Source organism: Streptomyces sp. NPDC013317 (genome assembly GCF_055563155.1).
On the sequence record NZ_JBVHDX010000002.1, the window covers coordinates 16,278 to 130,055 of the forward strand.

Annotated in this window: 100 protein-coding genes; 30 read left to right on the forward strand and 70 right to left on the reverse strand. The window is 71.7% G+C overall.

Annotation, left to right across the window (positions count from 1 at the left end; genetic code table 11):
* The 6 genes from ACZ3IJ_RS04835 to ACZ3IJ_RS04860 form a co-directional block, all read left to right on the forward strand.
* The coding region (locus ACZ3IJ_RS04835; protein ID WP_467466289.1) for a MinD/ParA family ATP-binding protein at positions 1-1,850 on the forward strand (1,850 nt) is incomplete at its 5' end.
* A 177-nt stretch (positions 1,851-2,027) separates the two neighbouring features.
* Complete coding sequence (locus ACZ3IJ_RS04840; protein ID WP_467466290.1) at positions 2,028-3,884, forward strand: ABC transporter substrate-binding protein; 1,857 nt, start codon at positions 2,028-2,030, stop codon at positions 3,882-3,884.
* Positions 3,885-3,896: 12 nt separating this feature from the next.
* The gene (locus ACZ3IJ_RS04845) at positions 3,897-4,958 is read left to right on the forward strand and encodes an ABC transporter permease (protein WP_467466291.1); all 1,062 of its coding nucleotides are present in this window, start codon (positions 3,897-3,899) and stop codon (positions 4,956-4,958) included.
* Entirely contained in the window at positions 4,955-5,854 is a 900-nt protein-coding gene (locus tag ACZ3IJ_RS04850) for an ABC transporter permease (RefSeq protein ID WP_467466292.1), read from the forward strand. The genes ACZ3IJ_RS04845 and ACZ3IJ_RS04850 overlap by 4 nt, the downstream gene beginning before the upstream one ends.
* Positions 5,851-6,816 carry an ABC transporter ATP-binding protein gene (locus tag ACZ3IJ_RS04855; RefSeq protein ID WP_467466293.1) on the forward strand — a complete coding sequence of 322 codons (966 nt, stop codon included), beginning with the start codon at positions 5,851-5,853 and terminating at the stop codon, positions 6,814-6,816. Before ACZ3IJ_RS04850 ends, ACZ3IJ_RS04855 begins: the two co-directional genes overlap by 4 nt.
* Complete coding sequence (locus ACZ3IJ_RS04860; RefSeq protein ID WP_467466294.1) at positions 6,813-7,892, forward strand: ABC transporter ATP-binding protein; 1,080 nt, start codon at positions 6,813-6,815, stop codon at positions 7,890-7,892. The genes ACZ3IJ_RS04855 and ACZ3IJ_RS04860 overlap by 4 nt, the downstream gene beginning before the upstream one ends.
* A gap of 42 nt (positions 7,893-7,934) precedes the next feature.
* Here the strand turns inward: ACZ3IJ_RS04860 and ACZ3IJ_RS04865 are convergent, their stop codons facing one another.
* The 9 genes from ACZ3IJ_RS04865 to rimP form a co-directional block, all read right to left on the reverse strand.
* Positions 7,935-8,891 (reverse strand): bifunctional riboflavin kinase/FAD synthetase, encoded by a 957-nt coding sequence (locus tag ACZ3IJ_RS04865; RefSeq protein ID WP_391798177.1) that lies wholly within the window; start codon positions 8,889-8,891, stop codon positions 7,935-7,937.
* A 31-nt stretch (positions 8,892-8,922) separates the two neighbouring features.
* Positions 8,923-12,747, reverse strand: coding sequence for a trypsin-like peptidase domain-containing protein (locus ACZ3IJ_RS04870; protein ID WP_467466295.1), 3,825 nt, complete (start codon positions 12,745-12,747; stop codon positions 8,923-8,925).
* A 216-nt stretch (positions 12,748-12,963) separates the two neighbouring features.
* Positions 12,964-13,863: a tRNA pseudouridine(55) synthase TruB gene (truB, locus tag ACZ3IJ_RS04875; RefSeq protein ID WP_391798179.1), complete on the reverse strand. Its 900-nt coding sequence runs from the start codon at positions 13,861-13,863 to the stop codon at positions 12,964-12,966.
* Positions 13,863-14,312: a 30S ribosome-binding factor RbfA gene (gene rbfA / locus ACZ3IJ_RS04880; RefSeq protein ID WP_361434416.1), complete on the reverse strand. Its 450-nt coding sequence runs from the start codon at positions 14,310-14,312 to the stop codon at positions 13,863-13,865. The genes truB and rbfA overlap by 1 nt, the downstream gene beginning before the upstream one ends.
* 29 nt (positions 14,313-14,341) lie before the next feature.
* Positions 14,342-14,635, reverse strand: a complete 294-nt coding sequence (locus tag ACZ3IJ_RS04885; RefSeq protein ID WP_391798180.1) for a DUF503 domain-containing protein — start codon at positions 14,633-14,635, stop codon at positions 14,342-14,344.
* A gap of 141 nt (positions 14,636-14,776) precedes the next feature.
* A complete protein-coding gene (infB, locus tag ACZ3IJ_RS04890) occupies positions 14,777-17,872 on the reverse strand; it encodes a translation initiation factor IF-2 (protein WP_467466296.1) in 3,096 nt (1,031 codons plus the stop codon).
* 147 nt (positions 17,873-18,019) lie between these two features.
* Positions 18,020-18,298 carry a YlxR family protein gene (locus ACZ3IJ_RS04895; RefSeq protein WP_352191528.1) on the reverse strand — a complete coding sequence of 93 codons (279 nt, stop codon included), beginning with the start codon at positions 18,296-18,298 and terminating at the stop codon, positions 18,020-18,022.
* Positions 18,299-18,418: 120 nt separating this feature from the next.
* A complete protein-coding gene (gene nusA, locus ACZ3IJ_RS04900; RefSeq protein WP_467466297.1) occupies positions 18,419-19,426 on the reverse strand; it encodes a transcription termination factor NusA in 1,008 nt (335 codons plus the stop codon).
* 2 nt (positions 19,427-19,428) lie between these two features.
* Entirely contained in the window at positions 19,429-19,926 is a 498-nt protein-coding gene (gene rimP / locus ACZ3IJ_RS04905) for a ribosome maturation factor RimP (protein ID WP_467466298.1), read from the reverse strand.
* Between the two features lie 152 nt (positions 19,927-20,078).
* Between rimP and ACZ3IJ_RS04910 the strand changes: the two genes are divergently transcribed.
* The 4 genes from ACZ3IJ_RS04910 to ACZ3IJ_RS04925 all read left to right on the forward strand — a co-directional run bounded on the left by ACZ3IJ_RS04910 (position 20,079) and on the right by ACZ3IJ_RS04925 (position 23,117).
* Entirely contained in the window at positions 20,079-20,669 is a 591-nt protein-coding gene (locus ACZ3IJ_RS04910) for a hypothetical protein (RefSeq protein WP_467466299.1), read from the forward strand.
* A complete protein-coding gene (locus ACZ3IJ_RS04915; protein ID WP_467466300.1) occupies positions 20,666-21,082 on the forward strand; it encodes a ferritin-like domain-containing protein in 417 nt (138 codons plus the stop codon). The genes ACZ3IJ_RS04910 and ACZ3IJ_RS04915 overlap by 4 nt, the downstream gene beginning before the upstream one ends.
* Before the next feature lie 74 nt (positions 21,083-21,156).
* On the forward strand, positions 21,157-22,056 hold the full coding sequence (locus tag ACZ3IJ_RS04920; RefSeq protein WP_467466301.1) for an aminoglycoside phosphotransferase family protein: 900 nt from the start codon (positions 21,157-21,159) through the stop codon (positions 22,054-22,056).
* A 47-nt stretch (positions 22,057-22,103) separates the two neighbouring features.
* A complete protein-coding gene (locus ACZ3IJ_RS04925; RefSeq protein WP_467466302.1) occupies positions 22,104-23,117 on the forward strand; it encodes a slipin family protein in 1,014 nt (337 codons plus the stop codon).
* Positions 23,118-23,175: 58 nt separating this feature from the next.
* On the opposite strand, the gene ACZ3IJ_RS04930 is transcribed toward ACZ3IJ_RS04925, so the two are convergent.
* The 12 genes from ACZ3IJ_RS04930 to ACZ3IJ_RS04985 form a co-directional block, all read right to left on the reverse strand.
* Positions 23,176-24,876 (reverse strand): proline--tRNA ligase, encoded by a 1,701-nt coding sequence (locus tag ACZ3IJ_RS04930; protein WP_467466304.1) that lies wholly within the window; start codon positions 24,874-24,876, stop codon positions 23,176-23,178.
* Positions 24,877-25,110: 234 nt separating this feature from the next.
* Complete coding sequence (locus ACZ3IJ_RS04935) at positions 25,111-25,656, reverse strand: GNAT family N-acetyltransferase (protein ID WP_467466305.1); 546 nt, start codon at positions 25,654-25,656, stop codon at positions 25,111-25,113.
* A gap of 21 nt (positions 25,657-25,677) precedes the next feature.
* Positions 25,678-26,523 carry a GNAT family N-acetyltransferase gene (locus ACZ3IJ_RS04940; RefSeq protein WP_467466306.1) on the reverse strand — a complete coding sequence of 282 codons (846 nt, stop codon included), beginning with the start codon at positions 26,521-26,523 and terminating at the stop codon, positions 25,678-25,680.
* 192 nt (positions 26,524-26,715) lie between these two features.
* Entirely contained in the window at positions 26,716-27,873 is a 1,158-nt protein-coding gene (gene ispG / locus ACZ3IJ_RS04945) for a flavodoxin-dependent (E)-4-hydroxy-3-methylbut-2-enyl-diphosphate synthase (RefSeq protein ID WP_391798191.1), read from the reverse strand.
* Positions 27,874-27,975: 102 nt separating this feature from the next.
* On the reverse strand, positions 27,976-29,280 hold the full coding sequence (locus ACZ3IJ_RS04950) for a M50 family metallopeptidase (protein ID WP_467466307.1): 1,305 nt from the start codon (positions 29,278-29,280) through the stop codon (positions 27,976-27,978).
* Positions 29,277-30,539, reverse strand: coding sequence for a 1-deoxy-D-xylulose-5-phosphate reductoisomerase (gene dxr, locus ACZ3IJ_RS04955; protein ID WP_467466308.1), 1,263 nt, complete (start codon positions 30,537-30,539; stop codon positions 29,277-29,279). The genes ACZ3IJ_RS04950 and dxr overlap by 4 nt, the downstream gene beginning before the upstream one ends.
* A 33-nt stretch (positions 30,540-30,572) precedes the next feature.
* Positions 30,573-31,808: a 3-phosphoshikimate 1-carboxyvinyltransferase gene (gene aroA, locus ACZ3IJ_RS04960; protein WP_467466309.1), complete on the reverse strand. Its 1,236-nt coding sequence runs from the start codon at positions 31,806-31,808 to the stop codon at positions 30,573-30,575.
* 313 nt (positions 31,809-32,121) lie between these two features.
* Positions 32,122-34,047, reverse strand: coding sequence for an acyl-CoA dehydrogenase family protein (locus ACZ3IJ_RS04965; protein WP_467466310.1), 1,926 nt, complete (start codon positions 34,045-34,047; stop codon positions 32,122-32,124).
* A gap of 167 nt (positions 34,048-34,214) precedes the next feature.
* The gene (locus ACZ3IJ_RS04970; RefSeq protein WP_383294670.1) at positions 34,215-35,660 is read right to left on the reverse strand and encodes an aldehyde dehydrogenase family protein; all 1,446 of its coding nucleotides are present in this window, start codon (positions 35,658-35,660) and stop codon (positions 34,215-34,217) included.
* Positions 35,661-35,820: 160 nt separating this feature from the next.
* Entirely contained in the window at positions 35,821-36,780 is a 960-nt protein-coding gene (locus ACZ3IJ_RS04975; RefSeq protein WP_467466311.1) for an EamA family transporter, read from the reverse strand.
* A 94-nt stretch (positions 36,781-36,874) separates the two neighbouring features.
* Positions 36,875-38,434, reverse strand: a complete 1,560-nt coding sequence (locus ACZ3IJ_RS04980; protein WP_467466312.1) for a PucR family transcriptional regulator — start codon at positions 38,432-38,434, stop codon at positions 36,875-36,877.
* Positions 38,435-38,593: 159 nt separating this feature from the next.
* Positions 38,594-40,960 carry a type IV secretory system conjugative DNA transfer family protein gene (locus ACZ3IJ_RS04985; protein WP_467466313.1) on the reverse strand — a complete coding sequence of 789 codons (2,367 nt, stop codon included), beginning with the start codon at positions 40,958-40,960 and terminating at the stop codon, positions 38,594-38,596.
* A 216-nt stretch (positions 40,961-41,176) separates the two neighbouring features.
* Here ACZ3IJ_RS04985 and gabT point away from each other — a divergent pair, with 216 nt between their 5' ends.
* The 3 genes from gabT (at position 41,177) to ACZ3IJ_RS05000 (ending at position 44,056) form a co-directional block, all read left to right on the forward strand.
* The gene (gene gabT, locus ACZ3IJ_RS04990; RefSeq protein ID WP_467466314.1) at positions 41,177-42,511 is read left to right on the forward strand and encodes a 4-aminobutyrate--2-oxoglutarate transaminase; all 1,335 of its coding nucleotides are present in this window, start codon (positions 41,177-41,179) and stop codon (positions 42,509-42,511) included.
* Positions 42,512-42,842: 331 nt separating this feature from the next.
* Positions 42,843-43,379 carry a phosphatase PAP2 family protein gene (locus tag ACZ3IJ_RS04995; protein WP_467466315.1) on the forward strand — a complete coding sequence of 179 codons (537 nt, stop codon included), beginning with the start codon at positions 42,843-42,845 and terminating at the stop codon, positions 43,377-43,379.
* Between the two features lie 20 nt (positions 43,380-43,399).
* Positions 43,400-44,056 carry a hypothetical protein gene (locus ACZ3IJ_RS05000; RefSeq protein ID WP_467466316.1) on the forward strand — a complete coding sequence of 219 codons (657 nt, stop codon included), beginning with the start codon at positions 43,400-43,402 and terminating at the stop codon, positions 44,054-44,056.
* 103 nt (positions 44,057-44,159) lie between these two features.
* Here the strand turns inward: ACZ3IJ_RS05000 and ACZ3IJ_RS05005 are convergent, their stop codons facing one another.
* Both ACZ3IJ_RS05005 and ACZ3IJ_RS05010 read right to left on the reverse strand, forming a co-directional pair.
* Positions 44,160-45,962, reverse strand: coding sequence for a chitinase (locus ACZ3IJ_RS05005; RefSeq protein WP_467466317.1), 1,803 nt, complete (start codon positions 45,960-45,962; stop codon positions 44,160-44,162).
* A gap of 69 nt (positions 45,963-46,031) precedes the next feature.
* Positions 46,032-46,502 (reverse strand): hypothetical protein, encoded by a 471-nt coding sequence (locus ACZ3IJ_RS05010; protein WP_467466318.1) that lies wholly within the window; start codon positions 46,500-46,502, stop codon positions 46,032-46,034.
* Positions 46,503-46,779: 277 nt separating this feature from the next.
* Here ACZ3IJ_RS05010 and ACZ3IJ_RS05015 point away from each other — a divergent pair, with 277 nt between their 5' ends.
* On the forward strand, positions 46,780-49,104 hold the full coding sequence (locus ACZ3IJ_RS05015) for an MMPL family transporter (protein ID WP_467466319.1): 2,325 nt from the start codon (positions 46,780-46,782) through the stop codon (positions 49,102-49,104).
* A 21-nt stretch (positions 49,105-49,125) separates the two neighbouring features.
* Here ACZ3IJ_RS05015 and ACZ3IJ_RS05020 read toward each other — a convergent pair whose 3' ends face one another.
* Genes ACZ3IJ_RS05020 through ACZ3IJ_RS05045 form a run of 6 tightly spaced genes read right to left on the reverse strand, consistent with a single transcriptional unit; the run spans position 49,126 to position 56,312 of the window.
* Entirely contained in the window at positions 49,126-50,544 is a 1,419-nt protein-coding gene (locus ACZ3IJ_RS05020) for an NAD(P)/FAD-dependent oxidoreductase (RefSeq protein ID WP_467466320.1), read from the reverse strand.
* 36 nt (positions 50,545-50,580) lie between these two features.
* On the reverse strand, positions 50,581-51,375 hold the full coding sequence (locus ACZ3IJ_RS05025) for an ABC transporter permease (RefSeq protein ID WP_391798204.1): 795 nt from the start codon (positions 51,373-51,375) through the stop codon (positions 50,581-50,583).
* Positions 51,375-52,310: an ABC transporter permease gene (locus ACZ3IJ_RS05030; protein ID WP_467466321.1), complete on the reverse strand. Its 936-nt coding sequence runs from the start codon at positions 52,308-52,310 to the stop codon at positions 51,375-51,377. The genes ACZ3IJ_RS05025 and ACZ3IJ_RS05030 overlap by 1 nt, the downstream gene beginning before the upstream one ends.
* Positions 52,307-53,479: an ABC transporter ATP-binding protein gene (locus ACZ3IJ_RS05035; RefSeq protein ID WP_467466322.1), complete on the reverse strand. Its 1,173-nt coding sequence runs from the start codon at positions 53,477-53,479 to the stop codon at positions 52,307-52,309. The genes ACZ3IJ_RS05030 and ACZ3IJ_RS05035 overlap by 4 nt, the downstream gene beginning before the upstream one ends.
* A gap of 40 nt (positions 53,480-53,519) precedes the next feature.
* Positions 53,520-54,767 carry a polyamine ABC transporter substrate-binding protein gene (locus ACZ3IJ_RS05040; protein ID WP_467466323.1) on the reverse strand — a complete coding sequence of 416 codons (1,248 nt, stop codon included), beginning with the start codon at positions 54,765-54,767 and terminating at the stop codon, positions 53,520-53,522.
* A gap of 30 nt (positions 54,768-54,797) precedes the next feature.
* Positions 54,798-56,312, reverse strand: coding sequence for a gamma-aminobutyraldehyde dehydrogenase (locus ACZ3IJ_RS05045; protein ID WP_467466324.1), 1,515 nt, complete (start codon positions 56,310-56,312; stop codon positions 54,798-54,800).
* A gap of 175 nt (positions 56,313-56,487) precedes the next feature.
* Between ACZ3IJ_RS05045 and ACZ3IJ_RS05050 the strand changes: the two genes are divergently transcribed.
* Positions 56,488-57,039, forward strand: a complete 552-nt coding sequence (locus ACZ3IJ_RS05050; RefSeq protein ID WP_467466325.1) for an NADAR family protein — start codon at positions 56,488-56,490, stop codon at positions 57,037-57,039.
* A gap of 239 nt (positions 57,040-57,278) precedes the next feature.
* Here the strand turns inward: ACZ3IJ_RS05050 and ACZ3IJ_RS05055 are convergent, their stop codons facing one another.
* Positions 57,279-57,929, reverse strand: a complete 651-nt coding sequence (locus tag ACZ3IJ_RS05055; RefSeq protein WP_467466327.1) for a DUF4190 domain-containing protein — start codon at positions 57,927-57,929, stop codon at positions 57,279-57,281.
* A gap of 75 nt (positions 57,930-58,004) precedes the next feature.
* On the opposite strand from ACZ3IJ_RS05055, the gene ACZ3IJ_RS05060 reads away from it, so the two are divergent.
* The 6 genes from ACZ3IJ_RS05060 to ACZ3IJ_RS05085 all read left to right on the forward strand — a co-directional run bounded on the left by ACZ3IJ_RS05060 (position 58,005) and on the right by ACZ3IJ_RS05085 (position 63,635).
* Positions 58,005-59,030 carry an adenosine deaminase gene (locus ACZ3IJ_RS05060; RefSeq protein WP_467466328.1) on the forward strand — a complete coding sequence of 342 codons (1,026 nt, stop codon included), beginning with the start codon at positions 58,005-58,007 and terminating at the stop codon, positions 59,028-59,030.
* A gap of 21 nt (positions 59,031-59,051) precedes the next feature.
* Positions 59,052-59,744 (forward strand): glycerophosphodiester phosphodiesterase, encoded by a 693-nt coding sequence (locus ACZ3IJ_RS05065; protein WP_467466329.1) that lies wholly within the window; start codon positions 59,052-59,054, stop codon positions 59,742-59,744.
* Entirely contained in the window at positions 59,741-60,526 is a 786-nt protein-coding gene (locus ACZ3IJ_RS05070; RefSeq protein WP_467466330.1) for an SAM-dependent methyltransferase, read from the forward strand. Before ACZ3IJ_RS05065 ends, ACZ3IJ_RS05070 begins: the two co-directional genes overlap by 4 nt.
* Positions 60,526-61,695, forward strand: coding sequence for a sensor histidine kinase (locus ACZ3IJ_RS05075; RefSeq protein WP_467466331.1), 1,170 nt, complete (start codon positions 60,526-60,528; stop codon positions 61,693-61,695). The genes ACZ3IJ_RS05070 and ACZ3IJ_RS05075 overlap by 1 nt, the downstream gene beginning before the upstream one ends.
* Entirely contained in the window at positions 61,692-62,363 is a 672-nt protein-coding gene (locus ACZ3IJ_RS05080) for a response regulator transcription factor (protein ID WP_467466332.1), read from the forward strand. Before ACZ3IJ_RS05075 ends, ACZ3IJ_RS05080 begins: the two co-directional genes overlap by 4 nt.
* 102 nt (positions 62,364-62,465) lie before the next feature.
* The gene (locus tag ACZ3IJ_RS05085; RefSeq protein WP_467466333.1) at positions 62,466-63,635 is read left to right on the forward strand and encodes a serine hydrolase domain-containing protein; all 1,170 of its coding nucleotides are present in this window, start codon (positions 62,466-62,468) and stop codon (positions 63,633-63,635) included.
* Here the strand turns inward: ACZ3IJ_RS05085 and ACZ3IJ_RS05090 are convergent.
* Together ACZ3IJ_RS05090 and ACZ3IJ_RS05095 are read right to left on the reverse strand one after the other, a co-directional pair.
* Positions 63,614-64,159, reverse strand: coding sequence for a hypothetical protein (locus ACZ3IJ_RS05090; protein ID WP_467466334.1), 546 nt, complete (start codon positions 64,157-64,159; stop codon positions 63,614-63,616). The two genes, ACZ3IJ_RS05085 and ACZ3IJ_RS05090, sit on opposite strands and share 22 nt — an antisense overlap.
* Before the next feature lie 66 nt (positions 64,160-64,225).
* Positions 64,226-65,389: an ABC transporter substrate-binding protein gene (locus tag ACZ3IJ_RS05095; RefSeq protein ID WP_467466924.1), complete on the reverse strand. Its 1,164-nt coding sequence runs from the start codon at positions 65,387-65,389 to the stop codon at positions 64,226-64,228.
* A gap of 188 nt (positions 65,390-65,577) precedes the next feature.
* On the opposite strand from ACZ3IJ_RS05095, the gene ACZ3IJ_RS05100 reads away from it, so the two are divergent.
* Positions 65,578-66,483 carry a DUF1963 domain-containing protein gene (locus ACZ3IJ_RS05100; RefSeq protein WP_467466335.1) on the forward strand — a complete coding sequence of 302 codons (906 nt, stop codon included), beginning with the start codon at positions 65,578-65,580 and terminating at the stop codon, positions 66,481-66,483.
* Positions 66,484-66,535: 52 nt separating this feature from the next.
* Here the strand turns inward: ACZ3IJ_RS05100 and ACZ3IJ_RS05105 are convergent, their stop codons facing one another.
* Positions 66,536-67,972, reverse strand: a complete 1,437-nt coding sequence (locus ACZ3IJ_RS05105) for a gamma-aminobutyraldehyde dehydrogenase (RefSeq protein ID WP_467466336.1) — start codon at positions 67,970-67,972, stop codon at positions 66,536-66,538.
* Between the two features lie 206 nt (positions 67,973-68,178).
* Between ACZ3IJ_RS05105 and ACZ3IJ_RS05110 the strand changes: the two genes are divergently transcribed.
* From ACZ3IJ_RS05110 to ACZ3IJ_RS05130, 5 genes are all read left to right on the forward strand, one after another.
* Positions 68,179-68,670: an Lrp/AsnC family transcriptional regulator gene (locus tag ACZ3IJ_RS05110; protein ID WP_352191863.1), complete on the forward strand. Its 492-nt coding sequence runs from the start codon at positions 68,179-68,181 to the stop codon at positions 68,668-68,670.
* The gene (locus ACZ3IJ_RS05115) at positions 68,655-70,034 is read left to right on the forward strand and encodes an aspartate aminotransferase family protein (RefSeq protein WP_352191864.1); all 1,380 of its coding nucleotides are present in this window, start codon (positions 68,655-68,657) and stop codon (positions 70,032-70,034) included. Before ACZ3IJ_RS05110 ends, ACZ3IJ_RS05115 begins: the two co-directional genes overlap by 16 nt.
* 229 nt (positions 70,035-70,263) lie before the next feature.
* Complete coding sequence (locus ACZ3IJ_RS05120) at positions 70,264-70,992, forward strand: ABC transporter ATP-binding protein (protein WP_467466337.1); 729 nt, start codon at positions 70,264-70,266, stop codon at positions 70,990-70,992.
* Positions 70,974-72,119, forward strand: coding sequence for a hypothetical protein (locus ACZ3IJ_RS05125; protein WP_467466338.1), 1,146 nt, complete (start codon positions 70,974-70,976; stop codon positions 72,117-72,119). The genes ACZ3IJ_RS05120 and ACZ3IJ_RS05125 overlap by 19 nt, the downstream gene beginning before the upstream one ends.
* A 296-nt stretch (positions 72,120-72,415) precedes the next feature.
* On the forward strand, positions 72,416-73,519 hold the full coding sequence (locus ACZ3IJ_RS05130) for an LOG family protein (protein WP_467466339.1): 1,104 nt from the start codon (positions 72,416-72,418) through the stop codon (positions 73,517-73,519).
* Positions 73,520-73,532: 13 nt separating this feature from the next.
* On the opposite strand, the gene ACZ3IJ_RS05135 is transcribed toward ACZ3IJ_RS05130, so the two are convergent.
* From ACZ3IJ_RS05135 to ACZ3IJ_RS05160, 6 genes are all read right to left on the reverse strand, one after another.
* Complete coding sequence (locus ACZ3IJ_RS05135; RefSeq protein WP_467466340.1) at positions 73,533-74,555, reverse strand: ABC transporter ATP-binding protein; 1,023 nt, start codon at positions 74,553-74,555, stop codon at positions 73,533-73,535.
* Complete coding sequence (locus ACZ3IJ_RS05140; protein ID WP_467466925.1) at positions 74,555-76,171, reverse strand: ABC transporter permease; 1,617 nt, start codon at positions 76,169-76,171, stop codon at positions 74,555-74,557. The genes ACZ3IJ_RS05135 and ACZ3IJ_RS05140 overlap by 1 nt, the downstream gene beginning before the upstream one ends.
* 47 nt (positions 76,172-76,218) lie before the next feature.
* Complete coding sequence (locus tag ACZ3IJ_RS05145; protein WP_467466926.1) at positions 76,219-77,295, reverse strand: thiamine ABC transporter substrate-binding protein; 1,077 nt, start codon at positions 77,293-77,295, stop codon at positions 76,219-76,221.
* A gap of 225 nt (positions 77,296-77,520) precedes the next feature.
* On the reverse strand, positions 77,521-78,627 hold the full coding sequence (rlmN, locus tag ACZ3IJ_RS05150) for a dual-specificity RNA methyltransferase RlmN (protein ID WP_361603639.1): 1,107 nt from the start codon (positions 78,625-78,627) through the stop codon (positions 77,521-77,523).
* Positions 78,628-79,374: 747 nt separating this feature from the next.
* Positions 79,375-80,430: a relaxase/mobilization nuclease domain-containing protein gene (locus ACZ3IJ_RS05155; protein WP_467466341.1), complete on the reverse strand. Its 1,056-nt coding sequence runs from the start codon at positions 80,428-80,430 to the stop codon at positions 79,375-79,377.
* Entirely contained in the window at positions 80,427-80,771 is a 345-nt protein-coding gene (locus ACZ3IJ_RS05160; RefSeq protein WP_467466343.1) for a MobC domain-containing protein, read from the reverse strand. Before ACZ3IJ_RS05160 ends, ACZ3IJ_RS05155 begins: the two co-directional genes overlap by 4 nt.
* Before the next feature lie 697 nt (positions 80,772-81,468).
* Here ACZ3IJ_RS05160 and ACZ3IJ_RS05165 point away from each other — a divergent pair.
* Complete coding sequence (locus ACZ3IJ_RS05165; RefSeq protein WP_467466344.1) at positions 81,469-81,696, forward strand: hypothetical protein; 228 nt, start codon at positions 81,469-81,471, stop codon at positions 81,694-81,696.
* 236 nt (positions 81,697-81,932) lie between these two features.
* Here ACZ3IJ_RS05165 and ACZ3IJ_RS05170 read toward each other — a convergent pair whose 3' ends face one another.
* The 7 genes from ACZ3IJ_RS05170 to rpsB form a co-directional block, all read right to left on the reverse strand.
* Complete coding sequence (locus ACZ3IJ_RS05170) at positions 81,933-82,118, reverse strand: CsbD family protein (protein WP_467466345.1); 186 nt, start codon at positions 82,116-82,118, stop codon at positions 81,933-81,935.
* Between the two features lie 69 nt (positions 82,119-82,187).
* Positions 82,188-83,810 carry an MFS transporter gene (locus ACZ3IJ_RS05175; RefSeq protein WP_467466347.1) on the reverse strand — a complete coding sequence of 541 codons (1,623 nt, stop codon included), beginning with the start codon at positions 83,808-83,810 and terminating at the stop codon, positions 82,188-82,190.
* 139 nt (positions 83,811-83,949) lie between these two features.
* The gene (locus ACZ3IJ_RS05180) at positions 83,950-85,035 is read right to left on the reverse strand and encodes a phosphatidate cytidylyltransferase (protein ID WP_383177428.1); all 1,086 of its coding nucleotides are present in this window, start codon (positions 85,033-85,035) and stop codon (positions 83,950-83,952) included.
* The gene (gene frr, locus ACZ3IJ_RS05185) at positions 85,035-85,592 is read right to left on the reverse strand and encodes a ribosome recycling factor (RefSeq protein WP_158990977.1); all 558 of its coding nucleotides are present in this window, start codon (positions 85,590-85,592) and stop codon (positions 85,035-85,037) included. The genes ACZ3IJ_RS05180 and frr overlap by 1 nt, the downstream gene beginning before the upstream one ends.
* Positions 85,593-85,692: 100 nt before the next feature.
* Positions 85,693-86,457 carry a UMP kinase gene (gene pyrH, locus ACZ3IJ_RS05190; RefSeq protein WP_352191873.1) on the reverse strand — a complete coding sequence of 255 codons (765 nt, stop codon included), beginning with the start codon at positions 86,455-86,457 and terminating at the stop codon, positions 85,693-85,695.
* A gap of 158 nt (positions 86,458-86,615) precedes the next feature.
* Positions 86,616-87,452, reverse strand: a complete 837-nt coding sequence (tsf, locus tag ACZ3IJ_RS05195) for a translation elongation factor Ts (RefSeq protein ID WP_467466348.1) — start codon at positions 87,450-87,452, stop codon at positions 86,616-86,618.
* Positions 87,453-87,575: 123 nt separating this feature from the next.
* Positions 87,576-88,478 (reverse strand): 30S ribosomal protein S2, encoded by a 903-nt coding sequence (gene rpsB / locus ACZ3IJ_RS05200; protein ID WP_467466349.1) that lies wholly within the window; start codon positions 88,476-88,478, stop codon positions 87,576-87,578.
* A gap of 264 nt (positions 88,479-88,742) precedes the next feature.
* On the opposite strand from rpsB, the gene ACZ3IJ_RS05205 reads away from it, so the two are divergent.
* The gene (locus ACZ3IJ_RS05205) at positions 88,743-89,228 is read left to right on the forward strand and encodes a M23 family metallopeptidase (RefSeq protein ID WP_467466350.1); all 486 of its coding nucleotides are present in this window, start codon (positions 88,743-88,745) and stop codon (positions 89,226-89,228) included.
* On the opposite strand, the gene ACZ3IJ_RS05210 is transcribed toward ACZ3IJ_RS05205, so the two are convergent.
* The 18 genes from ACZ3IJ_RS05210 to ACZ3IJ_RS05295 form a co-directional block, all read right to left on the reverse strand.
* Positions 89,195-89,515 (reverse strand): hypothetical protein, encoded by a 321-nt coding sequence (locus tag ACZ3IJ_RS05210; protein WP_467466351.1) that lies wholly within the window; start codon positions 89,513-89,515, stop codon positions 89,195-89,197. The two genes, ACZ3IJ_RS05205 and ACZ3IJ_RS05210, sit on opposite strands and share 34 nt — an antisense overlap.
* 7 nt (positions 89,516-89,522) lie before the next feature.
* Positions 89,523-90,080 carry a TetR/AcrR family transcriptional regulator gene (locus ACZ3IJ_RS05215; RefSeq protein WP_467466927.1) on the reverse strand — a complete coding sequence of 186 codons (558 nt, stop codon included), beginning with the start codon at positions 90,078-90,080 and terminating at the stop codon, positions 89,523-89,525.
* A 53-nt stretch (positions 90,081-90,133) separates the two neighbouring features.
* A complete protein-coding gene (whiG, locus tag ACZ3IJ_RS05220) occupies positions 90,134-90,970 on the reverse strand; it encodes an RNA polymerase sigma factor WhiG (protein WP_361603659.1) in 837 nt (278 codons plus the stop codon).
* 239 nt (positions 90,971-91,209) lie between these two features.
* On the reverse strand, positions 91,210-92,373 hold the full coding sequence (gene dprA / locus ACZ3IJ_RS05225) for a DNA-processing protein DprA (protein ID WP_467466352.1): 1,164 nt from the start codon (positions 92,371-92,373) through the stop codon (positions 91,210-91,212).
* The gene (locus ACZ3IJ_RS05230; protein ID WP_467466353.1) at positions 92,370-93,983 is read right to left on the reverse strand and encodes a YifB family Mg chelatase-like AAA ATPase; all 1,614 of its coding nucleotides are present in this window, start codon (positions 93,981-93,983) and stop codon (positions 92,370-92,372) included. The genes dprA and ACZ3IJ_RS05230 overlap by 4 nt, the downstream gene beginning before the upstream one ends.
* Positions 93,983-94,294: a YraN family protein gene (locus ACZ3IJ_RS05235; protein WP_467466928.1), complete on the reverse strand. Its 312-nt coding sequence runs from the start codon at positions 94,292-94,294 to the stop codon at positions 93,983-93,985. Before ACZ3IJ_RS05235 ends, ACZ3IJ_RS05230 begins: the two co-directional genes overlap by 1 nt.
* Positions 94,295-94,634: 340 nt before the next feature.
* A complete protein-coding gene (locus ACZ3IJ_RS05240) occupies positions 94,635-94,943 on the reverse strand; it encodes a DUF2469 domain-containing protein (RefSeq protein ID WP_005311352.1) in 309 nt (102 codons plus the stop codon).
* A 55-nt stretch (positions 94,944-94,998) separates the two neighbouring features.
* Positions 94,999-95,475: an NUDIX hydrolase gene (locus tag ACZ3IJ_RS05245; protein WP_467466929.1), complete on the reverse strand. Its 477-nt coding sequence runs from the start codon at positions 95,473-95,475 to the stop codon at positions 94,999-95,001.
* 104 nt (positions 95,476-95,579) lie between these two features.
* Positions 95,580-96,341: a signal peptidase I gene (gene lepB / locus ACZ3IJ_RS05250; RefSeq protein ID WP_467466354.1), complete on the reverse strand. Its 762-nt coding sequence runs from the start codon at positions 96,339-96,341 to the stop codon at positions 95,580-95,582.
* A gap of 63 nt (positions 96,342-96,404) precedes the next feature.
* Positions 96,405-97,349 (reverse strand): signal peptidase I, encoded by a 945-nt coding sequence (gene lepB / locus ACZ3IJ_RS05255; RefSeq protein ID WP_467466930.1) that lies wholly within the window; start codon positions 97,347-97,349, stop codon positions 96,405-96,407.
* Positions 97,264-98,322 (reverse strand): signal peptidase I, encoded by a 1,059-nt coding sequence (gene lepB / locus ACZ3IJ_RS05260; protein WP_467466355.1) that lies wholly within the window; start codon positions 98,320-98,322, stop codon positions 97,264-97,266. Before lepB (ACZ3IJ_RS05260) ends, lepB (ACZ3IJ_RS05255) begins: the two co-directional genes overlap by 86 nt.
* A complete protein-coding gene (lepB, locus tag ACZ3IJ_RS05265) occupies positions 98,315-99,076 on the reverse strand; it encodes a signal peptidase I (RefSeq protein WP_467466356.1) in 762 nt (253 codons plus the stop codon). The genes lepB (ACZ3IJ_RS05260) and lepB (ACZ3IJ_RS05265) overlap by 8 nt, the downstream gene beginning before the upstream one ends.
* 71 nt (positions 99,077-99,147) lie before the next feature.
* On the reverse strand, positions 99,148-99,498 hold the full coding sequence (gene rplS / locus ACZ3IJ_RS05270) for a 50S ribosomal protein L19 (RefSeq protein ID WP_315893860.1): 351 nt from the start codon (positions 99,496-99,498) through the stop codon (positions 99,148-99,150).
* Positions 99,499-99,628: 130 nt separating this feature from the next.
* Positions 99,629-100,450, reverse strand: a complete 822-nt coding sequence (gene trmD / locus ACZ3IJ_RS05275) for a tRNA (guanosine(37)-N1)-methyltransferase TrmD (protein ID WP_467466357.1) — start codon at positions 100,448-100,450, stop codon at positions 99,629-99,631.
* Positions 100,450-100,995, reverse strand: coding sequence for a ribosome maturation factor RimM (rimM, locus tag ACZ3IJ_RS05280; RefSeq protein ID WP_467466358.1), 546 nt, complete (start codon positions 100,993-100,995; stop codon positions 100,450-100,452). Before rimM ends, trmD begins: the two co-directional genes overlap by 1 nt.
* Positions 100,996-101,080: 85 nt before the next feature.
* Positions 101,081-101,320: an RNA-binding protein gene (locus tag ACZ3IJ_RS05285; protein WP_005311361.1), complete on the reverse strand. Its 240-nt coding sequence runs from the start codon at positions 101,318-101,320 to the stop codon at positions 101,081-101,083.
* A 2-nt stretch (positions 101,321-101,322) separates the two neighbouring features.
* Positions 101,323-101,763: a 30S ribosomal protein S16 gene (gene rpsP / locus ACZ3IJ_RS05290; RefSeq protein ID WP_260227749.1), complete on the reverse strand. Its 441-nt coding sequence runs from the start codon at positions 101,761-101,763 to the stop codon at positions 101,323-101,325.
* Positions 101,764-101,942: 179 nt separating this feature from the next.
* Entirely contained in the window at positions 101,943-102,536 is a 594-nt protein-coding gene (locus tag ACZ3IJ_RS05295; RefSeq protein WP_391798239.1) for a hypothetical protein, read from the reverse strand.
* Positions 102,537-102,917: 381 nt separating this feature from the next.
* Between ACZ3IJ_RS05295 and ACZ3IJ_RS05300 the strand changes: the two genes are divergently transcribed.
* On the forward strand, positions 102,918-103,667 hold the full coding sequence (locus ACZ3IJ_RS05300; RefSeq protein ID WP_467466359.1) for a class I SAM-dependent methyltransferase: 750 nt from the start codon (positions 102,918-102,920) through the stop codon (positions 103,665-103,667).
* A 7-nt stretch (positions 103,668-103,674) separates the two neighbouring features.
* On the opposite strand, the gene ftsH is transcribed toward ACZ3IJ_RS05300, so the two are convergent.
* The 6 genes from ftsH to nsdA all read right to left on the reverse strand — a co-directional run bounded on the left by ftsH (position 103,675) and on the right by nsdA (position 113,566).
* Complete coding sequence (gene ftsH / locus ACZ3IJ_RS05305) at positions 103,675-105,597, reverse strand: ATP-dependent zinc metalloprotease FtsH (RefSeq protein WP_467466361.1); 1,923 nt, start codon at positions 105,595-105,597, stop codon at positions 103,675-103,677.
* A gap of 139 nt (positions 105,598-105,736) precedes the next feature.
* Positions 105,737-107,290 carry a signal recognition particle protein gene (ffh, locus tag ACZ3IJ_RS05310; RefSeq protein WP_467466363.1) on the reverse strand — a complete coding sequence of 518 codons (1,554 nt, stop codon included), beginning with the start codon at positions 107,288-107,290 and terminating at the stop codon, positions 105,737-105,739.
* 256 nt (positions 107,291-107,546) lie between these two features.
* The gene (locus ACZ3IJ_RS05315; RefSeq protein WP_467466364.1) at positions 107,547-110,003 is read right to left on the reverse strand and encodes a [protein-PII] uridylyltransferase; all 2,457 of its coding nucleotides are present in this window, start codon (positions 110,001-110,003) and stop codon (positions 107,547-107,549) included.
* A 26-nt stretch (positions 110,004-110,029) separates the two neighbouring features.
* Positions 110,030-110,368: a P-II family nitrogen regulator gene (locus ACZ3IJ_RS05320; RefSeq protein ID WP_101390346.1), complete on the reverse strand. Its 339-nt coding sequence runs from the start codon at positions 110,366-110,368 to the stop codon at positions 110,030-110,032.
* Positions 110,365-111,711, reverse strand: a complete 1,347-nt coding sequence (locus ACZ3IJ_RS05325) for an ammonium transporter (protein ID WP_391798244.1) — start codon at positions 111,709-111,711, stop codon at positions 110,365-110,367. Before ACZ3IJ_RS05325 ends, ACZ3IJ_RS05320 begins: the two co-directional genes overlap by 4 nt.
* A 379-nt stretch (positions 111,712-112,090) precedes the next feature.
* Positions 112,091-113,566: a transcriptional repressor NsdA gene (nsdA, locus tag ACZ3IJ_RS05330; RefSeq protein ID WP_467466932.1), complete on the reverse strand. Its 1,476-nt coding sequence runs from the start codon at positions 113,564-113,566 to the stop codon at positions 112,091-112,093.
* Positions 113,567-113,778: the final 212 nt, after the last annotated feature.

Consider the following 113,778-nt stretch of genomic DNA (forward strand, 5'->3'; position numbering starts at 1 on the left):
AGCCGGGACAGCCCCAGCCCGCACCGCAGGCGCCCACCGCCCCCGCACCGCAGGGCGGATACGGCTTCCCCCAGCCGGGACAGGCCGAACAGCCGCCCGCCGCACAGCCGCCCCAGGGCGGCTACGGATTCCCCCAGCCGGGACAGCCCCAGCCGGCACCTCAGACGCCCGAGGCCCCCGCGCCGCAGGGCGGTTACGGATTCCCGCAACCGGGTCAGGTCCCGGCGGCCCAGCCTCAGCCCGCGCCCGTGCCTCCTCAGGCCCAGGGCGGGTACGGCTTCCCGCAGCCCGGTGAGGCGCAGCCGCAGCCGCAGCCCGAGGCGCAGGTTCCGCCGCAGGCGCCCGTCGACCCGCGGACCGGTGCCGCCTGGCCCACCCCGGTGACGCACGACCAGCGCGAGCGGTCCGTGCCGGGTGCGCCGCTCGGGTACACCGCCGCGGTCGAGCTCTCCTCCGACCGGCTGCTGCGCAACAACAAGCAGAAGGCCAAGTCCAGCCGGAACCCCGGCGCCTCCGCCCGGTTCAAGCTCGGCGGCAAGAAGGAGGAGGCCGAGCGGCAGCGCAAGCTCGACCTCATCCGTACTCCGGTGCTGTCCTGCTACCGGATCGCGGTCATCTCCCTCAAGGGCGGTGTCGGCAAGACCACGACGACCACCGCGCTCGGCGCGACCCTGGCCACCGAGCGCCAGGACAAGATCCTCGCCATCGACGCCAACCCCGACGCCGGCACCCTCGGCCGCCGGGTGCGCCGCGAGACCGGGGCCACGATCCGTGACCTCGTGCAGGCGATCCCGTACCTCAACTCGTACATGGACATCCGCCGCTTCACCTCGCAGGCGCCGTCCGGTCTGGAGATCATCGCCAACGACGTGGACCCTGCCGTCTCGACGACGTTCAACGACGAGGACTACCGGCGGGCGATCGACGTCCTGGGCAAGCAGTACCCGGTCATCCTCACCGACTCCGGTACGGGTCTGCTCTACAGCGCGATGCGCGGCGTGCTGGACCTCGCCGACCAGCTGATCATCATCTCCACCCCGTCCGTCGACGGCGCCTCCAGCGCCTCGACGACACTCGACTGGCTCTCCGCCCACGGGTACGCGGAGCTGGTGCAGCGTTCGATCACGGTCATCTCCGGGGTGCGCGAGACCGGAAAGATGATCAAGGTCGACGACATCGTGCAGCACTTCCAGACCCGTTGCCGCGGGGTGATCGTGGTGCCCTTCGACGAGCACCTGTCGGCCGGCGCCGAGGTCGACCTCGACATGATGCGGCCGAAGACGCGTGAGGCGTACTTCAACCTGTCGGCGATGGTCGCCGAGGACTTCGCGCGGGCGCAGCAGGTACAGGGGCTGTGGACGGGCGACGGCCAGGGCGGACTGCCGCCGAACGCCGCCCCGCCGATGCCGGGCCATCAGCAGGTGCCGGGGCAGCCCATGCCCGGCCAGCAGCCCATGCCGGGCCAGCAGCCGATGCCCGGTCAGCCCATGCCCGGCCAGCAGCCGATGCCCGGTCAGCCCGCGCCCGGTCAGCCGTACGCGCCGCAGCCGGGTCAGCCGTACGCCCCCCAGCCGTACCCGCAGGCTCAGCCGCAGCCCTACCCGCAGCAGCCGTACGCGCCTCAGCCGGGACAACCCGGGCAGCCCGGGCAGCCCGGACAGCCGCCTCAGTACGGCCAGCCCGGTCACCCCGGCCAGCCCGGCCCGGCCCAGGGGTGGGAGCAGCAGCCCCCCGCGCAGCCCGTACCTCCGCAGGCGCAAGCGGATCCGAACGCTCCGATGCCGCCCGCCGGATGGCCGCAGCAGCCCCAGCAGACGCCTCCGCAGGCTCCGCCAGCCCCTCAGCAGTAGGGCGTCACAGGAGTAGACCAATGAGGCCCCGCACCGGCTCCCCGGTGCGGGGCCTCATTGCATTCCCGCAGCCCACAAGGGGTTTGAGTCATCGTTGACGACGTCGTCCCCCGCTGATAGACCTTCGCTTCACCAGTTGGCGCCCAAGATCCACGACGCGAGGTACGTCCTATGGTCATGGTCACGAAGGTCCCGCCCCGCCCCGCCGCCTCCCGAAGACTCCCCCGGCTGCTGCTCGCCGTGGGTGTCGCCGCCACCACGCTGATGGCCGTCCCCCAGGTCACGGCCCAGGCCGCGCCGTCCGCCGATGGCGACGCCAAGAGCGGCGGCACCACCCTCACGGTCGCCGTCTCGCAGAGCGTCGACTCGCTGAGCCCGTTCCTCGCCCAGAAGCTCGTGTCGACCAGCATCCACCGTCTGGCGTACGAGTACCTGACGAACTACGACGCCGAGGACGCCCGGGTGATCCCGGGTCTGGCGACCGCGTGGACGTCCTCGCCGGACAAGCTCACCTGGACGTACACGATCCGCGAGGACTCGACGTGGTCCGACGGGAAGAAGGCCTCCGCCGAGGACGCGGCCTGGACCTTCAACAAGATGATGACCGACCCGAACGCCGCCACCGCGAACGGCAGCTTCACGTCCAACTTCAAGAAGGTCACCGCGCCCGACTCGCGGACCCTCGTCATCGAGCTGAAGAAGCCGCAGGCCACCATGACGGCGCTGGACGTGCCGATCGTGCCCAAGCACGTCTGGGAGAAGGTCGGCGACTTCTCGAAGTTCAACAACGACCAGCAGTTCCCGATCGTCGGCAACGGACCGTTCGTCATCACGGACTTCAAGGTCGACCAGTACATCAAGATGAAGCCGAACAAGGGCTTCTGGCGGGGCGCACCCAAGTTCGACGAGCTGGTGTTCAAGTACTACAAGGACGGTGACGCCGCCGTCGCCGCGCTGCAGAAGGGCGAGGTGTCCTTCGTCTCGAACCTGACGCCCGCTCAGGCCGCAGCGCTGAAGTCCGCCGAGAACATCAAGGTCAACGACGCCCCCGGCCGGCGCTTCTTCGCCCTGGCCACCAACCCGGGCGCGCGCTCCAAGGACGGCAAGACCTTCGGCAACGGCCACCCGGCGCTCCTGGACCCGGCGGTCCGCAAGGCGCTCTTCCTGGCCGTCGACCGGACCACGATCGTCGACAAGGTCTTCCAGGGCCACGCCGTCGAGGGCGAGGGGTACATCCCGCCGCGCTTCGGCTCGTACTTCTGGAAGCCGGGCGCCGCGCAGAAGCTCGCCTACGACCCGGCCAGGGCCGCGCAGCTGCTCGACCAGGCCGGCTACCGGAAGAACGGCGAGGGCAAGAGGGTCGGCAAGGACGGCAGGCCGCTCGACTTCCGGATCCTCTGCCACGCCACCGACCCGAACGACAAGGCGGTCGGGAAGTACCTCCAGGAGTGGTGGGGCGAGCTCGGCATCGGGCTGAAGGTCGAGTGCCTGGACAACGTCGGCGATCCGTGGACGAAGGGCGACTACGACCTCGCCTTCGACGGCTGGTCGGTCAACCCCGACCCCGACTACGTCCTGTCGATCCACACCTGCGGCACGCTGCCCGCGACCCCGAAGGACACGGGCGCCACCGACAACTTCATCTGCGACAAGCAGTTCGACACGCTGTACGCGCAGCAGTCGGCGGAGTACGACGCCGCCAAGCGGGCGGATCTCGTCAAGCAGATGCAGTCGAGACTGTACGACACCGGGTACATGAACATCATGGCCTACCCGAACGCCCTGGAGGCGTACCGCTCGGACCAGATCAAGTCCATCACGACCATGCCCGCGGCCGCCGGCAACCTCTGGGGGCAGGACGGCTACTGGAGCTGGTGGTCCGCCGTGCCGACCCCGGCGTCCACCGCCGCCGGATCGGAGAGCGAGTCCTCCAACGGTGTGATCCTCGGCATCGGCGCGGCCGTGGTGGTCGTGGTCGGCCTCGGTGTCCTCCTCGGCATGCGGCGGCGTTCCACCGCCGACGACCGCGAGTAGACGAGCGGCGACGTGACGACAGCAAGCACCCCCGCCGACGTGGTGCGGACCCGGAAGGTCCGCACCACGGACGGCGCGTCCCGTACCGGTACGACCCTCCAGTACCTCCGCTACGTGGCCGGGAAGCTGGGCGGCGCGGCCGTCTCGCTCTTCGCCGTCCTGGTCACCAGCTTCTTCCTGTTCCGGATCATCCCCGGCGACCCGGTCAAGGCGATGACGCACGGGATTCCCACCTCGGCGGAGCAGCTGGCGACGCTGCGCCGCCAGTTCGGGCTCGATCTGCCGCTGTGGCAGCAGTTCACCGACTACTGCGCCAAGGCGCTGAGCGGCGATCTCGGCACGTCGTACCAGTTCCACGCCCCGGTCGGCGATCTCATCGCGACGAAGCTGCCGGCGACGCTGCTGCTGACCGGTGTCGCCGTGGTGATCTACTCGGCGCTCGGCCTCTGGCTCGGCACCCGCTCCGCCTGGCACCACGGCGGGCTGGGCGACAGGGTGAGCACGGGCGTCGCACTGACCCTGTGGTCCGTGCCCTCGTTCTGGCTCGGGCTGCTGCTGATCATCGTCTTCTCGGTGGGCATGGGGCCGGTCCCCGGTCTCTTCCCGACCGGCGGCATGGAGTCGGGCGCGGGTGAGACCGGCTTCGCGTACGTCCTCGACGTCGCCCACCACATGGTGCTGCCGGTCGTCACCCTGGTCGCGGTCGGCTATGCGCAGACGCTGCTCGTCATGCGCTCCTCGCTGCTCGACGAGATGGGCAGCGACTATCTGACGACGGCGCGGGCGAAGGGGCTGCGCGACGACGTCGTGCGGCGCCGCCACGCCGTGCCGAACGCGCTGCTGCCGACGGTGACGATGGTCTTCATCAACCTCGGCCATGTGGCGGCCGGTTCGATCCTGGTGGAGACGGTGTTCTCCTGGCCGGGGCTCGGCGGGCTGTTCTACCAGGCGCTCAGCGTGCCCGATCTGCCGCTGGTCCAGGGCCTCTTCGTGGTCTTCGCCGGCGCGATGATCGTGATGAACCTGATCGCCGATCTGCTCTATCCGCTGCTCGACCCCCGGGTGGGCCGATGACCTCCTCGTCACTCTCGTCTCTGGCCTGGGAACGCCGACGCGGTACGGTGTCCCGCTTCTGGAAGCAGTACCGCACCCATCGCGCAGGTCTGTACGGTCTCACCGGGCTCGCGCTGATCGCCCTGTTCGCGCTCACCGCCCCGCTGATCGTCGGCGCGGACGTGCAGTCCGTGACGAACGCGCCGGGTACGGCCATGGAGCCGCCGAGTGCCGAATTCCCCCTCGGAACCGACCAGTTCGGCCGGTCGCTGCTCGGGCTGCTGCTCTGGGGCGCGCGGATCTCGCTCCTCGTCGGGCTGCTCGCGGCGGCACTCTCGGTCGCCATCGGCACCCTGGTCGGGATCATCGCCGGGCACTACGGCGGCTGGTTCTCGACGGTCGTCATGCGCATCACGGACTGGTTCCTCGTCATGCCGACGCTCGTCCTCGCGATCGTGCTCGCGACGGTGATGTCCCGCTCGATGTGGACGGTGATCCTCGCGATCGGCGTCACCAGCTGGCCGACCACGGCCCGTCTCGTGCGCGCCCAGACGATCGCGGTGGAGTCCCGTCCGTACATCGAGCGGGCCACGGCACTCGGCGGTGGACACGGGCACATCATGAGCCGGCACGTGCTGCCCAACGTGATGCCGCTGGTCCTCGCCCAGACCACGCTCGGCATCTCGACAGCGATCCTCACCGAGGCGACGCTCGCCTTCCTGGGCCTGGGCGATCCGACGGTGGTCTCCTGGGGCGGCATGCTCCAGGACGCCCGGGAGGCGGGTGCGGTCTCGTCCGGCCACTGGTGGTACCTCGCGCCTCCCGGGATCGCGATCGCGCTGGTCGCGCTCGCCTTCACGCTGTGCGGCCGGGCGGTCGAGTCCGTGCTGAACCCGAAACTGGGGGTGGGGCGATGAGCCTGCTCGAGGTACGGAATCTGACGGTGACGTACGGGTCGGGGGCGTCGGCCGTCCCCGCCGTGCGGGGCGTCGACCTCACCCTGGAGGCCGGGCAGAAGCTCGGTGTCGCGGGCGAGTCGGGGTGCGGCAAGTCGACGATGGCGCTGGCACTGCTGCGCCTGCTGCCCGCCTCCGCGCGGCTGACGGGGCAGATCCTGCTGGACGGCGAGGACGTCCTCGCCATGAAGTGGGGACGGCTGCGGGCCGTGCGCTGGGCGGGCGCGTCGATCGTCTTCCAGGGCGCGATGCACTCGCTGAACGCGGTGCAGCGGATCGGCGACCAGATCGCCGAGCCGCTGCTCGTGCACGGGCGGCCCACCCCGGCGGAGGCGCGGAAGCGGGTCGGCGAGCTCCTGGAGCACGTCGGTCTGCCGGCCGCGCGGGCGGCGGCCTATCCGCACGAGCTGTCCGGCGGACAGCGGCAGCGCGTGATGATCGCGATGGCACTGGCCTGCGATCCGCGCCTGATCGTGGCGGACGAGCCGACCACGGCTCTCGACGTGATGATCCAGGCGCAGATCCTGCGGCTGATCGAGCGTCTGGTGGCCGACGACGGGATCAGCCTGCTGATGATCAGTCACGACCTGGCGGTCCTCGCCGACACCTGTGACCGACTCGCGGTGATGTACGCGGGGCGGGTGGTGGAGGAGGGCCCTGCGCGTCAGGTGTACGACGCGGCGGAGCACCCGTACGGGCGCGCCCTGTCGTCGGCCTTCCCGAGGATCGGCGACCCGGCGTCGCGCCGGGCGCCGCGCGGTCTTCCGGGCGATCCGCCGGACCCCGCCGCCCTGCCTGCCGGCTGCGCGTTCCATCCGCGCTGTCCGGCGGCCGTGGAGGTCTGCGGGGAGCAGGACCAGGAGCTGCGGGAGGCGGGCGCGGGGCGCCGCGCCGCCTGCGTACACGTAGGGAGTGGCTCATGAATCCGCTGACACCGGACGCCACGCCGACGGGCGTGGGCGCCGGCGCGGGCGCGGGGGCGTCGGTGGCCTCGGCGCCCGCGGAGGGCGCGGCGAAGGCCGCCGGTCCGCTGCTGTCCGCGAGCGGGCTGCGCGTCACCTTCCCCGGGAGACGGGGCGCTCCTCCCGCGCGGGCCGTGGACGGGGTGGATCTCGACATCGGCGCCGGGGAGATCGTGGCCCTGGTCGGCGAGTCGGGGTGCGGCAAGACCACGCTCGCGCGGTCGTTGCTGGGGCTGGTGCCGCCGACGGCCGGCTCCGTCTCCTTCGCCGGTGAGCCGCTCGCGTACACCTCCCGCGCCCTCAAGGCGTACCGCAGGCGCGCCCAGCTGGTCCTGCAGGACCCGAGCGGCTCGCTGAACCCCCGGCACACCGTGTACGACGCGGTGGCCGAGGGGCTGCGGATCCACGGGTACGACGGGGACGAGCGGGCCGCGGTCGCCGAGGCCCTGTCCCGCGCCGGCCTGCGCCCGCCGGAGCGGTTCTTCCTGCGCTATCCGCACGAACTGTCCGGGGGTCAGCGCCAGCGTGTCGTCATCGCGGGCGCGCTGGTCCTGCAGCCGGAGCTGATCGTCGCGGACGAGCCGGTGGCCTCGCTGGACGCTTCGGTACGGGGCGAGATCCTGGCGCTGCTGCTGCGGCTCCGCGACGAACTGGGGCTCTCGGCGCTGGTCGTGACGCACGACCTCGGCCTCGCGTGGAACATCGCGGACCGGGTCGCGGTGATGTACCTGGGGCGGATCGTGGAGACCGGCACGGTGGAGTCGGTCCTGACGGCCCCTCAGCATCCGTACACGCGGGCGCTGCTGTCCGTGCTGCCGGAGTCCGAGGGGGCGCCGGTGGTGCTGGCCGGAGAGCCGCCGGACCCGGCCCGGATCCCGTCCGGGTGCCGCTTCCACGCCCGCTGCCAGGTCCTTGCCTCGGGCGAGGCCGCGGCGGTCGCGGACCGCTGCCGGAGCGAGGACCTGCCGGTGCTCGGCGGTGGCGGCACGCGGGAGGTGGCCTGTCACTGGGTGACCGCCGGCGTGAAGACGGTCTGACCTCCGGGGGCGCGTCGGAGTACGGTGCCCCCGGAACGGCGGTCAGTTCTTCCTGTCGTACACCGCGGTGAGTTCGCGGGCCTGCTTCACGTCCCCGGCCATCGCCTCCAGCAGATCGTCCAGGGTCTCGAACTTGAGCATGCCGCGGACGTACGCCAGGAAGTCGACGGCCACGTGCAGGCCGTACAGGTCCAGTCCCTCGCGGTCGATGGCGTACGCCTCGACCGTCCGCTCCGTCCCGTCGAACTGCGGGTTCGTACCGACCGAGATCGCGGCCGGCATGCGCTCCCCGGCGGCGGTGAGCCAGCCGGCGTACACGCCGTCCGCCGGGATCGCGGTGTGCGGCAGGGTCTCGACGTTGGCCGTGGGGAAGCCGAGCTCGCGGCCGCGCTGGGCGCCGCGGACCACGATGCCCTCGACGCGGTGCGGGCGTCCGAGGATCTCGGCGGCGCCCTCCACGTCACCCTCGGCGACCAGACGGCGGGTGAGCGTCGAGGAGAACGGGTCCCCGCCGCCCGCCGTGCCGCTCACGAACAGGTCGATGACCTCGACCTCGTAGTCGTACGTGGCGCCGAGTTCGGCGAGGTAGGCGACGTTGCCGGCGGCGCGGTGGCCGAAGCGGAAGTTCGGCCCTTCGATGACGGCCTTGGCGTGCAGTTTGTCGACGAGGACCTTCACGATGAAGTCCGCCGGGGAGAGCTGCGAGAAGTCGGCCGTGAACGGCAGGACGAGGACCGCGTCCACGCCGAGGCCCGCCATCAGCTCGGCGCGGCGGGGGTGCGGGGCGAGCAGCGGGGGGTGGCTGCCGGGTCGCACGACCTCGGAGGGGTGCGGCTCGAAGGTGACCACGACCGAGGGCACGCCCAGCTCGCGGGCGCGCTCCACGGCCCTGCCGATGATCAGCTGGTGCCCGCGGTGCACCCCGTCGTAGGAGCCGATGGTGACGACGCTGCGCCCCCAGTCCTGGGGGATGTCCTCCAAGCCACGCCAGCGCTGCACTGTGACCGCTCCTCGTCCGCCTGTTCGCCGATTACGCCGGTCTAAGACTGCCATGCCCACGGCCTTCTCCTCGCATCGGCATGGACCTGCCGACGCTCTGGACCGTACGGGCGGCGGCCGGGCCGACCAGGAGGGACCAGTCGTCGGGGGCGTCGGCGATCCAGCGGGCCAGCTGGACCCCGAACGCGGGCACTTCGCGGGCGAGCTCGACGAGCCGCCGGTCGCAGCAGGTGGCCCCCTCGGTCGTACGGACGAGGAGGAGGGCGGTGCGGCGGACGAGGTCGCGGGTGCGGACCTCGGGGCGCCTCTCGCAGCCGAGAGCGGCGGCGCGCAGCAGGGCGTCGAGCACGGTGAGGTCCCGCGCGGCGTACCGCTCGTGGTCGAGGAGCACGTCGAGGAGTTCGGCGCGCAGCAGGCGGGAGGCCCCCGTGCCGGGCGCGGCGAGCACAGGGGCCAGGGCGCTGCGGACCTGGACGGGCCGGCCCCGGAGCAGGCCGGTGACCAGGGGGAACAGGACCGCGCGGGCGGCGGGCCCGTGTTCGAGGCGGCGGTCCACGAAGGCGGCGGCGTGCCGGGCGCCGTCGGGGTGGCGGTCGACGTACGCGCCGACGAGGGCGGCCGCGCGCCGGGCGAGGGCGGGCGTGGTGACCTCGGCGAGCGCGCGCAGGGCCCCTCCGGCGGCCTCTCCGGGTCCGTGCAGCCGCGCCTGGAGGGCGGCGAGGACGGGTTCGGGGTGGGTGGGGAGCGCGGCGGCGAGGGCGTCCGCAGGGACGCGGGGGTGGGTCAGGGCGCGGGGCAGATGGCGGGATCGGGTGTGCGGGTCGCGGACGAGGAGGCCGAGCGCGGGGCCGTGCAGGGCCGCGTCGCCGGGGCGGGCGAGCAGGGCGAGGGCGGCGTACCGGAGGAGCTCGCGGTCGGGTCCGGTCGTGGCGTGCGGGGCGACCAGGCTGCCGTACGTGGCGGCCGCGGCGCGGCGCGCGGGCCGGCCGTCGTCGTGGGCCCATCGGTCGACGGCCCGGCAGACGGCCGACGGCTCGTCCTCGGTGAGCGCGGTGAGCAGCCCTTCGGCGAGCGGGTGGGCTGTGGCGACGAGCGCCTCGCACAGGTCGTCGACGGCCAGGTGCCGATGGGTGTGGAGCAGGGCCTGCGCGGCGGTGCCGACGGTGGCGTACGGGGCGGCGGCGAGGGCGCGTCCGTCGCCGAACCAGCGGCAGAGCAGCGGCTGTACGCCACGGGGCTCGGCGACGAGGCGTTCGGCGACGACGTCGAGGAACCGGGGCGCCGTGGTCAGACCGACGGGCGGGTCGGCCGGTACGAGTCTGCGCAGCAGGTCGATCCGCTCCCCCTCCCCGACCCGCAGCGCCTGCCAGAACGCGGGCCCGAAGACCGGGGCGGTCGGCCCGGAGGGGTGGGAGCGCGGCGCGGGCGAGGTGCCGGCGTGCGCGGCGGCGACGGCCGGGGGGCGGGCTTCCGGGGGCCGGGCTTCCGGCGAGGGGCGCTGCTGGGGGATCGCCTCCCCGGGGGGCGGGGCCGGGCGGGGGGCGCCCAGCCGGTCGGCGAGGTGGCGGAGGACCGGGAGGTGGGGCCGGGGGTCGGGAAGGGCGAGCAGGGTCCGGGCGAGGAGCCGGGAGGCCCACCAGCCGGTGTCACCGGCCGCGCGGCCCTCGGCGCGGAGCCGGTCCAAGGCGTCGACGAGACCGGTCAGGCGGAGTCCGAGCGCGTCGGAGCCGTGCTCGCGGTCCATCAGGAGCAGGGCCTGCACGACGGGCCCGATCCGGTGCCGCGGTACGGGCAGAGGGCCCTGACGGCCCTGCGGCGGGCCCGCGAGCGGAGAGCCCGGACGGTCGGGGGCGAGCGGAGAGCCCGGACGGTCGGACGCCGGCGGGGTGACCTCGGGTTGCGTGGGCGGAGAGCCCCCTTCGTCAGGTTGCGCGCCCCGCGCCGCCTCGGCGGCCGGCTCGGGCCGCGCGGGCCGTGCGGGGCGTGAGCGGGGGCGACGTGTACGGTCGGACGCGGGCGGGGAGCCCCGGTCGGGGGCGGGCGGGGTGACCTCGGCCGGTGGGGGCGGGGAGCCCCGACGGTCGGACGCGGGCGGGGTGACCTCGGCGAGCGCGCACAGGGCGCCGTCGACGTCCAGGTGGGCGCCCTGCATCCAGTCGGCGACCTCCTCGTGGCCGAAGCGGTAGCCGGAACCGGCCGGGACGAGGAGGCCCTCGGTCAGGACGGCGGAGGCCCAGCCGGTCCGCCAGGGGAACAGCTCCTCGAAGGAACCGCGGTCCAGCTCGCCCTGCCCGGGCCCCAGGCACCTGCGGGCCGCCTCGTGGACCTGGCCGGCGACGCGCGTGGCGAGCCGGCGGACGGCGGCGCCGTGCGGGACGGGTCGGGTTCCGGCGGCGATCCGTACGGCCACCCGCAGACACATCAGGTCGAGGTGGGCGGCGAAGACCTCCTCCCGCCCCGGCGTCCCCGGCGCTCCCCCGGGCATGGCGTCCCGCACCTCGGCGAGCAGCCGAAGGGTGAGGGGGTGCCGGACGTCGTCGGCCGCGGGAGGGGTGTGGTCGAGTCCGTACCGCGCGCGGGCGAGCCGCGCCTCGTCCTCGGTGAGATCACCGAGTTGTACGGCACCGGGCAGCGCGCCGGGCAGCGCCTCGTCGGCGGGACGGTGGAGCGCGTCGGGGGTGTAGTGCCGACAGGCCTGTTCCCAGTGCTCCGGCCGGCAGCCCAGCATCAGCCGGGCGCCGTGGGCGCGCAGCCAGGTCTCGGTGCCCGTGGTCCAGACGGGGAGGCGGTGCGCGAGGGCCGGAGGCATCTCCTCGGGGCTGTCGAGGACGATCAGGAGCGGCCGGCCGGCGGCGCGGGCGAGTGCGGCGGCGCGTTCGGGAGTGGCGGTCGTGGTGTCGCCTCGGGCGCCCGAGGCGGTGACGACGCGTCCGGCCTGGCGCAGGACGCGGCCTGCGGCGTCGGCGACGGAGGTGTCGTCCGCGCGCAGGTCGGCCCCGCGCAGTCGGATCGTGGGCGCGGGCTCGGCGCCCCGGGCCCGCTCGGCGCGGTGGGCTTCGAGCGCGGTCGTACGGCCGGTGCCGGGGGCGCCGACAAGGGCGAGGACCAGTGCGCCGGACGCGGCGAAGGCGGCGAACTCCCGGATGCAGTCGGCGCGTTCGACGGGCACGGGACCCGCCCCGGCGGTGTCCGCGGCTCCGGCGGAGGTGGCGGTGAGCTCCAGGACGGCCGCCAGGTTGAGCTCGGATCCGTAGCAGGGCGCGGTCGCCGCGTTGCGCCTCAGCAGCCCGGCCAGCCGGTCCACCGGAGCGAGCGGCAGGGCGTACCCGGCGGCACGGTGGTCGCCGTGCACGGCGGTGGCGAGGACGGCGAGGACGGCCCCGGTCTCCGGGTCCACCACGGGGCCGCCGGTGGCCTGTCCGCCCAGCCGGAGGGCTTCCGCGCCTTCGGTGCCGATGGCCAGCTCCCAGGCGTGGCCGAGGGCCCGCCGACGCCCGGCTTCCGTGTGGCTGACGGCCGCCGCGCCGAGGACCCGCGCCTCGCGCCAGCCATGGGCCGCGATCCGTACATACGTGCCCGGCTCGACCTCCGTCCGTGCGGAGACCGGCATCGGCCTGACGTCGAGCCCCTCGGTCGCCACGAGCGCGAGACCGGTCCCGGGCAGGGTGGTGACCGCGTCGGCGCCGGCGAGGTGTGTCCGGTCGCCGGGGGCGTGCAGGACGATCCCCACGAGCCCGTCGACGGCCTCGTGACTGGTGACGACCGTTCCCCGGTCGTCGGCCACGAAGCCCGTCCCACGCGGTCGGCCCGCCGGATCGCAGATCCGTACCAGCGTGCCGAGGTCCCCGCGTCCCATGGTGTCGACGGTAGGTCGGTGGTGATCACTCGGAGAACCACACAGGCCGAACGCGCCCCCCGGCGCTCCCCCGTTTCACTCCAAGCGCCCGCCCGAAGGGGTGAATACGCGGACCGGAGTGGATAGATACTCGCCCGGGGGGATCGGGGGATCACCCGGGGGGAGTGTGGAGCGGGCACGCGCGCGTGCCCGCTCCACCATGCGTGGTACGACGGGTCAGCCGAAGACGGCGAGGCTCTTGGCCTTGCCCTTCTGCTCCTCCACGAGGGCGAGCAGCCGGTCGCCGGGGCCGAAGACCGCGACCGGCCCGGCCGGGTAGGACGGCATCTCCAGGCGGACGCCGTTCAGCAGCAGCCGGCCCCGCTTCTCGTCGACGTCCCAGCGGGGGAACGCCGCGGCGGCCGCCTCGGAGACCGGCATGACCGTCAGCTCCGCCTGGAGCTGGTCCAGGGTCCGCGCCGAGTCGAGCTTGTACGGGCCGACCCGGGTCCGCCGCAGCGCGGTCAGATGGCCGCCCACGCCGAGTCCGGCACCCAGGTCGCGGGCGAGCGCCCGGATGTACGTACCGGAGGAGCAGACCACGGAGACGACGAGGTCGACGACGGGCGTGCCGTCCTCGGCGACGGCCTCGCGGACGTCGTACACCTGGAAGGACGAGACGGTGACCGGCCGGGCCGGGATCTCGAACTCCTCGCCGCCGCGCACCCGCGCGTACGACCGCTTGCCGTCGATCTTGATGGCGGAGACCTTCGACGGCACCTGCATGATGGCGCCGGTCAGCTCCGCCACGCCCGCGTCGATCCCCTCGCGGGTCACCTTGGAAGCGTCCACGGACGCCGTGATCTCGCCCTCGGCGTCGTCGGTGATCGTCGTCTGGCCCAGACGGATGGTGCCGAGGTACTCCTTCTCGGTCAGCGCGAGGTGGCCGAGCAGCTTCGTCGCCCGCTCCACGCCGAGGACGAGGACGCCCGTCGCCATGGGGTCGAGCGTTCCCGCGTGGCCGACGCGACGGGTCTTGGCGATCCCGCGCATCTTGGCCACGACGTCGTGCGAAGTGAAGCCCGACGGCTTGTCGACAACGACCAGGCCGTCGGGCGTCTTCCCTGCGGTGCTCATCAGGCGGTGGTGCCCTCTTCGTCCTCGTCCTCGGGCTTGCGGTACGGGTCCGCCTCGCCGGCGTACTTCGCGCCGGAGGACGCCTCGCGCACCTTGGCGTCGGAGGCCCGCGCCTTGTCGAGGAGGTCCTCGATCGTCTTCGCGGTCTCCGGGAGGGCGTCCGCGACGAAGGTCAGCGTCGGCGTGAACTTCGTCCCGGCGGCGGCACCGACGGCGGAGCGCAGGATGCCCTTGGCGCTCTCCAGTCCGGCGGCCGCGCTGGCCCGCTCCTCGTCGTCGCCGTAGACCGTGTAGAAGACCGTGGCCTCCCGCAGGTCACCGGTGACGCGGGTGTCCGTGATGGTCACGTGCGTACCCAGGCGCGGGTCCTTGATGCCGCGCTGCAGCTTCTCGGCGACCACCTCCCGGATGAGGTCCGCCAGCTTCTTCGCCCGCGCGTTGTCGGCCACTGGTCCTTCTCCTTCTTTGCCTTGCTCATTCAGTCTTCATCAGTGTGGAGCCTGCGTCGCACCGACAGCAGCTCCACCTCGGGCCGGGCCGCGACCAGCCGCTCACAGCGGTCGAGCACGTCCGATACGAACCCCGCGTCCCCGGACACCAGCGCGACGCCCAGCCGGGCCCTGCGATGGAGGTCCTGGTCGCCCACCTCGGCCGCGCTCACGGAGAACTTGCGCTGGAGCTCGGCGACGATGGGCCGGACGACGGAGCGTTTCTCCTTCAACGAATGAACGTCGCCGAGGAGCAGATCGAAGGACAGAGTCCCCAGGTACATGCGGTGCCGGATGTCCCGCCGGTTCGGGTTCGGTGGCCTGCCACGCCGTCGCTTGGCAGGAACACCAGAACCGTACACGCAACGGCCGGGGCCGATCGACGGAATACTTTCCGCCGACCGGCCCCGAACCTACCGCCGCACTCAGGCGCGCGGCTTCTCGCGCATCTCGTACGTCGCGATGACGTCGTCGATCTTGATGTCGTTGAAGTTTCCGAGGTTGATACCGCCCTCGAAGCCTTCGCGGATCTCGGTGACGTCGTCCTTGAAGCGGCGCAGACCGTGGATCGTGAGGTCCTCGGCGATGACCTTGCCGTCGCGGACGAGGCGCGCCTTGGTGTTGCGCTTGACCTCGCCGGAGCGGATGAGGACACCGGCGATGTTGCCCAGCTTGGACGAGCGGAAGACCTCGCGGATCTCCGCCGTACCGAGCTCGACCTCTTCGTACTCCGGCTTGAGGAGGCCCTTGAGCGCCGCCTCGATCTCCTCGATGGCCTGGTAGATCACCGAGTAGTACCGGACGTCGACACCCTCGCGCTCCGCCATCTGCGCCGCGCGGCCCGCAGCGCGGACGTTGTAGCCGATGACGATGGCGTCGGAGCCCATGGCCAGGTCGATGTCGGACTCGGTGACCGCACCCACACCGCGGTGCAGGACACGGATGTCGACCTCTTCGCCGACGTCGAGCTGGAGCAGCGAGGACTCGAGAGCCTCGACCGCACCGGACGCGTCGCCCTTGATGATGAGGTTGAGTTCCTGGACCAGACCGGCCTTGAGCACCTTGTCGAGGTCCTCGAGGGACACCCGGCGGACGCGCTTGGCGAAGGCGGCGTTGCGCTCACGCGCAGCACGCTTCTCGGCGATCTGACGCGCCGTACGGTCCTCGTCGACGACCAGGAGGTTGTCGCCGGCACCCGGCACGTTGGTGAGACCGAGCACCAGGACGGGAGTCGACGGAGCCGCCTCCTCGACGTTGTTGCCCTTGTCGTCGAGCATCGCCCGGACGCGGCCGTACGCGTCGCCGACCACCACGGTGTCGCCGATGCGCAGCGTTCCGCGCTGGACCAGGACGGTCGAGACGGCACCGCGACCACGGTCGAGGTGGGACTCGATCGCAATACCCTGCGCGTCCTGGTCCGGGTTGGCCCGCAGGTCGAGCGAGGCGTCCGCGGTGAGGACCACGGCCTCCAGCAGGGAGTCGATGTTCAGACCCTGCTTGGCGGAGATGTCGACGAACATCGTGTCGCCGCCGTACTCCTCGGCCACCAGACCGAACTCGGTCAGCTGACCACGGACCTTGGTCGGGTCCGCGCCCTCGACGTCGATCTTGTTGACCGCGACCACGATCGGCACGTCGGCCGCCTTGGCGTGGTTCAGCGCCTCGATCGTCTGGGGCATCACACCGTCGTTGGCCGCCACCACGAGGATCGCGATGTCGGTCGACTTCGCACCACGGGCACGCATGGCGGTGAACGCCTCGTGACCCGGGGTGTCGATGAAGGTGATCTTGCGCTCTTCGCCGTTGACCTCGGTACCCACCTGGTAGGCACCGATGTGCTGGGTGATGCCACCGGCCTCGCCCGCGACGACGTTCGTCTTGCGGATCGCGTCGAGAAGTCGGGTCTTACCGTGGTCGACGTGACCCATGACGGTGACGACCGGCGGACGGGAGACCAGAGCCTCTTCGCCGCCCTCGTCCTCGCCGAACTCGATGTCGAAGGACTCGAGGAGCTCGCGGTCCTCCTCCTCCGGGCTGACGATCTGAACGGTGTAGTTCATCTCGTCGCCGAGCATCTGCAGCGTGTCGTCGGAGACGGACTGCGTGGCCGTGACCATCTCGCCGAGGTTCATCATCACCGCGACGAGCGACGCCGGGTTGGCGCCGATCTTCTCGGCGAAGTCGGTGAGGGAGGCACCGCGCGACAGGCGAATGGTCTCGCCGCCGCCGCGGGGCAGCATCACGCCGCCGACCGACGGGGCCTGCATGGCCTCGTACTCCTGGCGCCTCTGACGCTTCGACTTGCGACCACGACGCGCGGGACCGCCGGGACGGCCGAAGGCGCCCTGCGTGCCACCACGGCCACCGGGGCCACCGGGACGGCCGCCGAAGCCACCGGGACGACCGCCGAAGCCGCCGCCACCGCCGCCGGGACCACCCGGACGACCGCCGCCGCCACCGGGACCACCGGGACGACCGGCGAAGCCGCCGCCGCCACCGCCGGGACCGGCCGGACGGCCGGCGAAGCCGCCGCCGCCACCGGGACGACCGCCGCCGCCACCCGGACGACCGCCGGGGCCACCGGGGCCACGACCGCCGGGGCCACCACCGGGACGCGGGCCGGCAGCGGGACGCTGCGGCATCATGCCGGGGTTCGGACGGTTACCGCCGGGCGCGCCGCCCGGACGGGGAGCCTGCGGACGCGGCATGCCACCGGGGGTGGGACGCGCGCCGCCCTGGCCCTGGGGACGCGGGGCGCCACCGGGGCCGCCCTGCGGACGCGGGGCACCCGGAACGGCACCCGGGCCGCCGGGACGGGGGGCGCCGCCACCCGGACGGGGCGCCTGCGGGCGCGCCATTCCGGTGGAGCCACCCGAGGTGAAGGGGTTGTTGCCCGGACGCGGACCGGCCGGACGGGCACCGCCCGGACGCGGAGCGCCCTGGCCCTGCGGACGCGGGCCACCCTGGCCCTGCGGACGCGGCGCGCCCTGACCCGGACGGGCGGGGCGCTCGCCGGCGGGACGCGGTCCCGGGGTCGCGCCACCCGGACGCGGACCGGCGGCCGGAGCCGACGGAGGCGCGGTGAACTCGGGTGCGGCCGGAGCCGGCGTGACCGGCTTGGGCGCGGGCTTCGGGCCCGGGCGGGGGCCCGAGGCGGCCGGAGCCGGAGAGGGGGTGCTGCTCGCCGGAGCCGCCGGGGTGACCGGGGCCGCAGGCGCGGCGGGGGCCGGCTTGGGAGCCGGGGCGCCGGGCTTCGGGGCAGCGGGACGTGCCGCGGCGGCCGGAGACGGCGCCGACGGCTTCGAGGGGGCGGCCTTACGAGGCGCGCCAGGCTTCGCAGCGGTCTTGCCGGCGCCACCGCCGGGACCCTGCAACGCATCAGTCAACTTGCGCACGACCGGCGCCTCGATCGTCGAGGACGCCGAACGGACGAATTCACCGAGTTCTTGGAGCTTGGCCATGACGACCTTGCTCTCCACACCGAACTCCTTGGCGAGTTCGTATACCCGGACCTTAGCCACTTCGCTCCTTTTAGGTCCGGTTACCGCCGGACCGTCGCTACTTCATGGGCGTACTCATCGCGTACTCATCGAGTGCTCATCGCAATCTCGACCTACTTCCAACTCGCGAGGTACCTGACCGCACGGTTATCCGTGCCGTACTTCTTCTTACTGGGTGAGCTGCTCCAGCCGACACCTGATTTCCGCCAGTTCGAGCGGCCCCTGGACCTTGAAGGCCCTCGGGAACGCCCGGCGGCGGACCGCCAGGTCGAGACAGACCGAGGCGGGGTGCAGATACGCACCCCGGCCGGGCAGCGTACCGCGATGATCGGGGACGCATGCGCCCTCGACCGCCACGATGCGCAGCAGATCGCTCTTGGCCGCTCGCTCCCGGCATCCCACACAGGTTCGCTCAGGGCACGCGCGGGCATGCGTCCGGCCAGACACGGCTAAGTCTACCTCCCCGCACCGACCCCACCCGTTTGGGGCAGGAATCGAACGGTCGTTTGTCGTGATCTCGCCCTCACACGGGGTGACGAGGGCGCGATCTCTTCTGTCGTAGCGCGCTCAGTCCCGATCGCGCTGCTCGTCGGACGTGGGCTCGGTGTCCGGACGGATGTCGATGCGCCAGCCGGTGAGGCGGGCGGCCAGGCGGGCGTTCTGCCCCTCCTTGCCGATCGCCAGCGACAGCTGGTAGTCCGGCACGGTCACCCGGGCGGAACGGGCCGCCAGGTCGACGATCTCGACCTTGGAGACCCGGGCCGGGGAGAGCGCGCTCGCCACCATCTCGGCCGGGTCGTCCGACCAGTCGACGATGTCGATCTTCTCGCCGAGCAGCTCGGCCATGACGTTGCGCACCCGGCTGCCCATCGGGCCGATGCAGGCGCCCTTGGCGTTCAGGCCCGAACGGGTGGACCGAACGGCGATCTTGGTGCGGTGACCGGCCTCACGGGCGATCGCCGCGATCTCGACGGAGCCGTCGGCGATCTCGGGGACCTCGAGCGCGAAGAGCTTCTTCACCAGATTGGGGTGCGTACGCGAAAGGGTGACGGACGGACCGCGGACACCCTTGGCCACCCGCACCACGTACGTACGCAGCCGCAGACCGTGCGTGTAGTCCTCGCCCGGCACCTGCTCCTGCACCGGAAGGATGGCTTCCAGCTTGTCGTCGAGCTTGACGAGGACGTTCTTCGGGTCCTTGCCCTGCTGCACCATGCCGGCCACGATGTCGCCCTCACGACGGGCGTACTCGCCGAACGTGACGTCGTTCTCGGCGTCGCGCAGCCGCTGCTGGATGACCTGGCGGGCGGTGCTCGCGGCGATCCGGCCGAAGTCCGACGGGGTGTCGTCGAAGTCCTTGGGCTCCTGGCCCTCCTCCAGCTCGGAGGGGTCTTCCTTCGCCCACACCGTCACGTGACCGGTCTGCCGGTTCAGCTCCACGCGCGCGTGGCGGCGGGCCGAGGGGGTGCGGTGGTACGCGATGAGGAGGGCCGACTCAATCGCCTCGACCAGCATCTCGAAGGAGATCTCCTTCTCTTGTGCCAAGCCCTTCAGGAGCTTCACGTCGATGTCCACGGCTACGCCTCCTCTTCCTTCTTGTCCTTGCGGTTGAACTCGATCTGGACACGCGCCTTGGCGACGTCCGCGAACTCCACCCGGCGGGCGGTGGGCTTGCGCCCCTTCACGCCCGGCACTTCGAGGTCGATGCCGTCGTCGTCCACGGTGAGGATCCGCGCGACGAGCTCGCCACCGTCGTTGAGCTGCAGCTTGACCATGCGGCCCGTGGCCCGCACGTAGTGGCGGTGCTCCTTGAGCGGGCGCTCCGCGCCCGGGGTGCCGACCTCGAGGTCGTACTCCCCCTCGCCCATCACATCGGTCTCGTCCAGCTTCGCCGAGAGCGCGCGGCTCACATCGGCGACCTGGTCCAGGTCGGCGCCTTCGTCGGAGTCGACCACCACACGCAGCACCCGCTTGCGTCCCACGGAGGCCACCTCGAGCTCTTCGAGTTCGAGTCCCTGCGAGGCGATGAGCGGCTCAAGGAGTGCTCGCAGCCTGTCGCTCTGGGTGGTGCTCATCCGGGTGACTCCTCGGCCGCGTGTGCTGTTGTGGGTTCGTCGCGTGTCAGACCAAAGGGTATCCGGTCGCGGGGGGTGTTGCCGTCCACGGGGGCGGGGGGCGCGGGTACGCTCGCCTGCGGTGATCTTCGATCCGGGCCGAAGGAGTGAATGTGGGGCGCACGGGGACCGTGGGCAGGCGCGCGCTCCTGGCCGCCGGAGCGGTGACGCTGGCCGGCTGCACCTCCGAGAGCGGCGGCGGGCGGCCGAGGAAGCCCTCGGCGGCCGAGCGGGCGGCGATCGCGGAGGCGGCGCTGCGCCGCAGGTCGGCCTCGACGAGCAGGACCCTGCTGGAACGTTACGACGCGGTGCTCGCCGCCCATCCCCCGCTGGCTGCGCGCCTGGCCCCGCTGCGGGCGGCGGTGGCGGCGCACGTCGCCGCGCTGGGCGAGGGCACGGCGAAGGACGCCCCTTCGGCGGACACCCGGCCGGCCGACACCCGGCCGGGGGACGCCGGAGCCGGGCGGGCGACGGCCGGCACGGAGAGCGGCACGGCGAGCCCGGCCCCCTCGGGCTCCGGGGCCCCGGTGGCCCCGGATCCGGCGGTCGCCCTCAAGGAGCTGGCGGCGGCCGCCCGGTCGACCGCCGACGCCCACGCGGCGACGCTGCTCGACGCGCCGCCGGAGTACGCCCGGCTGCTCGCCTCCGTGGCGGCGGCCGGAGCGGTCCACGCCTATCTGCTGACCGAAGGAGGCCGGGGATGAGCGCCCTCGACGCGGCGCGCGCCGCGCTCGCCGCCGAGCACGCGGCGGTGTACGGGTACGGCGTCGTCGGCGGCCGGATCGGCGCCGAGCGGCGCGGGGAGGCCACGGCGGCGTACGAGGCGCACCGCGCGAGGCGCGACGGACTGCGCAGGGCCGTGCGGGACCTGGGCGGCGAACCGGTGGCCGCCGCGGCCGGCTACGAGCTGCCGTTCCCGGTGCCGGACACGGCCGCGGCCGTACGTCTCGCCGCGGTCCTGGAGGACCGGTTGGCCGGCGTGTACTCCGATCTCGTACGGGCCGCGGAGGGGCCGCTGCGGCGGGACGCGGCCGCCGCGCTGCGGGAGGCGGCGGTACGGGCCGTCCGCTGGCGCGGCACCGACGTAACCTTTCCTGGGCTCGCCGAGCGGGTGTGAGCCCGGCGCGGCGGCACCCCTGAGGCCCCGACGGCCCCCGACCAGCTCCGTACTGCAGAAGGAACAACGCACGCATGGGTTTCGAACCGCCGCAGCGACTGGTGCGGACGCTCGGCGAGACGTACGGGGACGCGGTCGCGGCCGAGTGGCTCGGGAAGCTGCCCGAGCTCACGGGGATCGCCGTGGAGCAGGCCTCCCTCACCGTCGAGCGGGTGATGGCGCCCGGCGGCCGCAGCAGTCTGGTGGTGCTCGTCCGGCGCGCCGACGACTCCCCCGCCGCGCTGAAGATCGCCCCGGAGGCCGCCCGGCCCGACCTGGAGCGGGACGCGCTGGCGCACTGGAACGGCTGGGGCGCGGTGCGGCTGCTCGACGCGCCCGAGGACGGTTCGCTGGTCCTGGAGCGTCTGCACCCGGAGGTGTCGGTGCGCTCGCTGCCGGAGGCCAAGGCGCTCCTGGAGGCGGCGGGCACGGTGCGGAAGCTGTGGGTGGATCCGCCGGCGGCGCACGGCTTCGAGTCGGTGGCGGAGCGCACCGACAGGCAGACCACGGCGATGGAGCCCTACCGCGCGGACGCCGAGACCGGTGCGCTGACCGCCGCCGCCCTGGAGGCGCGCGCGGAGCTGGTCGCCGACTCCCCCGAGACGCTGCTGCTGCACGGCAATTTCCGCCAGGGCAAGGTGCTCGCCGGTGACCGCGCCCCGTGGCTGGCCGTGGGACCCGAGCCACTGGTCGGCGAACGCGCCTACGACCTGGCGCGGCTGGTACGGGACCGGGTCGAGGACCTGGTGGCGGCATCGGCCGGGGCGTCGGCGGCCCGGCGGCGGGTCAACAAGCTGGCGGACTCCCTGGAGGTGGACCGGGACCGGCTGCGCGGCTGGACCCTGTTCCGGGCGGTCGAGTCGGGCACGCGGGCACTCACTGCGGGGCGGCGGCAGGACGCGGAGCTGTTGCTGGAGTTCGCGGGCTGGCTGTAGGGGAATACCCTTTCTGTAACGCTCGGCTCGGAGTTCAGGGGGCCGTCATGGTCGAAGAGCTGTTGGCAGCGGCGGCGGCGACCGCTGTAGCGGTCGTGGTGTACGTCGGCGCGGCCGCGCGCGTGGTGAAGCAGTACGAACGGGGTGTCGTCTTCCGCTTCGGGCGGCTGGTGAGCCAGGTCCGGCAGCCCGGATTCACGATGATCGTTCCGGTGGTCGACCGGCTGCACAAGGTGAACCTGCAGATCGTGACGCTGCCCGTGCCGGCTCAGGAGGGCATCACCCGGGACAACGTCACCGTGCGGGTCGACGCGGTCGTGTACTTCAAGGTGGTCGACGCGGCGGACGCGCTGGTGCGGGTGGAGGACTACCGGTTCGCGGTCTCGCAGATGGCGCAGACGTCGCTGCGGTCGATCATCGGCAAGAGCGATCTGGACGACCTGCTGTCGAACCGGGAGAAGCTCAACCAGGGTCTGGAACTGATGCTCGACAGCCCCGCGATGGGCTGGGGGGTGGCGATCGACCGGGTCGAGATCAAGGACGTCTCGCTGCCGGAGACGATGAAGCGCTCGATGGCGCGCCAGGCGGAGGCGGACCGGGAGCGCCGGGCGCGGGTGATCAACGCGGACGCGGAGCTGCAGGCGTCGAGGAAGCTGGCGGAGGCGGCGGCGGTGATGTCGGAGCAGCCGGCGGCGCTGCAGCTGAGGCTGTTGCAGACGGTGATGGCGGTCTCGGCGGAGAAGAACTCGACGCTGGTGCTGCCGATCCCGGTGGAGCTGCTGCGGTTCCTGGAGCGGGCGGCGGGACCGCAGACCGGCGCGGCGCCGTCCGAGGCGGCCACGCCCCCGGTGCCGGTGGCGCCGCCGGAGACGTTCCAGGACCCCCTGCCGGTGCTCCCGGACGAGGCGGAGGCCCTGGAGGGGCCGCAGCCCGGGACCCGGGTGACGACGGACCTCCCCGACCTCCCCGACCTCCCCGACCTGGCGGATCTCCCGCCGCTGCCGGACGACACGGTGGCAGGCCCCCCGGCGGATCCGGCCCCCCGGAACGAAGCGGCCTGACGCGACGCGGCCCCGGTGCCCGCCGCACGTGGCGGGCACCGGGGCCGCGAGCGGCGTGCTACGCGCTCAGGCGGGCGATGGCCTCCGCCACCGGGAGCTCCTCGCGCTCGCCCGTGCGGCGGTCCTTCAGCTCCAGGACGCCCTCGGCCGAGCGGCGGCCGGCGACCAGGATCTTCGGGACGCCGATCAGCTCCGCGTCGGTGAACTTGACGCCCGGGGAGACGCCCGCGCGGTCGTCGACCAGGACCCGCAGGCCCGCGGCCCTGAGCTGCTCGGAGACCTCGAGCGCCAGCTCGGTCTGGACGGCCTTGCCCGCCGCGACCACGTGGACGTCGGCCGGGGCGACCTCGGCGGGCCAGCACAGGCCCTTGTCGTCGGCGCTCTGCTCGGCCAGCGCCGCCACGGCGCGCGAGACGCCGATGCCGTACGAGCCCATGGTGACGCGGACCGGCTTGCCGTTCTGGCCGAGGACGTCGAGCTTGAGGGCGTCGGCGTACTTGCGGCCGAGCTGGAAGATGTGGCCGATCTCGATGGCGCGGTCCAGCTTGAGGCCGGTGCCGCACTTGGGGCACGGGTCGCCCTCCTGGACGACGACCACGTCGACGTACTCGGAGACCTCGAAGTCACGTCCCGCGACGACGTTCTTCGCGTGCATGCCCTCCTTGTTGGCGCCCGTGATCCACGCGGTGCCGGGGGCGACGCGCGGGTCGGCGATGTACGTGACCTTCTCCAGGCCCTGCGGGCCGACGTACCCGCGGACGAGGTCCGCGCGCTCGGCGAAGTCGGCCTCGGTGACCATCTCGACGACGGCCGGGGCGAAGTGCTCCTCGACCTTGCCCATGTCGACCTCGCGGTCGCCCGGCACGCCCACGGCCACGATCTCGCCGTCGACCTTCACCAGGAGGTTCTTGAGCGTGGCGGAGGCCGGGACGCCGAGGGAGGCGGCCAGGGTCTCGATGGTCGGGGTGTCGGGGGTGGGGATCTCCTCGGCGGCGGCGACGGCGGAGCCGTCGACCGGCTGGAGCTCGTAGGAGATCGCCTCGGTGTTCGCGGCGAAGTCGCAGTTCGGGCAGTCGGCGAAGGTGTCCTCGCCGGCCTCGGCCGGGGCGAGGAACTCCTCGGACTTCGAACCGCCCATGGCGCCGGCGGTGGCGGCCACGATGCGGTAGTCGAGACCGAGGCGCTCGAAGACGCGCTTGTAGGCCTCGCGGTGCAGGGCGTAGGACTGGGCGAGGCCCTCGTCCTCCGTGTCGAAGGAGTACGAGTCCTTCATCTGGAACTCGCGGCCGCGCAGGATGCCGGCGCGCGGGCGGGCCTCGTCGCGGAACTTGGTCTGGATCTGGTACAGGATGACCGGCAGGTCCTTGTAGGACGAGCACTGGTCCTTGACCAGGAGCGTGAAGATCTCCTCGTGGGTCGGGCCGAGGAGGTAGTCGCCGCCCTTGCGGTCGTTGAGGCGGAAGAGCTCGGCGCCGTACTCGTCCCAGCGCCCGGTCGCCTCGTAGGGCTCACGCGGCAGCAGGGCGGGGAGCAGCACCTCCTGGGCGCCGATGGCGTCCATCTCCTCGCGGACGATGCGCTCGACGTTGGAGAAGACCTTCTTGCCCAGGGGCAGCCAGCTCCAGATGCCGGCGGCCGTGCGACGGACGTAGCCTGCGCGGACGAGGAGCTTGTGGCTGAGGACCTCGGCGTCGGCCGGGTCGTCGCGCAGCGTCTTCGCCATCAACTGGGACATGCGCTGGACCGGTGCGTTGGCCATGGTTCTCGTACTCCTGCCGGGTAAGGGTGGTGGCTAGGGGGTGTCCGGTGGACCAGGGCCGGAGAGGACGCGGCGTCTGGTGCGGTGCATCGCAAGGCGCCGGCGTGCCTCGACAGCGGAGCTGTTCAGGCGCTTCGGCAACGCGGCGAGGTGCCGTGCCAGGCGTCGTGGACCCGGCCACGGTCCGCCGGACACCCCCTAGGAGGTTAGCCGGGCGGCCCTCGCGGGCGGAAATCAGTTCCGGCGCGGGAGCGGGAGCGGGGCGCCCATCACGGCGTACGGGCGGGGGGCGCTGGGGAAGTGGACCATGCGGGCCAGGTCGACGTAGCCGAGGGAGCGGTACAGGCCGCGTGCCGGGCTCTCGGTGTCGATCGCGGAGAGGATCGAGCGCGCCAGCTTCGACCGGTCGGTGATGGTGGTGATCAGCGCCCGGCCCACGCCCCGGCCCTGATGGTCGGGGTGGACGTGGAGTTCGGTGATCACGAAGGAGTCGTCGAGCCAGTCGACGGTGCCGTTGGCGCGCAGGTACGGCTCCACGACGCCGGACCACCAGTGCGTCCGGTCGTTGGGCATGCCGTACACGAAGCCGACCAGCCGCCCGCTCGCGGTGGTCGCTCCGTACGCCTGGGCGCCCGGGTTGAGCAGATGGCGCAGCACGATGTGGCGGCGTACGACGATCTCGTCCTCGCTCAGCCCGAAGGCCACGGCCTGTACGGCGAGGGCGTCGTCGACGCGTGCGGCGAGGTCGACAGGTCCGATCGTGACGTCAGCGTCATCCATGCGCCGCACCTTACAAGTGCCTCAGAAGAGCACGCTCATGAAGGCGCCGACCTCGCGGAATCCGACGCGGCGGTACGCGGCCCTGGCGGGGGTGTTGTAGTCGTTGACGTAGAGGCTGACGAGGGGCGCGACATCGGCGAGGGCGAAGCGCAGCACGGCGGCCATGCCCGTCTCGGAGAGGCCGCGGCCGCGGTACTCGGGGGCGACCCAGACGCCCTGGATCTGGCAGGCCTGGCGGGTCGCGGCGCCGATCTCCGCCTTGAAGACGACCTTGCCGTCCTCGATCCGGGCGAAGGAGCGACCGGTGCCGACGAGTTCGGCGACGCGGGCCTGGTAGAGCAGTCCGCCGTCGCCGGCCATCGGTGAGATGCCGACCTCCTCGGTGAACATGGCCACGCACGCCGGCATGATCAGTTCCACCTCGTCCTTGCGGATGCGGCGGACGTGCGGGTCGGGCTCGACGGTGGCGGAGGGCCCTTCGGTGACCATCAGGGGCTGGTGGCCCCGGACGTCCCTGGCGGGACCCCAGCTCGGCTCCAGGAGGCTCCAGAGCTGCGCGGTGGGCTCGGCGGGGCCGACGATCGAGGAGCAGCGGCGGCCGGTCCTGCGGGCGCGGTCGGCGAAGGCGCGGACGGCCTCGGGGGTGGCACAGATGGGGACGAGGTTGGCGCCGGAGTAGCACAGGGAGCGCAGCCGTCCGTCGGCGTACCAGCCCCACATCTCGCCGCCGAGGCGCCAGGGGTCGAGCCCGGCGGCCTGGACGCGGGCGGTCACGAAGGCGTTCTCCACGGGTGCGCTCTCGAGGACGGCGAGCGCTGCTCCGAGGTCGGCGGGTTCGAGGACCCGGGTGGTGGTCTGCGTCAACACGAGGGGGCCTCACCATGCGGTCTGCTGATTCTCCGCACTGTACCTGGCGCGTCGGGGAGGTGGCGGGCGAGTGCGCGAGGCGCCCTGTACGGGCGGGGTGGCACGAACGGGGCCAGGCCAGGGACCCGGGCACGAACGGCGCGAGGCCCCGGGCGGGGAGCCCGGGGCCTCGTCGTACGGTGCGGGGAGGGGTCAGACGCCGATCGCGACCGTCGGCTCGCCCGACATCACGCCGTCCTTCTCCATCTGCTCGGCGATCTTCAGCGCCTCCTCGATGAGGGTCTCGACGATCTTCGACTCGGGGACGGTCTTGATGACCTCGCCCTTGACGAAGATCTGGCCCTTGCCGTTGCCGGAGGCGACGCCCAGGTCGGCCTCGCGGGCCTCGCCGGGGCCGTTGACGACGCAGCCCATGACGGCGACGCGCAGCGGGACCTCCATGCCCTCCAGGCCCGCCGTGACCTCCTCGGCCAGCTTGTACACGTCCACCTGGGCGCGGCCGCAGGACGGGCAGGAGACGATCTCCAGTCGGCGCGGCTTGAGGTTCAGCGACTCCAGGATCTGGTTGCCGACCTTGACCTCCTCGACCGGCGGGGCCGAGAGGGAGACGCGGATGGTGTCGCCGATGCCCTCGGACAGCAGCGCGCCGAAGGCGACGGCGGACTTGATCGTGCCCTGGAAGGCGGGGCCGGCCTCGGTGACGCCGAGGTGCAGCGGGTAGTCGCACTGGGCGGCCAGCTGGCGGTAGGCGTTGACCATGACGACCGGGTCGTTGTGCTTGACCGAGATCTTGATGTCGCCGAAGCCGTGCTCCTCGAAGAGGGAGGCCTCCCACAGCGCGGACTCGACCAGCGCCTCGGGGGTGGCCTTGCCGTACTTCTTCAGCAGCCGGGCGTCGAGGGAACCCGCGTTGACGCCGATCCGGATCGGGGTGCCCGCGTCCTTGGCGGCGTGGGCGATCTCCTTGACCTTGTCGTCGAACTGCTTGATGTTGCCCGGGTTGACGCGGACGGCCGCGCAGCCGGCCTCGATGGCGGCGAAGACGTACTTCGGCTGGAAGTGGATGTCGGCGATCACGGGGATCTGCGACTTCCTCGCGATCGTGGCGAGCGCGTCGGCGTCGTCCTGCGTGGGGCAGGCGACCCGGACGATCTGGCAGCCGGAGGCCGTCAGCTCGGCGATCTGCTGGAGCGTGGCGCCGATGTCGGACGTACGGGTCGTCGTCATCGACTGCACCGAGACGGGCGCGTCCCCGCCCACCGCGACCGACCCGACCTGGATCTGGCGGCTCTTGCGCCGCTCGGCGAGCCGGGTCGGAACGGACGGGATACCGAGAGAAATCGCGGTCATCAGCTGTACAACCCCAAGGTGTGGTTCATCGGGCTCAGGTCTTCGAGATTACCGCCCCGGGCGCGGGTGGCCGGACACCCAGGGGGCCCGGCCACCGATCGGTCACGTCAGCTTCACCGGGTTGACGATGTCCGCGGCGAGGACGAGCAGGGTGAAGCAGACGAACACGCCCGCCACCACGTAGGCGGCCGGCATCAGCTTGGCCACGTCGAACGGACCCGGGTCGGGGCGCCGGAAGATCCGCGCGGTGTGACGGCGTACGGACTCCCACAGGGCGCCCGCGATGTGGCCGCCGTCGAGCGGAAGCAGCGGCAGCATGTTGAAGAGGAACAGCGACACGTTGAACATGACGAGCAGCTGGAGGAAGAAGACCAGCCGGGTCTCGGCCGGCGCCTCGATGCTCATCAGCTCGCCGCTGATCCGGGCCGCGCCGACGACGCCCACGGGCGAGTCCTGCTTGCGCTCGCCGTCGCCGAAGGTGGCGTCCCAGAGGTCCGGGATCTTGCCGGGCAGGGCCAGGACGGACTCGAAGCCTGCCTGGAGCTGGTCGCTCATCCGGGAGGCGGACTCGCCGAAGGTGAGCGGGACGACCTCGCGGCCGGACTCGAAGCCCAGGTAGCCGGCGGAGACGTACTGCAGGGGCTGGACGACGTTTCCGTCCGCGTCCTTCTTGAGGACCTTGTTCTCCAGGAGCGTCGCCCGGAGGTCGAGCTCCTTGCCGTCGCGCTGGACGGTGACGGTGGCGGGGCCCGTGGTGGCCCGGATGCGGTCGGAGAGGGTGTTCCAGTCGGTGACGCGCTCGCCGTTGAAGGCGACGATCCGGTCGCCCTTGACGAGTCCGGCGGCCTTGGCGGGCGACGGGCGGTCGCCCGGCTCGCAGGTGTCGCGCTTCTCGCTCTGGTCGATGACGCAGTTGGTGACGCCGGCGACCTTCGTGGTCTGCGCCTCGAAGCCGACGGCCATGGCGCTGCCGAAGAAGAGCACGACGGCCAGGATCAGGTTCATGAACGGGCCGGCGAACATCACGATGACGCGCTTCCACGGCTTGCGCGTGTAGAAGAGCCGCTTCTCGTCGCCCGGCTGGAGCTCCTCGAAGGAGGCCTCCCGGGCGTCCTCGATCATGGCGCGCCACGGCGAGGTGGAGCGGGCCTCGATCCGGCCGTCCTTGCCGGGCGGGAACATGCCGATCATCCGGATGTAGCCGCCGGCCGGGACGGCCTTGATGCCGTACTCGGTCTCGCCCTTCTTCCTCGACCAGATGGTCGGTCCGAAGCCGACCATGTACTGCGGCACGCGGATGCCGAAGAGCTTGGCTGTGGAGAGGTGTCCCAGCTCGTGCCAGGCGATGGAGACGAGCAGCCCGAACGCGAACAGCGCGATGCCGAGGAGCGTCAGAAGAACGGTCATGCGCGCGCCTCCGCGGTTGCCTTCGCAGCGAGTACTGCCAGTTCCCGGGCCCGGGCCCGGGCCCAGGTCTCCGCTTCCAGGACGTCCGACACCGTCAGTGAGGTTCCCCGCTCGGGGGTGCCGTGTTCGGTGACGACTGCCGTGACCGTATCCATGATTCCGTTGAACGGCAGCTTTCCGGCGAGAAACGCCTCGACGCACTCCTCGTTCGCCGCGTTGAAGACGGCGGGCGCGGTGCCGCCCAGTTCGCCGACGTGGCGGGCGAGGCCGACGGAGGGGAAGGCCTCGGTGTCGAGCGGGAAGAACTCCCAGCTGGAGGCCTTGCTCCAGTCGAAGGCGGGGGCCGCGTCCGGGACGCGCCGGGGCCAGCCGATGCCGAGGGCGATCGGGCCGCGCATGTCCGGCGGGGTGGCCTGGGCGAGCGTGGAGCCGTCCGTGAACTCGACCATCGAGTGCACGTACGACTGGGGGTGGACGACGACTTCGATGCGGTCGAAGGGGATGTCGTAGAGGAGGTGCGCCTCGATGACCTCCAGGCCCTTGTTGACCAGGGTGGCGCTGTTGACCGTGATGACCGGTCCCATGGCCCAGGTCGGGTGGGCGAGTGCGTCCTCGCGGGTGACGTGGGCCAGATCCTCCCGCGTACGGCCGCGGAAGGGGCCGCCGGAGGCGGTGACGACCAGCTTGCGCACGTCGGCGCGGGTGCCGGCGGCCAGCGCCTGGAAGAGTGCGGCGTGCTCGGAGTCGACGGGGATGATCTGACCGGGCTTGGCCAGGGCCTTGACCAGCGGGCCGCCGACGATCAGCGACTCCTTGTTGGCGAGAGCGAGGGTGCGGCCGGCCTCGAGGGCGGCGAGCGTGGGCGCCAGACCGATGGAGCCGGTGATGCCGTTGAGGACCGTGTGGCAGGGCGAGGCGGCCAGCGCGGTGGCGGCGTCGGGACCGGCGAGGATCTCGGGGAGCGTGGCACCGGGTCCGTACAGCGCGGTCAGCGCCTCCCGCAGCGCGGGGGCCTTGTCCTCCCGGGCGACGGCGACCGCGTCGACCGCGAGCCGGTGGGCCTGCTCGGCGAGCAGTTCCACCCGGCCGCCGGAGGCGGCGAGGGCGGTGACCCGAAAGCGGTCGGGGTTGCGCAGGACCAGGTCGATGGCCTGGGTGCCGATGGACCCGGTGGAGCCGAGGACGACGATGTCCCGGCGGCCTTCGCTCGGATCGAAGACGAGGTGCGGGTCGGCGAGAGGAGAGGGGCGGTCGCTCATGCCCCCATTCTTGCCGCAAAGACCGCGCGCCCTTCACTGGGTGCGGCTGAACGCTCCGAACACGTGGTGGAAGTCGGGGAACGTCTTCCGTACGCAGCCGGGGTCGTCGAAGGTGATGCCGGGGGTGCGCAGGGCGGTGACGGCGAAGGACATGACCATCCGGTGGTCGCCGTGGGTGGCGACCTCGACGGGGCCGGCGGGCGTGCCGGGCAGGATCTCGATCCAGTCGTGACCGGTGGTGACGGTGATGCCGAGGCGGCGGAGGTTCTCGGCGCAGGCGTCGAGGCGGTCGCACTCCTTGACGCGGGTGTTGGCGACGTCCTCGATGCGGACCGGTCCGTCGGCGAAGGGCGCGAGGGCGGCGAGGGTCGGCATGGTGTCGGAGATGTCACGCATGTTGACGGTGAGGCCGCGGAGGGTTCCGGTGCCGCGGACGGTGGTCTCCGTTTCGGTGGTCTCGACGTCCGCGCCCATCCGGCGCAGGACGTCGACGAAGCCGAGGTCGCCCTGGAGCGCGCCGGTTCCGAGGCCGGGGACGGTGACGGTACGGCCCTCTTCGAGCGCTGCGGCGGCGAAGAAGTACGAGGAGGTGGAGGCGTCGGGCTCGACGGGGTAGCGCGTGGCCGTGTAGCCGGTGGGGGCGACGGTGTACGTACGGCCCTCCCGGGTGACCTGCGCCCCGAAGGCCCGCATCATCGCGAGGGTGATCTCGACGTACGGCTCTGAGACCAGGTCGGTGACGGTGATGGCGAGACCCTCGGAGGTGAGCGGGCCGAGCATGAGGAGCGCGGTCAGGTACTGGGAGGACTGACCGGCGTCGAGGGTGAGCGCGCCGCCCTTGATGCCGGCGGCGTGCACGGTGAGGGGGTGGTGGCCCTCGTTCTCCTCGTGGTGGAGGTCGGCGCCGAGGGTGCGCAGGGCGGTGGTGAGGGGGCCGAGGGGGCGGCGGCGCATCTGGGGGGAGGCGTCGAAGCGGAAGGTTCCGTGGCCCGCGGCGGCGAGGGTGGGGAGGAAGCGGGCGGTGGTGGCGCCGTCGCGGCAGTAGACGTCGGCGGCATCGGCGGCGGGTCCGGTCGGCCGGCCCTCGACGTGCCAGGCGCCCGGCTCCTGGGTGACCTCGTAACCGAGGGCCTTGAGCCCTTCGGCGAAGCCCTCGGTGTCGTCGGAGCGGAGGGGGCGGAGGAGGGTGGTTGTCCCTCGGGCGGCGGCGGCGAGGAAGAGCGCGCGGGCGGTGACGGACTTGGAGCCGGGGATGTCGATGACGGTCACGGGGCCATGGTGCCGTGGGCCCGAGCACCCGGCCCACCCCGTCCGCCCACTGGACGGCCGGGGGCGGGCGGTTGCCCCCGCGTGCCGCTGGGCGGCTCCCACCCTCACGCCTGGGTTGTGGCCAACTGTTCCGCAGGGCGGAACAGTTGGCCACAACCCACGACGGCGCCGCACCCGTAGGCACCGCAGGCCCGGGCACGGGGAGCCTGGGCCCGGCAAGGGCGCCGTCCCGTGGGCCCGCCTCCCCCAGACCGCGTCCGGGGGGACCCCCACGCCCCAGCGGGACGATCGCCCCCACGGGCGCGGCAGGGTGTCAGGGGATCTTGCGGTGGGCGTTGGGGTGGGGCGACGGGCCCGGGGTGGCGTCGGCGATCCAGGGGCCGTCGCCGCTGGGGTCCACGACCCCCTCCTCCAGCCACTCGAAGCGACCCGTCAGCACCCCGTCCACCACCCGGCGGTCCAGGTCGTCCGTGTTGGCCCAGAGGCGGCCGAACAGCTCCTCCACCCGCAGCCGCGCCTGCCGACAGAACGCGTCAGCCAGTGCGTACGCCTCCTTGCCGTGGTCGCCGGTGGCCCTCATCTGCTCCGCCCGTACGCACGCCGCGCTCATCGCGAACAGCTCCGCGCCGATGTCCACGATCCGCCCGAGGAACGCCTGCTTGAGCTCCATCCGGCCCTGCCACCGCGACATCGCGTAGAACGTCGACCGGGCGAGCTTCCTCGACGTCCGCTCCACGTACCGCAGATGCGTCGCGAGGGCGTCGAACTCCGCGTACGAGCCGGGCAGCTGGCCCGGTCCTGTGACGAGTTTCGGCAGCCAGCGGGCGTAGAAGCCGCCCGCCCGCGCGCCAGCCCGCGCCTTGTCGCCCAGCGACTTGTCGGGGTCGATGATGTCGCCCGCGACCGCGAGGTGGGCGTCGACCGCCTCGCGGGCGATGAGCAGGTGCATGATCTCGGTCGAGCCCTCGAAGATCCGGTTGATCCGCAGGTCGCGCAGGAGCTGTTCCGCCGGGACCGCCCGCTCGCCGCGCGCCGCGAGCGAGTCCGCGGTCTCGTAGCCGCGCCCGCCCCGGATCTGGACCAGTTCGTCGGCGATGAGGCAGCCCATCTCGGAGCCGTAGAGCTTGGCGAGGGCCGCCTCGATACGGATGTCGTTGCGGTCCTCGTCGGCCATCTGGGAGGAGAGGTCGACGACCGCCTCCAGGGCGAACGTGGTCGCCGCGATGAAGGAGATCTTCGTGCCCACGGCCTCGTGCCGGGCGACCGGCTTGCCCCACTGTTCCCGTACGGCCGCCCACTCGCGGGCGATCTTCAGCGCCCACTTGCCCGCGCCGACGCACATCGCGGGGAGCGAGAGGCGGCCGGTGTTCAGGGTGGTGAGAGCGATCTTGAGACCGGCGCCCTCGGGGCCGATGCGGTTCGCGGCCGGGACCCGGACACCGTGGAAGCGGGTGACGCCGTTCTCCAGGCCGCGCAGGCCCATGAAGGCGTTGCGGTGCTCGACGGTGATGCCGGGCGAGTCCGCCTCGACGACGAACGCGGTGATGCCGCCGCGGTGGCCCTCGGACTTCGGCACACGCGCCATGACGACGAGCAGGTCGGCGACGACCCCGTTGGTCGTCCAGAGCTTCACGCCGTCGATGACGTAGGCGTCGTCGCCGTCCGGCACGGCGGTGGTGGCGAGCCGGGCCGGGTCGGAGCCGACGTCCGGCTCGGTGAGGAGGAAGGCGGAGATGTCGGTGCGGGCGAGGCGCGGGAGGTAGGCCTCGCGCTGCTCCTGCGTACCGAAGATCTTCAGGGGCTGCGGTACGCCGATCGACTGGTGCGCCGAGAGCAGCGCGCCGATCGCGGGACTCGCGGAGCCGACGAGGGCGAGGGCGCGGTTGTAGTACACCTGGGTGAGACCGAGCCCGCCGTACTTCGGGTCGATCTTCATCCCGAACGCGCCGATCTCCTTGAGGCCGGTGACGACCTCGTCGGGGATGCGCGCCTCGCGTTCGATCAGCCGGCCGTCGATCCGCGTCTCGCAGAAGACGCGCAGCTTGCCGAGGAAGGCCTCACCGCGCCGCACGTCCTCCTCGGAGGGCATCGGGTGGGGGTGGATGAGGTCCAGCCGGAAGCGGCCGAGGAACAGCTCCTTGGCGAAGCTGGGTTTGCGCCAGTCCTGCTCGCGCGCTGCCTCGGCGACCTGCCGGGCCTCGCGTTCCGTGACCTTGGGCCGCTGGGTGGGTGCGGACATGAGGAGCTCACCTCGCCGCTCGTCGGGTGCCTTGTGGCTACTCGTCCGTAGTACCCGATTTCGCGGCCCCCCGAAAGACGGCGGGAGCGCACGAGGACGGCCGGAGCCCCCGCACAGTGGGCTCCGGCCGTCGGTCTCGTGAGTCCGTACGCGTACGTACGTCCGGGTTACAGGGCGAGGCCCGTGAGGACGAGGACGCGCTCGTAGGTGTAGTCGTCCATCGCGTACTTGACGCCCTCGCGGCCGACGCCGGACTTCTTGGCACCGCCGTACGGCATCTGGTCGGCGCGGTAGGACGGGACGTCGCCGATGATCACGCCGCCGACCTCCAGCGCGCGGTGGGCGCGGAAGGCGGTCTGCAGGTCGTGGGTGAAGACGCCGGCCTGGAGGCCGAAGTCCGAGTCGTTGACCGCGGCGAAGGCCTCGGCCTCGCCGTCGGCCCGGGCGATCGTCAGGACCGGGCCGAAGACCTCGGCGCGGGCCAGGGTGACGTCGGCGGGGAGGTCGGTGAGGACGGTCGGGGCGTAGGTCGCGCCCTCGCGCTTGCCGCCCGCGAGCAGCTTCGCGCCGGCGGCGACGGCCTCGTCCACCCAGGCCTCGACGCGCTTGGCGGCGTTCTCGTCGACGAGCGGGCCGACGTCGGTGGCGTCGTCCGCGGGGTCACCGGTGACCTGGGCCTCGACGGCGGCGACGATCTTCGGCACCAGTCGGTCGTAGACCGAGGCGTCGGCGATGACGCGCTGCACGGAGATGCAGGACTGGCCGCCCTGGTAGTTGGAGAAGGTGGCGATGCGGGTCGCCGCCCAGTCCAGGTCCTGCTCGGACGCCCAGTCGCCGAGGACGACGGCGGCGGCGTTGCCGCCGAGCTCCAGGGTGCAGTGCTTGTGCGGCACGGACTCCTGGATGGCGAAGCCGACCTTGTCGGAGCCGGTGAAGGAGATGACCGGGAGGCGCTCGTCCTGGACGAGGGCCGGCATGCGGTCGTTCGGCACGGTCAGGACGGACCAGGAGCCGGCCGGCAGGTCGGTCTCGGCCAGCAGCTCGCCCAGGATCAGGGACGAGATGGGGGTGGACGGGGCCGGCTTGAGGATGATCGGGGCGCCGACGGCGATGGCCGGGGCGACCTTGTGGGCACTGAGGTTCAGCGGGAAGTTGAACGGCGCGATGCCGAGGACGACACCCTTGGGGATACGGCGGGTGATCGCCAGGCGGCCGACACCGCCGGCCTCGGTGTCCAGGCGCTGGGCCTCTCCGCCGTTGAAGCGGCGGGCTTCCTCGGCGGCGAAACGGAAGACGGAGACGGCACGGCCGACCTCGCCGCGGGCCCACTTGATCGGCTTGCCGTTCTCGGCGGAGATCACCTGGGCGATCTCCTCGGTGCGCTCGGCGAGACGCTTCGATACGTGGTCGAGGGCGGCGGCGCGGACGTGCGCCGGGGTCGCGGCGAACTCGTCGACGACGGCGTGCGCGGCGGCGACGGCCTCCTCGACCTGGGCCTCGGTGGGAACGCTCACCTTGCCGACGAGACGTCCGTCGAAGGAGTTCGTGACGTCGAAGGTGGCCTCGCCGGTGGCCTCGCGGCCGGCGAGCCAGAAGGCGTGGGTGGTCGTCATTGCGTCCCGGCCCTTTCCGTATCGGGGGTGCGAGCGATCGCTCTCGTGCCACGGTAGGGCGAAGCGGGCGGCGTGAGGCTTGTCCGCGATGGAGTGGTGACCGAGACCACCTGTCCGCTTTGGAGGAAGGAGCACCGGTGCGCCCGGGGGCGCGGGGCCGTCAGCCTCGGCGTTCCGTCGAGACGATGAGGCAGACCCCGCCGACGACGATCGCGCCGCCGAGCGCGATGGGCCAGGTCAGGGCCTCGCCGAGGACCAGCGCGCCGAGCAGCACCGCGACGACCGGGTTGACGTACGCGTACGTGGCGACGAGCGAGAGCGGGGCGGTCTGGAGGAGCCAGGCGTACGCGGTGAAGGCGATCAGCGAGCCGAAGACGATCAGGTAGGCCAGAGCGGTCCAGGAACGGGCGGACACGTCGGCGAGGTCGAAGCCCTGGTGTTCGCCTCGGATCAGGGCGACGACCAGGCCGCCGAGACCGCCGGCGAGCATCTCGTACGCGCTGGCGGTGAAGGGGTTGGCGGGCATCGGGAGCCGGCCCGAGGAGAACGAGCCGACGGACCACAGCAGCGCGGCGCACACGACGAGGACGACGCCGCCGATCCTGACCTCGCCGCTGAGGCCGGGGAGGGTGAGGACGCCGAGGCCGACGAGACCGAGGGCCACGCCGGCGAAGGCGCCGCGGCCGGGGCGCTCGCCGGAGGCGGCGCGCAGGACGACGACCCAGGCGGGAACGCTCGCGACGAGCAGCGCGGCCAGGCCGGAGGGGATGGCGGTCTCGGCCAGGACGACGAGCGCGTTCCCGCCGACGAGGAGCAGGATGCCGACGAGGACGGCCGAGCCGAGCCGGCGCGGGCCGACCCTCAGCGCGGCGGGCCCCTGCCGCATCGCGATGAGCGCGGCGAGGAGCAGGCCGGCGACGACGTACCGGATCCCCGCGGAGAGGAACGGCGGCATCGTCTCGACGACGATCCGGATGCCGAGGTAGGTGGAGCCCCAGACGACGTACACGATCCCGAGCGCCAGCCAGACGGCGCCGGAGATGCGGCGGCCAGTGCGGTGTCCGGGGCCGGCGGTGGAGGTGCGTTCCTCGGAGGCGGGATCGGCCGCAGGGGTTGTCATGCCCAGGAGAGTAGGGATCCACCAGGCCGCTGATCAATGATCTGCCCGGCATCGGGCAGAAATGGCGCCGTGGAGCGCCGGGTTCGGGCCGCGCCTACCGCTCCTCCGTGTCCGCACCCGTCGCCTTGAGGGCCAGCCACAGCTCCATCCGGACGTCCGGATCGTCCAGCGAGCGGCCCAGGATCTCCTCCACCCGGCGCATCCGGTAACGCAGGGTGTGGCGGTGGACGCCCAGGTCCGCCGCCGCCGCGTCCCACTGGCCGTGCCGGGAGAGCCAGGCCCGCAGCGAGGCGACCAGGTCGCCGCGGCCCGTCGCGTCGTGCTCGTACAGGGCCCTCAGCATGCCGTCCGCGAAGGCGCGGACGGCGTCGTCGGCCAGCAGCGGCAGTACGGAGCCGGCCGCCAGGTCCTCGTGCTCGACCAGGGCGCGGCCGCGCCGCCGCGCCACGGACAGGGCCTGCTCGGCCTGCTTGTACGCGGCCGCCGCCGCGATCGGCCCCGCCGGGGCGGAGAGCCCGACCACGACACCGGCCTCCTCGGCCTCGCGTTCGGTGTACGCCTCGCAGGCCGTGACGACCGCGCCGCCGTCCCCGGCCAGGACCAGGAGCCGGTCCTCTCCCTCGGGCACGGTCAGGACCGTCTCGCCCGCGCGGGCGGCCGCCGACTCCAGTTCCTCCGCCAGCACCGGCAGCGCCGGCTCGCCCTCCCGCTCCCCCGACACCGTCTCGGCGATCATCAGCCGGAACGGGGCGTCGAGGAGCCCGCCGTACAGGTCACCCGCCACCGCCCGGGCGTGGTCGGGCTGACCGGACAGCATCATCCGGAGCACCGCCGCGCCGAGCCGCCCCTCGGCCGCCTGGAGCGAACGGGAGCGTTCGGTGGTGAGCGTGAGCAGGGCGATGGCGGAGTGCACCGCGTACCGTTCGGCGGTCCCGAGCGGCGCGCCCGTGCCGACCGCGAGGGCGCCCCTGACGCGCCGGCCCGTGCCCAAGGACTGGAGCTCGACCCGGTCGTCCGTGCCCCCGACGACGGCGCTCGCGGGCGCGGGCCGCTCCCGGAGCCGCTCGACGTCGGACGTCAGCCGGGCGGCCCGGCGCGCCGCCCACTCGGGGGACACGGCGAGGACGGTGCCGGAGGTGTCGTACAGAGCGGCCCAGCCGTCCACATGGGCGGCGAGCCGCGCCACCACCGCGTCGGGGCCCTCGGCGAGCGCGGCGCGGGTCATCTCCCGCTGGGCCTCGAAGCCTGCCGTGACCGCCCGGTACTGGTCGGCCGCGATGGCCGCCGAGACCGCCTTGCTGATGGCCAGGAACGGCGTGCGCCGCGGTACTTCGATGAGGGGCAGCCCCTCGGCGCCCGCGGCGTCCACGAGGGCGGGCGGGATGTCCTCGTAGTTGACGCCGACGGCGAAGCCGAGACCGACCACGCCCGCGGCGAGCAGTCGCCGCACATAGCGACGCATCGCCTCGGGGTCCTCCGCGTCCAGCGTGAGCGCGGTGGTGAGCAGCAGCTCGCCGCCCTCCATGTACGGGACGGGGTCGGCGAGCTCGCTGACGTGGGCCCAGCGCACGGGGGTGTCGAGGCGGTCCTCACCCGCGCGGACGGTGAGCTTGAGCGCCGAGTGCTGGGCGAGTGAGGCGAGGGTGGGCGGCATTGGCGACCGTCGGACCTTTGGGGAGGGGGCGCCGCTCAGCCGAGCGGCGCCCCCGATTGTGCCAGGGCGCGCCGGTGGCCGCTCCGGCCCGGCGCCGGCTCGGCCGGACCTGGGCGCCGACTTGGCCGGGGCCCGCCCTGGCCGAGCCCGGGGGCCGCGTCAGCTCCGCAGATCCACCAGGAGGGGTGGCGTGTGCTCTCCGCGCACGTCGGTGAGGGAGAGCACGGCGTGCCCGGCGGGGACGGCGTGGGCGAGGTCGGAGGCCGACCACCGCTGCCGCTCCACCTCCCGTACGGTCACGGCCTCCGCCGTCGTGGCCTTGCCGGTCACGAGGCGCCGCATGAAGTGCAGGGCCTTGGTGAGGGGCTCGTCGGAGATGATCTGGCGGTTGGTGACGTCGCGGGTCTGCACCCATTCGGTGCCCCAGGTCTCCGCGAACCGTCCGCCGTCCCAGGGCGCGATCCCGGCGAACGCCATCCGGCAGCCGACGGCCCCGAGCAGCGGGCCGCGCAGGGCCTCGGGCACGTCCTCCAGGCTGCGCAGGGCGAGGACGACGCCCGCGTTGGCCGAGCGGAGCCGCTGGACGGCGCGGACGGACTCGCCGGTGACGGTGTACGTGGCGTCGTCGAGGACCAGGCAGGCGAAGAGCGACCGGTCGCGACGGGCGAGGGCGGCCTCGGCGAACTGGGCGAGCAGCAGCCGGGAGACGATCCTGGAGGCTTCGGCGTGGCCCCGCTCGGGGAGGTCGACGCGGACGCGGAGGGGGTGCTCGACGGCGCGGAGGGAGAACCGGGGCTTCGTGTCGTGGGCGCGCTCGGAGCCCGCGGAGCCCTCCGTGCCCTCGGTGCGGAAGAAGTGGGCGAAGGCGGGCCGGTCGAGGAAGGCGACGCGCTCCGCGAGCAGGACGCCGACCTCGTCGCCGCGTTCGGCCTGGCGCTGTCGGGCGTCGAGCTCGCGGAGCTGGGCGGGGTCGCCCGCGACGGCCTCGCGCAGCGCGGCGAGCGCCGTGGGCGTCCCGCCGAGCAGCTCGCGCAGCTCGGGCACGCCGGGGAAACGGCCGTACGCGGCGAGGAACGGGCCGATCAGCTGGGCGAGCGCGGTGGCGGCCCGGCGGCTGTCCGCGGCCAGGTCCCCGACGAGCGCCTCGGCGAGGATCCGGGCGGCCTCGTCGGGGTCGTCGGCGCCGCCGTACAGGTCGAGGTCGTGGGTGGACCCGGGCCGCCCGACGGACACGACGACGTCGAAGGCCTCGTCGGGCCCGAGGGAGGCCCCGTGCGAGGTGACGGCGACGACGGCGGCGCGGTTGGCGAGGGCCTGCAGACAGAGCGCCTCGACGACGGGCCGCACGAGCCGCACGGTCTTCCCGGCCCCCGCGGGCCCTACGGCGACGAGCGAGGTGCCCAGCACCGCCGGCTCCAGGGCGACGCCGGTGGTGCGCCGGGCGTAGGGGTTGCGCGGGTGGTCGGCGGCCCTGCCGATGAGGACCTGGTCGGTGGCGAGGTCGTGGGTGGCGGTGCGGACGGGCAGGTCGCGCCGGCCGGAGGGGTGGCCACAGGCGGCGGCGCCGCGGGTGCGCACGGCGTCGGTGAAGGCGGTGAGGCGCTCGGGCCGGGCCCGCACGCCCTGCCAGGCACGGCGGATCCGGGCGTAGTCCACGTCGCCCAGGGTCCCCTGCCGGGTGGCCTCGGCGAGCTGGGCGGCTGCCTCGGCCAGTCCGGCGTCGCGCAGCTCCGGCCACTCGGCGGGGTCCTTCGCCGCATCGGACGGTGGCGGCGGGGCGGTGGCGGACGTACCGGCGGCGCCACCGAATCGGCGACGTACCGCGGGCCAGGTACCGGCCCGGCCCACGGCGGCGACGAGGGCGGCGATGAGGAGGACGTAGTAGACGTTGGAGACCCAGGTGATCCAGGTCTGCGTGCGGGGCATCTCGCGCCAGACGCCGGGCAGGAGCACGAAGAGCGGCCAGACGGGCACGCCGTAGCGCTGCCAGACCTCGCGCCAGTTGCCGACGCGGCCGAAACCGACGGCGAAGAGGGTGAGCACGACGGCGTACCAGGTGTACACCGCTGCGACGTACAGCTCGACATCCGGGCTCCCGGGCGCGCGCCACTCGTCAGGGACGAGCCACAGCATCGGCAGCAGCCACCAGTCGGTTACGAAGATCCACCACCCCTCCAGATAGCCGTTCCAGAGCAGCGACCACAGCAGCCAGCCACAGAGGTACGCGACGAGCGCGCCGGTGATCAGCTGGCGGCCGGGCACCAGGTCCGGCTCCTGCTCGGGCCGCTCGCGGTGCCCCAGCCGCCAGACGCCCGGGCCCGCTGCGGGCCGGGGGATCCGGAGCCACTCGGCGACGCCGATGCGCGTGGGCGCGTGGGTGGGGGGCGGGGGTGTCGCGGGGGGCGCGGTCGGGGGGGCCGGTGGCACGGGTGGGCCCGCGGGGCGCGGGACCGCGCCTGCCCGGGGATCACGTGGCTCGCCGCCTCCCCGGGTGTCGCGTGACTCGTACGTGCCTTCGGTCTCCATGAACCCCTGCCCCCTGACCAGCCAGGTCGCCGCATCTGTGCCACCGTCAATCTAGTGGGCGAGGCCCGGCCCGGAGCGGTTTCCCCGCCGCCATGTCCACACCGGACAACGACATACCCCCCAACACTCCCGATCGGCGCATGCCCGCGCCCCTCCCCCGCGCCTAGCCTGCGGAAGAAACCCACAAGAGCGTCCAGAACACCCCAGGAGCCCCGCATGAACGCTGTCCCGCAGGAGCGGCGCGTCGTCACCGCCATCCCCGGTCCGAAGTCGCAGGAGCTGCAGGCCCGCCGCCTCGACGCCGTGGCCGGCGGCGTGGGCTCCGTGCTGCCCGTCTTCACCGCGAAGGCCGGCGGCGGCATCATCGAGGACGTCGACGGCAACCGCCTGATCGACTTCGGCTCCGGCATCGCCGTGACCTCCGTCGGCGCCTCCGCCGAGGCCGTCGTGCGCCGCGCCGCCGCGCAGCTCGCCGACTTCACGCACACCTGTTTCATGGTCACGCCGTACGAGGGCTACGTCGAGGTCTGTGAGGCGCTCTCCGAGCTGACCCCGGGCGACCACGCCAAGAAGTCCGCGCTGTTCAACTCCGGCGCCGAGGCCGTCGAGAACGCGGTCAAGATCGCCCGTTCGTACACCAAGCGCCAGGCCGTCGTCGTCTTCGACCACGGCTACCACGGCCGTACGAACCTGACGATGGCGCTGACCGCGAAGAACATGCCGTACAAGCAGGGCTTCGGTCCGTTCGCTCCCGAGGTCTACCGCGTCCCGGTCGCCTACGGCTACCGCTGGCCCACCGGCGCCGAGAACTGCGGCCCCGAGGCCGCCGCGCAGGCGATCGACAACATCACCAAGCAGATCGGCGCCGAGAACGTCGCCGCGATCATCATCGAGCCGGTCCTCGGCGAGGGCGGCTTCATCGAGCCGGCCAAGGGCTTCCTGCCGGCGATCGTGAAGTTCGCCAACGACAACGGCATCGTCTTCGTCGCCGACGAGATCCAGTCCGGCTTCTGCCGCACCGGCCAGTGGTTCGCGTGCGAGGACGAGGGCATCGTCCCCGACCTGATCACGACCGCCAAGGGCATCGCGGGCGGTCTGCCGCTCGCCGCCGTCACCGGCCGCGCCGAGATCATGGACTCCGTGCACGGCGGCGGCCTGGGCGGCACCTACGGCGGCAACCCGGTGGCCTGCGCCGGCGCGCTCGGCTCCATCGAGACGATGAAGGAGCTCGACCTCAACGCCCGGGCGAAGCACATCGAGTCCGTCATGAAGACCCGCCTGTCGACGATGGCGGAGAAGTTCGACGCCATCGGCGACATCCGCGGCCGCGGCGCCATGATCGCCATCGAGCTGGTCAAGGACCGCGACACCAAGGAGCCGAACCCGGAGGCCGCGGGCGCGCTCGCGAAGGCCTGCCACGCGGAGGGCCTGCTGGTCCTGACCTGTGGCACCTACGGCAACGTGCTCCGCTTCCTGCCGCCGCTGGTGATCGGTGACGATCTCCTGAACGAGGGTCTCGACATCATCGAGAACGCGTTCGGGCAGATCTGACCCCTTCGCCCCGGCGTGTGAAGAGAGTGTGGGGGGCCGATGGCGGGATGGAGATCCGGCTGTCGGCCCCCTTCTCCGTGCCGTACGGTTTCTGCAGATGAGAGAAACACCCCGCTCGCAGGAGACCGCGAGCGACAACAGGGCGGAGCCTCCCCAGCACCGTCCTGCCCGCGCCCTGGCGCACACCACTGGAGCCTCGCGCTCCGGAACTCCTCACCGATCGGATGGCCGCCCGCCCCACACCCCCCGGGGCGCGCGGCAGCCCGATCACCTCGGACGCCCCGGAACCACCCCCCCTGTTCCGGGGCGTCCGGCTGTCTTCTCGGCGGTCGTGCTGTTCGCTGTCATCACCTGGCAGGTCGTCGTGGCGGGTCCGCTCACCCGCCTCGACGAGCACGTCTCGCGCTCCCTGGTCGACCGTGTCCCCCGCTGGTTCTCCGAACTCGGCGCAGACCTCGGCAACATGACGGTCGCCCTCCCCGTGCTCGGCTGCGCGATGGTGTACGCGCTCTGGCGCCGACGGCGCGCCCATGCCCTCGCCGCCGGCCTCGCCATGGCACTCGTACCGCTGCTGATCGTCCCCCTGAAGGAGTGGACGGCCCGCCCCGGCCCGCTGGAACCGTGGGCGGCGGGCTACTACCCGTCGGGCCACACGGCGACGGCGATGGTGGCGTACGTCGGCGCGGCCTTCCTCGTCTCGCGCCGGCTCCTCCCGCTGGCCGCCGTGCTGACGACCCTGACGGCCCTCGGTCTGATCCTCCGCGGCTTCCACTGGCCCCTGGACGTGCTGGCCTCGGTGGCCCTCTGCGTCCCCCTGCTCCGCTGGCCCGTCGTCGCCGAGCGGTACGGTCGCGCTTCACGTCCGTGACCGACCGACGGGGAGCAGAGATGACGATTCGACGACCTGGACTGCCGGGGGACCTGCCGTCCCCGGAGGTGCTGTGGGCGCGCTGGGCGCTGGTGGCCGTGCTGGGGGCGACCGCCGCGGCGGAGGAGAGGACGGGGCACCGCACCGGCACCTGGATCGACGAGGAGGGGCTCCACCTCGACGACTGCGGCTGCACCTGGTGGACGTTCTCCCGTGTCGGCGAGGGTCGGTACGTGCTCTTCGGCGAGGACGAGTCGAGCGACGTGAAGTGGCACGGGACGCCGATCGACATGCTGGCGGGCGGGCCGGACTGGCTCCCGTACGAGGAACTGCGGGACCGGCTCGACGGGAACGAGCTGGGGTGCGTCTACTGGTACGAGAACGGCGCCTGGGCGCGCGCGCCGTACCCCGAGGACCTGAAGGACGACGGCCTCGACTGCGGGATGAGCCGCTTCGTCGACCGGGACGACGCCCTCCGCCTGCTGGCCGACCACGTCCGGTACGACGGAGGCGGCCCCGCCGAGACCCTCATGCGTCACGCGGAGGAGTACCGGCTCACGCCGGACCTCCTGGAGGCGCACGCCGCCCCCGTCGACGGGGGCGCCCCTGACCTCCCGGCCATGGCCCGGGCCCTGAGCCGGGCGGGGCTGGCGGCCCGGGCGGCGACGGCCGGCTGACCGCCGGACCACGCGGCGGGCCGGCCGCGCGGACATCCGCGCGGCCGGCCCTTTCCTCGCGCCCGAGGCGTCGGGCGACCGGCACCGGCGCCGGCCGTGGTCGTCAGCTCCAGTTGTAGGCGTCGAAGTTCCGGCTGAACTCACCGCCGTTGAAGCGGTCCCAGTTGATCGACCAGGTCATCAGGCCGCGCAGCGCGGGCCACGTGCCGTGGGTCTGGTACGTGCCGCAGTTCGTCCTCTTCGTCAGGCAGTCCAGCGCCTTGTTCACCTCGGTCGGGGTCGTGTGGCCGTTGCCCGCCTGGGTGGAGGCGGGGAGGCCGATGGCGACCTGGTCGGGGCGGAGGGCCGGGAAGACGCGGTCGGTGTTGCCCGCGACCGGGAAGCCGGTCAGGAGCATGTCGGTCATGGCGATGTGGAAGTCCGCGCCGCCCATGGAGTGGTACTGGTTGTCGAGGCCCATGATCGGCCCCGAGTTGTAGTCCTGGACGTGGAGCAGCGTGAGGTCGTCGCGCAGGGCGTGGATGACCGGGAGGTAGGCGCCGGCGCGCGGGTCCTGGCCGCCCCACTGGCCGGAGCCGTAGAACTGGTAGCCGAGCTGGACGAAGAAGGTCTCCGGGGCCATCGTCAGGACGAAGCCGGAACCGTACCTGGCCTTCAGCGACCTGACGGCCGAGATCAGGTTGACGATCACGGGGCTGGTGGGGTTGCGGAAGTCGGTGTCGCCGGTCTGCAGCGAGAGGGAGTGGCCCTCGAAGTCGATGTCCAGGCCGTCGAGCCCGTACTCGTCGATGATCTTCGAGACGGAGGAGACGAAGGCGTCGCGGGCGGCCGTGGTGGAGAGCTGGACCTGGCCGTTCTGACCGCCGATGGAGATCAGGACCTTCTTGCCCGCCGCCTGCTTCGCCTTGATCGCCGCCTTGAAGTCCGCGACGGACTCCACGTTCGGGCACTCGGTGGCCGGGCAGAGGGAGAAGCGGATGTCCCCGGAGGTCACCGAGGTCGGCTCCCCGAAGGCGAGGTTGATGACGTCCCAGGAGTCGGGGACGTCGGCCATCCGGGTGTAGCCGGAGCCGTTGGCGAAGCTGGCGTGGAGATAGCCGACGAGCGCGTGGGCCGGGAGGCCGCCGCCGGGGTTGCCGCCGCCGGACGTCGTGGTCGCGGTGACGGCCGTGGACTTCGCCGACTCGCCCGCGCTGTTCACCGCCGAGACCTGGAAGGTGTACGAGGTGGAGGGCGTGAGGCCGGTCGCGGTGTACGAGGTACCGGTGACCGTCACCGCCGGGGCTCCGCCGCGGTGGACCTTGTAGGAGGTCGCGCCGGAGACCGCGGGCCAGGTCAGCGGTATGGACGTGGAGGTCGGGGAGCCGGCGGCGAGGCCGGTGGGGGTGGCCGGGGTCTGGACGGGGTCGCCGCCGGGGCCGATCAGGGAGAGGTCGTCGGCGAGATAGGCGCCGGTGCCGTACCAGCCGTGGGTGTAGAGGGTGACGGAGGTCGTCGAGGCGCCGGTGGTGAAGCCGGTGGTGAGCTTCTGCCAGTCGGGGGCGGACTGGGTCCAGGTGGAGACGTCGCTCGTGCCGGTACCGGAGGCGCCGAGGTAGACGTAGCTGCCGCGCACCCAACCGCTGAGCACGTAGGCGGAGTTCGGCTTCACGGTGACGGTCTGGGAGCACCTGGCCTGGTCGTTGCCGACCGGGGTCGCCTGGAGCGCCTTCGCCCCGCCGTGTACGGGCGAGGAGACGACGGCTCCGCTGCCCGCCGTACAACTCCAGCCGTCGAGGCCGGATTCGAAGCCGCCGTTGCGGGCCAGTTCGGAGTCAGCGGCCTGGGCCGCGGGGGTGAGGGAGACGAGTCCGCCGGCGGCGAGCACGCCCGCCAGCAGAAGCGTGAGAGGTCTGGTGCGGTCCACAACTGCCTCCGGGGGTGGGGGAATCGAGGTGAGGAGCGCGCCACAGCATGGTCCAGACCAATCAAGTGGTCAAGACCTCTGTTCTCCTTCGCCCCGCGCCAGCCGGCCCGCCGCCTCGTGCATCGCCAGCTCCAGGAGCGAGGCGTCGTTGAGGGTGCCGCTGCCGTCCGGCGTCACCAGCCAGCGCACTCCGCCCGCCGCGCGACCCGGGTAGGGGACGACGATCCACGTACCGCGGCCCGCGCTGCGCACCCCCGTGCCGAGCCAGCGCGAGGCCGTGCCCGGCGGCACGAAGAAGCCCATCCGCGCCTCTCCGAAGTCGGCGAGGACGGGCCCCGGCCGGTCCACGAGTCGGGTCAGCACATCGAGCGTGGGATACCCGAGCTCCCCCGGCAGGATGAGCACGTCCCAGCGCTTCCCGGCGGGCAGCAGCGCGACGCCGAGCGGGTTGCGCTCCCACTCCCAACGGCACGCGTCGGGATCCGGCGCCACCGCCGCCAGCCACTCCACCGCGGACCTGGCCGCCCCCGAACCACTCATGGCCACCGGCCTCCCTTTCGTGTGCGGACACGTCGTCCACAGGCAGAGAGCCGAGTGGGTGACGATCATTACGCGGGTTCGGTCAACGAGTTGGCAGTGAACTGGGTCACATCGCGAGCAAGTGGTGTGCGCCCAGGGCGCGCACCCGGCGCAGTGACTCCCACCGGGCGCATCCGATCGGGTGGACGGCGGCGGGCCGGGTCGGGGGCTTCCGCCGCCCGCCCGCCCCCACGTGGTCGTATGGCCCTCCGCGCCGCGCTCACCACGGGAGTCACCCATGCCGTTCCCGCAGCCATCGGGCACCGCACCCGGCAGCCGAAGCTCCGGCAAAAAGGGTGTGCTCTGGCGGCTCGGCGCGTGGTCGGCCCGTCACTTCGTCATCGTGATCGCCGCGTGGATCGTCGCCCTGGCCGCCCTGCTCACCCTGGAGCACGCGTACGGCGGCGAGTACTCCGACAACTACGCGCTGCCCGGCACCCAGTCCCAGGAGGGAGTCGACGTCCTCCGGGAGCACGAGCCTGCGGCCGGCGGCTACAGCGCCCAGGTGGTGCTGTACGACTCCGCCAAGCCGCTGACCGAGCTGAGCGACCAGATCTCCTCCACGGTCACGGCCCTCGGGAAGCTGCCGGAGGTCCTCAGCGCGCAGAACCCGCTGCCCGCGCCCGGCACCCCGCCGCCGAGCCTCCCGCCGGGCACGCCGAACCCCGGGCCGCTCTCGACGGACGGCAAGACCGCCTACATCACGATGCGCTTCAGCGTGCAGCCCTCGACCCTCAAAGAGGACTACCTGGACGGCGTGGACAGCGCCGTGGCGCCGCTGCGCGCCGCCGGTGTCGAGGTCGAGTACGGCGGCACGCTGGGCGAGCTCGCCCGGCCGGAGCCGAACGACAAGCTCAGCGAGGCGATCGGCTTCGGGGTCGCGATCGTCGTGCTCCTGATCGGCTTCGGCAGCGTGGTCGCGGCCGTACTGCCGCTGGTCACCGCTCTGTTCGCGGCCCTCTGCGGCATCGCGATCCTCGGACTGCTCGCCGCCGTGTGGACCTTCGCGACCGTCTCACCGACGCTGGCCACGATGATCGGCATCGGCGTGGGCATCGACTACGCGCTCTTCCTGATCACCCGCCACCGCCAGTTGCTGATGAACGGCATGGATCCGGTGGCGGCGGCCGGTACCGCCACCGCCACGAGCGGTCGAGCCGTCCTCGTATCGGGATGCACCGTCATCATCGCCCTCTCCGGGCTCTGGGTCTCCGGACTGACCTTCATCGGCCTGCTCGGACTCGCCGCGACCTCCACCGTCGTCACCGCCGTCATCGGCGCGCTGACGCTCGTACCGGCGATGCTCGGTCTGATCGGGCGGCGGATCGACAAGCTGCGGGTGCGCACGGCGGTCGCCGAGACCGAGATCGAGGAGGGCGTGGAGACCGGCACCTGGCACCGGTACGCCCAGCGGGTGGAGCGGCGCCCCTGGTGGTTCCTGAGCGCGGGTGTCGTCCTGCTCGTCATCCTCGCCATTCCCATGTTCTTCATGCAGCTCGGGCACATCGGAGACGGCGCCGACCCGAAGTCCTTCACCGACCGGCGGGCCTTCGACCTGATGTCCGCCGCCTTCGGGCCGGGCTCCAACGGACCGCTGACCCTGGTCATCGACCAGACCTCGGTGCCCGAGGCCGACCGGTCCGCCCTCGCCTCGCAGGCCGCGAAGGCCCTCACCGGGGTGCCGAACGCCGCCCTGATCACCCCGCTGACGGCGACGTCGGACGGGGACGTCCTCATCGGCACCGCCTACTCGGTCGCCGCGCCCCAGGACGAGAAGACGACGGAGCTGGTCAACAACCTGACCGGCACCACCCTGCCGAACGCCGTCGCCGGTACCGACGCGACCACGTACGTCACCGGCACCACGGCCGCCCAGGTCGACTTCCTCGACATCGTCTCGAGCCGGCTGCCGCTCATCATCGCCGTGGTCGTCGCCCTGGCGTTCCTCGTCATCCTGGTCGTCTTCCGGGGCCCGCTCGTCGCCGCCAAGGCCGCCATCCTCAACCTGCTCTCGATCGGGGCCTCGTACGGCGTGGTGGTCGCGGTCTTCCAGTGGGGCTGGGGCGGGCCCTCGCTCGGGGTCTCCGGAGACGTGCCGATCGAGAGCTACGTACCGATGATGATGTTCGCCATCGTCTTCGGCCTGAGCATGGACTACGAGATCTTCCTGCTGTCCCGGGTCCACGAGGCATGGCTTCGCACCGGCGACGCCAAGGCGAGTGTCGCGCACGCCCTGGAGATCACGGCCCGCGTCATCACCTGCGCGGCGCTCATCATGGTCAGCGTCTTCGCGGCCTTCATCGTCAGCGACAACATCGTGGTGAAGATGCTGGGCCTCGGCCTGGCGGCGAGCGTGCTGATCGACGCGACGATCGCCCGTCTGCTGCTGGTGCCCGCCGTGATGACGCTGCTCGGGCCGAAGGCCTGGTGGACCCCGCGCTGGCTGGACCGCATCCTGCCGCACCTGGACACCGAGGGCGAGGGCGAGCTCGCCGCGGCGACCGGAGGCGGGAGCGGGAACGGGGGCGGGAACGGCGCGGCGGGGCCACGGAAGACTCCGTGACCCCGCCGGAACACCGTCGGCTCAGCTGTCGAAGCCCAGGCCCAGCCGGTCCATCGCCTTCAGCCACAGGTTGCGGCGGCCGCCGTTCTCGTCGGCGCGCGCCATCGACCACTTGGTGATGCCGATGCCGGCCCAGGCGATCGGCTCCGGCGGGAAGGGCAGCGGCTTGGAGCGGACCATCTCCAGCTCGGTCCGCTCCGTCCGCTCGCCCGCGAGCAGGTCGAGCATCACGTCGCCGCCGAAGCGGGTGGCGCCCACACCGAGGCCGGTGAAGCCCGCGGCGTACGCGACCTTTCCCTGGTACGCCGTACCGAAGAAGGCCGAGAAGCGCGAGCAGGTGTCGATCGCGCCGCCCCAGGCGTGGCTGAAGCGGAGCCCCTCCAGCTGCGGGAAGCAGTGGAAGAAATGCTCGGCGAGCTTCAGGTACGTCTCCGGGCGGTGGTCCATCTCGGCGCTGACCTTGCCGCCGAATCGGTAGACCGCGTCGTAGCCGCCCCAGAGGATCCGGTTGTCGGCGGTGATCCGGAAGTAGTGGAACTGGTTGGCGCTGTCGCCGAGCCCCTGACGGTTCTTCCAGCCGACGGCGGCGAGCTGCTCGGGCGAGAGCGGCTCGGTCATCAGGGCGTAGTCGTACACCGGGACCGTGAAGTGCCGGACCCGCTTGACCAGCGAGGGGAAGACGTTGGTGCCGAGCGCGACCCGGCGGGCGAGGACCCGGCCGTACGGGGTGCGCACGCCCATGCCCGCGCCGACGGAGACGAGGTCGAGACCGGGGGTGTTCTCGTAGATCCGCACGCCCAGGTCCTGGCAGGCCCGCTTCAGGCCCCAGGCCAGCTTGGCCGGGTTGAGCATGGCGACCCCGCGCCGGTCCCAGAGTCCGCCGAGGAAGGTCGGGGAGGCGACCTCCGCGCGGACCGCGTCGCCGTCGAGGAGTTCGAGACCGTCCGCGAGACCGAGCCGCTCGATCTCCGCGTACACCTCGTGCAGTTCCTCGACCTGGTACGGCTCGGTGGCGACGTCGATCTCGCCGCTCCGCTCGAAGTCGCAGTCCAGGCCGTACCGGTCGACCGCCGCCTCGATGGAGTCGAGGTTGCGCTCGCCGAGCTCCTCCAGCTTCGGCAGCTCGCCCGGCCAGCGGGCCAGTCCGTTGCCGAAGCCGTGCGTGAGGGAGGCGGCGCAGAAGCCCCCGTTGCGGCCCGAGGCGGCCCAGCCCACCTCGCGCCCCTCGATCAGTACGACATCCCGGGAGGGGTCGCGCTCCTTGGCGAGGAGCGCGGTCCACAGGCCGCTGTAGCCGCCGCCCACGACGAGAAGATCGCACTTCTCCGTGTGGGTGAGGGCGGGCAGGGCTCCGGGCTTGCCGGGGTCTTCCAGCCAGAAGGGGACGGGCTGGGCGTCGGAGAGAGATTGTGCAGCGAGACGCATGGCGACTGGGGCCATGGTTTCCAACTCCTTCAGGTGTTGCTCAGGACGTACTCAGCTTGCCGCTGATTTCTTGCGCCGGTTGGTGACGATCTGTCCGGCTACCACCACCAGTACGGCAATGATGAACATCGCCGTGCCGATGACGTTGATCTGGACCGGCGTGCCGCGCTGCGCCGAACCCCAGACGAACATGGGGAAGGTGACGGTCGAGCCCGCGTTGAAGTTGGTGATGATGAAGTCGTCGAACGAGAGCGCGAAGGCGAGCAGCGCGCCGGCGGCGATGCCGGGGGCGGCGATCGGCAGCGTCACCCGTACGAACGTCTGCACCGGGCCCGCGTAGAGGTCGCGCGCGGCCTCCTCCAGACGCGGGTCCATCGACATCACCCGTGCCTTGACGGCCGTCACCACGAACGACAGGCAGAACATGATGTGGGCGATCAGGACGGTCCAGAAGCCGAGCTCGATGCCCATGTTCAGGAAGAGGGTGAGCAGCGAGGCGGCCATGACGACCTCGGGCATCGCCATCGGCAGGAAGATCAGCGAGTTGATCGCGCCGCGCGCCCGGAAGCGGTAGCGGACCAGCGCGAAGGCGATCATCGTGCCGAGGACCACCGCGCCGACCGTCGCCCAGGCGGCGAGCTGGAGCGAGAGGGACAGCGACTCGCACATGTCGGCGACGCCGCAGGGGTCCTTCCAGGCGTCCAGCGAGAAGCGCTGCCAGGCGTAGTTGAAGCGCCCGTTCGGCTTGTTGAACGAGAACACCATCACGACGATGTTCGGCAGGATCATGTACGCGAGCGTCAGCAGGCCCGCGATGGCGACAAGGTTCCGACGGATCCAACGCATCAGACCAGGTCCTCCGTTCCCGCGCGGCGGATGTAGACGGTGACCATGAGGAGCACGATCGCCATGAGGATGAAGGACAGGGCGGCGGCCGTCGGGTAGTCGAGGACGCGCAGGAACTGGGACTGGATGACGTTGCCGACCATCTTGGTGTCGGTGGAGCCGAGGAGTTCCGCGTTGACGTAGTCGCCGCTCGCCGGGATGAACGTGAGCAGGGTGCCCGAGACCACGCCCGGCATGGAGAGCGGGAACGTCACCTTGCGGAAGGTGGTGGCCGGGGAGGCGTACAGGTCCTGCGCGGCCTCGTGCAGCCGGCCGTCGATCCGCTCCAGCGAGGTGTAGAGCGGAAGGATCATGAACGGCAGGAAGTTGTACGTCAGACCGCAGACCACGGCCATCGGCGTGGCGAGCACGCGGTCGCCCTCGGTCCAGCCGAGCCAGCTGGTCACGTCCAGGACGTGCAGCGCGTTCAGCGCGTCGACCACCACGCTGTCGTCGGCGAGGATCGTCTTCCAGGCCAGCGTCCGGATGAGGAAGCTGGTGAAGAAGGGCGCGATGACGAGGACGAGGAGCAGGTTGCGCCAGCGGCCTGCCTTGAAGGCGATCAGATAGGCCAGCGGGTAGCCGAGGAGCAGACAGAGCAGCGTGGCGGTACCGGCGTACAGCAGGGAGCGGACGAACTGCGGCCAGTACTCCTGGAAGGCGTCCCAGTAGGTCTGGAAGTGCCAGGTGACCTCGAAGCCCTTCTCCAGGGAGCCGGTCTGCACGGAGGTCGAGGCCTGGTAGACCATCGGCAGCGCGAAGAAGACGAGCAGCCAGACGATGCCGGGCAGCAGCAGCCAGTAGGGGACGAGCCGCTTGCGGGTGGAGGGCTTGCGCAACACCGGTGCTCCGGCCGGCGCGGTCTCCTCCTCCTTGGTGAGGGTGGGAGTGCTCATCCGGCGTCCTCCACCGTCTCCACGCCCGCGTCGATGTCCTGGTCGGCGTCCAGGCCGAAGGTGTGCGCCGGGTTCCAGTGCAGGACGACCTCGGCGCCGGGGAGGAGGCGCGTGTCCCGCTCGATGTTCTGCTCGTAGACCTGGAGCTCCGCCCCCGCCGGGCTGTTCACCACGTACTGCGTGGAGACTCCGATGAAGGACGAGTCGGCGATCCGGCCGGTGACCTTGTTGCGGCCGTCGGCTATCTTGCCCGCGTCGTCGGCGTGCGCGAGCGATATCTTCTCGGGGCGGACGCCCACCAGGACCTTGCCGCCGGTGCGTACGGTCGCCGTACAGCGGTCCGCGGGCACCCGGAGCTTGCCGCCGCCTGCCGTGACGACCAGGTCGGAGCCGCCGGTCTCGACGACCTCGGCCTCGATGAGGTTGGAGGTGCCGAGGAAGTTGGCCACGAACGTGGTCCGCGGGTTCTCGTACAGGTCGGCGGGCGCGCCGAGCTGCTCGACCCGGCCGCCGTTCATCACCGCGACCTGGTCGGCCATGGTCATGGCCTCCTCCTGGTCGTGGGTGACGTGGACGAAGGTGATGCCGACCTCGGTCTGGATGCGCTTGAGCTCCAGCTGCATCTGGCGGCGCAGCTTGAGGTCGAGGGCGCCGAGCGGCTCGTCGAGGAGGAGGACCTGCGGGTGGTTGATCAGCGCGCGGGCCACGGCGACGCGCTGCTGCTGGCCGCCGGAGAGCTGGTGCGGCTTGTGCCGGGCCTTGTCGCCGAGCTGGACGAGCTCCAGCATGTCGTCGACCTGCTTCTTCACCGACTTGACGCCCCGCCGGCGCAGGCCGAAGGCGACGTTCTCGTAGATGTCCATGTGCGGGAAGAGCGCGTAGGACTGGAAGACGGTGTTGACCGGCCGCTTGTACGGCGGGAGGTCGGTGACGTCCTTGTCGCCGAGGAACACGGTGCCGCCGGTGGGGTCCTCCAGGCCGGCGATCATGCGCAGCGTGGTGGTCTTGCCGCAGCCCGAGGCCCCGAGGAGGGCGAAGAACGAGCCCTGCGGGATGGTCAGGTCGAGCGGGTGGACGGCGGTGAAGGAGCCGTAGGTCTTGCTGATGCCGGTGAGACGGACGTCGCCGCCGCCCGTGTTCTTGCCAGTGTGAGCAGTCTTGTCAGTCATGGGTTGCGATCCCAGGTTCGTAAGAGGTGGACGACGGTTCTCAGGCACCGATGAGCTTGGCGAACTTCTCCTCGTACGCCGTCTCTTCCTCGCTGGTCAGCGAGCGGAAGGCGTGCGACTTCGCGGCCATCGCCTTGTCCGGCAGGATCAGCGTGTTGCTCGCCAGCTCGGGGTCGATCTTGGCGAGTTCGTCCTTCACGCCGTCGACCGGGCAGACGTAGTTGATGTACGCGGCGAGCTGGGCGGCGACCGGAAGCTCGTAGTAGTAGTCGATGAGCTTCTCGGCGTTGGCCTTGTGCCGGGCCTTGGCCGGGACCAGCAGGTTGTCGCTGGAGGTGATGTAACCGGCGGACGGGATGGCGAACTTGATGTCCGGGTTGTCGGCCTGGAGCTGGATGATGTCACCGGCCCAGGCGAGACAGGCCGCCAGGTCGCCCTTGTCCAGGTCGGAGGTGTAGTCGTTGCCGGTGAAGCGCCGGATCTGCTTCTTGTCGACGCCCTTCTGGAGCCGGCCGATCGCCGCGTCGTAGTCGGCGTCGGTGAACTTCCCGGGGTCCTTGCCCATGTCGAGCAGGGTCATGCCGACCGAGTCGCGCATCTCGGTGAGGAAGCCGACCCGGCCCTTGAGGGAGGGGTCGTCCAGGAGCTGGGTGACCGAGTCGACCTTCTTCCCGCCCGTCGCCTTGGAGTTGTAGGCGATCACGGTGGATATGCCGGTCCAGGGGTACGAGTAGGCACGGCCCGGGTCCCAGTCGGGGCGGCGGAACTGGGTGGAGAGGTTCGCGTAGGCGTTGGGGAGGTTGGCCGCGTCCAGCTTCTGCGCCCAGCCGAGCCGGATGATGCGCGCGGCGAGCCAGTCGGTGACGCAGATCAGGTCGCGGCCGGTGTCCTGGCCGGCCGCCAGCTGCGGCTTGATCTTGCCGAAGAACTCGACGTTGTCGTTGATGTCCTCGGTGTACTTGATCCTGATCCCGGTGCGCTTGGTGAACGCCTCCAGGGTCGGGCGGGACTTCTCGTCCTCGCTGACGTCCATGTACTCGGTCCAGTTGGAGAAGGCGAGCTCCTTCTCCTTGGCCGAGAAGTCCGTCGACGCCGGGCCCTGGTCGTCCCGCTTGGCCGGCGGGATGCCACACGCGCTCAGGGACGCGAGTCCGCCGACCGTGAGCGCGCCGACGCCTCCGGCGCGCAGCATCGAACGGCGGGTGAGGGCGCCCCGGCCACTCGTCAGACTGCGTCGCATCGCCGCGAGTTGTGCGGCGGACAGGCTGTCGGGCTCGTACTGCTCCATGCGCTGTGCCTCTCGGGGGTTGGGGAGGAACTACCGGTCTCCGAAGATCGTGCGGTGCCAGTCCTTCCGGACCACCGCGGTGTTGTCGTACATCACATGCTTGACCTGCGTGTACTCCTCGAAGGAATACGCAGACATGTCCTTTCCGAATCCCGACGCCTTGTAGCCGCCGTGCGGCATCTCGCTGATGATCGGGATGTGGTCGTTGACCCAGACGCAGCCCGCCTTGATCTCGCGGGTGGCGCGGTTCGCACGGAAGACGTCGCGGGTCCAGGCGGAGGCGGCGAGGCCGTACGGGGTGTCGTTGGCGAGCCGGAGGCCGTCGTCGTCGCCGTCGAAGGGCAGGACCACCAGGACCGGCCCGAAGATCTCCGACTGCACGACCTCGCTGTCCTGCGCGGCGCCGGTGATGAGGGTCGGCCGGTAGTACGCGCCGTTCTTCAGCTCGCCGCCGGGGGCCTCGCCGCCGGTGACGACGGTGGCGTAGCCGCGGGCGCGGTCGACGAAGCCGGCGACGCGGTCGCGCTGGGCGTGGCTGATCAGCGGGCCGAGGTCGGTGGCGGGGTCGAAGGGGTCGCCCAGACGGACGGTCTCCATGAGCTCGGCGACGCGGGCGACGAACGTGTCGAGGAGCGGGCGCTGCACGTACGCGCGGGTGGCGGCGGTGCAGTCCTGGCCGGTGTTGATGAGGGAGGCGGCGACGGCGCCGTGGGCGGCGGCCTCCACGTCGGCGTCGTCGAAGACGACGAAGGGCGCCTTGCCGCCGAGTTCGAGGTGGAGCCGCTTCACGGTGGAGGTGGCGATCTCGGCGACGCGCTTGCCGACAGGGGTGGAGCCGGTGAAGGAGGTCATGGCGACGTCCGGGTGGCCGACGAGGTGCTCGCCCGCCGTGCGCCCGGCGCCGGTGACGATGTTGACGACGCCGTCGGGGATGCCGGCCTCGGTGGCGGCCTGCGCGAACATCAGCGAGGTGAGCGGGGTGAGTTCGGCCGGCTTCAGGACGACCGTGTTGCCGGCGGCGATCGCCGGGAGGATCTTCCAGGCGGCCATCTGGAGCGGGTAGTTCCAGGGCGCGATGGAGCCGACGACACCGATGGGCTCGCGCCGTACGTACGAGGTGTGGTCGCCGCTGTACTCGCCGGCGGACTGGCCCTGGAGGTGCCGGGCGGCTCCGGCGAAGAAGGCCGTGTTGTCGACGGTGCCCGGTACGTCGAACTCGGTGGAGAGCTTGATCGGCTTGCCGCACTGGAGGGACTCGACGTGGGCGATGTCCTCGGCCCGCTCGGCGAGCACGCCCGCGAACCGGTGGAGGGCGTCGGAGCGCTCGCCGGGGGTCGCGCCCGCCCAGGCGGGGAACGCCTCCCTCGCGGCGGCGACGGCGTCGTCCACGTCGGAGGTGGACGCGAGGGTGTACGTGTACACGCTGTCGCCGGTGGCCGGATCGACGACGCTGTGCGCGTCCCCTGAGGTTCCGGGGCGCAACCGCCCGCCGATGTACTGTGCGCCGTCCGCGAAGCGGTCCGTCAGCTGGAAGCGGTTGCCCATGACGCTCTCCGTTGTTCCAGTTCGAATTGAGTGCCGATCCTGACAGAGGCCGATCGGTCCAACAAGGGATTCCGTCGTTGCCTTTTGGTTACGCGACGGAATCGGTCGACCATGTGTCGAGGGCTCGGCGAAATGACAGTACGGAGTGTCCGTGGCGACTGCCAGAATCCCGTGCATGCGGACGATCGACACGCTGACGGAGCAGGTCAGCAGGGGTGAAAAGGTCAAGTGGCTGCACTTCTGGGGCCACCGGCCGAGGCCGGACGGACAGCTGTCGGCGAGCTGTCTGAGCCAGTGGTGGGAGTCACCGTTCGAGGTCGACGGGGTGCGCTACGCGACCGCCGAGCACTGGATGATGGCGGCGAAGGCGCGGCTCTTCCGGGACCCCGAGGCGGAGCGGGCGGCGCTGTCGGCCGCCACGCCCGCGGAGGCGAAGAAGGCGGGGCGGCTGGTGCGGGGCTTCGACGAGGCGGTGTGGGAGCGGGAGCGCTTCGGGATCGTGGTCGAGGGCAGCGTGCACAAGTTCGCCTCGGACGAGTCGCTGCGCGCGTACCTGCTGGGCACCGGGGGACGGGTCCTGGTGGAGGCGAGCCCGCTGGACCGGGTGTGGGGCATCGGTCTCGGCGCGGACGACCCCCGCGCGAAGGACCCGGCCCGGTGGCGGGGCCTGAACCTGCTGGGCTTCGCGCTCATGGAGGCACGGGAGCGGCTCCGCTCGGGCGTGTGAGCCCGGGCGCGCGCGGCTCGGGCGGATGAGCCCGGCGAGCAGGTCGGGCGCGCGCGGCTCGGGCGGATGAGCCCGGCGAGCAGGCTCAGGCGGATGAGGCCGGCGAGCAGGTCGGGCGCACGAGACCCCGGGGCGCACGAGACCCGGGGCGCACGAGACCCGGGGCGCACGAGACCCCGGCGTACGGGAAGGGGCCCGGCGCTTCGGCGCGGGGCCCCTTTCCCGACGACGGCCGGCGGCTAGCGGTTCTCGACCACCAGGCTCGTCGAGAACGGGTCGTCCGAGCTTTCCTCGTAGCTCTCGCCCTCGACGATGGCCCAGATCACGAAGGCCAGGAACACGGCGCTGACCAGGATGCCGATCGAGCCGAGGACGATGCCCGCCGTCGCCATCCCGCCGTTGTTCGCCTCGCCCCGCTGGACCTTCTTGCGGCCGATGATGCCGAAGACCAGGGCCAGGATGCCGAGGATGACACCGAGCCCGTACATGCAGAAGCCGGCCACGGCGATGATGCCGAGGACCATCGCCGCGATCCCCATCCCGTTGGACGGGGCCTGCTGCCATCCCGGCTGGCCGTAGCCGACGGCCCCGCCCGGGTAGCCCGGGTACCCGGGGTAGCCGTATCCCGACGGCGCGGGCGCCGTGACCGGCGGCGGCGTCGGGTAGCCGTACGAGCCAGTCGCCGGGCCACCGGGGGCGACCGGCGGCGGCGGTACGTCCCCGGCGGACGGCATGGCCGTCATCGTCGGCTGGTCGTGCACCGGCGGACGGTCCCGCGGCATGGGCTCGGGCGTCGCCGCCTTGCTCAGTTCCACCCCGTCGCGGTTCGGCGGAGCCCACGGGTCCGTCGGGTCGTATCCGCCCCGCGGCTGGTCGCTGTTGTCAGACATGGGCCTCCCCCATCGTGGTCACGCCATGCTACGACCTCGCTCCGACACGGGACCCGCCCGGCCTACGATGATCCGATGAACGATCTGCACTCCTTCATCGCGGGGCTGCCGAAGGCCGAGCTGCACGTCCACCACGTCGGCTCCGCCTCGCCCCGGATCGTCGCCGAGCTGGCCGCCCGGCACCCGGACTCGAAGGTCCCCACGGATCCCGAGGCGCTCGTCGACTACTTCACCTTCACCGACTTCGCCCACTTCATCGAGGTCTACCTCTCCGTCGTGGACCTCGTCCGCACCCCGGAGGACGTCCGGCTGCTGACCTACGAGGTCGCCCGGGACATGGCCCGCCAGAACATCCGGTACGCCGAGCTGACCATCACCCCGTACAGCTCGACCCGCCGCGGGATCGACGAGCGCGCCTTCATGGCCGCGATCGAGGACGCCCGCAAGGCCGCGGAGAGCGAGCTCGGCATCGTCCTGCGCTGGTGCTTCGACATCCCGGGCGAGGCCGGTCTCGAAGCCGCGGAGGAGACCGCCCGGCTCGCGGTCGACCTGCGCCCGGAGGGCCTCGTCTCGTTCGGGCTCGGCGGCCCGGAGATCGGTGTGCCGCGTCCGCAGTTCAAGCCCTACTTCGACCGGGCCGTCGCGGCGGGGCTTCGTTCCGTCCCGCACGCGGGCGAGACGACGGGCCCGGAGACGATCTGGGACGCGCTGAGGGAGCTGGGCGCCGAGCGCATCGGTCACGGCACCAGCGCCGTCCAGGACCCGGAGCTGCTCGCGTACCTCGCCGAGCACCGGATCGCCCTGGAGGTCTGCCCGACCTCGAACATCGCGACCCGTGCCGTCGCCGACCTGGACCAGCACCCCGTCAAGGAGATGGTGGCGGCCGGCGTCCTGGTGACGATCAACAGCGACGACCCGCCGATGTTCGGCTCGGACCTGAACAACGAGTACGCCGTCGCCGCCCGGCTCCTCGAGCTGGACGAGCGCGGTCTCGCGGCCCTCGCCAAGAACGCGGTCGAGGCCTCCTTCCTCGACCCGGCCGGCAAGGCCCGGATCGCCGAGGAGATCGACACCTACACCGAGAAGTGGCTGGCGCGCTGACACTCTCGCGACAATGGCCCCATGGACCACGTCACTGTCGTAGGCCACCGCGGGGACCCGTACCGCGTCCGTGAGAACACGCTCGCCTCGATCGTCTCGGCGATCGAAGCGGGCGCGGACGCCGTCGAGGTCGATGTACGGGTCACCGCGGACGGCGTCCCCGTCCTGCTCCACGACGACACGCTCAAGCGGCTGTGGGGCCGTGACCGGCCCCTGTCCGCGGTCTCCCTCGCCGAGCTCGCCGAGCTGACGTACGACGGCGTGCCCACGCTGCGCGAGGCGCTGATCGCGGCGGGACCGTACCGGCTGATGCTCGATCTGCCCGGCGGTGACGAGCAGTCGGTCCGCCGCATCGTCGGCACGGTCCGCGAGTGCGGTGCCGCCGAGCGTGTCTACTACTGCGCGGGCGGGGTCGCCATGCTCCAGGTGCGGGCCGCCGACCCGTCCGCCGAGATCGCGCTGACCTGGACCTCGCTCGCCCCGCCCCGGGCCGCGCTCCTGGACGCCGTGCGGCCGCGCTGGCTCAACTACCGCTTCGGCCTGGTGAGTCGGGAGCTGGTCGAGCGGGTGCACCGGGACGGCTACCTCGTCTCCGCCTGGACCGCGGACACCCGCCGCACCATGCGTAAGCTCCTGTCCCACGGAGTGGATGCGATCACCACCAACCGTGTGGACGCGCTCGCCGCCGAACTGCGAAGGGGTACGTCGAGGTGACCGGGACCGACAGGATCCGTACCGACATCGCGCACAACGCGCGGGTGTGGAACTACTGGCTGGGCGGCAAGGACAACTATCCGGTGGACCGGGAGGTCGGCGACCAGGTCACCGGTCTCTACCCGAGCATCGGCGAAGTGGCCCGCGCGGACCGGGCGTTCCTCGGGCGCGTGGTGACGCATCTGGCGGCCGAGTCGGGGGTCCGCCAGTTCCTCGACATCGGTACGGGCCTGCCGACGGCCGACAACACCCACGAGGTCGCGCAGCGCCTCGTGCCCGAGGCCCGGGTCGTCTACGTCGACAACGACCCGATCGTGCTGACCCACGCCCGCGCGCTGCTGACCAGCAGCCCGGAGGGCGTCACCGACTACGTCGACGCGGACGCGCGGGACCCCGAGCGGATCCTGGAGGCGGCGGCGCGGACGCTGGACCTGTCCCGCCCGGTCGCCGTCATGATGCTCGGCATCCTCAACTTCGTCCTCGACACCGCCGAGGCCCGGTCCGTCGTCCGGACCCTGATGGACGCGGTCCCCTCCGGCTCGTACCTGGTGCTGACCCATCCGACGCTGGAGCCGGAGCTCGGGGGCGAGGGGAACGTGGCGGCGATGGCCTTCTGGAACGAGAACGCGACCCCGCCGATCACGGCCCGCACCCGCGCCGAGTTCTGCTCCTTCCTGGACGGTCTCGACGTCCTGGAGCCGGGTGTCGTGTCCTGCGCGAGCTGGCGGTTCGCCCCGGCGAGCGAGGTGGCGCAGTTCGGCGCGGTGGGCCGGAAGCCGTAGTGGGGATACGGGGGGACGTCCGCGGGTGGTGGGAGCGGGCGCGGGAGTTCGGAGCCTCCCGTCCGCAAGCCGTGGACGTCGGGATCGCTCTGCTCGTCCAGGCGGCCATGACGATGCCGTTCGTGGTGCCCCGGCCGCCGGAGCTGGAGCCGGCGACCTGGCCCGCGTACGGTCTGACGACGCTCACCGTCGTCCCGTTGGTCTGGCGCCGGCGCGCGCCGTTCGCGGTGCTCCTCGCGATCGTGGCGACCAGCGCGCTGTACCGGCTGGCCGTGGAGGGCCCCGGCCAGCCCCTTCCGTACACGGGGCTCGTCATCGTCTACACGATCGCCGCGCTCTCGCCGCCGCCGAAGCGGCTGGCGGCCGCACTGCTGCTGGTGGTCGCGGTGCCGGTGTCGGTGTGGCTGAACACCCGGTCGGCGCGTGAGCTGACGTTCTCCCTCTTCGTGTTCGCGGCGGCGTACGTCTTCGGACGGCTCACCGACGCGCGGCAGCGGGCCGGCCGGGTGGAGACCGAGCGGGCGGCGGCGCGTGAACGGGCCCGGATAGCACGGGAGATGCACGACATCCTCTCGCACGCGGTGAGCCTGATGATCGTGCAGGCGGAGGCCGGTCCGGTGGCGGTGCGGGCGGCCCCGGAGAAGGCCGAGGCGGCGTTCGACGCGATCTCCGCGACGGGACGGGACGCGATGGCGCAGCTGCGCCGGATGCTGGGCGTGCTGCGGGAGGGGACCGAGGGCCCCGAACCCCTGCGGCCGCAGCCGGACCTCGGCGGACTCCCCGCCCTGCTGGAGGGCGTACGCGCGGGTGGCCTCGAGGTCTCGTACGGGACGGTGGGCGGGGTCCGTTCCCTGCCCGCGGCCACCGGGGCGACGGTCTACCGGATCGTCCAGGAGGCGCTGACGAACGTGGTGAAGCACGCGGCGGCCCGCACGGCCGCCGTGCGGCTGGCGTACGGGGAGGGTGTGCTGGAGGTGGTCGTGACGGACGACGGGCGCGGGCCCCGGCGGGGCGCGCGGCCGGCGGGCGGCGGGCACGGGCTGGTCGGGATCCGTGAGCGGGCGGCCGCGCTCGGCGGGACGGCGGAGTGCGGTCCCGGGCCGGAGGGCCGGGGCTTCCAGGTGCGGGTCACGCTCCCCGTGGCCGCCGTCCCGGAGGTGGCGCGGTGACGGTCCGCGTGGTGGTGGCCGACGACCAGGAGCTGGTCAGGAGCGGCTTCGCGATGATTCTCGACGTGCAGCCGGACATCGAGGTCGTGGCGGAGGCCGGCGACGGAGCGGCGGCCGTGGAGGCGGTGCGCCGCCACTCCCCCGACGTGGCTCTGCTCGACATCCGGATGCCGCGCATGGACGGCATCGAGGCCTGCCGGACCATCAGTGCCGAGTCGGCCTGCCGGACGGTGATGCTCACGACCTTCGACTCCGACGCGTATGTGTACGAGGCGCTGCACGCGGGCGCGAGCGGGTTCCTGCTGAAGGACGTCCGCCGGGACGATCTGGTCCACGCCGTACGGGTCGTGGCGCGGGGCGACTCGCTGCTCGCCCCGTCGGTGGCGCGGCGGCTGGTCGAGGAGTACACCCGCCCGGGCCGGCGCCCGCCCCGCCCCGACCCGCGCCTCGACGCGCTGACGGCCCGCGAGCGGGAGACGCTGCTGCTGCTCGCGCGGGGCCTGTCGAACGCGGAGATCGCGGCGGAGCTGGTCGTCAGCGACCACACGGTGAAGACGCACGTGGGGAACGTGCTCGCGAAGCTGGGGCTGCGGGACCGGATCCAGGCGGTGATCTGCGCGTACGAGAGCGGCCTGGTCACGGCCGGTGCTCCCCCGGCCGGGGGATGAGCGGGGCGGGCGAAGATCCCCCGCTCCGGCGATCCGCGGATCGCCGCAGGTCAACAGGATGGGAGTCGTCGGGAACAACGGCTCACACCCACGGAGTTGACCATGAAGAGCAGCACGCACACCCTGCTGGCCGCCGCCCTCGTCCTGGGGGTCGCGGCGGGCCCGGCGGTCCTTCCGGCCGCCGCGGCGGCACCCTCCGCCGTCGGTTCTGCGCGTACCGGGGACGCGGAGCTCGAAGCGGCGATCGCGGGACTGCCCGGGAAGGACGCGACGGCCGCCCTGGTACGGGTAGGGGGCCGCGAAGGCGGGTGGCGCGGCACGTCGGGCGTACACGACCTGAGGTCGATGCGGCCCGCCGATCCGGACGCCCGGTTCCGCGCCGGTTCGGTGACCAAGGTCTTCACGGCGGCGGTCGCCCTCCAGCTGGCCGCCGAGGGGCGGCTCGACCTGGACCGTCCGGCCCGTGCGTACCTGCCGGAGCTGATCCCCGCCCGGTACGCGAAGGTGACGGTCCGTCAGCTCCTGAACCACACCCACGGGATCCCGGCGCCCGACTTCGCCGGCTCGACGGTCGAGGAGTGGTACGCGAACCGCTTCGAGATCCACGACCCGCGCGCGACGGTCCGCTCGGCGACGGCGAAGCGGCCCGAGTTCGCGCCGGGCGAGAAGCAGCACTATCTCAACATCGGCTACACGGTCGCGGGTCTGCTCATCGAACGGGTCACGGGCGACACGTACGAGCATCAGGTCGCGGCGCGTGTCCTCGGGCCGCTCGGGCTGCGTGACACGTACCTGCCCGGGGCCGACCCGCGGATCCGCGGCCCGCACAACCACGGCTACCAGACGATGAAGCAGGCGGACGGCTCGACCGTACTGCGCGACGTGTCGGTCTGGGGCACCACCGACGGCTGGGCAGCGGGCGACCTGGTCTCCACGACGGCGGATCTGGAGCGCTTCACACAGGCGCTGTTCCGGGGGCGGGTGGTGCGCGGACCGCTCCTGGAGGAGATGTTCACGCTGCCGGAGGTGCCGGACTTCAAGAGCGGCGAGCCCGGCGCGTACTCCGTCGGGCTCTCGATGAAGAAGCTCGGCGGGCGGGAGGTATGGGGCAAGACGGGCGGCCGGTGGGGCTACAACGCGGCGATCGCCTCGACCCGCAACGGCGAGCGCACTCTCGTCTACAGCGTCAACTCGACGGACGCGAAGGGCCAGGACATGAACAGCGTCGCCCTGGCCCTGATGGTGGCTGCCTACGGCGCGCCGACCGGCTGAGGCGCTGCGGCCACGGCCTGCACCGCTTCGAGGCGCTTGATCATCCGCCGTACGACGAGCAGCGGGATCACCCCGAAGACGCCGAACGACATGTCGATGACCGACCACCAGAAGGGGATGCCCCGGATCGGGCCGCAGATCAGGGCGAGCGGGATGATGCCGGCACAGGCGATCATCCCGAACTCGATCACCCAGATGTTCCGGACGGGGTCGCGGTAGGGCCCGTAGAAGGCGACGGCGATGACAAGGTGCGCGAACGCCAGCCAGTCGGTGCCGTAGAGCAGGAAGGGGTACAGCGAGTCGGCGGTGTCCGTCCCCTGCCGCACCCATTGGATCCATTCCAGAAGACCGGGGAACGTCTCCGCCACGGGGGCCGCCCAGGACGTCAACGCGTCCTCGACGAACCGGATCTCGGTGACGATCGGGAAGGCGGTGAGCCCGCTCAGCACCAGACAGACGATGAAGACGACCAGCCACACACGGATACGCCTGAGAAGGGCTCTCGGCCCCTTCGCCTCGTTCATGACAGCACCCTACGCCCATCATGAACGCGTTCAAAAACGGGGGTGCCCGGTCACCTTCCAGGCGGCTCACAGCCCGACGATCGAGTTCCACCTCTTCGCGAACCCGGTCCGCTCCTCCGAGGTGATGTCCCGGGCGATCGCGAGGCGTTGCCGCATCGCGTCGTCGGGGAAGATCAGCGGGTCCTCGGCGAGAGCCGCGAGCTCCTCGTCGTCCGAGTCGGCGAGCACGTCACGGGCGGCGGGGACCGGGCAGACGTAGTTGACCCAGGCGGCGAGTTCGGCGGCGACCTCGGGGTCGTAGTAGTAGTCGACCAGCTTCTCGGCGTTGGCCTTGTGCTGCGCCAGGTTGGGGATCATCAGCGACTCGGCCCAGAGCTCGGCGCCCTCCTCCGGGACGACGAACTCGATGTCGGGGTTGTCGGCCTGGAGCTGGATCACGTCGCCCGAGTACGCCTGGCAGGCCAGCACGTCGCCGGTCGACAGGTCCTTGATGTAGTCGTTGCCGGTGAAGCGGCGGACGTGGCGCCTGGCGACGAGCCCCTCGATCTGCTCGCACACCGTGTGGAAGTCGTCGGCGGTCCAGCGCGTCACGTCGACGCCGTTGCCCTGCATGAGCAGCGCGAAGGACTCGTCGAGCCCGGACAGCAGTGTGACCTTCCCGCGCAGCTCGTCATCCCACAGCTCCTTGACCGACCGGATCTCCCGGCCGAGTTTCCCGCGGTTGTACGCGATGCCGGTGATCCCGGACTGCCAGGGAACGGTGTGCCGCCGGCCCTCGTCGAAGGCGGGCGCGCGCAGCTGCGGGTCCAGGTACCGGTCGATGTTCGGCTGGGCGGCCCGGTCCATCTCCTGCACCCAGCCGAGCCGCACGAACCGGGCGGCCATCCAGTCGCTGACGACGATGAGGTCCCGGCCGGTCTCCTGGTGGTTCATCAGCGCGGGACTGATCTTGCCGAAGAACTCGTCGTTGTCGTTGATCTCCTCGGTGTAGCGGACGGAGATCCCGGTGAGCTCGGAGAACGTGTCCAGCGTGGGCCGCTTCGACGTGTCGTCGTCATCGGTGTCGATGTAGAGCGGCCAGTTGGCGAAGTCGAGGGTGCGGTCCCGCGCGGACAGGTCACGGCCTGCCCGCTCCCCCGGCTCGACGTAGGCGGCCGGCACCCCGCACCCGGCGAGCACCGCGGCGGCCCCGACGCCCCCCATGCCGCGCAGCACGGTCCGGCGGGACATGGTCTTCCTCGCTGTCGCTCTCATCCGAGCAGCATCGCGGGGGCGCCGCGCGGGGACAATGGACGGTCCGTCGACGGAAGGACCGCGGCCCCGACACCCTGTCGATCATGACGGCGGAACCCGGCCGTTCATCGGCGTCCGGTCGTCCGCCGGACCGGACTGTCAGACCTCTGCCGTACCTTGCCGTCATGGCCGACAACACGCGAACGACCCCGCCGCGCCCACTCGATGTGGCGGCCCTGTTCCCCGAGCTGGTGCCCTACCGTGCGCGTACCGTCCGGCTGCACCCGCGCGCCGGAAGCCCCGGGGTGCTCGACAGCTCGATGGGCGGGCCGTTGCTCTGGCCGGTGTCCGAGCCGTGGCCGCACTGCACCGAGGACCATCCGCGCACGGCCTTCACCCCGCCCGAGGGCGCGGGCCCGCAGCCGCTGGTGCCGGTGCTCCAGCTGTACGCGCCGGACGTGGCCGAACTGCCCTTCCCCGAGGGCACGGACCTGCTGCAGATGCTGTGGTGCCCGTTCGACCACGAGCCGTTCTACTCGCCTCGTCCCGAGCTGTACTGGCGGGACAGCGGCGCCGACGTCGACGCGCTGACGGACCCGCCCCGTCCGGAGGGCGCCCGCGCGGACTACGTGCCGGACCCGTGTGTGCTCCACCCGGAGCGGGTGGACGAGTTCGCCGCCTGGGACCTTCCCGAGGAGGTCTTCGACGCCCTGGAGGATCGCTTCGACGAGGTGGACGAGGAGACCGGCTGGTCGTACTGGTCACATCTGTCGGTCGCCCCGGGCGTCAAGGTAGGCGGCTTCCCGACCTGGACGCAGGACCCGAACTGGCCAGGCTGCGAGGGCTGCGGGCGGCGGATGGACCACCTGCTGTCCGTGCCCAGCCGGGAGTTCGACGGGGAGTCGTGGCGTAGCTGGGTGCCGACGGAGGACCTTCCGACGACGGGGACGGTCCTCGACCTGCCGCACGAGGAGTGGCGCGCGCTCCAGGGCGCGCCGGGCCTGATGCTGGGCGACATGGGCGGGCTGTACGTGTTCGTCTGCGCGAGCTGCCCCGACCTGCCGTTCGCGTACCGCCACGACTGCTCATGAACAACGGGCGGCCGGGGTGAACCCCGGCCGCCCGTCCTGTCCGTCAGGCGGTTCAGCCCAGGGACGTCATCACGTGCTTGATGCGCGTGTAGTCCTCGAAGCCGTACGCCGAGAGGTCCTTGCCGTAGCCGGACTTCTTGTAGCCGCCGTGCGGCATCTCCGCGACCAGCGGGATGTGGGTGTTGATCCACACGCAGCCGAAGTCGAGCGAGCGCGACATCCGCATCGCGCGGGCGTGGTCCTTCGTCCAGACCGAGGACGCGAGGGCGAACTCGACGCCGTTCGCGAACTCCAGGGCCTGCTCCTCGTCACGGAACGACTGCACCGTGATGACCGGGCCGAAGACCTCGTTCTGGACGATCTCGTCGTCCTGCTTGAGGCCGGAGACGACGGTCGGGGCGTAGAAGTAGCCCTTCTCGCCGACCTGGTGGCCACCGGCCTCGACCTTGGCGTGGGCCGGGAGGCGGTCGATGAAGCCGGAGACCTGCTTCAGCTGGTTGGCGTTGTTCAGCGGGCCGTAGAGCACGTCCTCGTCGTCCGGCTGACCGGTCTTCGTGTCCGCGGCGGCCTTGGCGAGCTGCGTCACGAACTCGTCGTGGATGGACTCGTGCACGAGGACACGGGTCGCGGCCGTACAGTCCTGGCCCGCGTTGAAGAAGCCCGCCACCGAGATGTCCTCGACGGCCTTGGCGATGTCGGTGTCCTCGAAGACGACGACCGGGGCCTTGCCGCCCAGCTCCAGGTGGACGCGCTTGACGTCCTTGGCCGCCGACTCCGCGACCTGCATGCCTGCGCGTACCGAACCGGTGATGGAGGCCATCGCCGGGGTCGGGTGCTCGACCATCGCGCGGCCGGTCTCGCGGTCGCCGCAGATGACGTTGAAGACGCCCTTGGGGACGATCTGGCCGATGATCTCGGCGATCAGGACGGTCGACGCGGGGGTCGTGTCCGAGGGCTTGAGGACGACCGTGTTGCCCGCGGCGAGCGCCGGGGCGAACTTCCACACGGCCATCATCATCGGGTAGTTCCACGGCGCGACCTGGGCGCAGACACCCACGGGCTCGCGGCGGACGATGGAGGTCAGGCCCTCCATGTACTCGCCGGCCGAGCGGCCCTCGAGCAGCCGGGCGGCACCCGCGAAGAAGCGGATCTGGTCCACCATCGGCGGAATCTCTTCGCTCGCGGTGAGGGCGACCGGCTTGCCGGTGTTCTCGACCTCGGCGGCGATCAGGTCGGCGGCGCGCTCCTCGAAGGCGTCCGCGATCTTCAGCAGGACCTTCTGGCGCTCGGCGGGCGTGGTGTCACGCCAGGCCGGGAACGCGGCCGCGGCCGCGTCCATGGCGGCGTCGACGTCCGCCTGTCCGGAGAGCGGAGACGTGGCGAAGACCTCGCCCGTGGCCGGGTTGACCACATCGATGGTCCGTCCGTCGGCGGCGTCCCGGAACTCCCCGTTGATGTAGTTACGCAGCCGGCGCAGCTCGGTGGTCACTTTGCCACCCCTCCTGTCACGTTCTTGGTCGCACTTCGTCGTGCGGCGTCCCGTTTGCTGAGACACCCCAGCCTAATCGCTTCCCTGACGCTTTCGACAGGCCTGACATCCGCCAACTTCGGATTCAGTGCGATCCGCGACCTCAAACAACGAATTTCATCGCTTCGGGCTTGCCAGACCGACGAGTCTCGGTGCAGAGTGAAGGCGTGGCCAGTCAAAGCACGAACTCCAGAACCGGTTCCGGTTCGTCCCCGACGATCGATGCCGTCTCTCTGGCGATCATCGAGCAGCTCCAGGAGGACGGTCGCCGTCCGTACGCCGCGATCGGCAAGGCCGTGGGCCTCTCCGAGGCGGCCGTCCGGCAGCGCGTCCAGAAGCTGCTCGACCAGGGCGTCATGCAGATCGTCGCCGTCACCGACCCGCTCACGGTGGGTCTGAGGCGGCAGGCGATGGTCGGCATCAACGTCGAGGGCGACCTTGATCCGGTCGCGGAAGCACTGACTGCCATGTCGGAATGTGAGTACGTGGTCATGACCGCGGGCTCGTTCGACCTGATGGTGGAGGTCGTCTGTGAGGATGACGACCATCTGCTGGATGTGATCAACAAGCGCATCCGAACCCTCCCCGGCGTGCGCTCCACGGAGAGCTTCGTCTACCTCAAGCTCAAGAAGCAGACCTATATGTGGGGAACTCGATAATCGTGACCCAGGACCTGTCCAAGACCGCGTACGACCACCTGTGGATGCACTTCACCCGCATGTCCTCGTACGAGAACTCTCCCGTGCCCACCATCGTGCGTGGCGAGGGCACCTACATCTTCGACGACAAGGGCAAGCGGTACCTCGACGGACTCGCGGGTCTCTTCGTGGTCAACGCCGGCCACGGCCGCAAGGAGCTGGCCGAGGTCGCGTACAAGCAGGCCCAGGAGCTCGCGTTCTTCCCCGTGTGGTCGTACGCGCACCCCAAGGCCGTCGAGCTGGCCGAGCGCCTGGCCGACTACGCCCCGGGCGACCTGAACAAGGTCTTCTTCACCACCGGTGGCGGCGAGGCCGTCGAGACCGCCTGGAAGCTGGCCAAGCAGTACTTCAAGCTGCAGGGCAAGCACACCAAGTACAAGGTCATCTCGCGTGCGGTCGCCTACCACGGCACCCCGCAGGGCGCCCTGTCGATCACCGGCCTGCCGGCCCTCAAGGCCCCCTTCGAGCCGCTGGTCCCCGGCGCGCACAAGGTGCCGAACACGAACATCTACCGCGCCCCGATCCACGGCGACGACCCCGAGGCCTTCGGCCGCTGGGCCGCCGACCAGATCGAGCAGCAGATCCTCTTCGAGGGCCCCGAGACCGTCGCGGCCGTCTTCCTGGAGCCGGTGCAGAACGCCGGTGGCTGCTTCCCGCCGCCGCCCGGGTACTTCCAGCGGGTCCGCGAGATCTGCGACCAGTACGACGTGCTGCTCGTCTCCGACGAGACGATCTGCGCCTTCGGCCGCCTCGGCACGATGTTCGCCTGTGACAAGTTCGGCTACGTGCCGGACATGATCACCTGCGCCAAGGGCATGACCTCGGGCTACTCCCCGATCGGCGCCTGCATCGTCTCGGACCGCATCGCCGAGCCGTTCTACAAGGGTGACAACACCTTCCTGCACGGCTACACCTTCGGTGGCCACCCGGTGTCGTCGGCGGTCGCCATCGCCAACCTCGACATCTTCGACAAGGAAGGCCTCAACCAGCACGTGCTGGACAACGAGGGTGCCTTCTTCTCGACGCTGCAGAAGCTGCACGACCTGCCGATCGTCGGCGACGTCCGCGGCAACGGCTACTTCTACGGCATCGAGCTCGTGAAGGACAAGGTCACCAAGGAGTCCTTCACGGACGAGGAGACCGAGCGCGTGCTCTACGGCTTCCTCTCCAAGGCGCTCTTCGAGAACGGCCTCTACTGCCGGGCCGACGACCGTGGCGACCCGGTCATCCAGCTGGCCCCGCCGCTCATCGCCGACCAGGGCACCTTCGACGAGATCGAAGGCATCCTGCGCTCGGTGCTGACCGAGGCGTGGACCAAGCTCTGACCCTCCCCGCCGTCCCCGCCCCGCGCGGGGACGCAGGACCTCACGCCGCCCTCACGGCGTGACCCCGGCCCGGGTTGCCGCCATCCGAGTGGATGGCGGCAACCCGGGCCGTGTGCTGTCCGTACAAACGGATCTGAATCCTTACGGTGCCCAGTGACCGACAGGCCCGTCCCTTCGTTCCCTCGGACGGGGGAACGCAAGAATCGGATCCGACATCGAGGTGTACGCGATGGCCCCACCGGACAACGACGTGCTCTGGGCGCGTTCCCTGCACTGCACCCTGGAGGGCGCGGACGTCCTGACCGGCGTCTCCCTGGGGGTGCGCGAGGCCGAGATCCTCGCCCTGGTCGGCCCGCGCGGCAGCGGCAAGACCACCCTGATGCGCTGCCTGTCGGGGCAGACCGTCGCCCAGCAGGGCGAGGTCTGGTTCAACAGCAGCCCCGTCCACACCATGACGGCGGTCCAGCGCGAACGGCTGCGCCGCGACCGGTTCAGCTGGATCGACCCCGAGCCCGGACTCGTGCCGGAGCTCACCGCCTGGGAGAACGCGGCCCTGGCGCTCCTGCTGCGCGGGGTCTCGCACCGGACCGCGAAGGCCTCCGCCATGGAGTGGCTGGAGCGGCTCGACATCGGCGCCTGCGCCCGTAAGCGTCCGCACGCGCTGACCCAGTCGCAGCGGCAGCGGATCGCCATCGCCCGGGCGCTGGTCACCACGCCGTCCGTGCTCTTCGCCGACGAGCCGACCGCCTCCCTGCACCGCGCCGACGGGGCGCAGGTGCTCCGCACGCTCACGGCCGCGGCGCGCTCGCACCGGATCACCGTGCTGCTCGCCACGCACGACCCGGAGGTCGCCTCGCTCGCCGACCGCTCGGTCGCCCTGCTCGACGGCCGCCGGGTGGGCTCCTCGTCACCGGCCAACGGGGCGGAGGGCGTCGCCGCGTGCTCGCTCTCCGTCTAGTCCGCGGCACCCACCCCCTCGTGCTGCTGCGGCGCCTCCTGGTCGCCGCGGCGGCCGCGGGGGTCGGCTTTCTGCTGCTCTGCACGCTCGGGTACGCCGTGGGCCACCCGGACCGGTCGGCCGCCGCGACCCTGCGGCTGCTGTGGTGCGTGGTGCCGATGGCCGCGACCGTGCAGTTCGCGGTCGCCGTCGCCCGTACGGACCCCAGCACCCGGCCGCGCCCCGGGCTCTCGGCGATCGGACTCGGACCGGCCCGGCTCACGGCGATCGCCGCGGCCTCGACGGCCGTCTCCTGCACCCTCGGCTCGATGGTCGCGCTGCTGTTCTACCTTCACCTGCGCGGCGACATCACCGGCCTGCCGTTCGACGGCGCGGCCGCCGAGCTGCTCGCCGCGGGCCGGCCGATCCCGCTCGCCGCGGCGCTCACGCTCCTCGCCGTCCTCCCGGTGGCCGCCTCCACGGCCGCCGGCCTCGCCCTGCGGCCGGGGAAGCGCCCGACGGCCCCCGACGGCGTCGAGCGGACGGCGCCCTCGGGGCTGCCCTGGGGCGTGGCCCTGCTCGCGGTCGGCCTCGCCGTCGAGACGTACGCGGGGCAGGGCGCCGACGGCGGCGGGCTGCCGCTCCCGGGGCGCCTCGACGGCAACCCGGCGGGGGTCCTCGCGGGCTGGATCCTCACCGCGATCGGCCTCGCGACGGCGGGCCCCGGCATCACCCACTGGTGCGGCCGACTGCTCCAGACGGTCCGCCCGGGCGCGATCCGACTCCTCGCGGGACGCGTCCTGATGGACGAGTCCCGCCGCATCGGGCGCCCGCTGGGCGTGGTGTGCGCGGTGGCCTCGGGCGCGGTCGCGGCGGCGGCGCTGTACGACAGGGGGACGGGCGGCTTCGGGCCACTGACCGGACTGGGCGCGGTGCTGGTGATGACCTGCACCACGGCGACACTGCTGACGGCGGCCCTGGAGTCCAGGCAGTGCCGTGCCCACACGACCGAGGCCCTGGTCCGCCTGGGCGCCCCGCCCACGGTGCTCCGCTCGGCGGCACTGATGCGCGCGGGCGCGCTGACGGCGGTCTTCCTCCCCCTGACCATCCTGGTCGGCCGCCTGGCAGCGGTCCCGCTGGGGGCGTGAGGGGCGGGGGCGTGAGAGACGGGGCGCGGGGCAGGCGCGGCCCCGCCCATGGCGCCGCACCGCGGCGCCATGGGCGCGCTGGGGCGTGAGCGGCAGGAACACGGGTCCCAGTCCTCGGAGGGCAGTCCCGGTATCGCGGGACACGGCCCCGACACCGCGGCGCGACCGGGCCGGCGCCGGAAGGCGCCGTCGCCGGGGCACCACCGCGTGTGGCGCGGCACCACCGCCCCTGGACGGCGTCGACCGGGCCGGCGCCCCCGGTTCGGGTCCGCGACGCAGGGACCTACGCTGGCCCCATGACCCGCCACGAACGCGAGATCCACACCCCCGCCGAGTTCGACGCGGTGATCGCCCGAGGGTCCCTCCTCGGATACCGGGTCCAGTCGGTCGACCTGACCGACCGGACCTCCGCCCTGCTCTCCACCCCCACCGCCGACGCCGTCTTCCTCGGCTGCGCGCTGCAGCCCGAGGCCGCGGCGAAGGTCCGCGCCGACGGGGCGCTCGTCTTCCCGCCCGTGCCGGATCTCCCGTTCGACCCGTACCGCGCCCGGCTCTACTCCCCCGGTGAACTGTTCGACCGCGTCGAGGGCGAGGGGTACGAGGCGACCCCCGACTTCCTCTCGTACGACTGGTTCCAGCGGACGAAGGCCGACGGCGACGTCTTCGCCTCGATGCTCCGCTCCGTCCACGACGACGCGATCTCCGACGCCCTGGACGAACTGCTCGACGGCGCCCGGGTGGTCGGCGTGATGGGCGGGCACGCGATGGGCCGTGGCGGCGACGCCTACGCCGGAGCGGCCCGGCTCGGCCGGACCCTGGCCCGTACCGGACTCACCGTGGCGACCGGCGGCGGACCCGGCGCGATGGAGGCCGCGAACCTGGGGGCGTACACCGCCCCGCTCTCCGACGACGTCCTCGACGAGGCGCTCGAACTCCTCGCCAAGGAGCCGTCGTTCACCCCTTCCGTCACCGAGTGGGCGCGTGCGGCCTTCGACGTCCGGTCCCGCTGGCCGGAAGGCGGCGACTCGGTCGGCATCCCCACCTGGTTCTACGGCCACGAGCCGCCGAACCCGTTCGCCGGTCACATCGCCAAGTACTTCGCCAACGCCACCCGGGAGGACGGCCTGCTCGCCCGGTGCGACGCCGGTGTGATCTTCCTGCCGGGCGCGGCCGGCACGGTGCAGGAGATCTTCGACAACACGACCCCGAACTACTACGAGTCGCGGGGAGAGCCCACCCCCATGGTCCTGGTGGACACGGCGCACTGGACGGAGCGGCTGCCCGCCTGGCCGCTGCTCCGGTCCCTCGCGGCGGACCGCCCGATGGCGGCCCGCATCGCCCTGGTCGACTCGATCGACGACGCCCCGGAAGCCCTCCGCCGCCTGAGCCCCGAACGCTGAGCACCCGGAAGGCTCAGTCCTCCGGAAGGACCACGACGTCCTCCACGGCGAAGGTCACACCCACCTCCGCGTCCTGCTCCGGCGCGTGGTGGAGCGCGCACTCCGCCTCCAGCGGCGGTCCTTCGGCCGGACGGAGGAGGACCGCGACGTGCGTGCCGCGGAACGTGCGGGCCTCGACCGTGCACGCCAGGCCGTCGGCCGGGGGCACCAGCCGGACACCGCCCGGGCGTACGAGGATCTGCCGCGCGCCCTCGGGCGAACCGTCCGGCACCGGGATCTTGCCCCACACGGTGCCGGCGGCCGCGCCGCTCACCGTCCCGGGCACGACGTTGTCGAAGCCGAGGAACCGGGCGACGAACGCCGAGGCCGGCCGCTGCCAGACCTCCAGCGGTGTACCGGACTGGGCGATCCCGCCGTCCCGCATCACCACGACCCGGTCGGCGAGTGCGAACGCCTCCCCCTGGTCGTGGGTGACGGCGAGCACCGTGGTACCCAACCGGCCGAAGAGTCCGCGCAGTTCGACCACGAGCCGTTCCCGCAGGCCGCGGTCGAGCTGGCCCAGCGGCTCGTCCAGCATCAGCAGCCGGGGGCGGGGGGCCAGCGCCCGGGCGAGCGCCACCCGCTGCTGCTCGCCGCCGGAGAGCGAGGCGACGGCCCGCCCGGAGGCGCCGGGCAAACCGACGAGCTCCAGCAACTCCCTTACTCTCGCGTCCCGTTCGTTCCGCTCCACCCCGTGCATCCGCAGTCCGAAGGCGACGTTGCCGCCCACGTCCCGCTGGGGGAAGAGCTGGTGGTCCTGGAACATCAGCCCGACGCCGCGCCGATGCACGGGCACCCCGGTCTGGTCGGCGCCGTCGAGCAGCACCCGCCCGCCGTCGAGCGCCTGGAGCCCGGCGACGGCCCGCAGCAGTGTCGACTTGCCGCTGCCGCTCGGCCCGAGCACGCACACGATCTCGTGGTCGGCCACCTCCAGGTCCACGGAGTCGAGCGCGGCCCGCTCCCCGAACCGTACGGTCGCGCCCTCGATGTGCAGCATCAGAACTCCCCGGAGGCGGTCCGGCCCGCGCGGAGCCGTTCGAGCAGCAGCAGGGACACCGCGCACACCACCATCAGAATCGTCGAAAGGGCCATGGCCTGACCGTAGTTGAGCTCCCCGGGCCGGCCGAGCAGCCGGGCCACGGCGACGGGCAGGGTCGGACTGTCGGGCCGGGCGATGAAGACGGTCGCGCCGAACTCACCCAGGGAGACCGCGAAGGCGAACCCGGCAGCGATGAGCACCGCCCGTCGCACCAGCGGCAGATCGACCTCGCGCCAGGCCCGCAGCGGCGAGGCGCCGAGCACGGCGGCCGCCTCCCGCAGCCGTTCGTCGACGGCACGCAGGACGGGCAGCATCGTCCGTACGACGAAGGGGACACCGACCAGCGCCTGCGCGAGCGGCACGAGGATCCAGCTCGCCCGCAGGTCGAACGGCGGCTCGTCCAGCGTGATCAGGAAGCCGAAGCCGACGGTGACGGCGGAGACCCCGAGCGGCAGCATCAGCAGCGCGTCGAAGCCGCGCACCAGCCGGCCGGCCCGCCGGGTCAGGGCGGCCGCCGCGAGGCCGCCGATGACGAGGGCGAAGGCCGTGGCGACCAGGGCGTACCGGAGGGAGTTCGCGATCGTGTCCACCATGGGCACCAGGAAGGTGCCGGACGGGTCGACGGACTGCAGGGCGCGGTAGTAGTCGAGCCCGTACCCGCCCGGGGTGTCGAAGGACCGCTCGACGAGCACGGCGAGGGGCAGCACCAGCAGCAGGACGATGGAGGCCAGGACGCCGCCGAAGAGCGCCCACGGGCCGAAGCCCCTGGGCCGCCGCGCGGTCTGCTCGGGCGCCACGAGCTTCAGCGCCGTCTCCCTGCGCCGTACCGTCCGGGCGTGCACGGCGAGGACGACGCCGACGGCCACGAACTGGACGAGAGTGAGGACGGCGGCCGTCGTCAGGTCGAAGCGGTCGACCGTCTGCCGGTAGATCTCCGTCTCCAGGGTGGAGTACGCCGGTCCGCCGAGGATCTGGACGATGGCGAAGGATCCCGCGGTGAACAGGAACACCATCAGCGCGGCCGCGGCGACGGCGGGAGCGAGCGCCGGCAGGGTCACGGTCCGCCAGGCGGTGAAGCGGGAGGCGCCGAGGACGCGGGCGGCCTCCTCCTGGCGCGGGTCGAGCTGCGCCCACAGGCCGCCGACGGTCCTGACGACGACGGCGTAGTTGAAGAAGACGTGCGCGAGGAGGATCGCCCAGACGGTGGTGTCCAGGCGCACGCCCCACAGCTCGTCGAGGAGCCCGCCGCGCCCGACGAGCGCCAGGAAGGCCGTACCGACCATGACGGTCGGCATCACGAAGGGCACCGTGACGACCGCGCGCAGCAGCCCCTTGCCGGGGAAGTCGAAGCGCGCGAAGACGTACGCGCCGGGCAGTGCGATGAGCAGCGTCAGCGCGGTGGAGGCGAGCGCCTGCCAGAGCGTGAACCAGAGGACGTCGAGGATCTCCGGCCGGCTGAGCGTCTCGCCGAACCGGTCGAACCGCCAGGCGCCGTCGGCCCGCAGCCCGCGCTCGACGATCGAGGCGACGGGCCAGGCGAAGAAGAGCGCGAAGAAGGCGACGGGCACGGCCATCAGGCCGAGCCGCGCCGCGCTCCCCCGGCGGTCGGACCGCTTGCGGGCTACTTCAGGACGAGCGAGGACCACGACTGGATCCACTGGTCACGCTTCTCGGCGATCTTCTCGGGCGCCATGGTCTGCGGCTTGTCGACGACCACACCGTGCTTGGTGAACAGCTCGGGCAGCTGGGCGCCCTCGGTGACCGGGTTGACGAACATCTGCAGCGGCATGTCCTCCTGGAACTTCTTCGAGATCAGGAAGTCGATCAGCGCCTTGCCGCCCTCGGGGTTCTTCGCGCCGTTCAGCAGTCCGGCGAACTCGATCTGGCGGAAGCAGGTGCCGGTGGAGACGCCGGTCGGCGCGTCCTTCGGCTGGGGCTCGGAGTAGAGCACCTCGACCGGCGGGCTGGAGGCGTACGAGACGACCAGCGGCCGGTCTCCCTCGGCCTTCTGGCCGCCGGCCGAGCCGGAGAACTCCTGGTTGTAGGCGAGCTCCCAGCTGTCGACGGTCTTCACGCCGTTGGCCTTGAGCTTCTTCCAGTAGTCCTGCCAGCCGTCGTCGCCGTACTGGGCGGCCGTGCCGAGGAGGAAGCCGAGGCCGGGAGAGGACTTCTCCGGGTTCTCGACCACGAGCAGGTCCTTGTACTCCGGCTTGGCCAGGTCGTCGAAGGTCTGCGGGGGCGCGAGCTTCTTGTCGGCGAAGTACTTCTTGTCGTAGTTGACGCAGATGTCGCCGGTGTCGATCGGGGTGACCCGGTGCTCCTTGTCGAGCTTCGCCTCGGCGGCGACGGCGTCCAGGCCCTTGGCCTCGTACGGCTCGAAGATGCCGTTGTCGAGCGCGCGGGAGAGCAGGGTGTTGTCGACGCCGAAGAAGACGTCGCCCTGCGGGGAGCCCTTGGTCAGGATCTCCTTGTTCACGGCCACGCCGGCGTCGCCGCTCTTGAGGACCTTGACGGTGAAGCCGGTCTGCTTGGTGAACTCCGCCAGGACCTCCTTGGAGGCGTTGAAGGAGTCGTGGCTCACGAGGGTCACGGTCTTCGGCGCGGGCTCGCCGCTCTTGCCCGCCGCGCCTCTGACGTCGTCGGCGCCGCAGGCGGCGAGGGTGGTGACGCCCAGCGCGGCGGCGATCGCCGCGGCCATCTTCTTGGTGCTCACTGGAAATTTCCTCCTGGGTGTGACCAGGAAGAGACGCGGCCCTGCCCACCCGAAGGTGGGCAGGGCGCAACAGCTCGAGTTGCGACCGAACTTCCTACCCAGAATGACCTGGGCAAGGTTCAGAGGGTCTGCGGTCCGGTGACCGCACTCTCAGCGCTGTGGCGCTCCCCTGTCGGAATATGGAGATGTGTTCGAGCACAGACTACAAGGTCAGCGCTCCGACGCCGCGAGCTGTCCACAGGCGCCGTCGATCTCCTGCCCGCGGGTGTCACGGACGGTGACGGGGACACCATGGGCGGCGATGGCCTCGACGAAGGCCTTCTCGTCCTCGGGCCGGGACGCGGTCCACTTCGATCCGGGCGTCGGGTTCAGCGGAATCAGGTTCACGTGGACCCGCTTCCCCTTGAGCAGCCGGCCGAGGAGGTCGCCCCGCCAGGCCTGGTCGTTGATGTCGCGGATCAGGGCGTACTCGATGGAGATCCGGCGGCCGGACTTCTCGGCGTACTCCCAGGCGGCGTCGAGGACCTCGCGGACCTTCCAGCGCGTGTTGACGGGCACGAGGGTGTCGCGCAGCTCGTCGTCGGGCGCGTGCAGCGAGACGGCGAGCCGGCACTTGAAGCCCTCGTCGGCGAAGCGGAGCATCGCGGGCACGAGACCGACGGTGGAGACCGTGATGCCGCGCTGCGACAGGCCGAGCCCGTCCGGCTCGGGGTCGGTGAGCCGGCGGATCGCGCCGACGACCCGCTTGTAGTTGGCGAGCGGCTCGCCCATGCCCATGAAGACGATGTTGCTGAGCCGCGCCGGTCCCCCGGGCACCTCGCCGTCGCGCAGGGCGCGCATGCCGTCGACGATCTGGTGCACGATCTCCGCGGTCGACAGGTTCCGGTCGAGGCCGGCCTGCCCGGTGGCGCAGAACGGGCAGTTCATCCCGCAGCCGGCCTGGGAGGAGATGCACATGGTGACCCGGTCGGGGTAGCGCATGAGCACGGACTCGACGAGCGTGCCGTCGTGCAGCTTCCACAGGGTCTTACGGGTGGTGTCGTCGTCGCACGAGATGTGCCGGACCACGGACATCAGGTCGGGCAGCAGCTCACCCTGCAGCTTCTCGCGGGAGGCGGCGGGGATGTCGGTCCACTCGGCGGGGTCGTGGGCGTACCGCGCGAAGTAGTGCGTGGACAGCTGCTTGGCGCGGAACGGCTTCTCGCCGATCGCGGCGACGGCCTCCTTGCGCTCGGCGGGCGTGAGGTCGGCAAGGTGCCGCGGCGGCTTCTTGGCTCCGCGGGGGGCGACGAAAGTGAGTTCTCCGGGCTTGGGCATGGTGCTACCAGTGTCGCAGACGAAACTCACCCCTCTGGGTAGAAGGGGCCAGGGCCGGTAGGCGCCCCTGGCCGACCTGAGAGGCCGCGCGGACGGCCCACGTCACGCTTCGATGGGAGCGAAGCTCCCAGGTCAGAGCCACTTAGGAACCTTCTGTTACGGGCCGTGGCGACCCGTAACAGGAATGTCGCAGCCCGCCAGGACGTCCGGCCGTAGCAATCGAGATCGTCACGTTCGTCAACCGCGACAGCACGACCCGCTCCCCCCGAGGGTTCTGTCTCCTGCTCGTTAGGCGCATTGCCGTTGTCGGCGGTGCAGGTCTCAGAGGAACGCGCCTCATCGTCCCCATGCACTGACTGGCAGCAGCGCGTCGCCCTTGATCCGGAGTGTGCCCGCCTGCGGCAGTCGCCCAGGGCATCCGTGGGGGTGCTCACCGCCCTTGTGAAGCCGCGAAGCTGTCGCCGAGCGCTGCCGTCAGGAGAGGGCAGAGTCCGCTCCGGTGTGGCCGGGGCCAAGCGGGCGTCTTGAGCGCGGCATCATCTGGTCCTCCTCATCGCTCGAGAGGAGGGGCGAGCTTGTGGCTCGTTCGACGGGAAGAAGCCGCACAACTGGCACTGTGCTCGTCGTGCTCGCAGTGCTCATCGTTGGACCGTTGCCCAGAGGGCGGCGCGTGCTGCTCATGGTGTCAGTCTGCCGCCAGGGACTGGGCGTGGCCCCACGGGGAACACCCCCAGTCCCGAAGCCGGCTTACAAGCCCTGCCCGCGTCCCGGCTGGGGAGGCCGGTACGGCTGTCCGTCCGGGCCCGTGCTCCGGGTCGCGCTCGTGCGCCTCGTGCCCGTCGTACCGCGAGAGCCGGACGCGCCGGCCCCGCGGCCTCGGTTCTGGCCCACCATCCACTGGGAAGCAGCCGCCTGAGTCGGGGTCAAAGGCGCGTCGCCCTGCTGCGGCGGCACCCGAGCGGGCTCAGGCTCCTGGGCTCGCTCTGTAGCCGGTGCCGGCGCTGTCGCCGTAGAAGGGTCCGAGTTTCCGAGGGCCGACTCCAGCTCCGCCCACCGGAGCTCGCGCGAGACCTTCGACGCGGCTGCCCACACCTGGGCGCCCTCACCGTCGGTCCACCCCGGCAGACTGAAGCTGTAGCCGGACATTCGTCCGCCCTTGCCGACATTGGCCCGGTACCCAACCCCTGCTTCCTCGAGTGCGGCCTCGAAGGCCTGGCGCCCGCCGCCGGCGGATGCGTCGCGGGCGGCGCGGACAAGTTCGCGCAGCTGCTCGCGCTCCGGCCGCTCGGCTCCCCGGCGCTGGGCGGCGGCCCTCTCCGGTCCAGACACCTGCGGCGCGATCCGGTTCGACCGCTCCTCCGCGTTGGTCAGCCCGTGCTCGGCCTCCAGCGCGCGGACGATCGGCCTCGACCTCGCGTAGTCGTGCGAGTCGCTGGCCAGCTCACCGGACCAACGGACGCGGGACACCGTGAGGTGTACGTGGTCGTCACCGTGGCGTACGGCCACCCATGGCACGTCCGGGCCCCACATCCTTCCGATGTACTGCTCGGCGATCTGACCCCAGCGCTCGTCGGTGAGTACGCCGTCCTCGTCCGGTAACGACAGGCTGCAGCGCCAGATCGGCCGGGCGACGTCGGCCCGTCTGCGGTTGTGCCGGTCGATAATCCGAGCGACTTGCTGCGGGGTTCCTGGGACCGACCCGGCCACGATCCGCGGGTCCTTGTGCTCCTCACGGTGCCCGGGGCCGAAGTCGTACCGCAGCGCTCCTCCGGCCCGCTTCCCCTTCGTGACCTTGGCTATCACGCGTCGGTCCCGTGGTCATGGTGCTCGTCGTCGGCAGTGACGCGGTCCGGGCCAAGCCCGCGCAAAGCCAGGGCGGCTCTCCCGATCTCCTCAACGGCGGCCTGGATCGCGGCCGGGAGCTCTCGCTCTTGGTGCGTGTAACGGGTGAGCTGGTTCAGGTTGTTGGCTGCTTGAACGAGTTGCCCGTAAGCAGCTTGGTTAACCAGCGGCACGACCGGCAAGTCCCCCGGGACACCTTTTCGGCCGGTCAAGGCCTCGGTCACAACGGCCCGTACCCACGCGCCCAGCTCCTTGCGGCCTGTCTCGGCCCGCGCTGCGTGCCATTGCTCCAGCTCCTTCACCGTGACCCGCACCGACACGCAATGAGCGCGCCGCTCACCCGGCGTCCCTCGCACCATTCCCCGTTCCCCTCCCGCTTGGTGATATCTGATCATCTAACCCGACGTACCCTGCACGGCACCCCGCCCCCTGGCATGGACTGGACAAGCGCCAAGACAGCCGGTCCACCGGTGGAGGGTTCCTGATGCCACAGAGTCGCGTACGGTCGGGTGGTATGAAAAGCGAGACCCCCAGAGACGCGGACGGCAACAAGCTGTGTGCGTGGTGCGGCGACAAGATTCAGCAGTCCGGCGTCGGAAGGAGTCGCGACTACTGCTCGCGGACGCATCGCGAGTACGCGTATCGCGCCCGCCGCGAAGCGGAGCTGCGGCTCGTCGCCTACTCGCGCGGCAGGGCAGATGAACGGTCTGTTTCGCCAGCTGTAGAACCCAACAGACTGCCAGTTCCATCAGCTCATGAAACCCCCTCTGCCGGTCGGGGCGCAGATTCGAGCCGCGTGGTCGCCCGGGTTCGGCCGGTGCCAGTCCGGCCGGTACCGATAGAGGACTGGCAGCGGCAGAGTCCGGTTGCCATGCCTTCAGCGCCACCCCGGGCTGCAGGCGCGACCGAGGCTCCATAGGGCTCCGCGAAGTGCATGCTTTTCAACATTATTGGGGCCACGATTGCGCAACCCTCTACCGCCGTGTCACACTGAACGCCATGATGCAGAAAGCACCGTCTCAGCTTCGAGCTGACGCTGAAGAGGCTCTCCGAGAGGCAGGGCAGACCCGCATGCGATTGCTCGCCGAATTGGAGGCCATCGACACCGAACTGCGACCGCTGATCATGGAAGCGCGCCGAATGGAGGTGCCCCTTCGGAAGATCACGGCGCTTACGGCGGTTGCACCCAACACGATCAGGGCATGGGCCCGGCAGGAAGGCGCGTGACCGGCGCCTCGCTCCGGCTGGTGAAGACCTCCTGACTGCGCCTTGAATAAGGAGAGCCTTCCAAACAGCTAGCTCTCAGGGGAATTGGCCGCGGGTGTCAGCGGCCGAACCCACCCGGCTCCCCGGGGCGTTCGGGGCGAGGAACATGCAACGCGGCAGGGTGCAAGTACCTCACAGCCGGAGGCTCACAGCGTCTCAGCCGCACCCAAGAGGGCGCGGGAGGGGATTCGAGCGCGTCAGGAGTGGTCACGCTTCAGGGAGTCCCTGATGCCCTCTGCCCGCTCGCGGACGTGCTTCACCGTCTCGCGGATCCTGGTCTTCGCCTGGTCCGTCCTGCCCTCGGTCTCCAGCCGTTCGTTTCCGGTGATCTTTCCGGTGACCTCCTTGAGCTTGCCCTTGGCCTTGTCCATCGCGTTGCTCATCGTCTGATCCCTTCGGCGGCCCGTCGGCTTACGTCCACGCTAGATCCGGGCGGTCCGCGGCGCCCCCGCTCAGCCGCCGGTCCGTGGAGAGCCCGGCTGGGTGGACGGGATGCGCGGCGTGAAGAACAGAGCGAGGAGCGAGCACAGGGCGAGGATCGCCAGGGCCGCTCGCAGGCCGTCCAGACGGGCGGCCGCGTTCGCCTCCAGGGCTGCCGCGGTGACCGCCTCGGAGGTGCCCGCCTCGTCGAGCGCCGCCGTGAGCTGGGCGTCCGAGAGGAAGGGGACACCGCTCTGGAGTTCCACGGCGGCCCGGCTCTTGACGTCGGACGGGATCGCCGGATTCTGCTCGACGCTCGTGAGGAACGACCCCGTGAGCGCGGCGATCAGGAGCGACCCGGCGAGGGCCGTACCGATCGAGGCGCCGAGATTCGTGACGGCGTTCTGCACGCCGCCGACCTCCGCGCTCCGGCTGTCGGGCACGGCTGACACGGTCACCGCGCCGAGCTGTGAGGCCAGCGCGCCCATGCCGAGCCCGATCAGCAGCAGCGGGACGGTGACGATCTCCGCGCCCGCGTCGGCGTCGAGTGCCGCCATCAGCGCGACCGCGCCCGCGAGCAGCGCGAACACCCCGAGCCGGACCACTCGCCGCGGCGAGACGTCCGGGAGGAACCGGGGGATCAGGACGGCCGCCGCCAGCAGCGTCAGCGAGAGCGGCAGGATCCGCGCCCCGGTCGCCAGCGCGGACAGCCCCAGGGCGACGGAGAGGTAGAGGGGGACGACGAAGAACACGCCCATCTGGACGAGGTACTGGAAGAAGAACATCGTCAGACCGCCGGTGAGCTGCTTGTTCCGCAGCATGGCCGGGTCGACGAGCGGCTCCCCGCCGCGCGCGGCGAGCCGCGCCTCCCAGCGGAGGAAGAGCCAGACCAGGAGCAGGCCCACCAGCATCGACCACACGACCATCGAGACGCCGAGCCAGGAGGGCGCGTCCGGCTTGGGCCGGAACCAGCCCCATTCGTCCGAGCGGAGCACGCCGTAGACGAAGATCCCGAGTCCGAGCGAGGACAGTACGGCTCCGACGAGGTCGATCCGCGAGCGCTCCTCGCCCACGGCGTCGGCGATCCGGCGGGCGAACACCAGGATGACGAGCACGACGAGGACCTCGCCGGCGAAGACCCAGCGCCACGAGAAGTACGTCGTGGCGACGCCCCCGATGAGCGGCCCGAGGGCGATGGCCACCGCTCCGGCGGCCGCCACGATCCCGTACGCCGTGGGGCGTCGCTCCGTGGCGAAGTTGCCGGCCACCAGCGCCACGATCGCGGGCATGATGAGCGCCGCCCCGATCCCTTCGAGGAAGGACCAGCCGACCAGCAGCACGGGAAGGTTCGGTGCCAGCGCCGTGGTCAGCGAGCCACAGCCGTAGATCACGCAGCCGATCATGAAGGCACGTTTGCGCCCGATCAGCGCCCCGACCTTGCCCCCGGGGATCATGAACATCGCCATCACGAGCGTGTAGGCCGTGATGGCGCCCTGGATCCCGGTGACGGTGGTGCCCACGTCGTCGGCGACCGTCGCGATCGACACGTTCATGACGGAGCTGTCCAGCGCCATCAGGAACTGACCGGCCGCGAGCGTCAGCAGGACGAGACGCGCCCCCGCCGGAGCTTCCGGACTTCCTCCCCTGGGTGCCATGGCCGCATCGTGCCAACGACGACCCCGAGGAAACCGAGACCCGCCGCAAGCGTCCACCACATGGCCGTACCCGCGGTGCCGACGCACGAGGGGCCCGCCGCTCGTGAGCGGCGGGCCCCTCGTGAGGGAGCGTGGAAGATCAGGTCGTGCCGACGAACAGCACCAGCAGCAGCCAGACCACCGGCGCCGTCGGCAGCAGCGAGTCCAGGCGGTCCATGATGCCGCCGTGGCCCGGAAGCAAGGTGCCCATGTCCTTGATGCCGAGGTCTCGCTTGATCATCGACTCGCCGAGGTCACCGAGCGTCGCGCTCGCCGCCACCGCCAGCCCGAGCAGCAGGCCCTGCCACCACGAGCCGCCGTCGACCAGGAACTCCATGCACAGCGCACCCGCCGCCATCGCGAACGTGACCGCTCCGACCAGGCCCTCGCGGGTCTTGCCGGGGCTGATCCGCGGGGCCAGCTTGTGCTTGCCGAAACGCCAGCCGATCGCGTACGCCCCGGTGTCGCTGACGACCGTGAGCAGCAGGAACGTGAGCACCCGCTCCGCGCCGTCGTCGGCCGTGAGCATCAGTGCCACGAACGTCGCGAGGAACGGTACGTAGAACGCGGCGAAGACGCCCGCCGTGACGTCTTTCAGATAGCCCTCGGGCCGTTCCGTCATCCGCCACACGAGCACCGCGAGCGCCGTCAGGGCCATGGCGACCCAGGCCCCCTCGGCGCCGCGGACGTAACCGGCCACGACCATCGCCGCACCGCCGACCGCCAGCGGGACGAGCGGCGCCTTGATGCCCTTGCGCTCCTGGAGACGGGAGGTGAGCTCCCACAGACCGACCACGACGGCGACCGCTATGACGCCGACGAACGCGGCCTTCCAGATGAACAGGGACGCGATGATGACGGCGCCCAGACCGACACCGACCCCTATGGCAGCGCCCAGATCGCGCCCCGCGCTCTTCTTCTGCGGGGCAGCGGGCTGGGACGGGCTGGACATGGGCTCCTGCGGGTGCTCGTTCGGCGTCTCGTCACGGAACAGGGGACCGCTCGGCTGAGCGGCCCCCCGGTCGTGGTCGTCCTGGTGATCGCCGGCGGGGACGTCGGGCACGATGGGCATGGGCCGAGTCTGCGCCGCCTGCAGCCCATCGTATGCGGGACCCGCCGGGGCAGGCCCCTGGTCGGGCCCCCAGTAGCCGGAACCGGCCGGGGCCCCCCAGGAAGAGTCGTTCATCAGACCTCGAGCAGCTCGGCTTCCTTGTGCTTGAGCAGCTCGTCCACCTGCGCGACGTACTTCGCGGTGGTGTCGTCGAGCTCCTTCTCGCCGCGGCGGCCCTCGTCCTCGCCGACCTCGCCGTCCTTGACCAGCTTGTCGATGGTCTCCTTCGCCTTGCGGCGGACGGAGCGGATGGAGATCTTGGAGTCCTCGGCCTTGCCCTTGGCGACCTTGATGTACTCCCGGCGGCGCTCCTCGGTCAGCTCCGGGAACACCACACGGATGATGTTGCCGTCGTTGCTCGGGTTGACGCCGAGGTCCGAGTCACGGATCGCCTGCTCGATGTTGCGCAGCGCGCTCTTGTCGAACGGGGTCACGACCGCCATGCGCGGCTCGGGAACCGAGAACGACGCCAGCTGATTGATCGGCGTGATCGCACCGTAGTAGTCCGCCACGATCTTGTTGAACATCGCCGGGTGCGCACGCCCGGTGCGGATCGCGGCGAAGTCCTCCTTGGCGACCACGACGGCCTTCTCCATCTTCTCCTCGGCCTCGAGGAGGGTCTCTTCGATCACCACTTGCTCCTGCGTGTCGTCGCGTCTTGTCCTGCACGGTGTACGACCGGCAGGGCCCTGTCCATCCCCAGGCGGGGAGGTACCCGGTTCGAGCCGAGGCTCAGGCCCGGGTGCCCTGGTCGTTCACGAGAGTGCCGATCTTCTCACCCTTCACCGCGCGAGCGATATTGCCCTCGGCGAGCAGTTCGAAGACGAGGATCGGCAGCTTGTTGTCGCGGCACAGCGTGATGGCGGTGGCGTCGGCGACCTTGAGGTCGCGGGAGATGACCTCTCCGTACTCCAGCGCGTCGTACTTCACCGCGTCCGGGTTCTTCTTCGGGTCGGAGTCGTAGACCCCGTCGACGCCGTTCTTGCCCATGAGCAGGGCCTCGGCGTCGATCTCCAGGGCACGCTGGGCGGCCGTGGTGTCGGTGGAGAAGTACGGCATGCCCATGCCGGCGCCGAAGATGACCACACGGCCCTTCTCCAGGTGGCGCACGGCCCGCAGCGGGATGTACGGCTCCGCGACCTGACCCATGGTGATGGCGGTCTGGACGCGGGAGTCGATGCCCTCCTTCTCCAGGAAGTCCTGGAGGGCGAGGCAGTTCATGACGGTGCCGAGCATGCCCATGTAGTCGGAGCGGGCCCGGTCCATGCCGCGCACCTGCAGCTCGGCGCCGCGGAAGAAGTTGCCGCCGCCGATCACGACCGCGATCTCCGCTCCGTCGCGTACGACGGCGGCGATCTCGCGGGCGATCTTGTGCACGACGTCGGGGTCGACGCCGAGACCGCCGCCTCCGGCGAATGCCTCACCGGACAGCTTCAGCATGAAGCGGCCGGCCTTTTTGCCGTGGTTGTCGTCGCCCTGTACGGCGCTCTGGTTCATGGAGATCTCCTCGTGCACATACGACGAAGGCCATTGCCGGTGGGTCCTTGCGGTTTCCCGTACGGCAATGGCCTCCTCGTCAGAACTGCGGTCGTCCTACGCGAGCGTGGGCGACTGCTTCAGACCCTACCCGGGCCCGGTGTCCGTCGCGTACGGACTCAGATGCCGACCTTGATGCGCGAGAAGCGCTTCAGGGTGACACCGGCCTCGTCCAGGATCTGCTGGACGGACTTCTTGTTGTCCAGCGCGTACGGCTGGCCGAGCAGCGTGGCGTCCTTGAAGAAGCCGTTGACGCGACCCTCGACGATCTTCGGGAGCGCGGCCTCGGGCTTGCCCTCGGCGCGGGTGGTCTCCTCGGCGACGCGACGCTCGGTCTCGACGACCTCGGCCGGGACGTCCTCACGGGTGAGGTACTTCGGCGCGAAGGCGGCGATGTGCTGCGCGACGCCCTTGGCGACCTCGGCGTTCTCCTTGTCGAACTCGACGAGAACACCGATCTGCGGGGGCAGGTCGGGCATGGTGCGGTGCATGTAGGCCGAGACGAAGCCGTCGGCGAACTGCGCGAAGCGGTCGAGAACGATCTTCTCGCCCAGGTTGGCGTTGGCCTCGTCGACGTACGCCTGGACCGTCTTGCCGGGCTCGATCTCGGAGGCGAGCAGCGCCTCGAGGTCGGCCGGGGAGGTGGCGGCGACGTGGGCGGCGAGCGCGTTGGCGACGGCCTGGAACTTGTCACCCTTGGCGACGAAGTCCGTCTCGCACTTCAGCTCGACGAGGACACCGGAGGTGTTGTCGTCGGCGATGAGGGAGACGACGGCGCCGTTCTCGGCAGAGCGGCCCTCGCGCTTGGCGACGCCCTTCTGGCCCTTGATGCGCAGGGCCTCGACGGCCTTGTCGACGTTGCCGTCGGCCTCGTCCAGAGCCTTCTTGCAGTCCATCATGCCGGCGCCGGTGAGCTCACGGAGCTTCTTGACGTCAGCGGCGGTGTAGTTCGCCATGAGTCTGAGTTTCTCTCTCGAAGTCTGAAAGATCTACGGGTGGACGGCGGGGGCAACGCGCGCCCCCGCCGTCGACATCCGATACAACCAACCGGACCTGGCCTGTGAAGGCCAGGTCGTGGGTCAGGCCTGCTCGGCCTCGGCGGCCGGAGCGTCGGCAGCCTCGGCGGCCGGGGCGGCCTCGGCGGCCGGAGCCTCGGTCTTCTCGGCCTCGGCGGCGGCCGGAGCCTCGGCCTCGTCAGCCTTCTTCTCACCCTCGAGCAGGTCGCGCTCCCACTCGGCGAGCGGCTCGCCGGCGGCCTTCTCGCCCGGCTTCGAGTCGCCGGTCGCGGCGCCGGAGCGGGCGATGAGGCCCTCGGCGACGGCGTCGGCGATCACGCGGGTGAGCAGGGTGACGGAGCGGATCGCGTCGTCGTTGCCCGGGATCTTGTAGTCGACCTCGTCGGGGTCACAGTTGGTGTCGAGGATCGCGACGACCGGGATGTGGAGCTTGCGCGCCTCACCGACGGCGATGTGCTCCTTCTTGGTGTCGACGATCCAGACGGCGCTCGGCACCTTCTGCATCTCGCGGATACCACCGAGGGTCTTCTCCAGCTTGGCCTTCTCGCGGGAGAGGACCAGGAGCTCCTTCTTGGTGAGGCCGGACGCGGCCACATCCTCGAAGTCGATCTGCTCGAGCTCCTTGAGGCGCTGCAGACGCTTGTAGACGGTGGAGAAGTTGGTGAGCATGCCACCGAGCCAACGCTGGTTGACGTAGGGCATGCCGACACGCGTCGCCTGCTCGGCGATGGCCTCCTGGGCCTGCTTCTTCGTACCGACGAACATGATGGAGCCGCCGTGGGCGACGGTCTCCTTGACGAACTCGTAGGCGCGGTCGATGTACGACAGCGACTGGAGCAGGTCGATGATGTAGATGCCGTTGCGCTCGGTGAAGATGAAGCGCTTCATCTTCGGGTTCCAGCGACGGGTCTGGTGACCGAAGTGGACGCCGCTCTCCAGCAGCTCCCGCATCGTGACGACGGCCATGGCCGTATCTCCTTGTGTTTCTCGGTTATGTCCTGACACCCCGGCGCGCCGTGCCGCGAGGGACCGAAAGGCGCTGCCACGACCGGTGAGGGCTGAGTGGCGGGGCGTGCGAAGTCGACCCGGTGACCCGGATCGCCATAGGAAGTGTACGGGACCCCGGGGGTGCCGGGTGACGGCGCTGTCCACAACCGGCCGGTAATCCACAGATATCAACCATGATCATCGCGAATCGGGCGGCTGCGGGACGGTGTCCCCATGCACCTCATGACGCACCTTCTTCTGGCCCTGGCGCTGACCTGGCCCCTGGGACCGCCGCGCCCGGAGCTCCTCCGTGGCTGGGAACCACCGGCCGGCCCGTACGCGGCCGGGCACCGCGGAGTCGACCTGGCCGCACCGGTGGGCACCCCGGTCCGCGCGGCGGCATCGGGCGTCGTCACGTTCGCGGGCCGGGTGGCCGGCCGCGGGGCCCTCACCATCACCGTGCCGGGCACCGGGGAGCCGCCGTTGCGCACGACGTACGAACCGGTGGAACCGCGCGTCACCGCCGGCACCGCCGTCACCCGCGGCGACCCGGTCGCCACGCTCGCGCCCGCGCCGCCCGGGAACCCCCACTGCCCGGAGTCCTGTCTGCACTGGGGCCTGCTGCGCGGGGACACCTACCTGAACCCCCTGCTGCTCCTGCACCGGGCCCCGTCGAGACTGCTTCCGGTGACGGATCAGCCACCGTTCCCGGAGGGCACGAGGTCGTAGAGGTAGGAACGGTCGCCCTTGAAGCTGCGCCACACGGTCGCCGGAGGTCCGGGCTCGTCGCCGGTGCCGTCGACGGGGTGGGCGGTGACGAGGCCGTCGGCGATCTCGCAGTGCCAGCCGAGGCCGGGCGTCCAGAGGCACCGCACCTGGCCGTCCGTGCGGCGGTACACCGGGCGGCCGTGCTGCTCGCCGTCCCTCGCGAAGAGATGGCGCAGGCCGTCGACGCGGCGCACGAAGGTGATCGAGGCGTGGGCCATCGGGGCGTGCTCCGGGGTCCGGTCCGTCACGGCCCGGTCAGCCGGTGGCGCCGCGGAGGGCCATGGAGACCGCGGCCTCCGCGATGGTGTCCGGGTCCTCGGCCGCGCCCAGTTCGATACGGCGCACCGCCGCGTCCACGATGCCCTGGAGGAGCATCGCGCCCAGGCGGGGCTGGGCCTGGCCCAGGTCGGCGAGGGCTTCGACGATCATGGCCACGAGCCCGCCGTGGGCGGCGCGGATCTTCTCGCGGGCACCGTCGTCGAGCTCGCTGGCGGAGATGGCGACGACCGCGCGGTGGCGCCGGTCGCCCACGAGCTGCAGCTGCGTGCGTACGTACGCCTCCACCTTGCCCTCGGCGGTGTCGGCCGCCGCCATCGCCGTCTCGACCTCGGCCGCCCAGACGGGGAAGTCGACGGCGCACAGCTCCTCGACCACGGCCGCGCGGGAGCGGAAGTACTCGTACACCGAGGAGCGGGCGAGGCCCGTGCGCTCGGCGAGGGCGGGGAAGGTCAGCGCCTCCGTACCTCCCTCGGACAGCAGGGAACGCGCGGCGTCCAGCAGGGCGCCGCGCTGCATCGTCCGGTGCTCGGCCACGGAGGCCGCTCGAATCCTGGGCACGGCTCCACCATACGACCGGCCGCGCGCGGTCAGCGTCCTACATCGGCCAGCTTGGCCCGCAGCTGCAGGACGGACTTGGTGTGGATCTGGCTGACACGGCTCTCGGTGACGCCGAGGACCTGGCCGATCTCGGCGAGCGTGAGGCCCTCGTAGTAGTAGAGCGTGACGACGGTCTTCTCCCGCTCGGGGAGGGTGTTGATGGCCCGGGCGAGGAGCCTGCGCAGCTCGCGGTCCTCGGCGACCTCGACCGGGTTGTCGGCCGCGGTGTCCTCCAGGGTGTCCATCAGCGACAGCCGGTCGCCGCCCTCGCCGCCCGCGTGGAGCAGCTCCTCCAGGGCGACGACGTTCGCCAGGGACAACTGGCTGAAAACCGCGTGCAGTTCCTCCAGGCCGATGTCCATCTCGGCCGCGACCTCGCTCTCGGTCGGGGTCCGGCGGAGCTTGGCCTCGAGGGTGGCGTAGGCCCGCTCGACGTTGCGCGCCTTCTGCCGGACGGAGCGCGGGATCCAGTCCAGGGCGCGGAGCTCGTCGATCATCGCGCCGCGGATGCGGGTGATCGCGTAGGTCTCGAACTTGATCGACCGCTCGACGTCGAACTTCTCGATCGCGTCGATCAGCCCGAAGACTCCGGAGGAGACGAAGTCGGCCTGTTCCACGTTGGAGGGCAGCCCCACGCTGACGCGGCCCGCGACGTACTTGACCAGCGGCGAGTAGTGCAGGATCAGCTGTTCCCGCAGCCGCTCGTCGCCCGTGTCCTTGTACGACCGCCACAGCTCGTCGAGCGATGTCGGTGCGGGAGGTCGCACGGTGCCCCGGGCTGCTGGGGGCACCGCAGCGCGGTCAGACCCGGAGGTGTGCTGGGGCATGCGTTGCCTTGAGCCGTTCTGCTGGCGGGTTGGTCGGTCTGGGTGTCCGGCAGGGAATCCTGGTGAGCGTAGCGTGACTGGACCGTCGCGGTGTGCGAACCTCTGCGGATCGCACCGCTCCGGGTGGCCGTCCTCGGCCACGCTTTCGAACCCGGACGGAGGCGCGCTTCGGCCGCCGGGGTGCGACCTGGAGAACTGGCTGGTTCATCACCATCACCATTTCACCCGAATGCTCCGGGTCAAGTACCGCCTCGCCGCACATTCGCCCCTTCCGTGGGGGTGTTCGTCAACCGCCAGTCATCTCCTTGCCGTTCGACGAACCCCAGGGAGTGCAGTTCGTAGAGTCGGGCCAGGGTGTCGTCGGTGGACGAGCCGGCCCGGTCGCCGATCGTGCTCACGGGCGCGGGGCGGCCCGCGGGCATGGCTTCGAGAACGCGGGCCGCATCGGGGCCGAGGAGGTCCCTCGGCAGGACGGGTCCGCGCCGCGCCGGGGCGAGTTGACCCATGTCCCCGACCAGTTCGATCACTTCGGCGGCGTCGGTGACGAGGGTGGCCTCGCCGCGCAGGAGTTCGTGGACGCCCGCGGAGAGACCGCTGGTGACGGCTCCGGGCACGCCCATGGTGTGGCGACCGAGCCGTGCTGCCGAGCGGGCGGTGACGAGAGAGCCGCTGCGGTACTCGGCCTCGACGACGACGGTGCCACGGGTCAGGGCGGCGATGACCCGGTTGCGGAGGATGAATCTGCTGGGTGTGGGGTGACTGCCGGGTGGCAATTCGCCGATGACGAGTCCCTGTTCGGCGATGCGTCCGATGAGTCCTGCATGGCCGCGGGGATAGGGGACGTCGACGCCGCAGGCGAGGACGGCGACGGTGGCGCCCTGTGCGGCGAGCGCTCCCCTGTGGGCCGCGCCGTCGACACCGAAGGCGGCGCCGGAGACGACGACCCAGCCCTGTTCGGCGAGTCCGGAGGCGAGCGTGGTGGCCATGTGGGCGCCGTAGGGGGTGCAGGCACGGGCGCCGACGACGGCGACGGAACGCAGCGCCCACGCCCTCAGGTCGGCGGGGCCCCGGATCCAGAGCCCGACGGGCCGGGCGTCGCCGAGGTCGTCGAGCTGGCGGGGCCACTCCGCGTCGCCGGGAACGACGAGCCGACCGCCGTGCGCCTCGGCGGTGTCCAGGTCCCGCCGCGGTTCCACGCCCGCGGCCCGGCGCCGCCACCCGTCGACCCGTTTCTCCCCGGTGCCGGGAGACAGGCCGTCCTCCCAGGCCCCCGCCGGGTCCCGCAGCCGCTCCAGGAGCCCCGGGGCCCCGTACTCCCGCAGCCACCGGCCGGCGTGGGTGTCACCGGGCTCGACGACACGGGTGAGGGCGGCGCGGGCGAGGCGTTCGGCGTCGGAGGTCATGAGCGGCCCCCCGCCCCCACCGCTACGCCCCGGGCGATGCCGGTACGCAGTTCGAGGGCCAGGTCGACGTCCTGGGCATCGGGCCGGTCGTGGCCCGCGAGGTCCGCGACGGTCCAGGCGACGCGCAGGACCCGGTCGAGGCCACGGGCGGTGAGCAGTCCGCGCTCGATGTCCCGCTCCGCCGCGGCGAGGGCTCCGGGGCCGACCAGGAAGCGGGTACGCAGTTCGTGACCCGGCACCTCGCTGTTGACGGTCCAGGGGGTGCCGGCGAGCCGGGCGGCGGTGCGGGCACGCGCCTCGCGGACGCGGTCGGCGACGGTGGCGGTGGGTTCGCCGCGTCCGCCCTGGCCGAGAAGGTCCGAGCGGGTGACGGGTTCGGCTTCGACCCGGAGGTCGATGCGGTCGAGGAGCGGACCGGAGAGCCGGGCCTGGTAACGGCGGATCAGGGAGGCGGGGCACTCGCAGCCGGCGCCGTGCAGGGTGTGCCGTCCGCAGGGGCAGGGGTTGGCGGCGAGTGCGAGCAGGAAGCGGGCGGGGAGCCGGACGACCCCGGCGGCGCGGGCGACGACGACGTGCCCGGATTCGAGGGGCTGCCGCAGGGCGTCGAGCGCCTTCCCGGAGAACTCCGGCGCCTCGTCCAGAAAGAGCACTCCGCGATGGGCGAGGGAGACGGCGCCGGGGCGCGGGAGTCCGTTGCCGCCGCCGACGAGGGACTGCATGGTCGCGGAGTGGTGGGGCGCGCAGTAGGGGGCTCGCCGTACGAGCGGTTCGCCGGGCGGGAGGATGCCGGCGACGGAGTGGACGGCGGTGACTTCCAGGGACTCCTGGCGCGTGAGGGGCGGCAGGATGCCGGGGAGCCGTTCGGCGAGCATGGTCTTGCCGGCGCCGGGCGGACCGGAGAGCAGCAGGTGATGGCTGCCCGCGGCGGCGACCTCCAGGGCGCGGCGAGCGCCGTGCTGGCCGGCGACGTCGGCGAGGTCGGGTCCGTCGAGCGGGTCGGCGGCGAGGCCGGTGCCCACACCGGCGCCGGGGACCAGGAGTCCGGCGAGCATGGCGTCGGGGCGCCCCTCCTCCGCGGGTTCCTCTTCGGGGACGGGTTCGTCGGAGAGGACGGCGATGAGCTGGCGCAGGCTGCGGACGCCGAGGACGGAGACCCCGGGGACGAGCGCGGCTTCGCCGGCCGTCTGTTCGGGGACGACGACCTGCCGGTAGCCGGCTTCGGCGGCGGCGAGGACGGCGGGCAGGACACCCCGTACGGGCCGGACGCGGCCGTCGAGGCCGAGTTCGCCGATGAGGACCAGGTCGGCGATGCCCCGGGGGTCGATCCGCTCGGCGGCGCCGAGCACTGCTGCCGCGACGGCGAGATCGAAACCGGAACCGCCCTTGGGGACGGAGGCGGGGCTGAGTCCGACGGTGAGCTTCTTCTGGGGCCATTCGGCGTCGGAGTTGACGATGGCGGCCCTGACGCGGTCGCGGCTCTCGGTGAGGCTCTTGTCGGGCAGTCCGACGAGGGTGAAGGCGGCGACTCCGGCCTCCAGATCGGCCTGGACCTCGACGACGACCCCTTCGACCCCGACGAGGGCGACGGAACAGGTGCGGGCGAATCCCATCACGCCACTCCCTGGGCGTGGGTGACGACCGGGGCACCCCGTCGGGGCAGGACGACACCGACGAGGTCGATGCGGACGCCCCCGTCGGGCGGTGGTCCGCCGTGGCGGTCGAGCCAGCAGGCCGCGAGTCGTTTGAGCCGGTCCGCCTTGACGGGGGTGACGGCGGCCATGGGGTGCTCGAAGGCGCCGTCCCGCCGGGTCTTGACCTCGCACACGACGACGGTGTCCCCGTCCCGGGCGACGATGTCGATCTCTCCGGTGCGTCCGCAGCGCCAGTTCCGCGCGAGGATGCTCATCCCGGCCTCGGTCAGCCTGCGGACCGCGAGCTGCTCGCCGTACCGCCCGAGGGCGCTCCTCGGGTTCGCGGGGCCCGATGCCCCCGGCCCGCTCGGCGTACTCGTCGTGCCTGACGTGCTCGTCGTGCTCGGCGTACCAGTCGTGCTCGGCGTACCAGTCGTACTCGTCGTGCCTGTCGTGCCTGACGTGCTCGTCGTACCGTTCGTCGTGTTCGATGCGCTCGGTGCGTTCATCGGTACCACCTCCGGCACCGACTGTGACGCCTCGCGACGTTCCGTGTGCGGGCCGGTGGACGGCCGAGCGCCGGTGGAAAACCTCGTCACTCGTCCGGGTGAATCACACCGGACCGCGGCATCAGCTGCCGGGAAGCTCCAGGTCGCTCTTGTTGAGCTCCTCGATGTTCACGTCCTTGAACGTGAGGACGCGAACCTGCTTGACGAACCTGGCCGGCCGGTACATGTCCCAGACCCAGGCGTCGGCCATGGACACCTCGAAGAACACCTCTCCCTGGACCGAGTGCACCTGCATCTCGTAGTCGTTGGTGAGGTAGAAGCGACGCTCGGTCTCGATCACGTATTTGAACAGCCCGACGACATCGCGGTACTCCCGGTAGAGCTTCAGCTCCATCTCGGTCTCGTACTTCTCGAGGTCCTCGGCGCTCATGGCATGTTCCCCTTCAGCCGTGCGTCCACCTATTGTGCGCCAGCCGCTCGTACCGTTAAGCGATTTCCGGGGCGAGCACCACCGGTGAACTCGGCGGTCCCTCGTCGAGCAGCCTGTGCAGCAGCTCGGCGAGTCTGGTCGGGTACACCGTCTCACGCGCCGCCGACAGTTCGGCGGAGGTCCACCACCTCAGCCCGGAGACACTGCGCTGCTCCAGTTCGGTGAGGCCGCCGGGGGCCATCACGGTCTGCCTGGTTCGTGCCAGGTAGTACCACTCGTCCTGGTCCCAGCGCCGCCCGTCGAACGGGAACGAGCAGAGTCGCTGCCAGAGGACCGGCCCCAGCTCGACGTCCGTGATCCCGGTCTCCTCGGCCAGCTCGCGCAGCACCGCCTCCTCCCGGGTCTCGTCGCCCTCCAGACCGCCACCGGGCGTGAACCACCAGGTCTGGGCCGGGTCGTCCGGCTCGTACCCGTGCATGAGGAGGATGCGGTCGTCGGGGTCGAGCAGAACGACCCGCGCCACCCGGCGCAGCTCCCGCCCGCCGAGCCCGAGCCGGTCCGGTCCACGGGCCGGACCCTCCGTACCCGCCACGCGGCCACCGTCTCCACTCGTCACGTGGGCTCCGCCTCCACCCGTCACGCGTCCACCGTCTCCCTGCCCGCCGACCGGTCTCCCTGGCGGCCTGCGGACCGTCCGCCCACCAGCCGCGCCACCGGGCCGTACGCGGCCCCGGCAAGGATCAGTACACACCCGCCGAGGATCGCGTAGAAGAGCGGCTCGACCGGGCCGCGCTCCGAGACCCCGCCCGGCAGCGCCGCGAAGGCGGTGGGACGCTCCACGAGCTCCGTCCCGGGCCAGGCGACGGCATCCACCCGCGCGGTCACCGCGGAGCTCGGCACCGAGCCGTGACCGGCCTCCTCCAGGTGGGTCCTGGAGTCGAGGGAGTTGTGGCGCTCGTCGCCGAGCAGGAAGAGCTTCCCCTCCGGCACGGCCGCGGAGAACTTCTGCCCCGAGGCGGGGGCGCCCGCCCTGGTGTACGGCTCCTCGATGGCCTTGCCGTCGACCGTGAGCCGCCCGTCCTTGTCGCAGCAGGCGACGGTGTCGCCGCCGACGCCGACGACCCGCTTGACCATGGGCACATCGCCCCAGAGCGGGTCGTTGAAGATCACGATGTCGCCGCGCCGTACCTCGTCGCCGTCGATCCGCTGCGCGAGGACCTTCGACCCGACGGCCAGGGCCGGCGTCATCGAGTCGCTGGGCACGCTGTACGGCTGGTAGACCACGGCTCCCCAGGCGAAGCCGCCGAGGAAGAGCACACAGCCGACGGCCACGACCAGCCCCGACAGCACACTGCCGAGGCGGCCGCGGCCGCCTTCCGTACGTATGTTTCCGCTCATCCCAGCGCTCCCCACCTCGAAGGTCGGTTCGACGATCTGGGACGGCACCCTACCCGGGCGCCCCTACTCGGCGGTATGCCGAGCGGTGAGCCTCTTCCGGCGCCACAGCACCAGCGGCAGCGCACCGGCCAGACCGGCCGCGCCGGGGGCGACGGCCAGCGCCTGGCTGAGCCCCGGCTGGTCGAAGGTCTCCGGCACGGGCAGCGTCGACCAGCGGGTGACCGGCCAGGCCACGAAGACGGCGCGGCCGACGACCTGGTCGTTCGGGACGGTGCCGCCGCCGGCGAGGTTCTGGTGGTAGCGGGAGTCCAGCGAGTTCTGCCGGTTGTCGCCCATCACCCAGATGCTGTCCTTGGGGATGGTGATCGGCCCGAAGGGCTTGTCACCGCAGGGCGAGGAGCCGGGGTAGGTGTACGCGGTCTCCTCCAGCGCCTTGCCGTTGAGGATGACCTTGCCGCCCTCCTTGCAGGAGACCGTGTCGCCCCCCACCGCGATGACCCGCTTGATCAGGTCCTTCTCCTCGGCGGACGGCATCAGGCCGATGAAGGAAAGGAACTCCTGGAGCACGTTCGGGTCGGGGGTGGGCTCGCCCTCCAGCCAGCCGCCCGGGTCGTGGAAGACGACGACCTCGCCGCGCTCCGGCTCGGAGCCGAACCACGGGGTCAGCTTGTCCACCAGGACCCGGTCGCCACGCTGCAGCGTGTTCATCATCGAGTCCGAGGGGATCGAGAACGCCTGCACCAGGAAGGTCTTGATCAGCAGCGCGAGCAGCAGCGCGATACCGATCAGCAGCGGCAGTTCCTTCCAGAAGGAACGCGGCTGCCTGGGAGCGTCGTCGCTCTCCCCGTCCTCGCCGCCCTGTCCGGTGCCCTCGGCGTCGGCCGCGCCGTCCGCGGGGTCGGCGTCCGACCGGCCACCGGAGTCATCCCTCATGGCCACCGACGACTCGGCGAGGCGGTCGGGCCTCTCCTCGGGATCGTCGTGTCCGGATCGTGCGCCGACGGCCACATCCCCCACATCCACTCCTCAGTCCGTGCAAATGCCCGCCCCAGAACAGGGACAGGCCCACCACTCCCATAACGAGCGGGAGTTCCGCAGGGGTCGGGAGCCAGGGCATTCCGTTCAGATTCCGCGAAGACACACTATGCGACACACCGCCGGCGGACACAGCTCCCGAACGACCGTCCGGTACGGCCGCAAACGTGTCCGGCTCCTCCAGGCGCCGCCAGTGGCTCACCGGCCAGACGATGCCCACCGCACGGCCGACGACGTCGTCGACGGAGATCGTCCCCTGGTCCTTCTCCTCCAGGTGGAAGCGCGAGTCGGCGGAGTCCGAGCGGTGGTCGCCCAACACGAAGATCCGGCCCTGGGGCACCGTCACCTTGAACTTGATCTTCGAGGGTTCGTTTCCCGGGTGCAGGTACGGCTCGTCGAGCGGTACGCCGTTGACCGTGACCCGCCCGTCCTTGTCGCAGCAGGCGACGGTGTCCCCGCCGACGGCCACCACGCGCTTGATCAGGTCCTGCTCGTCGGCCGACGGCAGCAGTCCGATGAACGTCAGGGCCTGCTTGACCTGCTTGACGCCGACCGGGTCCTCGGCGGGCGGCCCGGCGTCCTGGAGCCAGTTGCCGGGGTCCTTGAAGACGACGACGTCACCGCGCTGCGGAGTGGAGCCGAACCAGGGGGTGAGCTTGTCGACCACGACGCGGTCGTCGATCCGGATCGTCTGTTCCATCGAGCCGGACGGGATGACGAACGCCTGGACCAGGAAGGTCTTCAGGACGAGCGCGATGAGCACCGCGACCATGACGAGGAGCGGGATCTCCTTGACGGCCGAGCGCTGCCGCCGGCGCTTGACCTTGCGGGCGAGCCTGCGACGCTCCGCCCGCCCGGGCATCGGACGGCCGCTCTCCGTGGGCCGCGTGCCGGTGGGCAGCGGGGTGTCGGCGCGGTGCCCGGCCGCCCTGCCGCGGTTACCCATGACCGCCTGCCGCGGGAGCGGGTACGCCGTCGAAGGCGCCGGTCTCCGGCACACCGGACCAGCGGCCGAAGGGCCAGCCGATCCAGTCGGCGCGGCCGATCACCTGCTCGACGGGCACCATGCCGCCGCCCGGCTGACCGAGGTGGTCGCGGGAGTCGCTCGACTGACTGCGGTGGTCGCCCATCACCCACAGAGTGCCCTGCGGTACGACGATGTCGAAGGGGACCTTAGACGGCGCGTCGCCCAGTTGGACGTACCACTCCTCGACGGGAGTGCCGTTGACGGTGAGCCGGCCGTTCGCGTCGCAGCAGACGACGCGGTCGCCGCCGACGCCGACGACCCGTTTCACGAAGTCGGTCTCGGCGGGCTCGGCGAGGCCGAGGGCCGCGGCGGTGCCGTGCAGGAGCCCGGTGACCGGGTTCTCCTCGGGCACCTCCTGGAGGAACGATCCGGTGCCGTCGAAGACGACGACGTCCCCGCGGCGGGGCTGGTCGCCGAACCGGTACGCCAGCTTGTTCACCAGGATCCGGTCCCCGACCTGGAGCGTCGGCTCCATGGAGCGGCTGGGGATCAGGAAGGGCTGCAGCACGAAGTGACCGAGGAGCAGCAGGAAGAGAACACAGGCGCCGCCGAGGACCCCCGTACGGCGCCAGGACCATCTGGACCGACCCGGCCCGGATATACGCGCGGAGCGCGACCGCTCCTCCGTCTCGGAGGAGCGGTCGCGCTCCGTGTGCTGTGCTTCGGTGTCCATCGAGGGCAGAGCCTATCCGGCCACCCTGTGAGTCAGTGCTCCGAAGCCCCGCGCGAACGGTGAGCCGGAGCTCAGTTGTCGCGCTTCTCCTTGATCTTGGCAGCCTTGCCGCGCAGCTCACGCAGGTAGTAGAGCTTGGCGCGACGGACGTCACCGCGGCTGACGAGCTCGATCTTCTCGAAGATCGGGCTGTTCACCGGGAAGGTGCGCTCGACGCCGACGGAGAACGAGACCTTGCGGACCGTGAAGGTCTCGCTGACGCCCGAACCCTGGCGGCGGATGACGACACCCTTGAACTGCTGGATACGGGAGCGGTTGCCCTCGATGACGCGCACGTGGACGTTCACGGTGTCGCCGGGACGGAAGGCGGGGAGGTCGGAGCGGAGCGAAGCCGCGTTGACCGAGTCGAGCAGGGAGGCCATGGTGGTCTCTTTCCTCGCTGATGCCACAGGTCATCAGCGGAACGTTCGAAGAAGACGGTGAAGCGCCGTGCGTACCGGGCGGGCGTCGTCCCCCTGTGGCAGGGGCGCTCGTCGGACACACAGCAGCGGTCTATTCTTCCACGGCGTCGGCCCTGCGCCAAAATCGGCCGCCGGGCTCCGGGGCCCAGCCCAGCAGGGAGAGCATCTCCCGGTCCTTCTTGTCGAAGGCGGAGGGGTCGCAGCGCTCGATCAGGTCGGGCCGGTTCGCCACCGTCCGCCGGAACGCCTCGTCGCGGCGCCAGCGGGCGATCTTCCCGTGGTGCCCGCTGAGGAGTACGTCGGGGATGGCGCGGCCCCGCCACTCGGGGGGCTTGGTGTAGACGGGGCCTTCGAGGAGGTTGGCCATGGCGCCGGGGGCGAAGGAGTCGTCCCGGTGCGACTCGGCGTTGCCGAGGACGCCGGGCAGCAGCCGCGCCACGGCCTCGGTGACGACCAGGACGGCGGCCTCCCCACCGGCCAGGACGTAGTCGCCGATGGAGACCTCGTAGACGGGCATCCGGGTCGCGTACTCGTCCATGACCCGCCGGTCGATGCCCTCGTAGCGGGCCGGCGTGAAGATCAGCCAGGGACGCTCGGAGAGCTCCACGGCGAGCTCCTGGGTGAACGGGCGCCCGCTGGGCGTGGGGACGACCAGGACGGGTCCGTGCGCGCCGGCCTCGAAGCCGTCGGCGAGGATCTGGTCCAGGGCGTCGCCCCAGGGCTCGGTCTTCATGACCATGCCGGGGCCGCCGCCGTAGGGGGTGTCGTCGACCGTGTTGTGCCGGTCGTAGGTCCACTCCCGCAGGTCGTGGACGTGGACATCGAGCTGCCCACGCGCGCGTGCCTTGCCGACCAGGGAGACGTTCAGCGGCTCCAGGTACTCGGGGAAGATCGTGACGACGTCGAGCCGCATCAGGACTCTTCCTCGCGGGAGGAGGCGATCTCGGCACGGTCGTCGATCAGCCCGGGCGGGGGCGCGATGACGGCCCGCTGCAGCTCCAGGTCGATCTCGGTGACGATCTCCTCGACGAAGGGGATCATCAGCTCGGTGCCGTCGGGCCGCTCGACGATGAAGAGGTCCTGGGACGGCAGATGGGAGATCTCGGTGATCCGGCCGATCTCGGTGCCGTCGGCGAGGACGACGTCCAGGTCCATGAGCTGGTGGTCGTAGTACTCGTCGTCCTCCTCGGGCCGCTCGTCGGGGTCGACGTCGGCGATGAGCAGGGTGTTGCGCAGGGCCTCGGCGCCGTTCCGGTCGCGTACGCCCTCGAAGCGGACGAGCAGGCGACCGCTGTGGACGCGGCCGGTCTCGATGGTCAGGGGTCCCGCGGAGGCGGGATCGGTGAGCAGGACCGCTCCGGGGCTGAGCCTCAGCTCGGGCTCGTCCGTCCGTACCTCGACGGTGACCTCGCCCTTGATGCCGTGGGCGCGGCCGACCCGCGCGACTACCAGCTGCACGACTTCATTCTCTCCTGTCCGACGACGACGGGCCGGGGTGGACCCGAAGGCCCTCCCCGGCCCGTGCCGGTGTGTCCAACTTGCTTCAGCGGACCTGGTCCACGTCGACGAGGTCGACACGGATGCCACGGCCGCCGATGGCGCCCACGACGGTACGCAGCGCACGCGCGGTGCGGCCGTTGCGGCCGATCACCTTGCCGAGGTCGTCGGGGTGGACCCGGACCTCCAGCACGCGGCCACGGCGCAGGTTGCGCGAGGCGACCTGCACATCGTCGGGGTTGTCGACGATGCCCTTCACGAGGTGCTCGAGAGCCTCCTCGAGCATGCTCAGGCCTCGGTCGACTCGGTGGACGCGGCCTCGGCCTCGTCCGCCTTCTTGTCGGCCTTCTTCGCCTTCGGGGTGATGGCCTCACCCTTGGCGTCGTCGCCCTCGAGGGTCTTGGCGAACGCGTCGAAGGAGGCGCGCTTGTCCTCCTTCGTCGCCGGCTGCAGCAGCGGCGCCGGGGCCGGGAGGCCCTTGTGCTTCTGCCAGTCGCCGGTGAGCTTCAGGATGGCGAGGACCGGCTCGGTCGGCTGGGCGCCGACGGACAGCCAGTACTGCGCGCGGTCCGAGTCGACCTCGATCTTCGACGGGTTGTACGTCGGGTGGTACAGACCGATCTCCTCGATCGCACGACCGTCCCGGCGGGTGCGGGAGTCGGCGACGACGATGCGGTAGTGCGGCTGGCGAATCTTGCCGAGGCGCTTGAGCTTGATCTTGACTGCCACTGGAGTGGTGTCTCCTGGTCTTGACGTGGTTGGGCACATGAGATGCCACGTGGGGTTGCGGTACTCGGGTGCCCGATGGACGCGTCAGCCGGAGGAGAGAGGGGTCCTGTGCGACTGTCGAGTACAGCTAGCCATTGTGCCACACGCCCGTGGCGCCCCTGACCCGGGCGGGTCAGGGGTCAGCCGGCCGCGCCCACCGATTCCGGGATACGGAAGGGCTTGCCGCAGCCTCCGCAGACGATCGGGGCCTGGGCGAGCACCGAGGGGACCACGCGCACGTTGCGACCGCAGTCGCAGACGGCCTTCACGCGCACTCCGCCGCCGGAGGAGCCGTGGCGGGCGGCGGGGCCGCGGAAGGAGCGCTTGGTGTCCGAGGCCGTCGCGACGGTGTGGGCCTTGAGGGCCCGCTGCAGCCGCTCCATCGTGGGCCTGTACCGCCGCTTCGCCTCGGGGTTGAGCGTGACCAGGGAGAAGCCGCTGCTGGCGTGCGGCTCCTCGGGGTGGTCCAGGCCCATCTCCTCGGCGATCGCCAGGAATCTGCGGTTGTGGTAGCGGCCGGCGCGTGAGGTGTCGCGGACACCTCGGGCGGCGGCGATGCCGTGGACTGCCTCGTGGAGCAGCCGTTCGAAGGAGAGCTCGGCGCCGCAGGCGGACGACGACTCTCCGATCAGGGACTCGGGCGCGGCAAGATCGGGCAGTTCGGGGTGGTGCCGCTGAATGTCGGCCCACGCCTGTGCCAGCTCTGCGGCGAGAACAGGTGGTGTCGTGCTCACGTCGCGTACAACGAGCCGACGCGCTCCCGGGTTCCATTCCGGGGCATCCCAAATATTTTGCACGTACCCGTCAGTTGCCCTTGATGTGTCCGGACGAGGGTCAGTGCGTCGAACTGCGGAGAAGTCGCGCAGCTCGCGTCAAGGTGGTGCGTAGCGGCGCATACGCCCCGGCGCGTAGAGGTGGTGCACGCGCCCCGGGGGTCGATGCAGGGACAGTACCCGTTCGGGCGTCAAATCGGCGCACCACCCCCTCCCCGAAGGGGAAGTGGTGCGGCGCGAGCACTGGACGCGGGCACGGATCGGCAGTTCCCTGACATACGGGGGGATGCGGGCACCTGCTTCACGGGGGCTGTCGACCAGGCACTGATTGGGGCGCTTTCCATGACACCTACGCTCGTCCCGCACCACCCCGCGCGCGACTGGGCCGAGATCCAGGAACGCATGCTCGTACCGCTCTACGAGGCGGTGTACGACCGGCTCGAGGTGGGCCCCGGCTCACGGGTCCTGGGGCTCGGCTGCGGATCGGGCCTCGCGCTGCTGATCGCGGCCTCGCGCGGCGCGCGGGTCACCGGCGTGGACCGGGACCACGCGCGCGTGGAGCTGGCGCGGGAGCGGATTCCGGAGGAGACGGGGCACACGGTCGTCGAGGGCGGCCCGGCGGATGTGGGCGCTGTGGCCCACGAGCCGTTCGACGTGATCACGGCCTTCCACGCCTCGGCGGAACTGGGGCGGGACCTCGCCGGCGTCACCCATCTGGCCCAGCCGGGTGCGGCCGTCGTACTGGCGGGCTGGGGGCCGCCCGAGCGGTGCGCGACGGCATCGGTGCTGAAGGTCGCGGCGCGGCTGACGGGCTGGCGTCCGGCGTTCCGCGACGACCTGGAGGACGTGGTGGCGCGGGCGGGTCTGAAGCCGGACGGCTCGGGCCGGGTGTCCTGCCCGTTCGGCTACGCGGACCCGGACAGCGCGGTGCGGGGCCTCGTCTCGACGGGCGACTTCGACGCGGCGATCCGCGCGACGGACCCGGACCAGGTCGAGAAGGAGATCACGGAGGCTCTGCAGCCGTACGTCCGCCACGACGGCACGGTCTGGATGCCGAACGTCTTCCGCTACCTGATCGCCCGGGTGCGGTAGCCGCGCGTCAGGAGTCCTTGTCCGGGCGGGTGATGCCCGCGGCGCGGTACGCGGCGGCCTCCTCCAGGGTCTCGTTCGCCAGGAGGGCGGTCGCCAGGGCGTCGAGTTTCTCGCGGTTCTCGCGGAGCTGGCGGACGGCGCTCTCATAGCACTCGTCGACGATCCGGCGCATCTCCTCGGCCACCATGTCGAGGGTCGCGGGGGCCGCCGAGAGGCCGTACGCCTGCTGCGCGTCCCCGGGGATGGCCGTGAGGCGGCCGACGCGCTCGCTCATGCCCCAGCGGCCCGCCATGCCGCGGGCGATGTTGGTGACCTGCTCCAGGTCGCTCTCGGCGCCCGTGGTGACGACTCCGAAGACGACCTGCTCGGCGGCCATGCCGCCGAGCGCGCCGATGATCCGGCCGCGCAGGTACTCCTCGGTGTACGCGTACTTGTCGGCGTCCGGCGTGGAGAGCGTGACGCCGAGGGCGCGCCCGCGCGGCACGATCGTGATCTTGCGGACGGGGTCCGCGCCGGGCTGGAGCATCCCGAGCAGGGCGTGGCCGCTCTCGTGGTACGCGGTGCGGCGCCGCTCCTCCTCCGGCATCACCAGCGGCCGCTCGGCGCCGAGCTGGACCTTCTCCAGGGCGTCGGACAGGTCGGACGCGGTGACCGCCTTCTGCTGCCGCTTGACGGCCAGGAGGGCGGCCTCGTTGGCGAGGTTGGCGAGCTCCGCGCCGGTCATCCCCGGAGTCGTCCGGGCGACCTGGACCAGGTCGACGTCCTGGGCGAGCGGGATGTCCCGGGTGTGGATCCTGAGGATGGCCTCGCGGCCCCCGCGGTCGGGAGGGTTCACGTGCACGATCCGGTCGAAGCGGCCGGGCCGGGTGAGCGCCGGGTCGAGCACGTCGGCGCGGTTGGTCGCGGCGAGGACGATGACGCCCTCCGAGCCGGTGAAGCCGTCCATCTCCGTCAGGATCTGGTTGAGGGTCTGTTCGCGCTCGTCGTGGCCGCCCATGCCGGAGCCGCCGCCCCGCGCGCGGCCGATGGTGTCGATCTCGTCGATGAAGATGATGGCCGGGGCGACCTTGCGGGCCTCGGCGAAGAGCTCGCGGACCCGCGAGGCCCCGACGCCGACGATCATCTCGATGAACTCCGACGCGGAGGCGGAGAAGAACGGCACGCCGGCCTCCCCGGCGACCGCCCGGGCGAGGAGGGTCTTGCCGGTGCCGGGCGGTCCCGCGAGGAGCACGCCGCGCGGCATCCTGGCGCCCATGTCGCGGTAGGCGGAGGGGTTCTTCAGGAAGTCGACGACGTCGTTGAGTTCGCCCTCGACCTCGTCGATCCCGGCGACGTCCTCGAAGGTGGTGCGCCGGACGCCGGCTTCGAGCTCGACGGGTCTGGGCGGGGCCTTGCGGCCGAGCATGCCGCCCGCGCCGCCCATCCCGCTCATCCGGCGGGCGATGAAGATCCACAGCGCGACGAGCAGCAGCATCGGTGCCAGCGCGATCAGCAGGTTGGCGAGGAAGCTGCGCTCCTGGACGACGGGCTCGGCGGTGACCGTGACGCCCTTCGCGGTCAGCTCGTTCCAGAGCTCGTCGTCGGCGAACGCGGGCCGCTGGGTGACGAACTTGGAGTAGTCGCCCTTGTCCCCGTTGGGCAGCGGCTGTTTGTTCTTCAGCTCGCCCTGGATCGCGTCGCCCTTGGAGTAGATCTTGGTGACGTTGCCCGCGTTCACCTGCTTGCTGAACTCGGTGTACGAGATCGTCGGCTCGTCGCCCCGGTTGAAGAACGACAGCACGAGGTTGGCGATGAGATAGACGACCAGGGCGGCGAGGACGAGCCCGCCCCACCCGCCGGGCATCTTCCTCTTCGGCGGCTGCGGCGGCGGTGCCCCCTCCGAGCGCCAGGGCTGGTCGGTCCGGTCGCGCGGAGGTACGGAGTTGGGCACGCTGCTCTCCTCACACCGACGGTCGGGCCCGGCCCCCAGTATCGAAAGGCAGGACGATCCCGGCATGTCAGGCGGGGTGAAGGAGTGAAAAGGGGCCCGGAGCGGTTTCACACCGCTCCGGGCCCCTTCGGGAACCTGCTCAGCCCATGAACTTCTTGAACTCGTCCGGCAGCTCGAAGTCGCCGGGGTTCTGCCCGGGCGCCGGGAGGCCGAACGCCCCGCCCTGCTGCGCCTGCTCGCGGCGGGCCTGGGCGGCCTCCTCCTCGGCCTTGCGCTTCATCGGGTTGCCGCTCTTGCGCTTGCCCTTGGCCTGCTTGATCTGCTTCTTCTGGCGGCCGGGGCCGCCGCCCATGCCCGGGATGCCGGGCATGCCCGGCATGCCGCCGCCCTGGGCCATGCGGGACATCATCTTGCGGGCCTCGAAGAAGCGCTCGACGAGCCCCTTCACCGCGCTGACCTCGACGCCGGAGCCCTTGGCGATACGTGCGCGGCGCGAGCCGTTGATGATGGTCGGGTCCTGGCGCTCGCCCGGCGTCATCGACTTGATGATCGCGGCCGTGCGGTCGACGTCCCGCTCGTCGATGTTGTTGATCTGCTCCTTCATCTGCGCCATGCCGGGGAGCATCCCGAGCAGCTTGGAGATGGAGCCCATCTTGCGGACCTGTTCCATCTGGGCGAGGAAGTCGTCGAGCGTGAACTCCTGGCCCTTCTTGGACGCCAGCTTGGAGGCCATCTTGGCGGCCTCTTCCTGGCTGAAGGTCTGCTCGGCCTTCTCGATAAGCGAGAGCATGTCGCCCATGCCGAGGATGCGGGACGCCATGCGGTCCGGATGGAACGCGTCGAACTCGTCCAGCTTCTCGCCGTTGGAGGCGAACATGATCTGGCGGCCGGTGACGTGCGCGATGGAGAGCGCGGCACCGCCTCGGGCGTCGCCGTCGAGCTTGGAGAGCACGACGCCGTCGAAGCCGACGCCGTCGCGGAAGGCCTCGGCGGTGTTGACCGCGTCCTGACCGATCATGGCGTCGACGACGAAGAGGACCTCGTCCGGGCTGACGGCGTCGCGGATGTCCGCGGCCTGCTGCATCAGCTCCTGGTCGATGCCGAGGCGGCCGGCGGTGTCGACGATGACGACGTCGTACAGCTTGGTCCGCGCGTACTCGATCGAGTCCTTCGCGACCTGGACGGGGTCACCGACGCCGTTGCCCGGCTGCGGGCCGTAGAACGCCACGCCCGCGCGCTCGGCGACGACACCGAGCTGGGTGACGGCGTTGGGGCGCTGGAGGTCGCAGGCGACGAGCAGCGGGGAGTGGCCCTGGCTCTTGAGCCAGAGGCCGAGCTTTCCGGCGAGGGTGGTCTTACCGGCACCCTGGAGACCGGCGAGCATGATCACGGTGGGCGCGGTCTTGGCGAACCGCAGGCGCCGGGTCTCGCCGCCGAGGATGCCGATGAGCTCCTCGTTGACGATCTTGATGACCTGCTGGGCGGGGTTCAGCGCCTGGGAGACCTCGGCGCCGGCGGCCCGCTCCTTGACCTGCTTGATGAAGGCCCGGACGACGGGCAGCGCGACGTCGGCCTCGAGGAGGGCGATCCGGATCTCGCGCGCGGTGGCGTCGATGTCCGCCTCGGACAGGCGGCCCTTGCCCCGGAGGTTCTTGAATGTCGCTGCAAGGCGGTCGGAGAGGGTATCGAACACGGCGGTCGCGGATCCTCGGTGTCGGGGGCAGGCGGACAGATTGCCCTCAAGGGTATCTGGCCGCTCGAAGGACGTGCCCCCGCCCGCCGAAACCGGTGGGCGAGGTCACGGGAACCCCCGCGGGCGCGGGGAGCGGATTTCGGCACCGGTGGCCCGGTCCGTGACCTGAGGGTCACCCCCGCACGTGCGGGGAGCGCCCCCCTCGACGCCGGGCGCGTCCCCGGCTCGACGAGCGGCGCGCCCCCCGTGTCACGGATCACCTCAGCGCCTTCTCCAGCGCCTGCGCCACGTCCGCGGCCTCCTCCTCCGCCAGGAGGGAGCCGTCGGGACGGGTCACGTACAGCGTGTCCACCGCGTTCGCGCCCAGGGTCGAGACGTGGGCGCTCCTGACCCGCACCTCGGCGCCCTCCAGCGCCCGGCCGATGCGGTGGAGCAGTCCGGGGGCGTCCTGGGCGCGGACCTCGATGACGGTGGCGAGCCGGGAGTCCGCGGCGGCGACGGTGACGCGGGGCGGCGGGGCGGTGAGGCCGCGCCGCCGGGGGTAGGCGGCGTCGCGCTCGGCGAGCCTGGCGGGGATGTCGAGGCTGCCGTCCAGGGCCCGTACGAGATCGGCGCGGAGCCGGGAGGCCTGCGGCAGGGAGCCGTACTCGGCGGCCACGCGCCAGTTCAGGACCAGGACGGCGCCGGCGCCGGCGCCGAGCGGGGTGGGGAGCTCGACGGCGCGCAGGTCCGCGGCGCGCACGGTGAGCCGGTGCAGCGCGAGGACGCCGGCCGCGGCGGGCAGGACGCCGGGCTGGTCGGGCAGGGCGATGAGGAGCTCGACGCCCACCGGTTCCGGTTCGCCGTCCTCGGGGGCGCTCTCGGGCTGGGTGTGCAGGGCGAGGACCGGCTCTCCGGTCCGCAGCGCCTCGATGGCGAGGCGTTCCTGTTCGGCGCTGGTCGCGGCGGGCTCGGGCTCCGCCGCGGGCTCTCCGGCGAGAACGGCCCCGACCCGTTTGACGAGGTCGGCGACGAGGGAGGCGCGCCAGGTGGACCAGGCGGCCGGGCCGGTGGCCAGCGCGTCGGCCTCGGTGAGGGCGTGCAGCAGTTCCAGGGCCCCGGTGGTGCCGACGGCGGAGGCGACGGCCTCGACGGTGGCGGGGTCGTCCAGGTCGCGCCGGGTCGCGGTCTCGACGAGCAGCAGGTGGTGGCGTACGACGGTGGCGACGACGGCCACGTCGGCGCGGTCGAAGCCGATCCGGGTCGCGAGGTCGCGGGCGATGGTCTCGCCGGCCACGGAGTGGTCGCCGGGCCAGCCCTTGCCGATGTCGTGCAGGAGCGCGGCGACGAGCAGCAGGTCGGGCCGGCCGACGCGGCGGGTCAGCGAGGAGGCCCGTACGGCGGTCTCGACGAGGTGCCGGTCGACGGTCCAGGTGTGGACGGGGTTGCGCTGCGGGCGGCAGCGGACGCGCTCCCAGTCGGGCAGGAGCCGGGTGACGAGACCTTCGGCCTCCAGCGCCTCCCAGACGGGCACGGTGGGCTCCCCCGCGCCGAGCAGGGTGACGAGCTCCTCGCGCGCCTCGGCGGGCCAGGGCACCGGCAGGGGCTTGGCGGCGGCCGCCAGACGGCGTACGGCGTGGAGGGAGAGCGGGAGCCCGGACTGGGCGGCGGCGGCCGCGGCGCGCAGCGGCAGCACCGGGTCGCGGTCGGGCTTGGCGCTGAGGGCGAGGACGGCCTCGCCGTCCATCTCGACGACGCCTTCGGCGAGCGGGGTGCGTTCGACGGGAGGCCTTCCGCCGCCCGAGCGGCCGCCCAGGAGGCCGCGGAAGCGGGGGCGTGCCGAGCGGGCCTTCAGGACCCGGTTGACCTCGCGCCAGGTGACGTCGGTGGCGTACGAGATGATCCGCGCCGCTTCGTACACCTCGCGGAGCAGGGTGTCGGCGTCGAGGAGGCCGAGCTCGTCGGCGACGGCGCCCTGTTCCTGGAGGGCGAGCCGGTCGGTGGCCCGTCCGGTGGCGAGGTGGAGCGCGTCGCGGGCGTCGAGGAGGCGGCGGCGGGCCTCGTCGAGGCCCTCGCGCGGGGCGTCGGCGAGCCAGGAGGCGGCGACGGCTCGCAGGACCTGGGCATCGCGGAGCCCTCCTCTGGCCTCCTTGAGGTCGGGTTCGAGAAGAAACTGCAGCTCCCCCATGCGCTCGGCGCGCTCGCGGCAGAGCGCGTCCAGCTCCGGAAGCCGTTTCGGCGCCTGGTTGCGCCAGTCGGCGAGGACGGCGGTGCGCAGTCCCGCGACGAGTCCGAGGTCGCCGGCGACCGGCCGGGCGTCGAGGAGGCCGAGCTGGACCTTGAGGTCGTCCCCGGCGGTCCTGCGGGCCTCGGCGGGGGTGCGGACGGAGTGGTCGAGGGCGAGGCCGAGGTCCCAGACCGGGTACCAGATCCGGTCGGCGAGGCCGGCGACCGTGCCCGCGTCGGCGGTGCCGTCGTGCAGCAGGAGCAGGTCGAGGTCGCTGCGCGGGGAGAGTTCGCCGCGCCCGTAGCCGCCGACGGCGACGAGCGCCACCCCTCGTGGCGGCCCGGCGGCGGTGAACAGTCCGGTCAGCCAGTCGTCCGTGAGCCGGGCCAGGGCGGCACGGCGCGGCGGCCCGGACCGCCCCTTCTCGGTGAGAAGGCGCAGCCGGGCCGCCGCGTAGCCGCTGGGTCCCGAGTCTTCCGCTCGTGTGCTCGTGTCGACGCTCGTCACCCAGCAGCTCCTTACGTGCTCCGTGCCTACAGTGCGTCCGGACCGCGTTCGCCGGTGCGGACCCGTACGGCGGTCTCGACCGGCACGCTCCACACCTTGCCGTCACCGATCTTGCCGGTCCGGGCCGCCTTGACCACGACGTCGATGAGCTGTTCGGCGTCGTCGTCCTCGACGAGGACCTCGATACGGATCTTGGGGACGAGGTCGACCGTGTACTCGGCACCGCGGTAGACCTCGGTGTGGCCGCGCTGGCGGCCGTACCCGCTGGCCTCGGTGACCGTGAGGCCCTGGACTCCGAAGGCCTGGAGGGCCTCCTTGATCTCGTCCAGCCGGTGCGGCTTCACGACTGCGGTGATGAGCTTCATGCGTCCACCTTCTTGGTCTCCGTAGCTGCCGGGGCGGGCGCGGCGGTGGAGCGCGAGGAGGCGCCGCCGCCGGCTCCGCTGAAGTCGTACGCGGTCTCGGCGTGCTCGACCTGGTCGATGCCGGAGACCTCGTCGTCCTCGCTGACCCGCATGCCCATCGTCTTGTCGATGATCAGCGCGAGGATCGCGGAGGCGATCAGAGAGTAGGCGAGGACGGCGACGACGCCGATGGCCTGCTTGCCGAGCTGCTCCAGGCCGCCGCCGTAGAAGAGGCCCTTGGCGTCGGACTGGACGCCGCCGGTGGCGAAGAAGCCGACGAGCAGGGAGCCGATGACACCGCCGACCAGGTGGACGCCGATGACGTCCAGGGAGTCGTCGTAGCCGAACCTGTACTTCAGGCCGACGGCCATGGCGCAGAGCAGACCGGCGATGGCGCCGATGGCGATCGCGCCGAGCGGGGAGCAGGAGCCGCCCGAGGGGGTGATGGCGACGAGGCCGGCGACGGCGCCGGAGGCCGCGCCGAGCGTGGTGAAGGAGCCGTGGCGGATCTTCTCGTAGAGCAGCCAGGCGAGCATGGCGGCGGCGGTGGCGACCTGGGTGTTGACGAACATCACCGCGCCGACGCCGTCGTCGTTGCCGAGCCACGAGCCGGCGTTGAAGCCGAACCAGCCGAACCAGAGCAGACCGGCGCCCAGCATGACCAGCGGGAGGCTGTGCGGGCGCATCGGGTCCTTCTTGAAGCCGACGCGCTTGCCGATGACGAGGATCACGCCGAGGGCCGCGGCACCGGCGTTGATGTGGACCGCCGTACCGCCGGCGAAGTCGATGACGCCCATCTCGAAGAGCCAGCCGCCGGCGCCCCAGACCCAGTGGGCGACGGGGAAGTAGACGACGGTGACCCAGAGGGCGATGAAGAGGGCCCAGGCGGTGAACTTCACCCGGTCGGCGAGGGCGCCGCTGATCAGGGCCGGGGTGAGGATGGCGAACATCAGCTGGAAGACGGCGAAGACGTACACCGGGATGGTGTAGCCGTCCCACAGCTCGGTGACGCCGATGCCGCTGAGGCCGACGTACTCGGAGGACCAGCCGATGAGCGATCCGGAGTCGGTGCCGAAGGCGATGCTGAAGCCGTAGAGCACCCAGAGGATCGTGACGATCCCGAGGCTGATGAAGCTCATCATCAGCATGTTCAGGGTGGACTTGACGCGGACCATGCCTCCGTAGAAGAAGGCGAGTGCCGGGGTCATCAGCATGACCAGGGCGGAGCAGATGAGCATGAACCCGGTGTTGGCGGCAGACAGCTCGGGGGCGTCTGCGGCCAGGGTCGTGATGGCTGGTGCCATCGGCGTCTCCTCGTCGTCGGTACGGCCTGTGCGGGGGCGGGGCCGGAGAGCGGCTTGGCCGTGAGGGGTGGCCGGTTATGCGCCAGAGATTCGCGCAGCGCGGTTTCCGCCGATGCCGCCCGATGTTTCGCCGCAGTGACGAAGGGTTGGGGCGTGTTACGCCGTTGTGAACCCCCGGGTCACGGGCGTGTAACGGAGAGAGGCCCCTGGCCCGCGTGACGGGCGGGAGCGGCGCCGGTCCGGGGCGCGGGAAAGGGACCGGCCGCGACAGACGTCCCGGTTGTCCTGGCGGCGGGGGAGCCGAGTCGGTCAGTACGGGAACGCTGTCGCGGCCGGGGTCGGGAAGGCCGGGGTCCGGAAGAGCCGGAGGGCCGGGTACTCAGACCGCCTCGGCGGTCTCGGGCAGCAGCGCGGTCAGCCGGTCGGTGAGCTGGACGACCTCGGCGACGTCGCGGAAGTCGCGTGCGGCGGTGTCGACCGTCTTGCGCAGCCGGGTGTTCACGCGCTCGGAGCGGACGCTCCTGGCGACGCCGAGCGCCTTCTCGACCAGCACGGCGGACTGCTCGGGCTCGCGCTTGAGGAGGTGCACGGTGGCCATGCCGATGAGGTTGAGGGCGTACGAACGCTGGTGCTCGGGGTCCTTCTCGAAGAGCGTGACGGCCCGCTCCATGACGGGCTCGGCGAGCGAGGCGTACGTCGGGGAGCGCCCCGCGACGTAGGCGAGGTCCCGGTAGGAGTGGGAGTTCTCGCCGTTGAGTTCCGCCTCGGAGAAGAAGCGGATCCAGTCGGGCTCCGGCTCGCCGTCGAGGCCGACGTCGGAGAAGGTGTCCTCGGCCATCCGTACGGCCCGCTTGCACTTGGACGGCTGGCCCATGTTGGCGTAGGCACGGGCCTCCATCGCATACAGCATGGCCTGGGTGCGCGGGGTGGCGCAGTCTCGACTCCCGTACTGGGCGAGGTGGATGAGTTCGAGGGCGTCGTCCGGCCGGCCGAGGTGGATCATCTGGCGGCTCATGGAGGAGAGGATGTACGAGCCGAGCGGCTTGTCCCCGGCCTCCTTGGCGGCGTGCAGGGCGAGGACGAAGTACTTCTGGGCGGTGGGCTGCAGGCCGACGTCGTAGCTCATCCAGCCGGCCAGCTCGGCGAGCTCGGCCGCGCAGGTGAAGAGGCGCTGCGCGGTGGCGGCCGGCTGGGGCTCCTGGAGCAGGTCGGTGACCTCGTGGAGCTGGCCGACGACGGCCTTGCGGCGCAGTCCGCCACCGCACTGGGCGTCCCACTGGCGGAACATCGCCGTGGTGGATTCGAGCAGGTCGAGTTCGATAGCGGAGAGCTTGACCGGGCGATGGCCGTCGGCGGCCGGCTCGGCCGGAAGGGGCTCCCCGGGCGGGGTGGGGACGAGCCAGCGCTGCATGGGCTCGATGAGGGAGGGGCCGGCGGCGAGCGCGAGGGAGGTGCCGAGGAAACCGCGCCGGGCGAGCATCAGGTCGCTGCGGGAGAACTCGCTGAGCAGGGCGACGGTCTGTGGGCCGGCCCAGGGCAGGTCGACTCCGGAGACGGACGGGGCCTGGTGGGCCGCGCGCAGCCCGAGGTCCTCGACGGCCACGACCGAGCCGAACCTCTCGGAGAACAGTTCCGAGAGGATCCGCGGGATGGGTTCGCGGGGCTGCTCGCCGTCGAGCCAGCGGCGGACGCGCGAGGTGTCCGTGGAGATGTGGTGCGCACCCATCTGGCGCGCCCTGCGGTTCACTTGGCGCGCCAGTTCGCCCTTGGACCAGCCGCTCCGCACGAACCACGAGCTGAGCTGCTCGTTCGGGCGCTTGCCGGCAGTCGTACCGTCTGCGCCGTTGCCGCCCACAGGAACGCCCCCATCCACGTCGAGACTCTGTTGCGCGAACCCCTATCAGAATGCCGTGTCTTGCGGCTCCCGTCCGGAGGTTCCACTCCTTCGAACAGGAAACCGGGTTGCCTCCGGCATACCCACGCGCGCAAGCAACTCCGGGTTCGAGCACCGAAAGTAATCCTACGATCACCCGTCCTGCGAGGCGGATTCAAGAAACGCCACCATTC

What these genes read in the sequence shown, in the direction of transcription:
- dxr (WP_467466308.1), bottom strand. Translation starts at nt 30,539, where the DNA reads ATGAGCGACCGCCCCTCTCCTCTCGCCGACCCGCACCTCGTCTTCGAT.
- lepB (WP_467466355.1), bottom strand. Translation starts at nt 98,322, where the DNA reads ATGGGTAACCGCGGCAGGGCGGCCGGGCACCGCGCCGACACCCCGCTG.
- ACZ3IJ_RS04950 (WP_467466307.1), bottom strand. Translation starts at nt 29,280, where the DNA reads ATGACCGTTCTTCTGACGCTCCTCGGCATCGCGCTGTTCGCGTTCGGG.
- ACZ3IJ_RS04840 (WP_467466290.1), top strand. Translation starts at nt 2,028, where the DNA reads ATGGTCACGAAGGTCCCGCCCCGCCCCGCCGCCTCCCGAAGACTCCCC.
- ACZ3IJ_RS05325 (WP_391798244.1), bottom strand. Translation starts at nt 111,711, where the DNA reads ATGGCACCAGCCATCACGACCCTGGCCGCAGACGCCCCCGAGCTGTCT.
- ACZ3IJ_RS05175 (WP_467466347.1), bottom strand. Translation starts at nt 83,810, where the DNA reads ATGGCACCCAGGGGAGGAAGTCCGGAAGCTCCGGCGGGGGCGCGTCTC.
- ACZ3IJ_RS04860 (WP_467466294.1), top strand. Translation starts at nt 6,813, where the DNA reads ATGAATCCGCTGACACCGGACGCCACGCCGACGGGCGTGGGCGCCGGC.
- ispG (WP_391798191.1), bottom strand. Translation starts at nt 27,873, where the DNA reads ATGACCGCGATTTCTCTCGGTATCCCGTCCGTTCCGACCCGGCTCGCC.
- ACZ3IJ_RS05000 (WP_467466316.1), top strand. Translation starts at nt 43,400, where the DNA reads ATGACGATTCGACGACCTGGACTGCCGGGGGACCTGCCGTCCCCGGAG.
- dprA (WP_467466352.1), bottom strand. Translation starts at nt 92,373, where the DNA reads ATGACCTCCGACGCCGAACGCCTCGCCCGCGCCGCCCTCACCCGTGTC.
- ACZ3IJ_RS05165 (WP_467466344.1), top strand. Translation starts at nt 81,469, where the DNA reads ATGATGCAGAAAGCACCGTCTCAGCTTCGAGCTGACGCTGAAGAGGCT.
- gabT (WP_467466314.1), top strand. Translation starts at nt 41,177, where the DNA reads ATGAACGCTGTCCCGCAGGAGCGGCGCGTCGTCACCGCCATCCCCGGT.
- ACZ3IJ_RS05020 (WP_467466320.1), bottom strand. Translation starts at nt 50,544, where the DNA reads ATGGCCCCAGTCGCCATGCGTCTCGCTGCACAATCTCTCTCCGACGCC.
- ACZ3IJ_RS05055 (WP_467466327.1), bottom strand. Translation starts at nt 57,929, where the DNA reads ATGTCTGACAACAGCGACCAGCCGCGGGGCGGATACGACCCGACGGAC.
- ACZ3IJ_RS05040 (WP_467466323.1), bottom strand. Translation starts at nt 54,767, where the DNA reads ATGGAGCAGTACGAGCCCGACAGCCTGTCCGCCGCACAACTCGCGGCG.
- ACZ3IJ_RS05045 (WP_467466324.1), bottom strand. Translation starts at nt 56,312, where the DNA reads ATGGGCAACCGCTTCCAGCTGACGGACCGCTTCGCGGACGGCGCACAG.
- ACZ3IJ_RS05145 (WP_467466926.1), bottom strand. Translation starts at nt 77,295, where the DNA reads ATGGCCGCGGCGATCGCCGCCGCGCTGGGCGTCACCACCCTCGCCGCC.
- ACZ3IJ_RS05285 (WP_005311361.1), bottom strand. Translation starts at nt 101,320, where the DNA reads ATGCTCGAGGAGGCTCTCGAGCACCTCGTGAAGGGCATCGTCGACAAC.
- ACZ3IJ_RS05015 (WP_467466319.1), top strand. Translation starts at nt 46,780, where the DNA reads ATGCCGTTCCCGCAGCCATCGGGCACCGCACCCGGCAGCCGAAGCTCC.
- ACZ3IJ_RS05170 (WP_467466345.1), bottom strand. Translation starts at nt 82,118, where the DNA reads ATGAGCAACGCGATGGACAAGGCCAAGGGCAAGCTCAAGGAGGTCACC.
- truB (WP_391798179.1), bottom strand. Translation starts at nt 13,863, where the DNA reads ATGAGCACCGCAGGGAAGACGCCCGACGGCCTGGTCGTTGTCGACAAG.
- ACZ3IJ_RS04980 (WP_467466312.1), bottom strand. Translation starts at nt 38,434, where the DNA reads ATGCCGCCCACCCTCGCCTCACTCGCCCAGCACTCGGCGCTCAAGCTC.
- lepB (WP_467466356.1), bottom strand. Translation starts at nt 99,076, where the DNA reads ATGGACACCGAAGCACAGCACACGGAGCGCGACCGCTCCTCCGAGACG.
- ACZ3IJ_RS05100 (WP_467466335.1), top strand. Translation starts at nt 65,578, where the DNA reads ATGGCCGACAACACGCGAACGACCCCGCCGCGCCCACTCGATGTGGCG.
- rpsB (WP_467466349.1), bottom strand. Translation starts at nt 88,478, where the DNA reads ATGGCCGTCGTCACGATGCGGGAGCTGCTGGAGAGCGGCGTCCACTTC.
- rimP (WP_467466298.1), bottom strand. Translation starts at nt 19,926, where the DNA reads ATGAGCACCACCCAGAGCGACAGGCTGCGAGCACTCCTTGAGCCGCTC.
- ACZ3IJ_RS04850 (WP_467466292.1), top strand. Translation starts at nt 4,955, where the DNA reads ATGACCTCCTCGTCACTCTCGTCTCTGGCCTGGGAACGCCGACGCGGT.
- ACZ3IJ_RS05120 (WP_467466337.1), top strand. Translation starts at nt 70,264, where the DNA reads ATGGCCCCACCGGACAACGACGTGCTCTGGGCGCGTTCCCTGCACTGC.
- ACZ3IJ_RS04925 (WP_467466302.1), top strand. Translation starts at nt 22,104, where the DNA reads ATGGTCGAAGAGCTGTTGGCAGCGGCGGCGGCGACCGCTGTAGCGGTC.
- ACZ3IJ_RS05085 (WP_467466333.1), top strand. Translation starts at nt 62,466, where the DNA reads ATGAAGAGCAGCACGCACACCCTGCTGGCCGCCGCCCTCGTCCTGGGG.
- ACZ3IJ_RS05030 (WP_467466321.1), bottom strand. Translation starts at nt 52,310, where the DNA reads ATGAGCACTCCCACCCTCACCAAGGAGGAGGAGACCGCGCCGGCCGGA.
- ACZ3IJ_RS05025 (WP_391798204.1), bottom strand. Translation starts at nt 51,375, where the DNA reads ATGCGTTGGATCCGTCGGAACCTTGTCGCCATCGCGGGCCTGCTGACG.
- ACZ3IJ_RS05090 (WP_467466334.1), bottom strand. Translation starts at nt 64,159, where the DNA reads ATGAACGAGGCGAAGGGGCCGAGAGCCCTTCTCAGGCGTATCCGTGTG.
- ACZ3IJ_RS04915 (WP_467466300.1), top strand. Translation starts at nt 20,666, where the DNA reads ATGAGCGCCCTCGACGCGGCGCGCGCCGCGCTCGCCGCCGAGCACGCG.
- ACZ3IJ_RS05060 (WP_467466328.1), top strand. Translation starts at nt 58,005, where the DNA reads ATGAACGATCTGCACTCCTTCATCGCGGGGCTGCCGAAGGCCGAGCTG.
- ACZ3IJ_RS05065 (WP_467466329.1), top strand. Translation starts at nt 59,052, where the DNA reads ATGGACCACGTCACTGTCGTAGGCCACCGCGGGGACCCGTACCGCGTC.
- ACZ3IJ_RS05230 (WP_467466353.1), bottom strand. Translation starts at nt 93,983, where the DNA reads ATGGGATTCGCCCGCACCTGTTCCGTCGCCCTCGTCGGGGTCGAAGGG.
- ACZ3IJ_RS05050 (WP_467466325.1), top strand. Translation starts at nt 56,488, where the DNA reads ATGCGGACGATCGACACGCTGACGGAGCAGGTCAGCAGGGGTGAAAAG.
- rlmN (WP_361603639.1), bottom strand. Translation starts at nt 78,627, where the DNA reads ATGCCCAAGCCCGGAGAACTCACTTTCGTCGCCCCCCGCGGAGCCAAG.
- ACZ3IJ_RS05300 (WP_467466359.1), top strand. Translation starts at nt 102,918, where the DNA reads ATGACACCTACGCTCGTCCCGCACCACCCCGCGCGCGACTGGGCCGAG.
- ACZ3IJ_RS04970 (WP_383294670.1), bottom strand. Translation starts at nt 35,660, where the DNA reads ATGACGACCACCCACGCCTTCTGGCTCGCCGGCCGCGAGGCCACCGGC.
- ACZ3IJ_RS05130 (WP_467466339.1), top strand. Translation starts at nt 72,416, where the DNA reads ATGACCCGCCACGAACGCGAGATCCACACCCCCGCCGAGTTCGACGCG.
- ACZ3IJ_RS04855 (WP_467466293.1), top strand. Translation starts at nt 5,851, where the DNA reads ATGAGCCTGCTCGAGGTACGGAATCTGACGGTGACGTACGGGTCGGGG.
- ACZ3IJ_RS04975 (WP_467466311.1), bottom strand. Translation starts at nt 36,780, where the DNA reads ATGACAACCCCTGCGGCCGATCCCGCCTCCGAGGAACGCACCTCCACC.
- ACZ3IJ_RS04965 (WP_467466310.1), bottom strand. Translation starts at nt 34,047, where the DNA reads ATGTCCGCACCCACCCAGCGGCCCAAGGTCACGGAACGCGAGGCCCGG.
- ACZ3IJ_RS05180 (WP_383177428.1), bottom strand. Translation starts at nt 85,035, where the DNA reads ATGAACGACTCTTCCTGGGGGGCCCCGGCCGGTTCCGGCTACTGGGGG.
- rplS (WP_315893860.1), bottom strand. Translation starts at nt 99,498, where the DNA reads ATGGCCTCCCTGCTCGACTCGGTCAACGCGGCTTCGCTCCGCTCCGAC.
- ACZ3IJ_RS05205 (WP_467466350.1), top strand. Translation starts at nt 88,743, where the DNA reads ATGACGCACCTTCTTCTGGCCCTGGCGCTGACCTGGCCCCTGGGACCG.
- ACZ3IJ_RS04985 (WP_467466313.1), bottom strand. Translation starts at nt 40,960, where the DNA reads ATGGAGACCGAAGGCACGTACGAGTCACGCGACACCCGGGGAGGCGGC.
- tsf (WP_467466348.1), bottom strand. Translation starts at nt 87,452, where the DNA reads ATGGCGAACTACACCGCCGCTGACGTCAAGAAGCTCCGTGAGCTCACC.
- ACZ3IJ_RS04930 (WP_467466304.1), bottom strand. Translation starts at nt 24,876, where the DNA reads ATGGCCAACGCACCGGTCCAGCGCATGTCCCAGTTGATGGCGAAGACG.
- ACZ3IJ_RS05240 (WP_005311352.1), bottom strand. Translation starts at nt 94,943, where the DNA reads ATGAGCGCCGAGGACCTCGAGAAGTACGAGACCGAGATGGAGCTGAAG.
- ACZ3IJ_RS05035 (WP_467466322.1), bottom strand. Translation starts at nt 53,479, where the DNA reads ATGACTGACAAGACTGCTCACACTGGCAAGAACACGGGCGGCGGCGAC.
- lepB (WP_467466354.1), bottom strand. Translation starts at nt 96,341, where the DNA reads ATGAGCGGAAACATACGTACGGAAGGCGGCCGCGGCCGCCTCGGCAGT.
- ACZ3IJ_RS05010 (WP_467466318.1), bottom strand. Translation starts at nt 46,502, where the DNA reads ATGAGTGGTTCGGGGGCGGCCAGGTCCGCGGTGGAGTGGCTGGCGGCG.
- trmD (WP_467466357.1), bottom strand. Translation starts at nt 100,450, where the DNA reads ATGCGGCTCGACGTCGTCACGATCTTCCCCGAGTACCTGGAGCCGCTG.
- pyrH (WP_352191873.1), bottom strand. Translation starts at nt 86,457, where the DNA reads ATGAACCAGAGCGCCGTACAGGGCGACGACAACCACGGCAAAAAGGCC.
- ACZ3IJ_RS04920 (WP_467466301.1), top strand. Translation starts at nt 21,157, where the DNA reads ATGGGTTTCGAACCGCCGCAGCGACTGGTGCGGACGCTCGGCGAGACG.
- ACZ3IJ_RS05140 (WP_467466925.1), bottom strand. Translation starts at nt 76,171, where the DNA reads ATGGCCGTGCCCGTCGCCTTCTTCGCGCTCTTCTTCGCCTGGCCCGTC.
- ACZ3IJ_RS05320 (WP_101390346.1), bottom strand. Translation starts at nt 110,368, where the DNA reads ATGAAGCTCATCACCGCAGTCGTGAAGCCGCACCGGCTGGACGAGATC.
- whiG (WP_361603659.1), bottom strand. Translation starts at nt 90,970, where the DNA reads ATGCCCCAGCACACCTCCGGGTCTGACCGCGCTGCGGTGCCCCCAGCA.
- ACZ3IJ_RS04935 (WP_467466305.1), bottom strand. Translation starts at nt 25,656, where the DNA reads ATGGATGACGCTGACGTCACGATCGGACCTGTCGACCTCGCCGCACGC.
- ACZ3IJ_RS04870 (WP_467466295.1), bottom strand. Translation starts at nt 12,747, where the DNA reads ATGGGACGCGGGGACCTCGGCACGCTGGTACGGATCTGCGATCCGGCG.
- ACZ3IJ_RS04885 (WP_391798180.1), bottom strand. Translation starts at nt 14,635, where the DNA reads ATGTACCTGGGGACTCTGTCCTTCGATCTGCTCCTCGGCGACGTTCAT.
- ACZ3IJ_RS05095 (WP_467466924.1), bottom strand. Translation starts at nt 65,389, where the DNA reads ATGTCCCGCCGGACCGTGCTGCGCGGCATGGGGGGCGTCGGGGCCGCC.
- ACZ3IJ_RS05135 (WP_467466340.1), bottom strand. Translation starts at nt 74,555, where the DNA reads ATGCTGCACATCGAGGGCGCGACCGTACGGTTCGGGGAGCGGGCCGCG.